We start from the raw sequence: 113,381 nt of genomic DNA, 5'->3' as shown, positions 1-113,381 counted from the left end.
GGCTAACGCTGGAGGCGCTGTCGCTGCCATGCCGAACAACAGGGAAAGACCAAGTAAACGCTTGAACATGACAAACTCCTTTCTGTTGCGTGTCACGTCACGAAAGGGGTTTGCCGCAAGGAGGGGGCGGTGCCCCTTGTATACTCATAATATTGGGTCTAACGGCGCTGTTTTCAAACTCACGCGGCATAAACTGACCGTTTTCATCGGTGTTCACGCAAACACGTCCAACTGCGGCGGGCATTGCCCGCTTCATCCGCACAAGGTAGTCAAAGGGGCGAAAGCAGCAACAGGACGACCTATGCCCCCCCAACCCGCCCGCGCCTGGCAGAGAATGCTGTCCGGCCGCCGCCTGGATCTGCTGGATCCGACGCCCGTGGATATTGAGATCGAGGATATCGCTCACGGGCTGGCCTTCGTGGCGCGCTGGAACGGCCAGACGATGGGGGATTTTGCCTATTCAGTGGCAGAGCATTCACTGCTGGTCGAAGATATCTTCACCCGGATGCAGCCTAAGGCGCCGGTTAAATGGCGGCTGGCGGCGCTGCTGCACGATGCCCCTGAATATGTCATCGGGGACATGATCTCTCCTGTGAAGGCTGCGGTGGGCCCCGGCTACGGGGATCTCGATCAGCGGCTGACCGCGGCGATCCACCTGCGGTTCGGACTGCCGGCTGCGCTGCCCAAAACGGTAAAAGCGCAGATCAAGCGGGCGGACAAGGTCAGCGCCTGGATGGAGGCGGTGCAGATCGCGGGGTTTTCAGAAAAGGAAGCAAGCCGGTTTTTCGGCCGTCCGAAACCGGAGACCGTCGAGGGGTTGAATATCGTGCTGCGCCCGCCGCTGGAAACCCGCATGGCGTTCCTAAGCCGCCATGCGCAATTGCTAGCGCAACTCTGAGGATCAGCGCGGGCTGCGTTTGGCCAGAATACGCTGCAGGGTGCGGCGGTGCATGTTCAGCCGCCGGGCGGTTTCCGAGACGTTGCGGTCACACAGCTCATAGATCCGCTGGATATGCTCCCAGCGCACCCGGTCAGCGCTCATCGGGTTTTCCGGCGGCGGCGGCAGCTCATCACCGCTGGACAGCAGCGCGTTCATGATATCGGTGGCATCGGCCGGCTTGGACAGGTAATCGGTCGCACCGATCTTCACCGCGGCAACCGCCGTGGCAATGGCGCCATAGCCGGTCAGCACCACGACCCGGCTGTCCGGGCGCTTTTCGCGCAGCACTTCCACCACATCCAGGCCGTTGCCGTCCTCCAGCCGCAGGTCAATCACCGCGTAGGCGGGCGGGCGGGCGGTAGCGATCGCACTGCCCGCGGCAACCGATCCGGCGGTTTCCACCTCGAAGCCGCGTTTTTCCATTGCCTTAGCCAGACGCCGCAGAAACGGCTCGTCGTCATCGACCAGCAGCAGTGTCTTGTCGGGTCCAATTTCCTGCAGAGCAGTTTCGGCCATGCCCGGTCCTCCGCGCAGTTTTATCTATTGGCGCAAGAATATGTCCGGGCGGGGGAAAAGGTCAAACAGCTATCCTGCTTCAAATTTTCCCGACGAAACAAGCCGTCTTGTCGGCCATTTGCTCCGCTGTTTCATCGCGGCGGAAGAACTCCACGAACCCCGCTTCCGGCAGCACCAGGTAGGAGAAGGTGGAGTGGTCGACGAGATAGTAATCCTCATCGCCCTCGTTCTTCTTGAAATAGGTCTTGTAGGCCTTGCTCGCCGCCTTCACCTGCTCCAGAGAGCCGGTAAGCCCGATCATCTTTTCATGCAGGTTTGCGGCAAAATCCCCAACGGCTTCAGGGGTATCGCGATCCGGGTCGACGGAAATGAACACCGGTGTCACGCTGATGCCGCGCTCGGCCAGTACATCGACGGCATCCGCATTGCGAGCCGCATCCATCGGGCAGACATCGGGGCAGAAGGTGTAACCGAAATAGACGATTGACGGTTCGGTAATCACGTCCTTGTCGGTGATGGTCTCCCCGTTTCCATTGACCAGTTCGAACGGCCCGCCGATGGATTCGGTGCCACCCGCGATCTGGCTGCTGCGGCACTGCGCGAATTTGTCACCCCCGTTGCCTCCGCGGGTCAGAAACCAGGCGCCGCCCACCAGGGCGGCGACAAATGCTGCAGCTAATAGAGCAAAAACGCGGGTCATGGGATCACACTTTTCGTCAGGGAAGGGATGTTGATCGTTTGCGGCGCCAGACCTATCAAGAATTACGGCCGATGCAACTGGCGCACGGCGTCACATCTGCGGGAGCACCGGAACCGAATGAGCGATCGCCTCTTCAAGCTGACGAGCAGCCACGATCACAGCCACTGGATCCGCCTGCGCACGCTAATCCTGCTGCGCTGGGTGGCGATTGCCGGGCAGATCACCGCAATAACGGTGGCACAGCACCGGTTCAATCTGCAGCTGGAGCTGGGCCTATGCTATCTCGCTGTCGGCATTTCCGCGGCTGGCAACCTCATTGCCATCCTTGCCTTTCCGGAAAACAAGCGCCTCAGCGAATTCGAAAACTTCCTGATGGTGCTGTTCGACCTGCTGCAACTGGCCTTCCTGGTGTATCTGACGGGCGGGCTGAACAATCCCTTTGCACTGCTGGTGCTGGGGCCAGTGACAATCTCCGCCGCGGTGATGGGTCTTCGCTCCACACTGATCATCGGCGCTACTGCCATCATTCTGGTTACGCTGATGGCGGAATTCCATCTACCGCTGCGGACTGAGCAAGGGTTTGTCCTGCGGATTCCCGATGTCTTCATATTCGGGAACTGGATCGCCATCGTCATCGCCATCCTGTTCATCGGCGCCTATTCCTTCCGGGTCAGCAATGAAATGCGCCTGATGTCGGATGCGCTGAGCGCCACCCAGCTCGCCCTGTCACGCGAGCAGAAGCTGACGGATCTGGGCGGTGTCGTTGCAGCCGCTGCGCATGAGCTGGGCACCCCACTGGCAACCATCAAGCTGACCAGCGCTGAGCTGATCGAGGAACTGGACGACCGCCCTGACCTGCGCGAGGATGCAGCCCTGATCCGCGAGCAGGCCGACCGCTGCCGGGACATCCTTCGCGGGATGGGCCGCGCCGGCAAGGATGATCTGCACCTGCGCCAGGCGCCGTTTTCCACTCTGGTGACAGAAGCAGCCGAACCGCATATGCACCGGGGCAAGGCCGTTCTTTACCATGAGGAGCCACTGGAAGGCGGCGACTTTCAGCAGCCGACAGTGATGCGTAAGCCTGAAATCATCCATGGACTGCGCAACCTGGTCCAAAACGCGGTCGATTTTTCCCAATCAACGGTCTGGATAGATGCGGCCTGGGACAACGACCGGATTCTCCTGCGGATCAGCGACGACGGTCAAGGGTTTCCGCCTCATCTTCTTGGCCGCATCGGTGATCCATTCGTGCGCCGACGCCGGGGTGAAAGCGAACTGAAGCAGCGCCCAGAGTACGAGGGTATGGGTCTGGGCCTGTTCATCGCCAAGACCCTGCTGCAGCGCACCGGTGCGAAGCTGAGGTTTGCCAATGGCTCAGACCCCCACCAAACCCTGTTTCCCGGCATTGAGCGGCAAGGCGCCATCGTCGAGGTCGCCTGGCCGCGCAGGGAAATCGACGCCATGGCCGCAAGAGGCCCTGTTACCGGAAAAAATTTACCTTTAGAAATTTAACTATTCACTTTTGGGAAACCAATTAAACTTCATTTAACCATTTTTAGGGAACCATGCGGGTAAACGAGAGCTGAACTAGGCAGGAAGACATGCAGGATTTCGCGTCGATCGAATGGTTTGTACTGGCCGCACTTTGCGCTGCCACAGCAGCCGCCGCAGTCTGGTGGCTGTCACCTTCCCCCCGCCGCAGCGGTATGGAGCATGACCTGCTGGCCGCAGACGGCCGCGCCGATGCGGTGTTTCTGTTTGATGACAGCAGCCTGATCGGCTGGTCCTCCGGCGCCCGCAAGTTCATCGGCGATCAGGCGGAAAACTTCGATTGGAGCATGCTGCGGGAACAGCTGGCCCGCAGCTACCCCGGTCTGCCGCAGTCGCCCGGGTTCCTCAAGGATGTGGGACCGCTGGTGCTGTCCGGCACAGCGGCAGCAGAAAGCCGCGAAGCGCATTGCGAATGGATCGACGGGGTCACCCGCGTGCAACTGCGCCGCAGCACTTTGGAAGAGCAGAACAAATCTCTGGATCAGGAACTGACCACCCTACGCGCCGCGGTGCATCAGGCGCCCTACCCGGTCTGGCTGCAGTCGGAAGAGGGCAACGTCACCTGGTCCAATCTTGCCTATGACAACCTGAGCCAGAAGATCCGCGGCCGAGGCGCAGATTTCGCCGCCCCCCTGTTCACCGATCTCCATGACCCGATGTCCAGCGGCAAGCCGGAGCGGATCTTCATCCCGCTGCCGGAGAGCGGCAAAAAGCTGTGGTACAACGTCTCGACCACCGAAACCGAGGCCGGCTGGCTGTGCCATGCGGTCGACGTAAACGCAGTGGTCGATGCTGAAGTCGCCCAACGCAACTTTGTTCAGACCCTGGCCAAGACCTTTGCCCAGCTGTCGATCGGTCTCGCGATTTTTGACCGCAACCGCCAGCTCGTGCTGTTCAACCCGGTGCTGATCGACCTCACCGCCCTGCCCGCCAATTTTCTCAGTTCGCGGCCCAACCTGCTGACATTCTTTGACCGTCTGCGCGATCAGCGGATGATGCCGGAACCCAAGAGCTATTCCAGCTGGCGCCACCAGATGGCCGACCTGCTGGAGGCTGCCGCAGAAGGCCGCTACCAGGAAACCTGGTCGCTGCCGTCGGGGTCCGTTTACAAAGTGTCCGGCCGGCCGCATCCCGATGGCGCCATCGCTTTCCTATTCGAAGACATCACTGCAGAGGTCACCCTCACCCGCCAATTCCGCTCTGAACTTGAAATGGGCCAGTCAATTTTGGACCAGATGGACGAAGCCATCGCGGTTTTCGCTAATGACGGCAGCATGAGCTTTTCCAACAGTGCCTATGACAGTCTTTGGCAGATGGACCCGGACTCCAGCTTTGCAAAGGTATCAATCATGGACGCCAGCCGGATCTGGCAGGACACCTGTGACCCAACCCCTGTCTGGGGGGAAATCCGCGACTTTGTTGCAGGGTGTGAAGGCCGCGCCGCCTGGTGGTCCCATGTTCAGCTGCGCGACGGCACACAGATGATCTGCAAGGTCACCGCCATTCAGAACGGCGCCACAATGGTAAGCTTCCGCAGTCCTGAAAACACAGCCTTGCCGTCAGACCAGGAACGCTTCCCCGCCATCACACAGGGCTAGCCCTTTAAACCAGCTTGCAGCCTCCCGTCGGCGAAGCCATTGTACCGCCATGACGACAAATAATGCGGCCTGCACGCTGAACTCACCCGAAGAAACGGCCCAGATGGCCGTCCGAATCGCCGGCGCTCTGAGCCCCGGCGATTGCCTGTTGCTGGAAGGGGTGATCGGGGCAGGGAAAACCCATTTTGCCCGGCATCTGATCCAGTCTCTGATGGATCTCCCGGAGGATGTCCCCTCCCCCACATTCACGCTGGTGCAAACCTATGATGTGCCCGCCGGCGAACTTTGGCACACCGACCTCTACCGGTTGTCTTCCCTGGAGGAACTGGAGGAACTGGGCCTGACCGAGGCGTTTGAATCCGCGATCTGCCTGGTTGAATGGCCAGACCGGCTGGCCGATCTGACACCTCCCCACGCCCTGCACCTGACGCTGGCGCTGGACCCCGAACATGAAGACCGCCGCCATCTGACGCTCCGCTGGAGCGATCCGAAATGGCAGCCCCTGATGGAGCGCATCTGCGCATGAATGACCGCGATACCCTTTGCGACGACTTTTTGTCCGCGACACCTTATGCCGCCTGGAAGCGCGACCCGCTGGCCGGTGACGCCTCCAACCGCCGCTATGAGCGGCTGACCGGTGACGGCGGCGAAACCGTGGTGCTGATGGACGCCCCGCCGGAAAAGGGCGAAGACGTCCGCCCGTTCATCCACGTCGCCCGGTACTTGCGCGACCAGGGCCTCAGTGCCCCGGAGATTCTTGCCGAAGATGTTGAACAAGGCTTCCTGTTGCTGGAGGATCTGGGCGACGACCTGTACGCCCGGGTCGTCCTGCGTGAACCGTCGCTGGAAAAGAACATTTATGAAGCGGCAACCGACGCCCTGTTGGTATTGCACCAAGCACCGATACCGGATCTGGAGCCATATGGTCCGCGGCTGATGGCTGAAATGGCCGGTCTGGCACTTTCGAAGTACCGCACAGGTATCCTCGGCAGTCACGATTCAAACCTCCGGACCCGCTTCGAGAATCAATTCGAGGACGTTCTGCGCGAAACTGTCACTGGCGAGCCCGTTCTCGTTCAGCGCGACTACCATGCCGAAAACCTTCTATGGCTGCCAGACCGCGAGGGCGTTGCCCGTGTTGGCCTGTTGGATTTCCAGGACGCCCGCGCCGGCCACCCGGCCTATGATCTAGTGTCGCTCTTGCAGGACGCCCGGCGCGATGTGCCCGCCAGCATCGAAATGCAGATGATCAACCGCTACATCGCGGCGGCGGAGGTGGACCAATCAGGTTTCCGCACCGCCTATACCGTATTGGGTGTGCAGCGGAACTTGCGCATCCTCGGGGTCTTTGCCCGCCTCAGCATGGAAAACGGCAAACCCCATTACGTGGATCTGATTCCGCGGGTCTGGGACCATTTCATTCGCGGACTCGAGCACCCAGCGCTGGCCCCGGTGGCCGGTCTGCTGCGCGAAAGCCTTCCGGCGCCCACCCCGGAAAACCTCGACAAGCTGAGGCCCTGATGCACCGCTCCCCCGATGCAGTCATGCTGTTTGCCGCCGGCTTTGGAACTCGGATGCGGCAGCTGACCCGAGATAAACCGAAACCGATGATTGAGGTGGCGGGCCGACCGCTGATCTCCCACGCACTGGAGTTGGCCCAGGCCATCCATCCGGCCCGGATCGCCGCCAACCTGCATTACAAACCGGCGCCGCTACAAGCCCTATTGGAGCCTGAGAATGTTTGCCTCAGCCTCGAGGCGCCCGAAATACTCGACACCGGCGGCGGGCTACGCCAGGCTTTGCCTCTGCTGGGGAATGGCCCGGTTTTCACCATGAACACCGATGCTATCTGGAAAGGCCCGAACCCGCTGCAGCTGGCGCAGGAATCCTGGGATCCGGAGCGCATGGATGCGCTCTTGGTCTGTGTGCCGCTGGCTCGTGCCTTTGGCCGCACCAGCGGTGGCGATTTTACGGCAGATGCCGAGGGGCGCATCAGCCGCGGCGGTGACTTGGTCTATGGCGGTGTGCAGATCCTGAAAACTGAAAGGCTGCACCAGGTTGAAGACAAGGTTTTCTCCCTGAACGTAATCTGGAACCAGATGGCCGCAGCGGACCGGCTGTTTGCGCTGGAATATCCCGGCCGCTGGTGCGATGTGGGCAACCCCGAAGGGATCACACTGGCCGAGGACCTGATAGCCGCAGATGATGTTTGAACCATCCGCCAATCCGCGCCTGTTTGCCGTGCCTTGCGGCGTCGATTTCCCCCGTGCGCTGGTCGAGGGCTTGCGCAGCCGCAGCCAGGGCTTGCCGCCCGAGGCGCTCGCGCGGACGGAACTGATCGTCAACACCTCCCGCATGGCCCGCCGGGTGCGGAACCTGTTTGATGCTAGCCCCGCCCTGCTGCTGCCTCGGATGCTCTTGCTGACCGACTTGGCCCAGCGCGCCACGCTGGAGGGCCTGCCGCCGGCCCTGCCCCCGCTGCGGCGCCGGCTGGAGCTGTCGCAGCTGATTGCGAAACTGCTGGACACCCAGCCCGATCTCGCCTCCCGCGCCTCACTCTATGACCTGTCCGACAGCCTTGCGGCGCTGATCGACGAAATGCAGGGCGAAGGCGTCAACACAGACACGATCCGCGCGCTTGATGTCTCCGACATGTCCGGCCACTGGGCCCGGGCGCAGGCCTTCATCGGCATCGCCGATGAATTCACCGGCCTGCATGAGGGCGCGATGGATGCCCAGGCCCGGCAGCGCCAGGTGGTTTTGAACCTGATTGACCAATGGCAGGAAAGCCCGCCGCGGCATCCGGTGATCCTGGCCGGCTCTACCGGCTCACGCGGGACCACGCTGATGCTGATGCAGGCCATCGCGCGGCTGCCGCAAGGGGCGGTGGTGCTGCCCGGCTTCGACTTTGACCAGCCGGAGCATGTCTGGTCCGGGCTGGATGATCCGATGATCTCGGAGGATCACCCGCAGTACCGGTTCTACAAGCTGATGAAGGATCTGGAGCTGTCACCGGGCGACGTGCAGCCTTGGACAGAGACCCCGCCGGCCTCTCCAGAGCGCAACCGGCTGGTCTCGCTGGCCTTGCGCCCAGCCCCGGTCACCGACGCCTGGATGAGCGAAGGCCCGCTGCTGGCCGGTTTGGGCACAGCCACTGAAAACGTCACCCTGATCGAGGCCCCCAGCCCCCGCGCCGAGGCGCTGGCCATCGCGCTGCGCCTGCGCCAGGCGGCGGAAGACGGGCAGACCGCGGCACTGATCACCCCGGACCGGATGCTGACCCGCCAGGTCTCTGCAGCGCTGGACCGCTGGGACATCCTGCCCGACGACTCGGCCGGCCAGCCGTTGCAGCTGTCGCCGCCGGGCCGCTTCCTGCGCCATGTGGCGGGGCTGTTCTGCAAACTACTGACCTGCGACCGCCTGCTGACCTTGCTGAAACACCCGCTCACCCACGACGGCGCGGACCGCGGCAACCACCTGCGCCAGACCCGCGAGCTGGAATTATCCCTGCGCCGAAACGGCCCGCCCTTTCCGGATGCAAAAGCCTTCGCCAGGTTCGAGAAGGGCCGGGAGCTGACACCGGGCTGGACCGGTTGGCTGTCCGCCTGTTTCGCGGACCAAGAGATTACCGGCACCTTGCCCCTAGCGGACTGGGTCCAGCGTTTGCGCGAACTGGCCGAACGCATTGCTGCGGGCAGCCAAGCCAGTGGCTTTGGCACACTTTGGGACAAGAAAGCCGGCCAGTCTGCCCTTGCCTGCATCGAGAACCTGGAGGCCGAAGCGCCTTATGGCGGCGACATGACTGCCCGTGACTTCGCTGACCTGCTGGGCGCGCTGCTGAGCCAGGGCGAGGTCCGCGACCGCGATGCGCCCTATGGCTCAATCATGATATGGGGCACGCTGGAAGCACGCGTGCAAGGTGCCGACCTGGTGATCCTTGGCGGCCTCAACGAAGGCAGCTGGCCCGAGGCCGCCAGCCCCGACCCTTGGCTGAACCGCCAGCTGCGCAATCAGTCGGGGCTGTTGCTGCCCGAACGCCGCATCGGCCTGTCGGCCCATGACTTCCAGCAGGCTATCGCTGCGCCCGAAGTTTGGCTGACCCGCGCCGAACGCTCCGAGGAGGCCGACACCGTTCCCTCCCGCTGGCTGAACCGGCTGACCAACCTGCTGTCCGGCCTGCCGGAACAGGGCGGTCGCGCGGCACTTGACACCATGCGGGCCAAGGGCCGCCAATGGCTCGGCTGGGCGGAAGCGCTGGAAGAACCCACACCGATCCCACAATATCCCCGCCCGTCCCCCTGCCCGCCGGTGGCGGCCCGCCCGCGGCGGCTCACAATCACTGAAATTCCGCGGCTGATCCGCGACCCCTATGCGATCTATGCCAAACATGTGCTGCGCTTGAGGCCGCTCAACCCGCTGGTGCAGGAGCCAGACGCCCTGCTGCGCGGTATCGTGGTGCATGAGGTGTTTGAACACTTCATCAAGGAAGCCCAGGCAGACCCTTCCCTGCTGACGGCGGAGCAGCTGATCGGCAAAACCCGCGAACTGCTGGAAACCCACGTGCCCTGGCCTGTCGCACGCATCCTGTGGCACAGCCGCATCCGCAAGATTGCCGGCGACTTCGTCTTGGCGGAGCAGGAGCGTCAGGCCCGCGCCAAGCCGGTCGCCTTCGAGGCCAAGGGCAGCGCCCGGCTGATCCCGCTGGATTTCACCATCGCCTGCCGCGCCGACCGGATCGACATGGACGACCGCGGCTTCCTGCATCTCTACGACTACAAGACGGGCACGCCGCCCAGCGAGTCGCAGCAGAAGAAATTCGAAAAACAGCTGCTGATCGAGGCCGCCATGGCCGAGGAAGGCGCCTTTGACGACCTCGGCCCGGCGGAAGTGGCGCGTGCCCTGTTCATAGGATTGGGTAGTAAACTAAGCGAGGTGCGCGCACCGCTGGAGGATGAGCCGCCCGCAAAGGTCTGGGATGAGCTGCGCACGCTGATCGGAGCCTATTTCGAGCCTAACCAAGGCTATTCGAGCCGCCGCATGGTGCACCGGGATGACATCGCCGGCGATTACGACCACCTGGCGCGCTACGGCGAATGGGACCGCAGCGCCGAACCGCAGCCGGAGGATCTGGCATGACCATCCGCGACGCCGCCTCAGAGGCGCAGTTCCGCGCTGCGCGGCCCGATGCCTCCACATGGCTGGCCGCCAACGCAGGCTCCGGAAAGACCAAGGTACTGACCGACCGGGTTGCGCGGCTGCTGCTGAAGGGTGTGCAGCCGCAGCACATCCTCTGCCTCACCTATACCAAGGCTGCCGCCAGCGAGATGCAGAACCGGCTGTTCAAGCGGCTGGGGGAATGGGCGATGCTGGGTGATCCGGCGCTGATCGCAGCACTGACCGAACTGGGGGAGGTCAGCACCGCTGCAGAGGATCTGGCCAAGGCGCGCACCCTGTTTGCCCGCGCGATCGAGACGCCGGGCGGGCTGAAGATCCAGACCATCCACTCCTTTTGCTCCTCGCTGCTGCGCCGCTTCCCGCTGGAGGCCGGTGTCAGCCCGCAGTTTTCTGAGATGGATGACCGCGCGGGCCAGTTGCTGCGGGCAGAAATCATGGAGGATCTTGCCCAAGGCGCCGAGGCGCCGCTGGTGGATACCCTGGCGCGCCATGTCAGCGACAGCGATTTCGAAACGCTCACGTCTGCCATCTGCCAGCGCCGCGCCGATTTCGGCGAGCCGTTGGACTGGAACGGGCTGCTGGACCTGTTCGGGCTGCCCGAAGGCTTTGACGAGACCGCGCTGGAGGCCCTGGTGTTCCTGGGCGGCGAGGAAGAGCTGCTGCAGCACACCCGTGACATGCTGGGGCAGGGCGGCACCACGGATCAGAGGGCAGCGGCCAAGCTCGTCGGCATCACCCAGCCCACGCTCGCCGATCTGGACACGTTGGAAAGCGTGTTTCTGACCGGTGCCAGCGCCAAGGAACCGTTCACCGCCAAAATAGACAAGTTCCCAACCAAGAAACTGCGCGAATCCCACTTGTCCCTGATGGATCAGCTGGAACCGCTGATGCGGCGGGTCGAGGACGCCCGGGCAAAACGCCTGGCGCTGACGGCAGCGCGCAAGAGCCATGATCTGCACCGCTTTGCTGCTGCCTTCCTGCCGGAATACGAGCGCCGCAAGCAGCTGCGCGGCTGGCTCGACTTTGACGACCTGATCCTCAAGGCCCGCCAGCTGCTGAACGATCCGGGTGTTGCTGCTTGGGTGCTTTACCGGCTGGACGGCGGCATCGACCACATTCTGGTGGACGAGGCGCAGGACACCAGCCCGGTGCAGTGGGACGTGATCGAGAAGCTGGCGCAGGAATTTACGGCCGGCGAGGGGGCGCGCTCGGACGTTGAGCGTACGATCTTCGTGGTCGGCGACAAGAAGCAGTCGATCTATTCCTTCCAGGGTGCCGATCCGGATGCCTTTGACCGGATGCAGCAGGAATTCGGCAACCGGCTAGCCGAGACCGGGGCAGGGCTGCAGGACGCCTCGCTCGAATTCTCCTTCCGCTCCTCCGCCGCGATCCTGAAACTGGTGGACCTGGTGTTCCGCGACAGCCCGCGCGCAGGTTTCCGCAAGGAGGCGCTGCACCGCGCCTTCAAGTCCGACCTGCCGGGCCGGGTGGATCTTTGGCCGGTGGTCGGCAAGGTCGAGGATGACGAGGATCCTGACTGGACCAGCCCCGTCGACCGACCCAGCAGCCGCCACCACACGGTGATCCTGGCCGAACGCATCGCGCGTTCGATCAAACAGATGATCGAAACCGGCGTCACCATCCCCGAAGACGGCCCTGAGCGCGGTACCTTTCAGCGCCGCCCGGTGCAGGCCGGTGACTTCCTGATCCTGGTGCAGCGCCGCTCCGATCTGTTCTCGGAGATCATCCGCGCCTGCAAGAACGCTGAACTGCCCATCGCCGGCGCCGACCGGCTCAAGGTAGGCGCCGAACTGGCGGTCAAGGATATCGCTGCGCTGCTGCGCTTCCTGGCGCTTCCGGAGGACTCACTGTCTCTGGCGGAGGCGCTGAAATCGCCGCTGTTCGGCTGGACGGAACAGGCTCTGTTCGACCTCGCACACCGGCGCGAGGCGATGTACCTCTGGCCGGCTTTGCGGAACCGGGCAATGGAATACCCCGAAACCATGGCGGTCCTTAATGACCTGCGGGCCAATGCAGATTTTCTGCGGCCCTACGACTTGATCGAGCGGATTCTGACCCGCCACTGTGGTCGTCAGAAACTTCTGGGCCGGCTGGGCCCGGAGGCTGAGGACGGTATCAACGCGCTGCTGTCGCAGGCGCTGGCCTATGAGCGCACAGATGTGCCCAGCCTCACCGGCTTCCTGGTCTGGATGCAGACCGATGATCTGGAGATCAAACGCCAGATGGGTGCGGCTGGCAACATGATCCGGGTGATGTCGGTTCATGGCTCCAAGGGTTTGGAAGCGCCGATCGTGATCCTGCCGGACACCGCCAAACGGCAAGCACCGCGGGACGCGGAAATTATGCTGGTCGATGGCACTCCGGTCTGGAAACTGCCCAAGGACCAGATGCCACCCGCCATGCTGGCAGCCCGCGAAGCCGCGCAGGAGAAACTGCAGAACGAACGGCTGCGGCTGTTGTATGTGGCTCTGACCCGGGCGGAAAAATGGCTGATTGTCGCTGCCGCCGGCGAAGTGGGCGAGCAAGGCGACAGCTGGTACCGGCTGACGGAACATGCAATGCACGACGGCGGTGCGGTGGAATTCGACACCCAGGGCGGCACCGGCCTTCGGCTGCAGCATGGCGATTGGGATGGCCTGCCTCTGGTCGTTCCTGAGGCAAATGAAATTCCAAAACATGAGCTGCCTGAGGTCTTCACCCGCCCGGCCAAACCCTATGCAGCGCCGGCGCCGGCGCTCAGCCCTTCCGATCTGGGTGGAGCCAAGGCGCTGCCCGGCGATCAGGGGCTCGATGAAGAGGCAGCCAAGGCCCGGGGCACCCGCCTGCACCTGCTGCTGGAACACTTGCCCGGCAGGCCGGAAACAGGCTGGCCGCGGCTGGCACGGAACCTGCTGCAAGGGGCGGCCGACTGTGCGGAACTTCTGGCGGAGGCCTCGGCGGTTCTGCAGAATGCCGCCGTGGCAGATGTGTTTCATCCCGACACGCTGGCGGAAGTTCCCATCACCGCAGATCTGCTTGGAACCCGGCTGCATGGCATCATCGACCGTTTGATCGTCACACCGGACAAGGTTATTGCAGTTGATTTCAAATCCAATGCCACCTTCCCTGTGACCCCGGAGCAGTGCCCCGAAGGACTTCTGCGCCAAATGGGTGCCTATGCATATGCGCTACAGCAAATCTACCCCGGCCGAACGATCGAGACCGCGCTGCTTTGGACCCGTTCCGCTACTCTCATGCCGCTGCCGCACGAACTTGTGACAGCCGCGCTAATGCGGCGTCTGGAACCTTGACGATCCTTTAAGCCGTACCTAGGTTCCAACTCCAGTTGCCACACACTCATGGAGACATGCATATGTCCACCGTAGCCGTCACCGACGCCACCTTTGACGCCGAAGTCAAGAACTCCGATATCCCCGTTGTGGTGGATTTCTGGGCTGAGTGGTGCGGTCCCTGTAAGCAGATCGGCCCGGCTCTGGAAGAGCTGGCCGCGGAATTCGACGGCAAGGTGAAAATTGCCAAGGTCGACGTTGACAGCAACCCGAACGCCGCCGCTGCCATGGGCGTGCGCGGCATCCCGGCGCTGTTCATCTTCAAGGACGGCCAAGTGATCTCCAACCGCGCCGGCGCGGCCCCAAAGGCTGCGCTGCAGAGCTGGATCGAAGAGTCGATCTGAGCCGGATCCAAGACGGGAATTCAAGGGCTGTCCCCGCCGGGGCGGCCCTTTTTTCTTGCTCCGGTCTGGTTTAGCCGCGAACCTCAAACTGGCTCTTTCCTTTGTTGTTCATGCCTGCAACGGTCCGCTCCAGGACAAATTCAGGAGGCAGCATGGCAAAGACACCGGTCCTGGTTGAATTCGGCATGGGCACATCGCTCAGGCGCGAAGATTACACCGAAGCCGCCCGCCGCGCGATCAGGGACGCGCTATGGCACAATTCCGTCAACATGGCGGAACTCTTCGATTTCTCAAAAGAGGACATGATCATCGACGCAGAGGTCGGGGTCCAGAAACCGGCGGAGGTGGACAAGGGCGCGCTCCTGAAAATCATTCCCTACGGCCAGCCCCGCATCCGTGTGGTTGAAGGCGGGCTGGACATTGAAAAGCCGCATGGCGGGCGCACGGTGATCGCCAATGCGGCCATTACCGTGTCGTTTGACATGGAGGCTGCGGAATGAGCGAAAAGCGTATTATCCTCGAAATGGGCACAGGCAACGACCTGTACGGTCAAAACTATACCAAGGCAGCTTGCCGCGCCGTGCAGGACGCATTGCACCATTCCTCGATCACCTTGTTTGCAAAACTTGGAATCGACCACAGCGAAATGCGGGTGGAGGTGACCATCGGTGTGCAACAGCCGGAAGCGGTGGACTGCGGTCTGGTGGCGCTAGAGCTGCCCCGGGGCCGTGCCAATGTGCGCGCCGTCAAAGGCGGGCTGGATGTTGAGGACGCTGAAGCCGGAACCCGCCATGTGGTTGCTACCGCTGCAATCGAGGCCTGGCTGCCGGATCAGGCTGGTAAGTACAAGATCGCTTGCCAGAAATGAAAAAAGCCGCCCGTTTCTGGGCGGCTCATTCAAAATCTTCGATCATTGCAGTCTCAGATCTTAGCGATGTCAGAGCGGCTCAGGCCGATGTCATCCAGCTGCGCATCCGACAGCTGTGCCAGCGCCTTGCGGGTTTGGCGGGCTTCATACCACTCCAGGATGGATTCTTTCACGTTAGCCACTGCATCGACCACGCGGAGAACGGTGACTGCTCCGAGCGGCGCATGAATGTTTGCGGTCGTCATTTGCGCATATCCTTCTAAGAAACAGCCGACCCTGTGCCGGTTGTGAGCCCCATGTAGGATTTACTGCTGAGTCCCGCAAATGCCCGTTCAACAGCCCCGCTTTGCAGTTTCTGCATAGCAGCAAAACCTCATCCAGCCTTTCCGGCTCCCGGGAACCGGCACGCTCCCTTGTGCCAGCGGGGCGATGGTTCCATATAGGGGGCAACCAAACGGAGGCATAAATGGCAGACGATCAATTCCCCGGCTGGCACGGCACCACCATCATCGGTGTCAAGAAAGATGGCCAGGTGGTCATCGCCGGCGACGGCCAGGTGTCGCTGGGGCAGACTGTGATCAAGGGCACCGCCCGCAAGGTGCGCCGACTGTCGCCCGGCGGTTTCGATGTGGTGGCAGGCTTTGCCGGCTCGACAGCCGATGCGTTTACCCTGCTGGAGCGACTGGAAGCCAAGCTGGAAGCAACCCCCGGCCAGCTCGCCCGCGCCAGTGTCGAGCTGGCCAAAGACTGGCGCACCGATAAATACCTGCAGAAGCTGGAAGCAATGCTGATCGTCACTGACGGCGCCGACATGTTCGTCATCACCGGTGCCGGCGACGTGCTCGAACCGGAACATGATGTCGCTGCCATCGGCTCAGGCGGAAATTTTGCTCTGGCGGCGGCCCGCGGCATGATGGACAGCGGTAAATCCGCCGAAGCCGTGGCGCGGGACGCCATGGCCATTGCCGCAGATATCTGCGTCTACACCAATGGAAACCTGACCGTCGAAACTATCGGCGGATAAGAATTTCCCTCTAAATTCTTGGCAAAACTTCAATCGGAAGTTTTGTCCCGGAAAGGACTGACATGACCGATCTGACCCCCCGCGAAATCGTCTCAGAGCTGGACCGCTTCATCATCGGCCAGAAGGAAGCCAAACGGGCTGTGGCCGTTGCACTGCGCAGCCGCTGGCGGCGCAAGCAGTTGGACGACGATCTGCGCGACGAGGTGTATCCCAAGAATATCCTGATGATCGGCCCCACCGGCGTCGGCAAGACCGAGATCTCCCGCCGCCTGGCCAAGCTGGCCCGCGCGCCCTTCATCAAGGTGGAAGCCACCAAGTTCACCGAAGTCGGCTATGTCGGGCGGGACGTGGAACAGATCATCCGCGATTTGGTCGACAGCGCCATAGCCCAAACCCGCGAGTACATGCGCGAGGACGTCAAGGCCAACGCCCACAAGGCGGCGGAAGACCGGGTTGTGGAAGCCATCGCCGGCAGCGATGCCCGTGAAGCGACCCGCGAGATGTTCCGCAAGAAGCTGAAAGCGGGGGAGCTCGACGACACGGTGATCGAGCTGGACGTGGCCGACACCTCCAACCCGATGGGCATGTTCGAAATCCCCGGCCAGCCGGGCGGCGGCAACATGGGCATGCTGAACCTTGGCGACCTGTTCGGCAAGGCGATGGGCGGGCGCACCACCCGAAAGAAGATGACTGTCGCTGAAAGCTATGAGGTGCTGATCGGCGAAGAAGCAGACAAGCTCTTGGATGACGAAACCGTCACCCGCACCGCGCTGGACTCGGTGGAGCAGAATGGCATCGTGTTCCTGGATGAGATCGACAAGGTCTGCGCCCGCCAGGAAACCCGCGGCGGCGATGTCAGCCGCGAGGGCGTGCAGCGCGACCTGCTGCCGCTGATCGAAGGCACCACCGTCAGCACCAAGCACGGGCCGGTGAAGACCGACCACATCCTGTTCATCGCCTCCGGTGCCTTTCACATCGCCAAACCCTCGGACCTGCTGCCCGAACTGCAGGGCCGCCTGCCGATCCGGGTGAACCTGCGGGCGCTGACCGAAGAGGATTTCGTTCGCATCCTGACCGAAACCGACAACGCGCTGACCCGCCAGTACACGGCGCTGATGGGTACAGAGAAAGTCGAAGTATCGTTCACCAAGGACGGTATTGCCGCTCTGGCCAAGATTGCAGCCGAGGTGAACCAGACCGTGGAGAACATCGGCGCCCGCCGCCTTTACACCGTGATGGAGCGGGTGTTTGAAGAACTGTCGTTCACCGCGCCTGACCGGTCGGGTGAAGCGGTAACTGTGGACGCCTCTTTTGTGAAGAAGAACCTTGGCGAGCTTGGCCGCTCTGCGGATGTCAGCCGTTACGTGCTGTAAGCCGCTTAGGCCGCACGCAGCCACTAGACAAAGGCAGCAGGCCGGTTAGCCTGCTGCCATTTGGTTTTGAGGGCGAAAATCATGCATGGCCTGCGCGCATCTTGCGTATTTCTGGTGGTCGGTTTTGCCGGCTGCACGGACAGGTCTTTCTCGCCTACGGTCCCCGAAGCGCTGGATATCGGCACTCCTAAAACCGTTTTTGCCGCAACGAACCGAGATCCGCTGCCGGATGGCACATTCGGTTCAGAGCGGGCTGATGAACTCAGTCTTCTGGAACTTACGGTGTCCATTCCCCCGGAACACAAGCCCGGATCCTTGAAGTTCGGCTACACAAACCCGGATCCCGCCACGGAATTCACCATGGCAGGGCGCAGGAAATTCGAAAGTGAAGCAAGTTTTTCTGCCCGGATGCAGCAGGAATTGGCCAAGTTTCCTTCCGGTGAGCGGGACGTGACGGTTTTTGTGCATGGGTTTAACTCCACACAAGCGGAAACGGCATTCCGAGCTGCTCAGCTGACCCACGATATCAATGTTCCAGGTGCAACAGTCATCTATTCTTGGCCCAGTAAGGGTAAAGCGCTTGGCTATGCCTATGACGGAGACAGTGTTTTGTTTGCCCGGGACGGGCTGGAATCGCTGCTTCGCAAACTTCGTACTAACGGAACAGGCCGGATCGTCGTGGTGGCCCATTCCATGGGCGGGCTCCTGACCATGGAGGCGCTCAGGCAGATCGAAATCAAAACTCCAGGATGGTCCGCGGCTAATCTCGGCGGTGTGGTGCTGATGTCGCCGGATCTTGATGTTGACGTGTTCAATTCGCAGATGCAGCGCTTTGCCGAAGTCCCCCAGCCGTTTCTGATCTTTGTGTCGCAAAAAGATAGTGTTCTGACCCTCTCTCAGCGGCTGCGCGGTTTGGATGGGCGTGCGAGATTGGGCAATCTGAACAATATCGAGGACATCAGCGAGCTGCCGGTGGAAGTCATCGATACAACGGCCTTTGCTGACGAAGCGGAGTCGCAGCATTTTGTTGCCGCTAGTTCACCCGCACTGCTGGCCCTATTGAACGGCGCGCGGGAAACAGCACAGACTTTTGCACGGGATCAGGACCGACTGCGACGGATTCTCCCCGGTCAAATCATTGTTCGGGACAACGTTATCTCAGTCGCGCTGGAAAGCCCGGTATCTGACAACAGATGACCGCTCTCAGCGGCTCCGCCGCAGGTAAACATAGTAGGCGCCTTCTCCACCGTGGCTGATATGAGCGGGCGTCACTTGCAGAACCGCCTGCGCCAAGGGAGGCAAGGCCAACCATTGCGGCACCTTGTGGCGCAGCACTCCGCGCGGTACCGGCATCGGGCCGGGCTCGTCGCGGTCCTTACCCTTACCGGTCACCACCAGCACCAGCCGCCTTCCTGAAGCCTGAGACGACAGAATGAAACGTGTCAGGGCAGGGTGCGCGGTGTCGATCCTCATCCCATGCAAGTCCAGTTTACCTTCTGGCTTGATTTTGCCGCGCTTCATCTTGCGGAATGATTTTTCATCCATCTGCAGCGGATTGCTTGCCAGACTTCGGACAAGCGAAGGTTTCAGATCATTTTTTGCCGGTTTGAGCTTTGCACGGCTCCCAACCTCGAACGGCGCCAGGCGCGGCTCCGGCTGCTTGGCCGGTTTCGGCTTCGGCATTGGAAGAGCAGGCGGCGCGGAATGTGCACCCGGATGCAGACGCTCGGTGTGCTTCACAACCTTATGCCAGAGCTCGATCTCTTCTCCTGTAAGTTTCCGCCGTGTCATTTAAAGATCTTCCGGAAGCATCGCATAGGCCCGCTGGATCGGCAGCAGCACCACCATCCGGCCCGGGTCTTTCATTGTGCCAGCGGTTTCGCCGGCCGCGTCGCCGGTGCCTACAAAGATATCTGCCCGCTGAGCGCCCTTGATGGCAGAGCCGGTGTCCTGCGCCACCATCAGCCGGCGCAGCGGCATGTGGCCGTCCTTTTCCACCCAGACAGGCGCCCCCAGCGGGGTATAGGCGGGATCGGCGGCAATTGTGCGCATCGGCGTGACCGAGCGGTTCATGGCGCCAAGCGGCCCCTTGGAGGCCGCCACTTTGCGCACCTCGCGGAAGAACACATAGGACGGATTGTGAAACAGCAGTTCCTTGCCGTCCGCGGGGTTGCGCCGGACCCAGGACTTGATCACCTGGGCGCTGACCTGATGGGCGTTGTAGACACCGCGGCGCACCAGTTCCTTGCCGATGGATTTATAGGGGTGGCCGTTTGCGCCCCCGTATCCCACGCGGATCATAGAACCATCCGGCAGCCGGATACGCCCTGAACCCTGGATTTGAAGGAAGAACAGTTCCACCGGGTCATCGACCCAGGCAATTTCCAGCCCGCGACTCTGCATCACATCGCTGGTCAAAATATCCCGTCGCGGCAACCACAAATCCGTGGCGCGCGCTTCGGGCGGCATTTTGTAAACAGGATAACGGAAGCGTCCCGTAGGATAGCGCGAACCGCTGAGCTCCGGTTCGAAATAGCCGGTGAACAGGGCAGGGCTGCCGTCTTCAATCAGGACCGGGCGGAAAAACAGCTCGAAGAACGCCTTTGCGCCGTTTGGCGACTGGGAGCGCGCAGCGTTGCACAGGGCCAGCCAGTCAGGGTCTTTCAGGTCCTGGCATGTTCCAAGGAAAACCTGCAGCGCGGTGGCGTGGTCATCTTCGGCCCAGCCGTCAAGCTGGGTAAAGTCCAGAAGGCTGGACACAGTTTCGGACTGCGCCCCGGAGGCGGTCATCGCGGCGGCTGCAATTGCAGCCGCCCCAAGTGCCCCCCGAAGCGCAGCAATCATGCGTCCGTCGCAACAAGCTGCCAATTGGGGTCGTCGCTACCCATGGTGCGGGCAAAGACCCAGGTGTCTTTCTGGCGCTTCACTGCTTTCGGATCGCCCTCGACGATGTCTCCGCCGCGATCGCGCACGACAGATGTCAACTCACCCACGAACCGCATGGTGATCTCCGCACGACCCGACTGCGCATCGAATTGCGCGTCAGCCAAAGTGGTTTCGCGCACTCCGATGAATTCGGCTTCGATCTTGTACCCCTGATCTTCCCGTTGAGCGACCGCTTCAACGAAGCTTTCGAAAACATCCTCAGCCAGGAACGGCTGGATATCATCCAGGTTACCATGCTCGAAACCCATCAGGATCATTTCATAGGCACCGCGAGCGCCTTGAACAAATTCCTGAACCTGAAACGACGGCTCGGCCCGCTTCATCGCAGCCAGCGCCTGCGCCTGGGAACTGCCTTCAGCCACATAATCGGTAATATCGCGGTCCGGCCCCCCTTCAATCACTTCCAGATCCGGGCGGCGGCTTTTGGTTTCGGGTTTCGGCAGCGGCGGTTTTTCAAACCCTTCGCGTGTTCCCAGCACGCTTTTCAAGCGCAGGATCAGAAACACAGCGATACCGGCCAGAACCAAAAGCTGAATCACAGGCGACTCCATGGATACCTCATGCTAGGCGTTCGTGCTTTGTTTGAAACCAAAGCGGTCAGACCTTATGTAGGTGACGGGCGGGGGCAAGTCTACCGCCCGGGTGTATGATCGCAAGGAAACCCGCATGTATCTCTTCCTGGCCTTTCTGATGGTTCCCATCATTGAAATTGCTTTGTTTATTCAGGTTGGCAGTGCCATCGGCCTTTGGCCGACCCTGGCCATCGTGGTGCTGACCGCGGTGCTGGGCACCTGGCTTGTCAAAACTCAGGGGCGCATGGCGATGGTTCAATTGCGGTCGTCGTTCCAGCAGTTATCCGATCCGGCGGAGCCGCTGGCCCACGGGGCGATGATCCTGTTTGCCGGCGCTCTGCTGCTGACGCCCGGCTTCTTCACCGATGCAGCAGGCTTTGCACTGCTGGTGCACCCGGTGCGTCTGGCAGTCTACCGTTTTCTCCGTGCCCGGGTCACAGTGGCGCATTTCCAGATGGGACCCGGCAGCATGCAGGGCCGCCACTATCCCGGAACCGCGGGGCAGCCGGAAGACGTCATCGACGGAGACTATGAAGATGTGACCCCGGGCCGCCGTCCGACCCGCCCCTCGGCCTGGGTAGACGGCCCCCGTTGAGCTGTTCGGACCAAGCTGCTAAGCACGGTCCAAAGCATATTTTCAGGAGTATCCCGATGGCCGAAAACGGCGAAGCCCAGCAGCAGCCGCAGGTCCAGATGAACATTCTGGGCCAGTTCATCCGCGACATGTCGTTCGAAAACGTGATGGCGCAAAAAGGCACCGGCGGTGAGGTTCAGCCCGACGTCAGCGTGCAGGTGAACCTGGATGCCAAGAAGCGCTCGGCCGAGAACCAGTATGAGGTGGTCACCAAGCTGACCGTCGAATCCAAGAACAAGGAAAGCGGCAACGTCCTGTTCGTGCTGGAGCTGGAATATGTCGGCGTGTTCAACATCGTCGGCGTTCCGGAAGACCAGCTGCACCCGTTCCTGCTGATCGAATGCCCGCGCATGACCTTCCCGTTCCTGCGCCGCATCGTGTCGGACGTGACCCGCGACGGCGGCTTCCCTCCGCTGAACTTGGATAACATCGACTTCGTGGCGATTTACCGCAACGAGCTGACCCGCCGCCAATCCGAAGCGGCAGCAGCAACACCCACGCAGTAAGGCTTTTCATTCTGAAACTGAAAACGCCGCTGAATTCAGCGGCGTTTTTTTTCGGTCTACTTCAGGATCAAGTGGCCTTCCACAACGCATCATCGCCCATCTTTCCGATAAAGGCCTCATGCGCCGCCAGTTCTTCAGGTGTGATCCGCGGCGGCAGCGGCGCCTGCCGCGGGGCAGGGCGCCAATCGTCCTCGACCTGGGCAGTGCTTGAAGATGCCGTTTGCGTTGACAGCCCGAAATCAGGCTGCCGCCCGCCAATCAGCTCTAGATAGACATCTGCCAGGATCTCGGAATCGAGCAGGGCCCCGTGCAAAGTCCGGTTGGAGTTGTCGATGTTGAAGCGGCGGCACAGCGCATCCAGCGTCGCCGGCGAGCCCGGAAACCGCTGCCGGGCCATCGCCAGTGTATCGATGGCCTGTTCCATCGGCAGCTTTGGCAGCCCCATCCAGTCCAGCTCGGCATTCAGAAACTTCATGTCAAAGCTGGCATTATGAATGACGAGCTTGGAGTCCTGGACAAAATCGAGGAATTTCTGGCCCACCTTGGCGAACACAGGTTTGTCCCGCAGTGTTACCGCACCGGGTTCGGGTTTCTGAGGCGGCTCCAGCAGATCCGGGCCGATACCGTGGACAGAAAAGGCTTCCGCAGGCATCGAGCGTTCCGGGTTGATGTAAACGTGAAACGTTTCTCCGGTTGGCATGTGGTTGAAGAGTTCCACCGCCCCGATTTCAACGATCCGGTCGCCGGAAAACGGGTCAAACCCGGTGGTTTCGGTATCAAGAACGATTTCACGCACGGCTCATTTTGCTCCTGATATCTGCGAGGATCTCTATCACCTGTGCCTCGGCGTGTCCGAGCGTGTCCGTCTCGATCACATAATCGGCGCGGGCCATCTTCTCCTCAATCGGCATCTGTTTTTGCAGGATATGCCGGAACTGCTCAAGCGTCATTGTTCCGCGCGCAAGAACCCGCTCCTGCTGGGTCTTTGCATCCACCGTCACGCAGGCCACGGCATCCATTTCGGAATTGCCGCCGGTTTCAAACAAGAGAGGGATGTCAAAGACCAGAACGTCGCTCTGCGCCTGTGCCCTGAACGCTGCCCGGTCCAGCGCGACAAGGGGGTGCACGATCGCTTCGATCTGCTTTAAGGCCTGCGGATTTGCACCGATGATCCGTTTCAGCGCAGCACGGCAGACCTCTCCGTTCTCGATGGCGTCCGGAAATGCGGCTGCCATCGGCTGAATGGCGCCGCCGCCCTTGCCATAGAGCCGGTGAACGGCCGCATCCGCGTCCCAAACCGCGCAGCCCTGATCGGCAAACAACTTTGCCGTTGTGCTCTTGCCCATGCCGATGGAGCCGGTGAGGCCGAGGCTGAAACTCATCTCAGCGCCGCCGCCCGTGTCGCGGCATCCACCTCCGGCCGGTGGCCGAACCAGCGTTCGAACCCGGGCACGGCCTGATGCAGAAGCATGCCGAGCCCGTCGACCACCGTGCAGCCGGCCTCCTCTGCCGTTTGCAGGAGGTCCGTCTTGAGGGGAGCATAGATCAGGTCCGTCACAACAGCACTGGCCTGTAGACCGTCCAGGGGCACCCGAAGGCGCGGCTTACCCACCATACCAAGAGAGGTGGTGTTCACGATCAGCTTTCCTTCCTCGATGGCGTTGCCGGCCTGGACCCAATCCACAACCCGGATCAGGTTGCCAAAATCCTTCTGCAGCTGGTCCGCCCGTTCACGGGTGCGGTTGCTCAGCAGGATCTCCGGCACGCCGGCTTCCATGAGCGAAGCAATCACCGCCCGGCAGGCCCCGCCGGCGCCCAGAACAACGGCAGGCCCGGACTTCGGATCCCAGTCCGGCGCCCCCTGATGGAGGTTGGTAATGAAGCCATAGCCGTCCGTATTGTCAGCCAAGATCGTTCCGTCCTTGCGGAAAATCAGAGTATTAGCGGCACCGATCAGCTTGGCCCGGTCAGTCACCTTGTCAGCAATCTCCATCACCGCCTCCTTGTGCGGAATGGTGACATTAGCCCCTACAAACCCCATCTTGGGCATCGCCCGGATGGTTTCAGCCAAATCCTCAGGTTCCACGTGCATGGGGACATAGTAGCCAGCAATGCCATGTGTTTTCAGCCAGTGCCCGTGCAGCTGCGGGGACTTGGAATGCGCTACCGGACAGCCGATCACGCCGGCGAGCGGGATTTTTGCGTCTGTCATTGCTCGATTACCCCTTGCAGTCCGAGGTAACTGATAAGCTCCATCAGCGGCAATCCCAAGACATTAAAGTAACTGCCCTCGATGGAAGCGAATAGCCGCACGCCTTCTTCCTCCAGCTTGTACGCTCCCACAGCATGGCGGATGCTGTCCCAATTCCGTGCAACATAGTCTTCCAGATAGGCGTCAGAGCATTTGCGCATCACCAGCCTGACCTGCCCGACATGACGCCAGATCGGCTCACCATCCCGATAGATCACGGCTGCCGACAACAGCATATGCCGCTTGCCCCGCATCTCTTTCAGCTGGGCCAGCGCAACCTCTTCACTTGCCGGCTTGGAGAGAAGTTTTCCTTCAAAATCAAGAACCTGATCACATCCAAGCACAATCCTTCCCGGATGTTTACTGCTGATCTTGCGCGCCTTGGCTTCTGCCAGCGCATCGGCGATGTCCCTAGGCGGCGCTTCTTCTGCCAGCAGCGCGGCCTTGACCGCCTGCTCATCGAGACGCGGGACATCCGTTTCGAATTTGATCCCGGCCTGGCGCAGCAGATGCGCCCGGATTTCGGAACCAGAAGCCAGCACTATGTGGGCAGTCATGTGGAAAACCCCGTGGGAAAGAAGCAGACGGTTTCAGGACGTTTTGTATGGTTTTCCGCGCTCAAGTAAAGACTCCAGGGGTTGACGCAAATTCCGGGATTCAGCCCGCTGAGTCGTCCTTTGTGAGTCAGGATAACTTTGAATCCGTGGATATGCCGGCTCTCCCCGGATCATCCCGCTGTTATCCCCAAGCACGGGAAGGTAAAGACATCCTTAACGCGCCTTATTTTCCTGGCGCCGGCAAGGAAACCAGGACTTTTGTCCCATCCAAGCTGGAATCTTATCCATACTGGGGATAAGCGGAGGAGGATTCACTTATCCACCGGATTCCACGCACACTACAAAAACATCATCCTTCTAATATTCATTTAATTATTAGGGTGATCAGATCTGACCCGGAAGAACTGCCCATGGACCTAAGCAACGTGATGTTCACGCTTTACCCATATGCCAAGTCGCTGCACATCATGGCCGTGCTCAGCTGGATGGCGGGTCTTTTCTATCTCCCCCGTCTGTTCGTGTATCACGTGGAGCAGGCTGAGAATGTGCAAGAAGCAGTCCCGATCTTCCTTACCATGGAGGAGAAGCTCCTCAGGATCATCATGCGCCCTGCCATGTATGTGTCCTGGGCCGCAGGGCTATTCATAGTACTGACGCCAGGGATTGTTGACTGGAGCTATGTCTGGCCCTGGACCAAGGGCGCGTCGGTTATCGTGATGACCTGGTTCCATCATTGGCTGCAGTTCCGCTACCGCGATTTCAAGAAAGGCCAGAACAGGCTGACGGGAAGGCAGTTCAGGCTGATGAACGAAGTGCCCACAGTGCTGATGCTGGTGATTGTGGTATCCGTCATCTTCAAATTCTAGCTCAGAGGCGCGGAAACAGGCCAAGCAGCGCCGGAACACTTGCAGCCGGCGTTTGACTCACCTGAAGCGAGTCCCTATGTATGGCTTCCAACGGGCCCGTCCGGGCATACCGTGTTTTCCAAACCTGTCGTGTGACCGACCCCCGGCTGATCGGGGAGTAGAGGCCGTATCTATATGACCGTGCAATCCCTGAACCTGTCCGATCTCAAGGCAAAAAGCCCCAAAGCGCTGCTGGCGATGGCCGAGGAGCTGGAGATCGAAAACGCCTCGACCATGCGCAAGGGCGAGATGATGTTCCAGATTCTGCGGGAACGCGCGGATGAAGGCTGGGACATTGGCGGCGATGGAGTGCTGGAAGTGCTGCAGGACGGATTCGGCTTCCTGCGTTCGCCCGAGGCGAACTACCTGCCCGGCCCGGACGACATCTATGTTTCGCCTGACATGATCCGCCAGTACTCCCTGCGCACCGGGGATACGGTCGAAGGCCAGATCAAGGCGCCGCTGGAATCGGAGCGGTATTTCGCACTGACCAATGTCACCAAAATCAATTTCGAGGATCCTGAAAAAGCGCGCCACAAGATCGCTTTTGACAACCTCACACCGCTGTACCCGGATGAGCGCCTGAAGATGGAGATCGAGGATCCTACCATCAAGGACCGCTCCGCCCGGGTGATCGACCTGGTGGCCCCCATCGGCAAGGGCCAGCGGTCGCTGATCGTGGCGCCGCCGCGCACTGGTAAGACGGTGATCTTGCAGAACATCGCGCACTCGATCGAGAAGAACCACCCGGAGTGCTACCTGATCGTGTTGCTGATCGACGAACGCCCGGAAGAGGTGACCGACATGCAGCGTTCGGTGAAGGGCGAGGTTGTCTCCTCGACCTTCGACGAGCCGGCGACGCGCCACGTGGCGGTATCGGAAATGGTCATCGAAAAGGCCAAGCGCTTGGTGGAGCATAAGCGAGATGTTGTGATTCTTCTCGACTCGATCACAAGACTTGGTAGGGCTTTCAACACCGTCGTGCCGTCCTCGGGCAAGGTTCTGACTGGTGGTGTTGACGCTAACGCGCTGCAGCGCCCCAAGCGCTTCTTTGGTGCAGCCCGGAATATTGAGGAGGGCGGTTCGCTCACCATCATCGCCACCGCGTTGATCGACACCGGCAGCCGCATGGACGAGGTGATCTTTGAAGAATTCAAGGGCACAGGCAACTCGGAGATCGTACTGGACCGCAAGATCGCCGACAAACGCGTGTTCCCTGCGATCGACATCCTCAAATCCGGCACCCGGAAAGAGGACCTGCTGGTCGACAAAGGCGATCTGGCCAAGACCTTTGTGTTGCGCCGGATCCTGAACCCGATGGGCACAACAGATGCGATTGAGTTCCTGCTGTCGAAGCTGAAACAGACAAAGTCGAATTCCGAATTCTTCGATTCGATGAATACCTGACCCGGGCCGGCAAGAGAGAAGGGCCACCCCATGGACACGATCTTTGCGCTGGCCACTGCCCAAGGCAAGGCTGGGGTTGCGGTGATCCGCGTCTCCGGCCCCTTGGCTCTTGCAGCCGGCGAACGGCTGTGCGGCGGGGATCTGCCGGCGAGAGGCACAAGCCTGCGAATACTGAAAGACGAATCAGGCGATCGTCTGGATGAGGCACTGGTATTGTGCTTTACAGCGCCAAACAGCTTTACGGGTGAAAATACCGTTGAATTTCAAACACATGGAAGTACGGCAGTAGTTTCCGCTGTGCTTGATTCGCTAGCGCGAATCGAAGGTTTGCGGATGGCCGAACCGGGAGAATTTACCCGTCGCGCACTGGAGAACGGCAATCTGGATCTTGCCCAGGTCGAAGGTCTTGCCGACCTGATTGATGCTGAAACCGAGGCGCAGCGCAAACAGGCGCAAGTCATCCTTGCGGGCGGGTTAGGAAAATTGGCTGAGTCTTGGCGCGAAAAGTTGATTCGCGCCGCATCACTGATCGAAGTGACCATCGATTTTGCAGATGAGGAAGTTCCGGTCGACGTAACCCCTGAAGTTTCCAATCTGCTGGCGGACGTTCAAGCCGGCCTTGAAAGCGAGACAGCGGGCGTCAAAATAGCGGAACGGATACGCAGCGGTTTCGAGGTGGCAATTGTTGGGGCTCCAAACGTCGGAAAATCCACTCTTCTAAATGCTCTGGCCGGCAGACAGGCCGCCATTACTTCGGAATTTGCTGGTACCACCCGCGATATCATTGAAGTGCGCATGGATTTGGGTGGTTTGCCCGTTACTTTGTTGGACACAGCCGGGTTGAGGGAAACCGAAGATCATGTTGAAGGTATCGGGATTGCTCTAGCGCGACAACGCGCTGAGGATGCTGACCTGCGGGTATTCCTTGCTGAGGACCATGAACTTCTGGATGTGGAAATGCGCGCCGGCGATATCCGGTTAAGGCCGAAGGCGGATTTGCGAATGGATCAGGCAAATGCAGTCTCGGGACGGTCAGGGCAGGGGGTCGACCATTTGATCGACCATATTTCCTCTGTCTTGAAGACCCGTTCAGCACAGGCAGGCATTGCTACCCGCGCCCGACATCGGGACGCCATGCTCTCCGCTCAGATCAGCCTGACCGAGGCGCAGGACATCCTGAAGCGCGGTCCTGAGTTTTATGATATAGCTGCCGAAGAGATGCGCTCGGCAATCCGAGCGCTTGAAATGCTGGTTGGCCGGATTGGGGTTGAAAATCTTCTGGATGAAATCTTCTCGAGTTTCTGTCTAGGGAAATAAAGGAGTGTTTCACGTGAAACATTCATCTTATGACGTGATTGTTGTCGGTGGCGGCCATGCGGGCACAGAGGCCGCCCATGCAGCTGCCCGGATGGGAGCTGAAACGGCTTTGATCACCTTGAGCCGTAGCGGCATCGGCGTGATGTCTTGCAACCCGGCAATCGGCGGGTTGGGGAAAGGCCATCTCGTCAGGGAAATTGATGCCATGGATGGCGTAATGGGTCGTGTTGCCGATCTCGCCGGCATTCAGTTCCGTCTGCTGAACCGTAGAAAAGGACCTGCGGTGCAAGGCCCAAGGGCGCAATCCGACAGGAAAATCTACCAGTGGGAAATGCTTCGCCTGACGGAGCAGCAAGAAAATCTCGACATTATTGAGGGGGAGGTGACCGACTTCCTCATGAGTGGGGGTTCCGTTTCTGGCGTGATATTGGCGGACAGCAGTGAGATTTCAGCCAAATCCGTCATTCTGACATCCGGAACCTTTCTGCGCGGTGTGATCCATATTGGGGACATTTCCAAACCTGGCGGCCGCATGGGGGATAAACCCTCGGTCAAACTGGCCGAACGACTCGACAGTTTCAATTTGCCGCTAGGCCGCTTGAAAACCGGCACGCCGCCGCGGTTGGACGGGCGCACCATCAATTGGGATATCCTAGACACGCAACCCGGGGATGATGACCCTGTTTTCTTTTCGTTTCTGACAACTTCCTTAAACGCAAAACAGGTGTCTTGCGGCATCACCCATACAAACGACAAAACGCATGAGATAATCCGGGGAAACCTGGATCGCTCCGCAATGTATGGAGGGCATATCGAGGGGGTGGGCCCAAGGTATTGTCCATCGATTGAAGACAAAATAGTCCGTTTTGCTGAGAAGGACTCCCACCAGATATTTCTGGAGCCAGAAGGGGTTTCTGATCACACGGTATACCCCAATGGCATCTCTACCAGCCTGCCTGTAGATGTTCAGGAAGCTTATGTGCGGTCAATCCGCGGGTTGGAGCGGGCTGTCATTCTTCAGCCGGGCTACGCAATCGAGTACGACTATGTGGATCCCCGCGCGCTCCAGATGGATTTGTCACTGAAAGACATTCCGGGCCTCTACTTGGCGGGACAGATCAATGGCACAACGGGGTATGAAGAAGCGGCGGCCCAGGGACTCGTCGCAGGCCTTAATGCAGCGAGACGGGCAAAAGGCGAGGGTCCGGCGTCGTTCAGCCGCTCTAACAGTTACATCGGGGTCATGATCGACGACCTGACAACAAATGGTGTGACTGAACCCTACAGGATGTTCACTTCGCGCGCCGAATTCCGTTTATCATTGAGAGCGGATAACGCGGATCAGAGGCTAACCCCTGCAGCTATCGATTTGGGCTGCGTGGGGGAGGAGCGGAGAGTTTCCTTCTTGGAGAAGAGTGAGGATTTGGGAGCGGCACGCCAGGTGCTGGTATCGCAAACATTCACCCCTAAGCAAATTTCAGCAGCGGGGATCCGGGTCAATCAGGACGGCAACCGGAGGAACGGACTGGATCTGCTCGCTTTTCCCGATGTTTCGTTTGAGGATGTGGTTCGGCTGATGCCTGAGTTGGAAGAGGTCACTGCTGTCATTCGCCGACAGATGGAACGTGATGCGCTGTACGCTAACTACATCGCGCGGCAGGAGCGGGAGGTTTCTGTCATGAAGCGTGATGAAGGCCATGTGATCCCGAAGGATTTCATCTATGGCAGCATTGAAGGTCTTTCCAAGGAGTTGCAGCAGAAACTGTCGCACGCGCGCCCGGAGACTTTGGCTCAGGCAGCTCGGATTGATGGTATGACACCTGCCGCACTTGCTCTCATATTGGCTTACCTCCGAAAGGAAAAGGTTCGGCAGGAGAGGTCTGCATGAGCGGCAATCAACTGCTGGAAAGGCTCCATGTTTCACGTGAAACATTAGAGCGTCTGGAAATCTTTGAAAGTGTCATTCGGAAATGGAATCCGACGATAAATCTGGTTTCCAAGTCCAGCCTCGACCAGCTTTGGACACGTCATATCGCAGATTCAATTCAAGTGTTTCGCTGCACATCGTCGCCGCAGCATTGGGTTGATATAGGAAGTGGCGGGGGATTTCCGGGGCTTATCGTTGCTCTTATGGCAGTGGAGGAAGCACCTGACATGAAGGTTACGCTAATTGAGAGTGATCAGAGAAAGTCAGCATTTCTCCGCAATGCCGCGCGTGAATGCGGCGTTCCGATTTCAGTTCTTTCGAAGCGAATCGAACACGTTGATCGTCAATCGGCAGATGTTTTATCTGCCCGTGCCCTGGCCGATCTGAGCGATCTTCTGGGGTTTGCGGAGCGGCACCTGGCGGAGGATGGCGTTGCGCTGTTTCCAAAGGGCGGGAGCTGGAAAAAAGAAGTGGATAACGCGCGGCAGCAATGGCGGTTCGCGTTGGAAACAGCTAAAAGTTTGACTGAGCCAGAAGCAGTAATCCTGAAAATCAGGGGAGTTGAACGTGTCTGATTATTCCCGCCCGGAGGGGCCTCGTATCATCGCGGTCGCAAACCAGAAAGGCGGAGTGGGGAAGACAACAACAGCCATTAACTTGGCAGCGGCACTGGTTGAATGCGGTCTTCGGGTTCTGGTTGTAGATCTGGACCCGCAAGGTAACGCTTCTACCGGTCTCGGAATTGAACCTTCCGACCGCGACCTGACAACGTATGACTTGCTGGTCGAGGACGCCTCCCTGGTGGATGTTATCCGGCAGACTGAAATCGAGGATCTGTGCATCATCCCGGCTACTGTTGATCTCAGTTCCGCTGATATTGAACTGTTCACCAATGAAAAGCGCAGTTTTCTTTTGCACGATGCGTTGCGGCAGACGGCAATGGATAAATACGATTGGGACTATGTACTGATTGACTGTCCACCGTCGCTGAACCTGTTGACCGTTAATGCAATGGTTGCAGCCCATTCGGTACTGGTTCCCTTGCAAAGCGAGTTTTTCGCATTGGAAGGGGTTACGCAGTTGATGCTCACGATCCGGGAAGTGCGGCAGTCAGCAAATCCAGACCTGCGTATCGAAGGTATCGTTCTGACTATGTTTGACCGGCGAAACAACCTGTCTCAGCAGGTTGAACAGGATGCCCGAGATAACCTGGGAGACCTGGTGTTTCAAACAAAAATCCCGCGGAATGTGCGTGTCAGCGAAGCGCCTTCATATGCGCAGCCAGTACTGAATTACGATACCAACTCATTGGGCGCTCAGGCCTACCGCGCTCTGGCTGAAGAAATCCTGAATAAACATCACAAGATAGCGGCGTAAATGCAGAATATTGACCGGAGGCAATCATGGCAGACAAAAAGACAAAACCGCGCGGGCTGGGCAGGGGATTGTCGGCGTTGATGGCAGATGTGAACCCTGCGCCGGTAAGCACGCAGGCCGAGGCACCGCGGAACGCAGAGGTGCTGGTACCTATCGAAAATGTCATCGCAAACCCGAACCAGCCGCGGCGGCAGTTTCTTCAGGAAGATCTTGATGACCTGACGGCATCCATCAAGGAAAAGGGGGTTTTGCAGCCATTGATCGTGCGGCCCCGGTCCGGTGGTAAGTACGAGATTGTGGCTGGCGAACGGCGCTGGCGTGCATCCCAGGCTGCCCAGTTGCATGAAGTGCCTGTTCTGATCCGTGATTACTCGGACCTGGAGATGATGGAAGTTGCCATCATTGAAAACATCCAGAGATCCGACTTGAACGCGATGGAAGAGGCGCAGAGTTACAAGCAGCTGATGGAGAAGTTTGGCCATACTCAGGAAAAGATGGCGGAAGCGCTTGGCAAGAGCAGAAGTCATATTGCCAACCTAGTGAGGCTTCTGCACCTTCCTGAAGATGTCCAGGTACTTGTTCAGGAACGGAAACTGTCTGCCGGCCACGCCAGAGCGCTGATCACTTCGGACAACGCCTCAGAGCTGGCCGTTAAGATTGTGAAAGGCGGTTTGTCTGTTCGGGCGACTGAGGCGCTTGTTAAGAAAGATGCCGCAGGTATTCAGGGGGGCAGCGCGAAGAAAGCCAGGAAATCTCCTGAGAAGGATGCCGATACCCGGGCCCTGGAAGGCGATCTTTCTGCCATGCTGAAGATGAAGGTTTCAATTGATCACAAGCCTGGCGGCGAAGCCGGTACAATAACGATCAACTATGAAAACCTGGATCAGCTGGATGAGCTCTGCAATATGCTCAGCCGTTAGGGCGGGTCCAAATAAAAAGTAGGACGGCTGACAAGACCACTGCTTGGATACCCAGGACATTACCAGGCGCACCAAGCAGGAGGGACAGGCTGAAGACAGCGGCAATCGAAACGGTTGCCGCCTTTTTTGCGGCTGGCCGGATGGCACCGTTATTTCGCCAATCCGTGATCAATGGTCCAAAGACCCCGTGCGCTACAATCCAGTTGTGCAATCGCTCAGATGAGTTGGCAAAGAAGAAGGCGGCTAGAAGCAGGAAAGGGACAGTCGGAAGCAGGGGGAGGACGATTCCGATGGCGGCCAAGGCTACGCATAACAATCCCAAGCTGGCATAGAGGAAACGCATTGCATTAATCCATTAATAGTTCGCGGAGCACCGCATTTAGAACCGTGCGGCCTTGGGAGGTCACGCAAAGCCGCTGGTCTGAAATAGTCACCATGCCCAGTTGTGCAAGGTGTTGAAGCCGTTCCTCCGGAAAGTTCCGGCCGGAAATCTGACTATAGCGTACCATATCCACACCCTCGGAGAGCCGCATGCCCATCATCAAGTATTCGGCTACCGCATCTTCCGGGCTTAACATCTCCCGCAGAGACTCACCATTGCCTTTGCTTACAGCGTCCAGCCAAGCGCCCGGGGCTAAGTGCGTTTCAGTTGCATAGCGGATACCCTTCAAGGTCAGGCGGCCGTGGGCCCCCGGACCTATGCCAGCGTAGTCCCCATAGCGCCAGTAAATCAGATTGTGCCGTGATTCAGATCCTGGTGTGGCATGGTTAGAAATTTCATAGCCGGCCATTCCATGATCGGCACATATGTCCTGCGTTGCCAAGTACATATCGGCCGCGGTGTCGTCTTCAGGCAGGCCACGCAGCTTCCCGCGGGCATACCGGTCTCCAAATGCAGTGCCGTCTTCGATTGTTAGCTGGTAGAGAGACAGGTGGTCAATTGCCATAGAGAGAGCTTCGCGAAGCTCCGACTTCCAGGCGGCAAGCGTCTGTCCCTGGCGGGCGTAAATAAGATCAAAGCTTACCCGGTCAAAACAGGATCGGGCTACTTCAAAAGCGGATTTTGCTTCGCAAACACTGTGGATGCGTCCAAGCCGGCGCAAGTCCTCGTCATTCAACGCCTGAATGCCCATGGAGATCCTGTTGACGCCGGCGTCACGGTAGCCTGCAAACCGGCCGGCCTCAACGGACCCTGGGTTCGCTTCAAGTGAAATCTCTATATCGTTGGCAAATGGCCAGATTTCACGTGTTCTTTCGATGACAGCCGCCACAGTATCAGGCTGCATCAGGGACGGAGTGCCGCCGCCGAAGAAAATGGAGTTCAACACCCGGCCTGAGAGTTGTTCCGAGAGTCTGTCAAGTTCGCTAAGGTAGGCTCTAACCCATAACTTCTGATCTATTTTCGAAGAAACATGGCTGTTGAAATCGCAATAGGGGCATTTGGCCTGGCAAAAGGGCCAATGCACATAGAGGCCAAAGCCTCCATTACGCCAGTCATCCACCGAAACAGCCCTGGACGAATTTAGCGACAGCTTTGCCGCGGTGGCTGATCTTGTTCTTCTCCGCTGGATCCATTTCCGCGCAAGTGATGCTGTAGCCGTCCGGCTGGAACATCGGATCGTAGCCAAACCCGTGCTCGCCGCGGATCGGCCAGACCAGCTGGCCGGGCATAACTCCTTCGAACACCTCATCATGCCCGTCAGGCCAGGCAATGACCAGAGTACAGCGGAATTGGGCTGTGCGGGGGGGGGTGGCACCGGCCGCGTTCAGCTCGTCATTGGCGCGGGTCATTGCCATTTTAAAGTCGCGGCCTGCCGGAGTTTCAGCCCAGTCTGCGGTGTATACGCCCGGGGCGCCGTTCAAAGCATCTATGGTGATGCCGGAGTCATCTGAGAGAGCAGGCAGTCCGGTGGCTTTAGCGGCTGCATGGGCTTTGATGCGCGCGTTGCCGACAAAGGTATCTTCGGTTTCTTCCGGTTCCGGGAGGTCCATCTCGCCGGCACCGACAACGTCGACGCCAAATGGAGCGAGGATTTCACGGATTTCGCTCAGCTTTCCCTTGTTGTGGGTGGCGACAAGCAGTTTGCCGCCTTCCAGTTTCCGGGTCATTTGCAGGCGGCCTTCTGCATTTCTGCCAGTTCGCTTGTTCCCTTGGCAGCAAGGTCCATCAGCTGGTTCATCTGATCGCGGGAGAACACCGATCCTTCGGCAGACATTTGCACTTCAATCAGCTTGCCGGAGCCGGTCATAATGAAGTTGCCATCGACACCAGCCTCGGAATCCTCGGGGTAGTCCAGGTCGAGCACCGGCTGGCCTGCATAGATACCGCAGGAGACAGCGGAGACCGGATCCATCAGAGGATCGATCTGCACGTCGCCGGCCTTCATCAGCTTGTTGACGGCCAGGCGCAGTGCCACCCAGCCGCCGGTGATGGAGGCGCAGCGGGTTCCGCCGTCGGCCTGAAGCACGTCACAATCCACAGTAATCTGGCGCTCACCCAGAGCGACGCGGTCCACGCCGGCCCGCAGCGCACGGCCGATCAGGCGCTGGATCTCCACGGTGCGGCCGCCCTGTTTGCCCGAGGCTGCTTCACGGCGCATCCGAGTGTTGGTGGCACGGGGCAGCATGCCGTATTCGGCAGTTACCCAGCCCAGTCCTGTACCTTTGATGAACGGCGGCACGCGGTCTTCGATGGTTGCTGTGCACAGGACGTGGGTGTCGCCCGCCTTGATCAGGCAGGAGCCCTCGGCGTGTTTGGTGAAGCCGGTCTCGATCGAGACAGGGCGCATTTCGTTCAATTCTCGTCCAGAGGGTCGCATGGCACATCCTTTGTTTGCTGGCTCGGGGATAGCCCCCGGATGCAGGGCTGTGCAAGCCCGATTGACCTTTTCGCCCGCTGCTCTTTAGTGACATCCTGACTCCGGCTCCCTATGTTGAGTCCGGAAAATTACGCTGGAAGGCTGATGAGCGATCCGAACAACATTCTGAAGGATTTGAACGACCGTTCGCGGGAAGTGTTCCGGACGGTGGTGGAAAGCTATTTGGCGAGTGGAGATCCGGTGGGAAGCCGCACTCTGACCCGGTCACTGAGTGAGAAAGTGAGTGCGGCAACGGTCCGTAACGTGATGCAGGATCTGGAGTATCTTGGTCTGTTGGACAGTCCGCATGTCAGCGCTGGCAGGGTGCCGACGCAACTGGGATTGCGGATGTTTGTGGATGGGCTTCTCGAAGTGGGCGACCTCAATGCTCAGGACCGTGAGAAGATCGATGCAACGCTGGGCCGCAATGCAGGAAACGTAGGCGGAATGATGGACCGCGTCGGCGCTGCGCTGTCTGGAGTGACGCAAGGCGCGTCGCTGGTTCTGACACCCAAGCATGAGGCCGAGATCAGGCATATCGAGTTCGTGTCTCTCGCGCACGACAGGGCTTTGGTGGTGCTGGTGTTTTCGGACGGCCATGTGGAAAACCGCCTGTTCACCCCACCTCCGGGGCAGACGCCAAGCTCGATGCGGGAGGCAGCGAACTTTCTGAACGCGCTGATTGAGGGAAAGACGCTGAGCGAGGTGCAGCGGGAGATACAAAAGGAAATTTCCGCCCGCCGCCAGGAGATCGACAGTCTAGCACATGCTATGATTGAAAGCGGCCTCGCGGTTTGGGAAGACGACGGCAGTGAACAAGCGCGGTTGATCGTGCGCGGGCGGGCGAATCTATTGGCCGAACCCGGCGCAGCGGAAGAGCTTGAGCGGATCCGGACACTGTTTGACGACCTCGAACGCAAGCGCGATATCGCCGAATTTCTGGAACTGACCGAGGAAGGCGAGGGCGTTCGCATTTTTATCGGGTCGGAGAACAAACTTTTCTCACTTTCGGGTTCCTCTTTGGTGGTGTCTCCCTATATGAACGCGGATCGAAAGATCATCGGTGCGGTTGGGGTGATAGGCCCGACGCGCCTGAATTACGGACGGATTGTGCCGATTGTAGACTACACGGCACAGCTGGTCGGCAAACTGTTGTCCGACCGGAGTTAGAGGTGAAACATGGCAGAGCTCAAGGACGAAGATTTTCTGGATGACATCGCCGCCGCCGAGGCTGAAGAGCTGGCGGCTCAAACCGAGGAATTTGATGATGCCTCGCTGGAAATCGATGCGCTCCGGGCAGAACGGGATGAGCTGAAAGACCGCTTCATGCGGGCGCTGGCGGATGCGGAGAACGCCCGCAAGCGCGGCGATAAGGCACGCCGGGAAGCCGAGCAGTACGGCGGGTCCAAGCTGGCCCGCGACATGCTGCCGGTCTATGACAATATGAAGCGCGCGATCGAAGCGGCCACCGATGAGCAGCGCGAAGTTTCCGCTGCCCTGATCGAGGGCGTGGAACTGACCATGCGCTCACTGCTGGGCGTGTTTGAAAAGCATGGCATCCGGATTGTGTCGCCGGAAGTGGGCGATAAGTTCGATCCGCAGGTGCATGAAGCGATGTTCGAGGCACCGGTTCCCGGAACCAAGGCGGGTGAAATCATCCAAGTGTCCGCGGAAGGTTTCATGCTACACGATCGTTTGCTGCGGGCGGCGCAGGTAGGCGTGTCCTCAACCCCAGCCAGCTGACGGACCGGCCCTGGCGGGCCTGTGCTTCCGGCGGGGGAGCTTTTTGAATGTAGAGAGGGCGGGTCCATTAGGATCCGCCTTTTGCTTTAGCCGGAAGCTTCTTTAAGCTTGTAGAGCATATCCAGCGCTTCCCGGGGGGACAGGTCGTCCGGGTGGATGTTGGCCAGAATTTCCTCTGCAGCTGAGGGACCCGAAGGTGCCTTGGGCTGCGGCGGAGGTGCAGCGGCAAAGAGGGGCAGGTCGTCAATCTGGATCTTGGACCCGCCTTCGCGGCTGCCTTGTTCCAGCATGTCGAGGACATCTCGGGCGCGGGCAACAACAGTTGCAGGAAGGCCGGCGAGTTGAGCCACCTGTACACCGTAAGAACGGTCGGCCGCGCCTTTTCGCACCTCGTGGAGGAAAATCACCTCACCCTCCCACTCTTTGACTGCGACGGTCGCGTTATCGACACCTTCGAGTTTGGCGGCCAGCTGGGTCAACTCATGGTAGTGAGTGGCAAAAAGTGCCCGGGAGCGGTTTACTTCATGCAGGTGCTCCAGCGTGGCCCAAGCGATCGACAACCCGTCGTAGGTGGCGGTTCCGCGGCCGATTTCGTCGAGGATCACCAGGGCGCGGTCGTCGGCCTGGTTGAGAATAGCGGCGGTTTCGACCATCTCCACCATGAAGGTAGAGCGGCCGCGGGCCAGGTCGTCGGAAGCGCCGACGCGGCTGAACAGCTGACTGACCAGGCCGATGTGTGCGGCTTCCGCCGGAACATAGCTGCCCATCTGGGCGAGCAGGGCGATCAGCGCGTTCTGGCGCAGGAAGGTCGATTTGCCTGCCATGTTGGGGCCGGTCAGCAGCCAAACAGCGGCACCGTCCTGCGCAGTCAAGTCGCAGTCGTTGGCCACAAAGGTCTCGCCGCCTTGCTGCCGTAGGGCTTGTTCCACGACCGGATGGCGGCCGCCTTCCACATGGAACGCACGGCTGTTGTCGACCTTGGGGCGGGTCCAGTTTTCGCCGCGGGCCAGATCGGCCAGTGCTGTCAGCAAGTCCAGTTCTGCCAGCCCTCGCGCAGCAGTGTTGAGGCGCGCGGCATTGTCCAGAATGGCGCCGGAAAGCCTTGCGTAGAGCCTCTTTTCAATCTCCAGCGCCAGATTTCCCGCGTTCAGAATACGGGTTTCAATCTCGCTCAGCTCCACCGTGGTGAAGCGCACTTGGTTGGCGGTGGTCTGGCGGTGAATGTAGGTCTCGTTCAGCGGTGGCGACATCATCTTGTCCGCGTGGGTCGCGGTGGTTTCGATGAAGTAGCCCAGCACATTGTTGTGCTTGATCTTGAGCGAGGAGACCCCGGTGTGTTCCGCGTATTTCTTTTGCATGGAGGCGATGACCGAGCGGCCTTCGTCACGCAGGGTTCGCGCCTCGTCGAGTTCCGCGTCATACCCGGCGGCGATGAACCCGCCGTCCCGGGCCAGCAGCGGCGGCTCAGCGACAAGCGCGGACTCCAGCAGCGAGAGCAGTTCGTCAAACCCTTGCAGGTCCGAAACCGCGCCGGAAATCAGTGCGGGAAGTTCCATCCCATCGCAGAGGCCTGCTATTACTTCTGCTTGCGAGAGGCCATTGCGGATGGCGGCCAGGTCACGCGGGCCGCCACGCTCCAATGCAAGGCGGGAAAGCGCCCGGTCAAGGTCCGGTGTTTTGCGCAAAGATGTGCGCAGGTCTCCTGCGGTCCGCGTGTGCTCAACTGCAAAATCCAGGGCCGCTAGGCGTTGATGGACTGTGTTCAGATTGCGCGACGGGCTGGAAAGACGCTGTTCCAGCAGCCGGGCGCCGCCGGGGGTGACGGTCCGGTCGACGACTGACAGCAGCGAACCCGCTCGGCCGCCGGACAGCGAGCGGGTCAGTTCCAAGTTGCGGCGGGTGGCGGCATCGATCTGGACCACCCGGTCCTGGGCCTCCTGCTGCGGCGGTTGCAGCAGCGGCAGTTTGCCCTTCTGGGTGATTTCCAGGTAATCGATCAGCGCGCCCATCGCGGACACTTCGGCGCGGGTGAAGGTGCCAAAGCCGTCCAAGGCGCTGACGTTGAACAGGGTGCAAATTCGTTTTTCCGCCGCAGTGCTGTCAAAGCTGGCCTTGCCCAGCGGGGTGAGCGGGATCTTGTATTCATCGGCCAGCGGACGGGCGGCATCATAGGCAGGGCCATCGGCGACAATCAGTTCCGAAGGTGCCAGACGTGCCAATTCGGGCGACAGGCGGACCCGCGCTACCGGCATCACATGAAACGCGCCGGTGGAAATATCAGCCCAGGCCAGCGCAGCCTCATCCCGCAGTTCGGAATAGGAAACCAAGAAGTTGTGGCGCCGCGCCTCCAATAGGGAATCTTCAGTCAGGGTGCCGGGTGTCACCAGCCGCACAACATCGCGTTTCACCACGGACTTGGAGCCGCGTTTCTTGGCCTCGGCAGGGCTTTCCAGCTGTTCGCCGACGGCGACGCGGAAGCCTTTGCGGATAAGCGTCAGCAGGTAGCCTTCGGCGGCATGAACCGGCACACCGCACATCGGGATGTCGTCGCCATTGTGCTTGCCGCGCTTCGTCAGTGCGATGTCCAGCGCCTCAGCAGCGTTCACGGCGTCCTCAAAAAACATCTCGTAGAAGTCGCCCATCCGGTAAAAGAGCAGCGCATCCGGATGCGCTGCCTTGATCTCCAGATACTGCGCCATCATGGGCGTTACGGTCATGAAAAGTCCCCCGGGGTCGTCTTTGCCAGACATCTACAATGGGGGCGGTCCGAGGAAAACCCGGATGTGGCTGCCGCCGGGAACGCCGGCGGCAGCCTGCTGTCAGTAGAGGTTGCGCAGCGTGTCAGGCATCGTGTTGACGATGGACAGCGACAAGGTGCTCAGCTGCTGCTGTGCCTGCAGGGCCAGCAGCTTGGTTGCGGCTTCTTCCATGCTGGTGTCGATCATCGAGCTGACACCCCGGGTCAGCGCATCCGACTGCTTGCCGACATAGTCACCCTGCCTGGCCAGCTGGGTAGCGCCGGCGCCCAGAGAGGCCGAACCTTCGATCGCATAGGTAAGGAAGCCTTCGATTTCGCCCAGGGCGGTCAGGGCGCTGGCGCTGTCGGTGATTGCAGTCCGGCTGCCCAGGTCGAACTGGGGGCTGCCTTCAAAATCAACCCCGCCAACGCTGAGGGTGTCCAGGCTGCCGTCGCCGGAAATTGCAGAAGGGACGGTCAGTCCGGTTCCGCCGCCGCCGTCTACGTCAGTTTTCAGAAGGTTCACCCCGTTGAAGCCGGAAGACGAGATGATCGAATTGACCTGCTCGGTCTTCTTCGCCATCGCCGCTTCATACTTGCTGAAGTCACCCATTCCACTGCTGGCCATGATGGCCAGAGACCTCATTTCGGTCAGGGTTTCGGTAATCTGCTCGGCTCCGGCGGAAGCGACCGCAACTGTAGCCTCGCCCAGCGACAAAGAGTCCGAGACTGAGCGCAAACCGGAAACATCCGATTCCATCAGTTCAGAGATCGCCCAGAGGGCCGCATTGTCTTGCGCGGAGTTGATGTTTTGACCGGTGGCGATGCTGTCCTGCGTATGATTGAGCTGGGAATTGACACCGCCCAAGGTTTGCAAGGCCACCATTGCGCCGGAATTGTTGTGGAAACTTATCATTCCTCACTTTTCCTTTGATCCTATGCCCGTTTCGCGGGCGGACAAACGCCGTTCTGTGCGTTGGCTGCAGCCCCTCGAATTCCAGAGCTCAGCGCCACCTGGAAGACAGGTGCGCGTTAATACATGTTAAGAAATTACAACATTCTGGGGCCTGATTTGAGGCAAAAACCTGACGGAAACTATCATCTTTTAGCCGCTTTTTTCTAAAATCTGGCAATAGAGATTCTTGAAACCGCGGATTGAGGGGCGCGTTGGGCTGAGCTAAGACGGACCGTGACGAGGAGAGGACACGAGATTAAATGCCCAAGAACAAGATCACCGATGAAGAAGCCCTGGCGTTCCACCTGGAGCCGTCTCCGGGTAAATGGGAGATCAATGCCACTGTCCCGATGACCACGCAGCGGGACCTGTCCTTGGCTTACTCTCCGGGGGTTGCGGTTCCTTGCGAGGCGATCGCCGAGAATCCTGAAACAGCCTATGATTATACCAACAAGGGTAACCTGGTTGCGGTGATTTCCAACGGCACGGCCGTGTTGGGGCTGGGCAATCTTGGCGCACTAGGCTCCAAGCCGGTGATGGAAGGTAAGTCCGTGCTGTTCAAACGGTTCGCGGACGTGAATTCGATCGATATCGAACTGGACACCGAAGACCCTGATGAGTTCATCAAGGCGGTCAAACTGATGGGGCCGACCTTTGGCGGCATCAACCTGGAAGATATTAAGGCGCCCGAGTGCTTCATCATCGAGCAGAAGCTCAAGGAAGAAATGGACATTCCAGTCTTCCACGATGACCAGCATGGCACCGCGGTGATCTGCGCAGCGGGACTGATCAACGCTCTGCATCTGTCGGGCAAGAAAATCGAGGATGTGAAGATCGTTCTCAATGGCGCCGGCGCGGCTGGCATTGCCTGCATCGAACTGCTGAAAGCGATGGGCGCGCGGCATGAAAACTGCATCGTCTGCGATACCAAGGGTGTGATCTTTCAGGGCCGTACCGAGGGTATGAACCAGTGGAAGTCGGCGCATGCCGTCAGCACTGATCTGCGTACCCTGGAAGAGGCGATGCGCGGAGCTGATGTGTTCCTTGGCGTGTCGGTCAAGGGCGCCGTGACCCAGGAAATGGTCGCCTCCATGGCCGACAACCCGGTGATCTTTGCTATGGCAAACCCCGATCCGGAAATCACGCCGGAAGAGGCGCATGAGGTGCGGGTCGACGCTATTGTCGCGACCGGGCGGTCCGATTACCCGAACCAGGTCAACAATGTGCTGGGCTTTCCCTATCTGTTCCGCGGTGCGCTGGACATTCACGCGCGCGCCATCAATGACGAGATGAAGATCGCCTGCGCCCACGCGCTGGCGGCGCTGGCGCGGGAAGACGTGCCGGATGAGGTCGCGCTGGCCTACGGGAAATCGCTGACCTTCGGCCGTGATTACATTATCCCGACCCCGTTTGATCCGCGGCTGATCCACCGGATCCCGCCGGCAGTGGCCAAGGCGGGCATGGACACCGGTGCGGCGCGCCGCCCGATCGTTGACATGGACGCCTATGAGGTCGGCCTGAAGTCCCGCATGGATCCGACGGCGTCCATCCTGCGCGGTCTGAACGCCCGTGCTCGCTCTGCTCAGTCGCGGATGATTTTCGCCGAGGGCGACGATCCGCGGGCGTTGCGCGCCGCTGTCATGTACCAGCGCTCCGGCTTTGGCAAGTCGCTGGTCGTGGGCCGGCCGGAAGATGTGCGGGAGAAACTGGACAAGGCCGGACTGGGTGATGCCGTGCGTGAGCTGGAAGTGGTGAACGCTGCCAACACACCGCATTTTGAGATGTACAAGGACTTCCTGTACAACCGCCTGCAGCGTAAAGGTTTTGACCGCAAGGACATTCACCGCCTTGTGGGCCGCGATCGGCATGTGTTTTCCAGCCTGATGCTGGCGCATGGGCATGGTGACGGTCTGGTGACCGGTGCCACCCGCAAATCGGCGCATGTCCTGGACCGGATCAATCATGTGTTCGACGCCGATGCCGATCACGGTGTTGCCGGTGTGACCGCACTGCTGCACAAGGGCCGGATCGTGTTGATCGGCGATACGCTGGTGCACGAATGGCCTGATGAAAACCACCTGGCAAACATCGCCGAGCGCGCTGCTGTGGTGGCCCGCCACATGGGGCTTGAGCCGCGGGTGGCCTTTGTCAGCTTCTCCACCTTTGGCTATCCGGTGTCGGAGCGTGCTGAGAAAATGCACGTTGCGCCGACCGTATTGGACAAGCGTGGTGTGGATTTCGAGTATGAAGGTGAAATGACGGTGGATGTGGCGCTGAACTCCCGCGCTCAAAAATACTACCCCTTCCAGCGTCTGACCGGGCCGGCGAATATTCTGATCGTGCCTGCTCGCCACTCTGCCTCAATCTCGGTTAAGCTGATGCAGGAGATGGGCGGAGCGACTGTGATCGGCCCGATCCTGTCGGGCATCGACAAGCCGATCCAGATTTGCTCGACCACTTCCACCACCAATGACATTCTGAACATGGCGGTGCTGGCGGCCTGCAACATCGGGTAAACTGATATGGCAATCTGGAACCTCGGTTCGATCAACGCGGATATGGTTTATGCCATGCCGCACCTGCCGGCGGCGGGGGAGACCCTTGCCGCCCGCAGTCTTGACCGGTTCCTTGGCGGAAAGGGTGCCAACATGTCGGTGGCAGCCACCCGGGCCGGCAGCGAAGTGCATCATATCGGTGCCGTTGGACCGGACGGAGCTTGGGCTGTCGAGCGGTTGACAGGGTATGGCGTCGGCACGGAACATGTCGCAAGGGTGGCAGCACCTACTGGCCATGCCATCATCGCAGTGGAGCCTGGGGGGGAAAATCAGATCATTCTGTTCCCCGGAGCCAACCGCGCACTGACCCGGGTGCACTTGGACCAGGCGCTGGATTTGGCTGCAGCCGGCGATATTCTGGTTCTGCAAAATGAAACCAGCATGCAGGCGGAGGCGGCAAAGTTAGGGCGGCAGAAGGGGCTTTGCGTCTGCTATGCTGCTGCACCTTTTGACGCGGATGCGGTGCAGGCGGTGCTTCCATATCTGGATTTCCTGATCCTGAATGAGATCGAGGCACAGCAGCTGGAGCAGGCAACCGGCAAAACACCTGGCGACCTTGGCATCAAGGATGTGATCATCACCCTAGGCGCCAAAGGGGCACGGCACATTGGCGGAGAGGCCGGCAGCGTGCTGGAAGTACAAGCGCTTCCTGTCACCCCGGTTGATACTACCGGAGCCGGTGACACTTTCACCGGGTACGTGCTTTCAGGCCTGGACCGCGGGCTGGCGATGTCTGAAGCCATGAGTCAGGCTAACCGCGCCGCGGCTCTGATGGTGACCCGCAGAGGCACAGCGGATGTCATCCCGGACCTGCAGGAAGTTCAGGCCGCCAATTTCTGATTCTGGATTCCCCCAGACTCAATTCTTTTTGGCAAACGGTGCCGCATCACCCCAAAGCTGCTCCACCCTTGCGTCGCGCCCGCAGGCCTGGCGGTAACGCTTATAGGCTGCAGCCTGACGCTTGGGGCCAAACCGGGTGAACACGAGGCTATCGCCCTTGTAGTAATCCTGGTGGTAGTCTTCTGCCTCATAGAAGGTTTGCGCGGACAGGACAGGCGTTACGACCCTCTGTCCCAAAGCCTTCTGCGCCTCTGCTTTCAGTTGACCGGCCAGAGCCTTTTCTGACTTGTTAGAGACAAATACCGCTGTGCGGTAGCTTTCACCGCGATCACAGAACTGGCCGCCGGCATCAGTCGGGTCTATCGAGCGGAAGAACAATTCCAAAAGACGCTTCCGGCTTATTATAGCCGGATCAAAGACAATCTGCACGGCTTCATAGTGGCCGGTGCCGCCGCGGGTGACGTCTTTGTAAGTGGGGTTCTTTGTCTTGCCACCGGTATAGCCGGACACAGCGTCAATTACCCCAGGAACGCTTTCAAAATCGCTTTCGACGCACCAGAAACAGCCGCCGGCAACGGTTAGAGTTTCGGCGGATTGCGCGCGCGCAAGACCCGCCTGTACAAATACGCCGACGGTGATCAATCCGACGAGAGCCCATGACTTCAAATTCTCCGGAACGCGCATTTCCGCCTCCATTCTGCCTTGCACCACCCTGCCGGCTGCCGCGTTTCCTCGCAAGTTGGCAAGTCAGGGTTTCACGGACTGGTGACAGCACGTTATCGATTGGATTCCGGTTCCCGTATTATTAGCGTGCCGGCCAAGGAGGATTCTATGGCGGACAAAATACGGACCTATCGGGCTGAGAACGGTCAGCGCAACAAAGAGCTTCTGATCTGCCTGAACGGCAAACCCGCCCCCAACGAGAGGGCTGAGGCCTGTGTTCTTGACCGCGGCGTCATGCCGGGGGTGGTGTTTGGGAAGGAGAGCGGCTGATGCGGATATCTATGTGGTCGGGACCGCGGAACCTGTCGACCGCGATGATGTATGCCTTTGGCAACCGCGGCGATTGCGCGGTGGTGGATGAACCGTTTTATGCAGCCTACTTGGCGAAGACCGGTCTCGATCATCCGATGCGCGCGGAAATCCTGGAAAGTCAACCGCGGGACCCTGAGGCAGTGGTGCAATCGCTGTTGGGGCCGGTGCCGGCAGCCAAGCCGTACTATTACCAGAAACACATGACCCAGCATATGATCCCTGGTGTTCCGCGTGAATGGATGCGTAAGGTCACCAATGTCTTCCTGATCCGCCATCCGGCCCGGGTGATCGCCTCCTACGCCGCAAAACGGGAGAACCCCATCTTGGAGGACATTGGATTCCGCCAGCAGGCGGAACTTTTTGATCTTGTGCGCAGCTGGGGGCAGGTTCCAGTGGTTGTGGACAGCCACGACATCCGCGACGATCCGGCGGCAAAGCTGGAGCAGTTGTGCGAGACGATCGGCATCCCGTATTCCCCGAAAATGCTGAACTGGCCCAAGGGCGGGCACAAGGATGACGGCGTCTGGGCAGAGCATTGGTATGGCGCGGTCTGGAATTCGACCGGATTTGCCGGCGCCGAGGGGCCGCTGCCGGAGGTGCCGGAGGAGCTGCGGCCTGTACTGCAAGCGGCACTGCCCTATTACGAGCAGATGAAAGCCGCGAAAATCTGATAAGTGAAGGGAGGTTGCCACCTCGCAGTGTGGCGCGCACCCTCAGGATGTTTGGGGTAAGAAGAGGCTCAGTCGATCAGTTTGCTCAGTTTCATGGCAACGCCCATGTCACCGGAGATCTTGATCTTGCCCATCATTACTGCGGTCATCGGGTTCAGCTTGCCGGCGAGCAGCTTTTGCAGGTTTTTTTGAGGAGAGGCGCAGGGTGCAGTCTGTGTCACGGTCCAGGGTTGAGGCATCCCCCTGCGAGAGCACAATGACGCCGTCGTCGCCGCAATCGAATTTCAGCGAGCCGTCGAAGGTTTTGCCGGCGAGGCCGGTGCGGATGCCCGCTGCGATATCTTCAAGTGCCATGTTGTCCTCCCTTGCCTGACGTGAGCGTTAGGCAGGCAAGGCGGTTCGGGCAACATTAACCAAGGGGAAGCGGGCGGATTACCCGCTGGCCAGCGCGTCCCGGGTGAGTGGGCAGGGCTGGCCAGCGTAGAAGGTATCAATCACCTGCTGACATTCTGCCGGCGCATTTGGCACAGCGGCAAACAGCGTCATCGAGGAGCGCAGTTTCTTGGCATCGATGCCGCCGAGAATCTGTTCGGGCTCTTTGTCCTTATGGGACAGCATCAGCTGGCTGACCTCGACCAGGCGGGCGCGCAGCTTTTCGTGGTTCAGATAGGCGGTGGCCTCCGCCAGATCCTCGATCCCGTAGAGCTGCGCCATGTGGGAGCGGCCAAGCTCGGCCAGCTGGGGGAAGACGAACCACATCCAGTGGCTCGTCTTCTGTCCTTGAGAGAGTTCGCTCAGGACCGCCGGCCATACGGTGTCCTGAGCCTCGACAAACATGTCCAGCTCTTCCGCGAAATCGTCCTCGAAATCGCCGTCCATGCCGTCGCGGTCACTCACTTTTTGATCCGGCGCTCGCGGGCAGCCAGCAGCTTGAGACGCAGGGCGTTCAGCTGGATGAAGCCTGCGGCGTCCTTCTGGTCGTAGGCGCCGGCGTCTTCCTCGAAGGTCACATGCGCTTCGGAATACAGCGAGTTGTCCGACCAGCGGCCAACGGTGGAGGCCAGGCCCTTGTAGAGCTTCACGCGCACGGTGCCGGAGACGAATTCCTGGCTCTTGTCGATGGCGGCCTGCAGCATTTCGCGCTCCGGCGAGTACCAGAAACCATTGTAGATCAGCTCTGCATACTGCGGCATCAGCTGGTCCTTCAGGTGCATCGCGCCGCGGTCCATGGTGATGGATTCGATGCCGCGGTGGGCTTCCAGCAGGATGGTGCCGCCCGGGGTCTCGTAGATGCCGCGGGACTTCATGCCCACGAAACGTCCCTCGACCAGGTCGAGGCGGCCGATGCCGTGCTTGCGGCCGTATTCGTTCAATTCGGTCAGGATGGTCGCGGGCGACATCGCTTCGCCGTTGATGCTGACAGCGTCGCCCTTCTCAAACCCGATCTCGATGTATTCGGGGGTGTCAGGTGCTTCTTCCGGGTGCACGGTGCGCTGGTAGACGTAATCGGGCGCTTCCTGCGCCGGGTCTTCCAGTACTTTGCCCTCGGAGGAGGTGTGCAGGAGGTTTGCATCGACCGAGAAGGGGGCCTCGCCGCGCTTGTCCTTGGCAACGGGGATCTGGTGCGCTTCGGCGAATTCCAGAAGTTTGGTGCGGGACGTCAGGTCCCATTCACGCCAGGGCGCGATCACCTTGATGTCGGGGTTCAGCGCATAGGCTGCCAGTTCGAAACGGACCTGGTCGTTGCCCTTGCCGGTGGCGCCGTGGGCGACCGCATCGGCGCCGGTCGCCTCGGCGATCTCGACCAGGCGTTTCGAAATCAGCGGGCGGGCGATGGAGGTGCCCAGCAGGTACAGCCCTTCGTAAACCGCGTTGGCGCGGAACATCGGGAACACGAAATCGCGGACAAATTCCTCGCGCACATCCTCAATGAAGATGTTTTCCGGCTTGATGCCCAGCATTTCCGCTTTCTTGCGGGCGGGCTCCAGCTCTTCACCCTGGCCGAGGTCGGCGGTGAAGGTAACAACTTCGCAGCCGTATTCGGTCTGCAGCCATTTCAGGATGATCGAGGTGTCGAGGCCGCCGGAATAGGCGAGCACAACTTTCTTGGGCGCGGACATGGAATTCCCTCTCAGGTCAGAACGCCTGCGGCGTATCGGGTTTTGGCTGAAAGAGCAAGGTTGTCCGGGGTTTTCTGCGCCGAGCCCTGCGTCTAGGTTGGCGGCAACAGAAATTGCTCATTTGGAGAAAGCTTTTATGAAAGGCTGGGCTATTTTTAAGCATTCGGTCCGCATGGTGCTGCGGAATTTGAATTACGCAGTCAGGATCGCGACCGGGCCGGTGCTGATCGGGGTGGCGGTCGTTTTCGCACTGCTGGCCAGCGCCGGGCTGCCGATGACGCTGATGGGCGATCAGCAGGCGCTGTCGCAGGCGCTGGCGGCGGGCAGCTTTGGCCTGACGCTGCTAGCGGTGTTTCTGACTATCGTTGCGGTGCAGATCTGGGTGTTCGTGTCCTGGCACCGATTTGTGCTGCTGGAGGAATACCCCAGCGGTCTGCTGCCAGCGTTCCGCGGTGACCGTATGCTGGCCTACGTCGGCAATGCGCTGCTGATCTTCCTTGTCGCATTGGCGGTCATGATCCCGGCTGGTGTCATTGCGGCGCTGGTCGGCGGAATCGCAGGCGAGGGGGGGGCGGCGGTGATCGCGCTGGTTATTATCCTGTTTGCCTTGTTCACGGCGGTGGCGATCTACCGTCTGACACCCATTCTGCCGGCAGCGGCCATCGGGCAGCCGCTGAAGCTGCGCGATGCCTGGGACAAGACACGGGGCACCACCGGCACGATTATGCTGCTGGTCGTTCTGCTGGGGCTGTTCAACGTGCTGCTGCAGGTGGTTGTCGATCTGTCGATGGCGGTGTTTGCGCCGCTTGGGATCGTGTTCCTGATCCTTGCGACATTGGTTGCAACGCTGGTCAACGTCAGCGTCGTCACCACCTTCTACGGCCACTACGTGGAGGGGCGCCCGATTTAATCGGCAGCGCCCTGACGGTATTCTTTTGTATGCTTTCAAGCCCGCACCTTGCCTTGGGGGCGGGCTTGCGCCACTGAAGAGGCCATGAACGATTTCAAGACCCAGGCCCGCGCCGCCGAACAGGCGATGCGCGATGTGTTTCCCGCGACGCCGCTGCAGCGCAACGTGCATTTGTCCGACCGTTTCGGTGCGGACATTTACCTCAAGCGTGAGGATCTGAGCCCGGTCCGCTCCTACAAGATCCGCGGCGCGCTGAACGCCATGCGCAAGCAGCCGGATCAGGAGCTGTTTGTTTGCGCCTCAGCAGGTAATCACGCTCAAGGCGTCGCCTTCATGTGCCGCCACATGGGCAAGCGCGGGGTGATCTTCATGCCCGTCACCACGCCACAGCAGAAAATCCAGAAGACGCGGATGTTCGGTGGCGACAATATCGAGATCCACCTGGTCGGCGACTACTTCGACATCTGCCTGGCCGCCGCACAGGAGTGGTGCGCGCAAGAGGGGGGGCATTTCCTGTCGCCGTTTGACGATGCGGATGTGATTGAAGGCCAGGCTTCCATCGCGGTGGAGATCGAAGAGCAGCTGGGGAAGGCGCCGGATCATGTGCTGCTGCCGGTTGGCGGCGGCGGCATGTCGGCCGGGGTTTCTTCCTGGTTCGGCGATGCGGTGCACAGCCTGTTTGTGGAACCGGATGGCGGCGCCTGCTTGCGAGCGGCGCTGGCGGCGGGCAAGCCAGTAGCGCTGGATGTTGTCGATACCTTTGTTGACGGGGCCGCGGTAGGCCGGATCGGCGACCTGCCTTTTGATATCCTGAAGGATGTTCCGCTGCCGGATGTGCTGGCAATCTCAGAGGACCGGATCTGCGCCACTATCATCGAGATGCTGAATGTCGAGGGTATTGTACTGGAACCCGCCGGTGCGTTGTCGGTTGAGGCGCTGCAGGACGTGCGCTCCTGGATTCGCGGCAAGACGGTTGTCTGTGTCACCTCCGGCGGCAACTTTGATTTCGAGCGGCTTCCAGAGGTGAAGGAACGGGCACAGCGCTACTCGGGAGTTAAGAAGTATTTCATCCTGAGGCTGCCTCAGCGACCCGGCGCGCTGAAGGAATTCCTTGGCATCCTGGGGCCGGAGGACGATATCGCCCGGTTTGAGTACATGAAGAAATCGGCGCGCAATTTTGGTTCTGTTCTGATCGGGATCGAAACCAAACGCCCGGAGAATTTCGAGCAACTGTTTGCGAGGCTGGATGCCGCGGGCATGACCTATACGGACATTACCCGGGATGAGACATTGGCGCAGTTCGTGATTTGACGTTGACGCTGGAGTCAAAACTTCTCAGACAGTCCGGCCAGAAATGCGGACTTAGATGCCTGAAAGGTCGCGATGATGGCGGGGACGTCGACTCCCTCGGCTGCGCCCTGCGCGGAACGCCGTTCGCCATCCAGGCACATTGAAGAAAACTTCTCAAATCCAAGGTTGAGCGCGCTGCCTTTCAGAAAGTGCAGGTCCTGCTCCAGCTGGCCGCGCTCTCCGTCTTCCAGCTTGCCAATGACTTCCTCGACCTCTTCCAGAAAGATTTCAACAACTTCCCCGAAGTCCTCGGCACCTACTTCTTCGCGCAGCTCGGTCACGCGTGGCCAGTCAATCATGTGATACGTCCTTACGATCTTTCGATGTGCGCACTTCTTAAGTTGATTGCAGTAAAATTATGGTGAAATAAAGGAGGAAGCTCAAATTTTAGGCTTCACCGCCTGTTAAATCTCTGGACCGATAGTATCACAAGATCTTCTGATTTTGCCATTTGTGAGGTGCCTTCGGTGCTGCCAGAAAGTTCGATGGACGACGAGGACCAGACAGTGGCCGGATCAATACGCCGTGTACTGGTTGTGGACGACAGCCGCCTGCAAAGACGCATTCTTGTGGCCTCTCTCAAGAAGTGGGGATTCGAGGTTGTCGAGGCCGACAGCGGCGAAGCGGCTATGGAGATTTGCCGTGCCGAGACACCTGACCTCATTCTCAGCGATTGGATGATGCCGGGCATGAACGGGCTGGAATTTTGCCGCGCCTTTCGCGCGCGCGCCAGCGAAGATTACGGATACTTCATCCTGCTGACCTCCAAGAGCGAAAAGAATGAGGTGGCTGAAGGGCTTGACGCCGGCGCGGATGATTTTTTGACCAAGCCGGTAAGCTCTGATGAGCTGAGAGCGCGGATCTCCGCGGGAGAGCGCATCTTGCGGATGCAGCGGGAGCTTTCCGAGAAGAACCGGATTGTGTCTGAGACCCTGGGAGAATTGCAGAGGGTTTATGACGCAATCGACAAGGATCTGATCCAAGCCCGTAAGATTCAGGAATCGCTGGTGCCTGAATTGTCCAAGGAGTTTGGCTCTTCAACAGTCAGCCTGCTGCTGAAACCATGCGGCCATATCGGCGGCGATTTGGTTGGCATGTTTTCCCCTGGTGTCAATCGAATCGGCTTCTATTCGATTGATGTGTCCGGCCACGGCATCACCTCTGCGATGATGACGGCGCGGCTGGGGGGGTATCTGTCGTCCAATTATTTCGACCAGAACGTCGGGATGGAGAAACGGTTCAACCGGTTCTACGCTTTGCGCCAGCCGGAAGAGGTTGCCAGTCTTTTGAACGCGCGGCTGATTGCGGATACCGGCATCGAAGAATACTTCACCATGGCATATTGTATAGCCGACCTGCGCAGCGGGGTCGTCAAGATGGTGCAGGCGGGCCACCCACATCCGCTGCTGCTGCGCAAAAACGGTGAAATGGAATTCATTGGCAAGGGCGGCGTGCCGGTGGGGCTGGTGCCGGATATCGGCTACAGCCAGGAAGAATTCACAATGGAGCGGGGCGACCGCCTGCTTCTGTTTTCTGACGGGTTTACCGAAGCGCGGCTGGAGGACGGATCCATGCTGGAGCCGGAAGGCTTGCTTGATCTGGTCCAAAAATGCGGGCCGGAGCAGAGCGGCAAGGAGTTTCTTGACGATCTCTACTGGCACCTGACCCAGATCATGAGCAAGGAACATGGGCTGGAAGATGACGTCTCTGCCACCTTGTTCGAATACCAGGGGCCGTAGACTGCCTGCAGCGGCTGTCTTGTAACGTCCCGGCAATCGCCGGGTTATCTTATTTTTGTGGCTGCTACCGCGGGGGCTGCATGCGGGATGCCAGTTGGGCGGCGAAATGCCTGTCGCCGGCATTGCCCAGCCGGGCTGCGGCGTCCCGCGGAGATACCCAGAGCGGTTCATGGCCTTCTTCCGCTGGCGGGCCGATCCGGCGCAACGGGCGGGCCAAATAGATATGGCACAGCTTCTCGGCCCACAGATCATACTCCGGCATATAGGCAAACCGCCGGAATACACCCAGTTTGCGCGGGGCCGAAATTTTCCAGCCTGTTTCCTCATAAACCTCGCGATGCAGTGCTGGAATCGGAGATTCGCCCGGATCAATGCCTCCGCCGGGCAATTGCAGATCAGGGTCGGGATCATACTGACAGGTGATTAGCAGCTTGCCGTCGCGCGGCAGCAGAGCATAGGCGCCGGGGCGCATCCGGTATTGCTGGCCTTTTTCAGGCGAGTCGCCAAAACGTCTGATCACGGGCCGGCCCCTTCACTCTGGTGTCGTTTTTCCTATATAGCCCCGGTATGCCAATCCCCGGCGCGTAAGGAAACCCCATGACTCTTGGTTCGAAAATCGCGTGGGACGATACCGTCCTGCCCTTCCAGCTTGATGCATCGGATATGCGCGGCCGCGTTGCGCGGCTGGACGGCGTTCTGGATGGCATCCTGAAACAGCATGACTACCCGCCGGTCGTCGAAGCGCTGGTTGCGGAGATGGCGCTGCTGACCGCGCTGATTGGCCAGACGATCTCGTTGCGCTGGAAACTGTCGCTGCAGGTGCAATCCAAGGGGGCGGTGCGGATGATCGCAACCGATTACTACGCCCCGCAGAAAGAAGGCGAAATCGGGCGGATCCGCGCCTATGCCAGCTTTGACCGCGACCGGCTTTCCGACGGCAGCCCCTACGACCAGGTGGGGGAAGGCTATTTCGCCATTCTGATTGATCAGGGTAATGGTACACAGCCTTACCAAGGCATCACTCCGCTGTCCGGCAGCTCCCTGAGCGCCTGTGCCGAAGCCTACTTTGCCCAGTCCGAGCAGCTGCCGACCGTGTTCAAGCTGAGCTTTGGAAAATCGGCGGAACCCGGCGTTGCAGAGCATTGGCGGGCAGGCGGTGTCATGCTGCAAAGCATGCCGAAAGCCTCCCCCTTTGCAGCAAAGGAGGAAGGTTCAGGAGATGTCCTGCAGGCAAGTGACCTGGTGAACGGTGACGAGGAAGAAAACTGGAACCGGGCTACCACACTGCTGAACACGGTTGAGGAGCTGGAACTGATCGGTCCGTCTGTCACACCCACGCAACTGCTGATCCGATTGTTTCACGAGGAACAACCGCGTGTCTACGACACCCAGCCAGTGCGTTTTGGCTGCACCTGTTCCGAGGACCGTGTGCGGCAGAGCCTGTCAATCTATTCGGCCAAGGACATCGAGAAGATGACCACCGGCGATGGCCGGGTGACTGCGGATTGCCAGTTCTGCGGCGCGCATTATGACCTGGACCCTGCAACCGTGGGGTTCGATGCGGAAAACCCTCCCAGTGATTGACACTGTCCAGGAACTGACAGACCGGATTGCCGCCGCGTTGAAGCAACAGGGCGGCGGCTCATCCGATTTTGACTTGAATCCGGGTACTGTGCTGCCGGAAGGGCGCAAGCTGCGGCCTGCCGGCGTGCTGGTTCCGGTGACCATCGCATCCGGTTCGCCGCAGCTGATACTGACCAAACGTTCCTCCGCGCTAAAGCATCATCCAGGACAGATCGCCTTCCCCGGCGGCAAGGTGGACGCCACCGACAAGGACCCCTGTGCGGCGGCATTGCGCGAAGCCTGGGAGGAGATTGGACTGCCGCAGGATATGCCCGAGATTATCGGCTGCTTGCCGGAGCATGAAACTGTGACCGGATTTTCCGTGACCCCTGTCGTTGCCGTGATCCGGGACCGCTTTGATGAACGGCCCGAAGCGGGTGAAGTCGCCGAAGTGTTTTCAGTTCCGCTGGCGCATGTCTTTAAACTGGAAAACTACATCATCGAATCCCGCCGCTGGCGCGGTACCCGCCGCCGCTATTATACCGTTCCTTATGGCCCCTATTACATCTGGGGGGCAACCGCGCGGATGCTGCGCGGGCTGGCGGCACGGATGGAGGAACAATGCGGATAGATCAGCCATGGCTGAAAACCGAAGCAACTCAGGCTGTCTGCGCGGCGGTTGCGGCAGAGAATGCGCAAGTGTTTTTCGTCGGTGGTTGTGTTCGTAATGCGCTGCTGGGCGAGCCTGTCTCTGATCTCGACATTGCCACCGATGCGCTGCCGGAACAGGTGATGGAACTGGCCGCCCGCGCTGGTATCAACGCAGTGCCGACGGGCATAAATCACGGCACGGTGACACTGATAAAGAGTGGCATCCCGCATGAGATCACGACTTTCCGCAAAGATGTGGCCACGGATGGCCGCCGGGCAGTAGTTGCCTTTTCCACCGATGTAGCTGAGGACGCCCGGCGCCGGGATTTCACCATGAATGCCATCTATGCGCGTCCGGATGGGGAGGTCGTTGATCCGCTGGGTGGTATTACGGACCTTAACAAGCGCCGGGTGCGGTTCATCGGCAATGCGGAAAACCGCATCCGCGAGGATTACCTGCGCAGCATGCGTTACTTCCGCTTCCACGCCTGGTACGGCGACCAGTCACAGGGGTTCGATGCAGACGCGCTGGCTGCGATTGCGGCTAATCTGGATGGACTTGTCACCCTCTCAAAGGAACGTGTGGGGACTGAGCTCCTGAAACTGCTTTCCGCAGCTGATCCCGCACCTTCTATTGCGGCTATGCGACAAACGGGTGTTTTGGGGCGGATCCTGCCCAACTCAGATGACCGTGCCTTGGCGCTGCTGGTTCATTTGGAGGGCAACAGCCCTGTTTCCAGCATACGCCGCCTCGCCGCTCTGGGCGGGAGCGGCCAGCAGGAGGCTTTGCGTCTGAGCAAGGCGCAGGCGTCTCATCTGGCGGCAATCCGGACCGCTGCGGAAGGTACTGCCGGGGCAGGGGAGCTCGGTTACCGGCTTGGAGAAGAGCAGGCGCGCGATGCGATGCTGCTGCGTGCTGCGTTGCTCGAACAGCCGCTAACACCCTGTTTTGACGCTGATATCACCAAGGGAGCAAATGCCGTTTTTCCGGTGAAGGCCAGGGACCTTCTGCCGGGACTGAAGGGGCCGGCTCTGGGCACTGCCTTGAAAAAGCTTGAGGGTGATTGGATTGCCTCTGGCTTCTCTCTCAGCCGTGAGCAATTGCTGTCCAGTCTCCGCTGACAGCCGGTGTCAGCAGCTGTACAACCTTGGGGGGTGACAAGTCGCGAAATCTTGCGTACCCATAAGTCAGCCACCACATGACGGAGGAATGCTGATGTATTACGGGATCTGGTTTCACTAACGCCTGAGACCTCGCCCCGTTTGACGTGGGGGCCTTGGGCCGCCTGCTGTCTCATCTGCATTCCAAATTGCTCGAACCTCTGGAGCATCCGTATGTTTCGCTATTTTGAGAACCTCATTGACCCGTATTGCGCCTACCCGGAAACCAATACGCCGCCGACGCGGCTGTGGCCCTTTCTGCGCGACTATTCCAAGCCCTTCAGAACCATCTTTCTCCTGACCGCGCTGATGTCGGTGATTGTCGCTGGCATTGAAGTCGGGCTGATCTATTACATGGGCCGGGTCGTTGATCTTCTGTCGGGCACTCCGGCACAAGTTTGGAAAGATCACGGCACCGAATTGATCCTGGTCGCCTTGTTCATTCTGTTTCTGCGGCCGCTGATTCAGTTGCTGGACGTTGTGCTGCTGAACAACGCGATCCTGCCGAATTACGGAACTCTGATCCGCTGGCGCGCGCACAAACACGTTTTGCGCCAGTCGGTCGGCTGGTTTGAAAATGATTTTGCCGGCCGGATAGCCAACCGCATCATGCAGACCCCGCCGGCAGCGGGCGAGGTGATTTTCCAGGTCTTTGACGCTATCACCTTTTCGCTTGCCTATCTGGTTGGCGCAGCGGTGCTGCTGTGGGTTGCAGATGTGCGGCTGATGCTGCCGCTGGCGGTGTGGTTTGCACTTTATACGATGCTGGTGATGTGGACCGTCAGACGTGTCGGCCCTGCCAGTCAGGCATCGTCCGACGCGCGTTCGACCGTGACGGGGCGGGTGGTCGACAGCTACTCGAACATTCACTCGGTTAAGATGTTCGCTCATCACGACCGGGAACTGACCTATGCCAGGGACGCGATTGAGAACACCCGCAAGACGTTCCAGACGGAGATGCGCATTTTTACCATCATGGATGCCACGCTGGTCACGCTGAATGGCCTTCTGATCGTCGGCGTGGTCGGCTGGGCAGTGATGCTCTGGATGCAGGGAACGGCCTCGGTTGGTCTGGTCGCCGCGGCGACCGCGCTGACTCTGCGCCTGAACGCGATGACGGGATGGATCATGTGGGCGCTGACCTCCTTCTTCCGCCAGCTTGGGGTGGTGGCCGAGGGGATGGAGACCATCGCCCAGCCTATCGACCTGGTGGATGCTGGCAATGCGCAGCCTCTGAAGCTGACTAAGGGGGAGATCGAACTGCGCAGCCTTTCACATCACTATGGGCGAGAGGCTGGTGGGCTGGACAGGATCAGCCTGACTATCCGGCCTGGGGAAAAGGTGGGACTGATCGGGCGTTCAGGCGCGGGCAAGTCGACATTGGTAAAGCTGCTCCTGCGTTTTTACGACGCCGAGAGCGGCCAGATCCTGATTGACGGCCAGGATATCCGGACGGTCACGCAGGACAGCTTGCGCAGCAACATCGGTATGGTGCAACAGGACAGTGCGCTGATGCACCGCTCGGTGCGGGACAACCTTCTGTACGGACGTCCGGATGCAACCGAGAACCAGATGATCAGGGCCGCGAAACAGGCGCAGGCACATGACTTCATTCTTGACCTTGAGGATCCGCAAGGCCGCAAGGGGTATGATGCTCATGTGGGCGAACGCGGGGTGAAACTGTCCGGCGGGCAGCGCCAGCGGGTGACGCTTGCGCGGGTGATCCTGAAGGATGCGCCGATTCTGGTGCTGGATGAAGCCACTTCGGCGCTGGATTCCGAAGTGGAGGCGGCTATTCAGGAAACGCTGTATGGCATGATGCAGGGCAAGACGGTGATCGCCATCGCACATAGGCTGTCCACTATCGCGCAGATGGACCGTATCCTGGTGATGGATCAGGGCCGTATAGTTGAAGAAGGCACGCATGAGGTACTATTGCAGGCGCAGGGGCTTTATGCACAGCTCTGGGCGCGCCAGTCCGGCGGCTTCCTGAACATCGAGGCAGCAGAATGAACCTAGGCAACCTGATCGACGCCTTCCGCCCGGCTGAGGGCCCGCCGCCGCAGCGGCTGGGGGCCTTCCTGCGCTGGTGCCTGGCCGGCGCCTGGCCGATGCTTTTCCTGGCTGCGTCGTTTTCGGCGCTGGCCGGCGGGATGGAGGCGGGCACAGCCTTTATCCTGGGCATGGTGATCGACACCGCAATTGCCAGCGGGCCGGAGCAGTTCTTCTCCACGGGCAATGTCGCGGTAATCGCGCTGGCGCTGGGCTTCTTCCTGCTGGTGCGCCCGGTGCTGTTCGGCCTGTCTGCGGCCTCCAACGCGATTGTGGTTCAGCCTAACGTGAACCCGCTGGTGCTGTCACGGCTGAACCGCTGGACCCTGGGCCAGTCGGTGCGGTTTTTCGACGATGATTTTGCAGGACGGATCGCCCAGAAACAGATGCAAACGGCGACTGCCGTCACCTCCGTCACAACTGAAATGATCAATGTGGTGGCCTTTGCTCTGGCTTCCCTCGCGGGCTCTGTGGCTTTGTTAGGCTCGATTGACTGGCGCATCACCTGCGTGTTTCTTGTGTGGCTGGTAGCCTATTTTGCACTGATCCGCTGGTTCTTGCCGCGCATCCGCAAGCGGTCGGGAAAGCGGGCTGGAGCGCGGGCAATGGTGACTGGGCATGTGGTCGACTCGATCACCAACATCAAGACGGTCAAGCTGTTCGCCCATGCTGACCACGAGGAGCGCACCGCCCAGGACGCAATGGTGCAGTTCCGCGACAAGTCACTGCATTTCGGCTACCTCTCCGCCAGTTTCCGCTTCTGTCTGATGTGCCTGGCGGGTGTTCTGCCGGTGCTTCTGATCGGCGCGACGCTGTTTCTGTGGCAGTCGGGCAACGCGACCGAAGGTGACATCGTGGCGGCGGGCGCAGTCTCTATCCGTATTGCGCAGATGACCGGCTGGGTCAGCTTTACGCTGATGGCAATCTATTCCAACGTGGGAGAGATCGAAAACGGCATGAAGACTCTGTCGGTCTGCGACAGGGTTGAGGACGAGGCCGATGCCGAACCGCTGCAGGTCAGCGAAGGCGAAATCGTCTTTGATCAGGTGGAATTTGCCTACGGCCGAGATGTCGGCGGGGTGCAGGGGATCGACCTGACCATTCGTCCGGGCGAAAAACTCGGCATCGTCGGGGCGTCAGGGGCGGGCAAGTCCACACTCGTTTCGCTTCTGCTTAGGCTCTATGACGGTGAGAATGGCAATATCCTGATCGACGGTCAGGATATTGCCGCCGTCACACAGAACTCCCTGCGCAGCCAGATTGGCATGGTCACCCAGGAAACCGCAATGTTCAACCGGTCGGCGCGCGAGAACATTCTTTATGGGCGTCCGGACGCATCAGAAGCTGAACTGATTGCTGCTGCGAAAAAAGCCGAGGCGCATGAGTTTATCTCCGAACTGGAGGACGGGCAGGGCCGTCGCGGATATGATGCCTTTCTTGGCGAGCGGGGGGTGAAACTGTCGGGCGGGCAGCGGCAGCGGATTGCGCTGGCGCGCGCCATTTTAAAGAACGCGCCGATCCTGGTGCTGGACGAGGCCACTTCGGCACTGGATTCCGAGGTTGAGGCCGCGATCCAGGCGGCACTGCACCGGGTGATGGAAGGCAAGACGGTGCTTGCCATCGCGCACCGGCTGTCGACGCTCAGTGAGATGGACAGGATCATCGTGATGGACAAAGGCCGGATTGCTGAAAGCGGCAGTCATGATGAGCTGCTGGCCAAGGGCGGCCTCTATGCCTCATTCTGGGCGCGCCAGTCCGGCGGTTTCATATGCACTGATGATGAGCGGACAGCAGCAGCTGAATAATGACGCCGGCGCATTTTGCTTTTGCTGGCCTGATTGGCGGGGTAATGAGCCGTCATGACTGACGCAGCCAGAACCACAGCAACGATCAGCCGGCTCGGCCATCACGGTGATGGCGTGGCCGATGGTCCTCTTTTTGCCCCGCGCACCCTGCCTGGAGAGATTGTCAGCGGTGTTGCCGAAGGCAGTCATCTGACGCAAATCCGCATAGAGACACCCTCGGAACACCGGGTTCAGCCGCCCTGCCGCCACTACAGATCCTGCGGCGGCTGCCAGATGCAGCACGCCAGTGACGCATTTGTGGCCGAATGGAAGGCCGGTGTCGTGCGCAATGCACTGTCGGCGCAGGGGCTGGAAACAGACTTCCGCCCAATCCACACATCGCCGGCCCGTTCCCGCCGCCGTGCCACGCTGGCGGTACGGCGCACCAAGAAAGGCGCGATGGCTGGATTTCATGGCCGGGCGTCAGATGTGATTACTGAAATCCCGGATTGCCATTTGCTGGAGCCGGAGCTTTTGGCAGCGATCCCGGTAGCGGAGGCCCTTGCCGTGGCTGGGGCGAGCCGTAAAGCGCCGCTGGCGGTGACAATCACCACTTCGGATGCCGGTCTCGACATGCTGGTCCGTAACGGTAAACCGCTGGATGGGCCTTTGCGGATCGAATTGGCGCAACTGGCCGAAAGGCACCGGATCGCCAGGCTTACCTGGGAGGATGAGCCGGTGGCGATGGAGCAGCCGCCAGAACAGCCCTTTGGTCCGGCGAATGTCTGCCCGCCGCCCGGTGCCTTCCTGCAGGCAACCCGCGAAGGAGAAGCGGCTTTGCTGGCGGCTGTGCAGGAGATTACCAAAGGTGCCCGGCGTATCGTCGATCTGTTTGCCGGGTGCGGCACCTTCTCACTGCCACTAGCTCAAACGGCCGAGGTGCATGCCGTGGAGGGCGAGCGGGATATGGTGAAGGCCTTGGATGCCGGCTGGCGCAAGTCGAAAGGGTTGAAAAAAGTCAGCACGGAATACCGTGACCTGTTCCGCAACCCGTTGCTGCCGGAAGAGATCAATCCCTTTGGCGCGGCCTTTGAGGCTGCGGTGATTGACCCTCCCCGGGCCGGTGCGGAAGCGCAGATAAAGCAGCTGGCCAAGGCGCGCACGCCTGTTATCGCTTATGTTTCGTGCAACCCGGTAAGTTTTGCGCGGGATGCCAAGGTGCTGGTCGAAGCGGGTTACAGCCTTGACTGGGTTCAGGTTGTTGACCAGTTCCGCTGGTCGGCCCATACCGAGTTGGCCGCGCGATTTACTCTGAAAGACTGACATGACGGATACCCAAGTGATGACACCGACACACCGCCTGGAAGCCATTCTGGACAGCAGCCGCTTTGGCCGCTTCATCACCGCTGTCATTCTGGTCAACGCAGTTACCTTGGGGCTTGAGACTGCCCCTTCCGTGATGGAGAAGGCTGGCGGGCTTATTCACCTGATCGACAAAATTTGCCTGTCTATCTTTGTTGTTGAGATTCTGGCCAAGCTGCTGGTGCGGCGGTTGCGGTTTTTCCGGAGCGGCTGGAACGTGTTTGATTTCGTCATTGTCGGCATTGCGCTGGCACCCGGCACGCAAGGGTTCTCGGTCCTGCGTGCGTTGCGAATCCTGAGGGTTCTCCGGGTGATTTCGGTGGCACCGCGTCTGCGCCGGGTGGTTGAAGGCTTCATTACCGCCCTGCCCGGAATGGGGTCGGTCTTTCTGCTGATGGCGATCATCTTCTATATCGGCTCGGTCATTGCGACCAAGCTGTTCGGTCAGGACTTTCCCGAATGGTTCGGAGATCTGGGCCTCAGCGCGTATTCGCTGTTTCAGATCATGACGCTGGAAAGCTGGTCCATGGGCATCGTGCGCCCGGTCATGGAGGTGCATCCTTTTGCCTGGGCATTCTTCGTTCCATTCATCATGGTCACAACTTTTGCCGTAGTGAACCTTCTCGTCGGCTTGATCGTGAATTCGATGCAGGATGCGCACGGCGAGGAAGAAGGCCAGCGAACAGATGCCTACAGGGACGAGGTGCTCTCCCGGCTGGAAGCGATTGAACAGAAGATTTCGGGTCTGAACGCGCCAGACAGAAAATTGTGAATTTTCTTAAGACCAAATTCGCGGTATGGGCTGTATAGAGGCAAAATAACAAATACAGGCTCAAAATGGACAGAAGGGCATTTTTTATTGGTGCCACGGCAAGCCTTGCCCTGGCAGGATGCGGCACATCCGGCAGTACCGTTAGCAGGTTCAAATCATACGATGGCCCGCAGGTCACATCGATCGTGATCAACAAGGGCGCGCGCAAGCTGTATCTGATGCACAACGACGAGATCCTGCGGGAATACGAGGTCGACTTGGGCTTTGCGCCGCTTGGGGCAAAGCAGTTCGAAGGCGACGGGAAGACACCGGAAGGCACCTATGTAGTCAACCGGCGCAATCCGAACAGCCGCTATCACCTCTCTGTTGGCATTTCTTATCCGAACAGTCAGGACAAGGCCTATGCGGAGGCCAATGGCAAGCGGCCGGGGGGAGAGATCTTCATCCACGGGCAGCCGAACAACCCCAAGGAACGCAAGCGGGCGGACCGGGTCAGCGACTGGACCGCTGGCTGTATTGCCGTGTCCAACGAAGAAATCGAAGAGATTTACGCTATGGTACAGGACGGCACAGCCATCGCACTTAGGCCCTGATTAGAAACTGCGCCGGAAAAACGTAATCTTCCTGTACAAGAAAAAGCGCCGGTCAGGCCGGCGCTCCCTTACTTTTTTGAGTTTAGTGCTGCGTGCAGTGGCTTAGTTGGCCATCACCAGCGTCCACCAGATCTTGCCATTCGGTTCCTGAAACCAGGAGAACCCCATGTTCACAGCTTTGGGATCCAGGATTACCGCACGGGTAGCGGGTTTTTCGAGCCAGGCGGTCAGGGTCTGCTGCTCGTTTTCATAGGTTTCGGAGATGTTTTCTCCCAGCAGCGTGCCGGAATATCCTGCACGCGCCACGCGGTCCAGCGGCGACGAGCCGTCTGATCCGAAATGCCAGGGCCGGTTCTGTACCGACATATCGCGGGAATGGGTGGCGGCCGCAGCCGTCAGTTCAGCATTCAGCTGCACAGCCTGCGCTCCGGCAGCTTGACGCAGTGCGTTGACCGAGTCGAGCATCCGGAGTTGCACCTTGTCGTCATTCCTGATGCGGTAGGAGCCGCCGGATTCGGTCGAAGGCGTACAGGCCGCCACCACTGTAAGAACTGCAGCGGCTATCAGCAGAAAAACGCGATTCATAATGCTCTCTCGCTCCATCAGTTGCCGATGCATTTATCCTTCCTGTGGCAGCTGTGCAAATGGACCGGCAGAATTATGCAGACTTGCCCGCCGGATTGATTTGCGACTGCGGCTTTCCAGCCATAACATACACCAACTTTGGATCCTGAATGCGCAAGTTGGTAGATGTGATGTCCCGAAAACCTTTTGAAATCTTCAGCCGTCGGCAGTTCCTTGCCGGCAGTGCTGCCTTGATATCCTCTTCGGCCCTGGCTCAGGAAGACAGCGATCCGGCAGATCAGGCATTTGATCCTCTGCGCCCGCCGCCTGAGCCTGAGCCGCCCGTTCAGCGTAATATCTCCGCCTTCCGGTCCAAGTCCTGGCGCCCGTATTTCGACAATCTGCGCAACGGAGCGATTCTGGTCGATATCGACAGCCGGGCATTGCATTACTGGTCTGCGGATGAAAGCACTTACTTATTATTCCCGTCCTCGGTGCCTCTATCGGACGACCTGACACGCCGGGGCCGGACACAGGTGGTGCGCAAGGTGGAGGGGCCCAGCTGGGCGCCAACCCCCAACATGCGCAAGCGCAATCCTGAATGGCCGGCCTTTATACCGCCCGGTCCGGACAACCCGCTGGGAACGCATGCGCTGTATCTCAGCTGGAAGTACTACCGGATCCACGGAACCCACGATACGCGTAAAATCGGGCGCAAATCTTCGAACGGATGCATCGGTCTTTATAATGAGCACATCGCTGAGCTTTTCAGCCTGGCAAAAGTCGGCACACAGGTGTTGCTAATTTGACGACACACGGCAGGGCGCTAAGCTGTTAACTATAACAAGCAATTGCAATCCCGCGTTTTTGCTGGTTAGAAAAAAATACGAGGTAAGTCTTGGGTGCGCGGTTCAGATGTTTGATCCGCGCAAATTCTGGAGGTTAACATGAAAAAACTCGTTATCGCTGCTGCGCTGACCGCTGCTGCTTCGACCGCCACCGCTGGTAACCTGTCCGAGCCGGTTGTTGAACCGCCGGTCATCGTGGAAGAAGCTCAGGGCTCTTCCAGCGGCATCCTGCTGCCGCTGCTGCTGCTGGTTCTGGTTGGCGCAGCTGTTGCATCGAACTAATTTCGATACACGGTTACAGAAAAGGCGGTGGTTTCCCACCGCCTTTTTTGTTGCCTGAGACGGATGCGGGAAGGGCCGTCAGGCCGCTTCCACTTCCTGCAGAATGCTGTCCAATATTTCGACGATCATGTCGGTGTCCTCTGCCTCGATTGTGAGCGGCGGCCGGATTTTCAGAATATTGTCCTTGGGGCCTTCGCTGCCGATCAGTATGCGGTGATCCCGCATCCGGTTCTTGATGTAGGAACAGATCTCCGTGGCCTCCGAACCGTCCGCATTGACAAGTTCAAGCCCGAGAAACAGGCCCATGCCGCGGACATCGCCCACGCAGGTGTATTTCTGTTGCAGCATTTTCAGCCCGTTAATCAGCCGCACGCCCTGCCTGCGGGCATTGTCCTGCAGGCCCTCATCATCAACGATGTCCAGAACCTCCTTTCCGGTACGGCAGGAGAGAGTCGAGCCGCCGAAGGTGGAGAAAAACTCAATCCCGTTGTCGAAGCTCTCGGCAATCGCCTTGGTGGTCACGAGAACGCCCAAGGGGTGGCCGTTGCCGATCGGTTTCCCCATCACCACGATGTCAGGCATCGCTCCCTGGTGCTCAAATCCGAAATAAAATTCTCCAAGCCGACCCAGGCCGGTCTGTACCTCATCGGCAATGCAGACACCGCCTGCTGCACGAATCTTGTCATAAACAGCAGGCAAATAGCCCTTAGGAGGAATGATCTGGCCACCGACTGAAGGGAAGGTTTCAGCGATAAAACCTGCAATACCGTGCCCCTTCTCCTGAAGGCGCTGAATTGCAGAGTCCGCAAGATCAGCGAACTTTTGTGCCCGGTCAGGGTCGTCGCGGCGGAAAGAGCCGCGGTAGTCATCCGCAACTTCGATCAGTTCAACCCAATCTGCCTGCCCGATCCCGCCCGGCTTTTTGAACTTGTATGCAGAGATGCTCATCGCGCCGGTGGTGTTGCCGTGATAGCCGTGATCAGGCGTCACCATGCCCTTGGCGCCTGTGTGGGCGCGGGCGAGGCGGAGAGCAAGTTCATTGGCTTCGGTGCCGGAGTTCACGAAGAAGCATACCTCGAAATGATCTGGAAGCTTGGACAGAAGCTTGTCGGCAAAGGCGGTCTGCGCCGGGTGCAGATAGCGGGTGTTTGAGTTCACCCGTTTCAGCTGGTCAGCCGCGACAGCATGGATACGCGGATGGGCGTGACCGACGTGAGGCACGTTATTATAGGCATCCAGGTAAGGCCGGCCCCATTCGTCGAACAGATGGTGCCTCCAGCCGCGCATCAGCATCACCGGGTCATTATAGGTAAGGCTGAGGTTTCCCCCGAAATGGGCACGGCGGCCGGCCAGCACGTCTTCCTTTCTGGTTGGGGCGTACTCGACTTTGCCGTCCGGGAGGTTCAGCAGCGCTGCCGGGTTCGGGCAGAGCGCACGCCAAAGATACATATCGTCCGGATCCCCGACTCCAGGCCAATCTGTTTCAATCCCTTCGGTGGTCAGTGCCAGCTGGAAATGCACATGCGGGGCCCAGCCGCCGTTCTGTCCCGGAGCTCCCAGACGGCAGAATTCCTCGCCCTTCTCCACGGTGTCGCCGGGTTTCAAGCGGTCGAGGATTTCCGGGTCTAGATGGCCGTAGAGAGTAAAGAACGAATCCCCCTCCGGCGTTTCGTGCTTCAGGATGATCACGCCGCCGTAATCAAGATGACCGTCCCGGTACTCGACCGCGAAAACCTCGCCGCACAAGGGAGCAAACACCGGTGTGCCCGCAGGAGCAAAGGCGTCCACTGCCAGATGCACGGTGCGCCTGTTGCTGGCTTTCCAGGGCCCCTTGCGGAAAGCTGCATCCGTGTAGATCAGCCGCGGCTCGTGGTAGTAGCCCAGCCAGACGCGGCCATTGTCCTCGAACTCCTCGCCGACCTTGGCGGCTTCCTCCAGCGGCATGTGAAAGGGGTTTTGCGGCCAGGCGGAGTGCTCCACCGACAGCGAACCCAATGGAGCATCTGCCAGGTCCTGCCCCATCAGAGGGGCGAAGCTGCCGCGTTCCTGCTCAAGCCAGGCCAGCACCCGGTCTGCACCGTCCACAACCGGCAGGCTGCACGCCGCGCGCAGCCGGGCTGTCAGCAGGCCGCCATGCAGCGTATTGCCTTCCAGGAACCGCCAGGCCGGGGCTTGCGAGATTGTGACATAGGGATCATCCGGATTGTCCGCCGCCATCATGGTGGAATTCACTACGCTGACAGCCAGCCGCGCGCGCAACAGCGGCCAGATTATGTCCACTTCCGCCGGGGTCAGCGGATAGGCCTCGTGGTAGCCGGCTACCAATGCCGCGAGAGCGGTCTCCGGTTCTGGATGGTCCAGCACGATATAGGCCGCGGCAATCGCCAGGTCGCAGACCCTTGGCGCGGCGCACATATCGCCCAGATCGATGAGGCCCGAGACCCTGCGGGTTTCGCCCAGTTCTCCCGTAACCATGATATTGTAGTCATTGGCATCATTGTGGATTGCCTGCTTAGGCAGCTCCGCCAAAACAGATTCTAATTTGGCGAAATCTTCGGAAATCCCTTCAAGGGTCGCACGGCGCGCGGGATCGCTGATGCAGGACAGCTGATCCCTGATCCAGCCAGCGCGCATCAGGTCCCATTTGAAATCGCGCTTCAGTCCCTCGTGCCGGAAGTCGGCCAGCACCTTGGCCGAGCCGCCAAGAACCTGTCCAACCTCGTGGATTAGAGCATCGCTTTTGGGCTCAGCCTTGGCATAGCAGCGCCCTGGAAGCTGGTTCACCAGCCAGACCAGCCGGTCCTGGCCGTCTTCATCGGGAAGCGTGAGAAGCGACTCCCCGGCAGTTGAGGGTATCACGCGCGGGCAAGGAAACTCTGGCTCGTTAGAGGCAATGTGCTCTAATGCCTTTACCTGCATATCAACCAGCCATTTTTCGCAGCCTGGGCGCATTGCCTTCAGAATATATCCTTGGTCACCATTGTCTTTGGCGAGAAAATTGAGGTCGTACTCCCCATCCAGGCGGCTCAATTCCGCGTCGATGCCCCAATGCTCCCGCAGGGCAGCGGACCAATGTGCAAACGTCATCCAATATCTCCCCGTTTTCCGGCAGGTCCGGAAATTGAATATTGGATACTTTTTGGACTGAGAGGGTCGGTTAGTCCAGCCAGCCCTTAAGGTTTTCCTCCACCACGCCCGCCAGGGCCGCAATGTGATCGTCATCGTCATTGAGGCACGGGATATAAAGAAAGCCTTCACCGCCTGCGTGCTCGAAGCTCTCGCGGATCTCTTCGTTGATTTCTTCCAGCGTCTCGATGCAGTCAGCGGAGAAGGCCGGCGCGATCACTGCGATGTTCTTCTTGCCCTTCCTGGCAAGCGAGGCGACGTGATCCACGGTGTAGGGCTTCAGCCATTCCTCAGGTCCGAACACCGACTGGAAGGTCGAGGTGATCTGGGTGTCGTCCCAGCCTAACCGTTCCTTCAGCAGGCGAGTCGTTTTCTGGCACTGGCAATGATAGGGATCGCCCTGCATCAGATACCGTTGCGGCATCCCGTGATAGGACACCACCAGGATTTCCGGGCACTTTTCTGCCTTGGCATAGGCTTCTTTCACCGACCGCGCCAATGAGTCGATATAGGCGGGCTGATCGAAATAGGGTGCGATCGTGCGGGCGGCGGGCTGCCATGGTTCCTCCATCAGGGCACGGAAGAACTGGTCGTTGGCGGTGCCGGACGTTGCGCCGGCATATTGCGGGTAAAGCGGCACGAACAGGATCTTCTGACAGCCGGCCGCTACCATCTGGCGTACTTTGGATTTGGTCGAGGGGTTGCCGTAGCGCATGCAGAAATCGACCATCACCTTATCGCCGTACCGCTCTTTCATCACCGCGGCCATCTTGTCGGTCTGGTCCTTGGTGATGGTCATCAATGGGCTTTCGCCCTTGTCATGGTTCCAGATCGATTTATAGGCCGCTCCGGACGAGAACGGGCGTTTGGTCAGGATGACAAGTTGGAGCAGCGGCTGCCATTTCCACGACGGGTAGTCGATCACCCGTTTATCAGACAGGAACTCATTCAGATACCTGCGCATAGGCCAGTAGGAGTAATCGTCCGGTGTGCCGAGGTTGGCAAGCAGGATGCCGACCTTTCCTGCCGGGATCTTTGGGTGATCTGCAGGGGCATGGGCAGGGCATTTGGCGGTCCGGGCGGCGTCCAGCATGGGCAGGTCCTGTGGGGCTGAGAATTCGATGACTGGCGGGAACGTACTGTTTTTACGTGCAGAAGGCCAATTGGATCATATTGGCGCAGAGATAGCAGAAGCTTATCACGGCTTGAGCTTGGTTTCCGGCACCTTCAACGCATCGGCAAGCCGCATCTGAGCAGAGCCGGGGCGCAGTGGCTTCTGCTGGCTGTCCGACGGCGACCAGCCGGTGAGGCAGACCAATTCGAAGGTGGCGGGCAACCGGCCGTCTGATGTGGCGAAATGCTCCCGGTAGATGTGATCGGCCAGCTGGAACAGGGCTCGCGGCACCGGGCGTTTCAGGCGCTGGGCGAGCGCGTTGGTTTCTCCCATGCCTCGCAAGTCGTGAACCAGGTGAGGAAGGTCGCGGTACTCGGCGGTCACCGGTATCAGGTCGGCGACAGGCAAGGCAAAACCAGCGCGCTGGAGCAATCCGCCTAGATCGCGGATTTCGCCCATCGGGGCAATCCGCGGGGACAGGCCGCCCAGCACAACTGTCTCCGCCTCGGCCAAGGCAGTGCGCAGCTCGTGCAGAGTCTGTCCGCCCAGCAGGATAACCAGCAGCAGCCCGTCTTCCTTCAGAGCGCGGCGGCATTGAACCAGCTGTCCAACCGGATCATTGGCCCAGTGCAGGCACATGGCGTGGATCACAACATCATGCGCGCCTTCAGCCAGTTCGAGCACATCTTCGTCCGCAACGATTTTCGCCTCGGGTTGAAATCCATTCCAGACCTCAGGGAAAGGGCAAACCACCGCTGGAGATGTAAAGGTTCTGTTAACCAAGCTCAGGCGATCCTCTGCTTCGCCCCGTGCCATTTGGTGCAGGAACAGAGCGTCCAGCTGCCGGCGGGCGCGGCGGGCTGCGAGGGTGCGGCGGTCGAATAGCTGCATGGGTGCTTGTGTCATGGGGGCTATTTAGATGCTGACGGCCCGGATTCAAACTGCTGTTTCTCTTATCTATCCGGCGCAATGCCTTGGTTGCGGCGGGCTGGTCGGCAGTGATTTCGGCCTTTGCGCCGCCTGCTGGGCAGATATGCACTTTATCAGCGGCACGGTGTGCGAAGGCTGTGGTGTTCCGGTGGCAGGGGAGGCAGACGGGTTCCGCTTGGAATGCGACAGTTGCCTTCGGCATCCGAGGCCATGGAGCCAAGGGCGGTCCGCACTGATCTACGGGGGGCAGGGGCGTAAGCTGGTGCTTGCCCTGAAGCATGGGGACCGTACTGAGGTTGCCTGGACCGCTGGCGGCTGGCTGCAAAGAGCGGCAGGGAAGTTGCTGGAAGGTGACCCGATCGTTTGTCCGGTGCCATTGCATTGGACCCGTTTGCTCAAGCGTAAATACAACCAATCCGCCTTGTTGTCCGGGGCTCTGGCGCAGCGCAGCGGCCTGGAGCATATTCCTGACCTTTTGGGGCGTTCCCGGAGAACACCTCCGCTGGAGGGAAAAACGAGGGATCAGCGCTACCGGCTATTGGGGGCAGCCATCACCGCGAAGCCTCGCCGGAAGGACAGAATCAAGGACCGGATTGTGCTGATTGTAGACGATGTGATGACGTCTGGCGCAACGCTCAGTGCCTGTGCCGATGCCTGTCTGCAGGCAGGTGTGTCCGAGGTGCGGGTGGCGGTGCTGGCCCGGGTCACGCAAACGTGAGGCTGCCCGGCTGCCTCTGGCAATTGTTGCAATGAATGCCCAATTCCTCCACAACCTTCGAAACCAGAACATGGGGTCCTGAATGAAACCGGTCGAAATCTATACCTCGCCTCTGTGCGGCTATTGCCATGCGGCCAAGCGGCTGCTGAACCAGAAGGGCGTGGCTTTTTCGGAAGTCAATGTGCTGGAAGAGCCGGAGCGCAAGGCGGAGATGATACAGCGTGCGAACGGTGGCCGCACAGTGCCGCAGATATTTATCGGCGAGATCCATGTCGGCGGATGTGACGACCTTTTTGCGCTGGAGCAGGCGGGCAAACTTGACCCGCTTCTGGCGGCCTGACCCCGGAGAGATTTAATGCGCTCAGCTCTGCTTCAGATGACCTCCTCCGATATTCCCGCTGAAAATCTGGAAACGGTGAAAGCAATGATGGCGGAGGCGGTGCGCGGCGGGGCCGGTTTCGTTCTGACGCCTGAGGTCACCAACTGCCTATCCGGAAGCAGGACGCATCAGAACGGTGTGCTTTGCCATGAAGAAGACGACCCGACACTGGCGGCCTTGCAGGAGGAAGCGGCCAAGCATGGGGTGTGGCTTCTGCTGGGCTCGCTGGGAATCAAGACACATGACGATGACGGCCGTTTTGCCAACCGGCAGTTCCTGATCAGCCCAAACGGCGAGATCACAGCCCGCTATGACAAGATCCACATGTTCGACGTGGAAGTGACGCCTGAGGAGACCTATCGCGAATCCGATGGCTACCGGCCTGGAACCAAGGCAGTTGTTGCTAATTCACCCTTCGCCAAAATTGGCATGACCATCTGCTATGACGTGCGCTTCCCGCATCTGCATCGGGCGCTAGCAAAGGGCGGCGCAGAGATTATCACCGCACCTGCTGCGTTTTCCTATGTCACGGGGGCCGCGCATTGGCATTCCTTGCTGCGTGCCCGGGCCATCGAGACCGGCTGTTTCGTGTTGGCGCCGGCGCAAACCGGAAAACATCCGGCGTCCCGCGGCCCGAGCCGCAAGACCTATGGCCATTCACTGGCTGTTGCCCCCTGGGGCGAGGTTCTGGCTGATGCGGGTCAGGAGCCAGGCGTGACATTCGTTGATCTCGACGTGGAAAAAGTGGCAGAAGCACGCAAGCGCGTGCCTTCGCTGACCCACGACCGGGAGTTTGACGGACCCTGATGGACGAGACCCATTCCTTGGCAGTATCGCTGTTCAGCGAGATATTGATGGCTGACCAGCTGGCCCGGTCACGCCTTAGCAAAGTGTTGCCAAAAGGAATGGAGTTGTCTCATTTCTCGGTCCTGAACCATTTGGCGCGCGCTGGCCTGGAGCGCTCTCCCGCACAGCTGGCAAAGGCTTTTCACGTGACGCGCGGAGCAATGACGAACACGCTGAATAAGCTGGAAGTGGCGGGTTACATCCACGTCCGCCCGGACTGGGATGACGCTCGGCGCAAGATGGTTGCGATCAGCCCCGCAGGTAAGCAGGCGCGGGATGCGGCGTTGGCAGGGATCATTCCGATGATATCGGAAGTTGTGGAAGAATTGGGCAGCGACCGGGTCAGGGCCACATTGCCGATCCTGCGGGAGCTTCGCGGCAAACTGGAAGAAAGCGGCTGAACCCAAAGATTAAGTTGCCCAAGTGCTTCTTACTGGCATTTAAATAAAGAAAGACGCCCGCAAGCAGGCGCCTTTCTTCCCCATCAGTCCGTGAGTGGCGTTTCCCGTAACCTTTGGGCAAATCCACCAGTTTTGAGATTGGCAAGCATTCACTTGGTTTAAGTGCACTCACCCCAATTCGCGAAGCGCAAACAGTCCGCAATCGCAATCTGACGGTAGCAAGCGGGGCGCGGGCAAAAAAGTGTGCAAAAGGATAACCGCATATCCTTTCGTATAGGACGCAAGCGAAAGGGCGGGGTTGAAGGCGCCTTCAGACGGATTTCACGCTGGCGGTCACATAGTTGACCGACAGATCCCGTTCCGAGATAGACCAGTTCCAGGTGATCGGGTTGAATAAGAACCCCTTGCGGTCCACCGGCTTCAGACCGGCCTTTTGTAACAGTTCAAACAATTCATCCGGCGTGATGAATTTGGACCATTCATGGGTGCCGCGCGGCAGCCAGCGCATGATCACTTCGGCCCCGACAATCGCCATGGCAAAGCTCTTGGGGTTGCGGTTGATTGTCGAGCAGATTTCCAGGCCGCCGGGTTTCAGAAGTTCCTTGGTGGCAGTCAGATAACTCAGCGGGTCGGCGACATGTTCCACTACTTCCATGTTCAGCACCACGTCGAATTGCTCACCGGCTTCAGCCAGCGCCTCGGCGGTGGTGTGGCGGTAGTCGATATCGAGCCCCGATTGTTCGGCGTGAATGCGGGCGACTGGCAGATTTCCCCCGGCAGCATCGGCGCCGACCACGGTAGCGCCCAGCCGTGCCATCGGCTCGCTCAGCAGGCCGCCCCCGCAGCCGATATCCAAGAGCCTCAGTCCTTCGAATGGGCGCTGTGACGTGAGGTCGCGGCCGAATTCGCCGGCGATCTGGCTGGTAATGTAGTCGAGACGGCAAGGGTTCAGCATATGCAAGGGCTTGAACTTGCCGTTCGGATCCCACCACTCCGCTGCCATCGCCTCGAATTTGGCAATTTCCGCAGGGTCGACCGTGGACTGAGGCGCTTGCATTCCTGTCTCCGTGTGCTCTTTTGTAGTCTGACGTTTCACTAAGGTCAGTAATGGATAGATACCCGGACCAAAAGCGCGCTGTGCATTATCTTTACCCGCCGGTCGAGCCCTTTGACCAGCGGATGATCGACGCAGGCCAGGGCCACCGCATCTATGCGGAGCAAAGCGGCAACCCGAACGGTATCCCGGTGATCGTCTGCCATGGCGGCCCCGGCGGGGGCAGCAGCCCGGCGATGCGGCGCTACTTCGATCCGCATGTCTTTCGAATCATCCTGTTCGACCAGCGCGGATGTGGCCGCTCGCGCCCCTATGCCTCATGCGAAAATAACACCACCTGGCATCTGGTTGCCGATATGGAGTTGATTCGAACCCAGCTCGGAATTGACTCGTGGATCCTGTTCGGCGGCAGTTGGGGGGCAACCCTTGCGCTGATCTATGCCCAGACCCATGCGGACCGGGTGCAGCAGATTATCTTACGCGGTGTATTCCTGATGACCAAGGCTGAGCTGGACTGGTTTTATGGCGGCGGCGCCGGCAAGTTCTGGCCGGAGACTTGGGCCAAATTCGTCTCCTTGATTCCGGATGCGGAGCGCAGCGATATGATTGCTGCTTACAAAAAGCGGCTGTTCTCGGGGAATTTGGAGGAAGAGGTGCGCTATGGCCGGGCTTGGTCCGCCTGGGAAAATGCGCTGGCTTCCGTCCATTCGAACGGCCAAAGCGGTGAAAGCCCTGGCGACTACGCGCGCGCTTTTGCCCGGCTGGAAAACCACTACTTCAGCAATGGCGGCTTTCTCGATTATGACGGTCAAATTCTTGCCAACATGGGGCGTATTTCCCATATTCCCGCAGTGATCGTGCAGGGCCGTTATGACATGATCTGCCCGCCGTCCTCCGCCTGGCGGCTGAGCGAACTGTGGCCGAACGCGGAGTTGAAGATGGTGCGCAATGCCGGCCATGCTTTGTCCGAGCCGGGAATCAGCGCTGAACTGGTCCGGGCGATGGACCGGATAGCTGGAGAACTTGTGCCATGACGCGCATTGACCGCCGCGCGCTGTTTACCTCGGGTGCTGCTGCAGCTTTGCTGGCGGCGGCTGGAGGGTCGGTTGATGCGGCACCCAAGGCTGGTGGCGTATTGCGCCTTGCCGTGCCGCGGGAAGGCGGGATGCTGGAGCAAGCGGCCCGCGGTGCGATATTTGACACGCTGACTGAGATCGCTCCCGACGGGCTGCTGCGCGGGGAGCTAGCCACCGGCTGGCAGTCCGCACCGGACGCGCGAACTTGGACCTTCGATTTGCGCGAAGGGGTTGCGTTCCATGATGGCACGCCGCTGACCGCGGAAGAGGCCGCTGTGTCACTCCAGGCGGTTGGTGTCGCCGGGGCGGATGTGCGGGCTGCCGCTGCCTTGGGCAGGCATCAGCTGCTTCTGGAACTGGCGCGGCCCAATCCGCATCTGCCTTACCTATTGGCCAGTTCGAATTTTCTGATAGCTTCCGGCGGTGCCTGTCCGGAGGCGCTTTCTGAGGCCGTGGGAACAGGCTGTTACCGTGTCGAGCGTGCCCAGGAGGGCCGCCACTTCCGGGCTTCGAAAGTGGCGGACCATTACAAGGCTGGCAGTGCCGGCTGGGCCGATGCGGTGGAGATCATCGTGATTCCCGATGCCGTGGTGCGGGCCGAAGCCCTGCGCGACGGCTTTGTCGATGTGGCGGCGCTGCCGGAACCGCGCGGGCTGCTGAAGCGTGGCGAGTTCCTGTACCATCCGTCTTCCAGCGACATGGCTTTGGCGGCCCGCCGTGATGTCGGCATTCCGCGAAAAGTCGGTCAGCTAACGCCCTTGGATGATGGCCGTATTGCGGAACGCTGGTGGCGGGTTTGATGGCGCGTTCCGGCGCTTAGGAACACAAGCCTTGCAGTTTTCCCCAATCCCCCCTATATGCCTTTGACAACAGCGGCGCGTTGAACCTCTGGCTCAAGGCTCCACCGGGAATATCGACGGGCCGCGCGCCCGTTTTTTTGTGTTTGCAGGCGGCCTGTCTGCACACCCCAAGTGGAGGTCTGATGACCAACGACCTGATTGCCAAAGCTGCCATCGACCGGCGCCTGGCCGAGATCGTCACCCCGGTGATCGAGGATCTGGGATATGAGCTGGTGCGAATCCGCCTGATGTCTGGTAAGGCGACCACGCTGCAGATCATGGCGGACAAGCCGGATGGCGGCATCGAGGTGGATGACTGCGCCGAGATCTCGAACGCCGTAAGTGCGGTGCTGGACGTTGAGGACCCGATCATCGACGCCTATGCGTTGGAGGTTTCCAGCCCCGGTATCGATCGTCCGCTGACACGGATGAAGGACTTCGAGATGTTCGAAGGCTACGAGGCCAAGCTGGAAACCGCCGAGCTGGTCGACGGCCGCCGCCGCTTCAAGGGCGAACTTGCGGGCACTGAGGGCGATGAGGTTCTGATCAACATCGACGATCAGGGCGAGACGGTGACCATCGGTCTGAAATTCGACTGGCTGAGCGATGCCAAGCTGGTCCTGACCGATGAGCTGATCAAGGAAATGCTGCGCCAGCGCAAAGAGGCCGGCACGCTGAACGAAGACGCATTCGACGAAATCGAGACCGAAGAGTCTGACGAGGAGAACAAGTAATGGCTATCACCTCTGCAAACCAGCTGGAGCTGTTGCAAACCGCCGAGGCCGTGGCGCGCGAAAAGATGATCGACCCCGGTCTGGTGATCGAGGCGATGGAAGAGAGCCTCGCCCGCGCGGCCAAGAGCCGCTATGGCGCCGAGATGGACATCCGCGTGTCGATCGACCGCAAAACCGGCCGCGCCACCTTTACCCGCGTGCGCACCGTTGTTGCCGATGATGAGCTGGAAAACTACCAGGCCGAAATGACCGTCGAGCAGGCGCGCCAGTACATGGCGAACCCTGAGGTGGGCCAGACCTATGTCGAGGAAGTGCCGCCGGTCGAAATGGGCCGCATCGCCGCCCAGTCGGCCAAGCAAGTGATTCTGCAGAAGGTCCGCGAAGCTGAACGCGACCGTCAGTACGAAGAGTTCAAGGACCGCGCCGGCACTATTATCAACGGTCTGGTAAAGCGCGAAGAATACGGCAACGTCATCGTCGACGTGGGTGCCGGTGAGGCGATCCTGCGCCGCAACGAGAAGATCGGCCGCGAAAGCTACCGCCCGAACGACCGCGTGCGCTGCTATATCAAGGACGTGCGCCGTGAGCCACGCGGCCCGCAGATCTTCCTGTCCCGCACCGCACCCGAGTTCATGGCCGAACTGTTCAAGATGGAAGTGCCGGAGATCTATGACGGCATCATCGAGATTAAGGCCGTGGCCCGTGACCCTGGTTCGCGCGCCAAGATTGCCGTGATCTCTTACGACGGGTCGATCGACCCGGTCGGTGCCTGCGTCGGTATGCGCGGCAGCCGAGTGCAGGCCGTGGTGAACGAGTTGCAGGGCGAGAAAATCGACATCATCCCGTGGAACGAGGATCAGCCGACCTTCCTGGTGAACGCGCTGCAGCCGGCCGAAGTGACCAAGGTGGTGCTGGACGAGGAAGCCGGCAAGATCGAGGTCGTGGTGCCGGAAGAGCAGCTGTCGCTCGCCATCGGCCGACGCGGCCAGAACGTGCGCCTGGCGTCGCAGCTGACCAACCTCGACATCGACATCATGACCGAGGAAGAGGAGTCGGCACGCCGCCAGAAGGAATTCGAGGCGCGCACCAAGCTGTTCATGGAAACCCTCGACCTGGACGAATTCTTTGCCCAACTACTGGTCTCGGAAGGCTTCACCAACCTTGAAGAGGTTGCCTATGTCGAGCTGGACGAACTTCTGGTAATCGATGGTGTCGATGAAGGCACTGCCGAGGAACTGCAAGCCCGAGCCCGTGACTACCTGGAAGCCCAGGCAAAGGCGGCGCTGGATGCGGCCCGTGAGTTGGGCGCGGAAGACAGCCTGATCCAGTTTGAAGGACTGACCCCGCAGATGGTCGAAGCGCTGGCCAAGGACGGCGTGAAATCCTTGGAAGATTTCGCGACCTGCGCTGACTGGGAACTGGCGGGCGGCTGGACCACCGATGGCGGCGAGCGGGTCAAGGACGACGGTATTCTAGAACCCTTCGGCGTATCGCTGGAAGAAGCCCAGGACCTCGTTATGACTGCCCGCATCATGCTGGGCTGGGTTGATCCGGCAGAGCTGGAGGCGGAAGCAGCTGAAGACGAAGACGCCGGCGAAGAGGAAGGCGAGGCCTGATTTCAGGACTTGCAGAGGAGAACTGAATGACACGCGGCGGTGCCACAAAAGACCGGACCGGCGAGAGCGAGCGCAAATGCATCGCAACCGGCGAGACCCAGCCCAAACAGGGCCTCATCCGTTTTGTGATGGGGCCTGAGGGCCAGGTTGTGCCCGATGTAATGGGCAAGCTGCCCGGCCGCGGTGTCTATGTGGCTTCCACCCGCGAGGCTTTGGGCACAGCAGTGAAGAAGAAGCTGTTTGCCCGCGGCTTTAAGGCGCAGGTCCAAGTGCCGGAGGAACTGGTGCAGGAAGTCGAGCGCCAGATCGTCCGCCGGCTGATCGAATTGATCAGCTTGGCGCGCAAGTCGGGCGATGCGGTGTCTGGCTTTGAGAGGGTCAAAGACTGGCTGGCCAAGGAAGAAGCGCGGGTTCTGATCCAGGCTTCTGATGGGTCGGGGCGCGGTAAGTCGAAGCTGAGCACGCCCTACAAGGGTAAATTCATCGGCTGCCTCACGGCGGACGAGCTGGGAATGGCATTTGGGCGCCAAACTGCGATCCATGCCGCCCTCGCCTCTGGCGGACTCAGCAAACGTGTTGTAGATGAGGCGCAACGACTGCAAGGTTTGCGCGAAATGGTGGGCGGCAGCGGCCGCACGGAAGGATAAGTAGCTTTATGAGCGATAGTGACGGCAAAAAGACACTGGGTCTGCGTGGGGGTTCCCGTCCGGGGAACGTGAAACAGAGTTTCAGCCATGGACGGACCAAGAATGTCGTGGTGGAAACCAAGCGCAAACGCGTTGTGGTTCCCAAGCCGGGTGCGGCCAAGGGGGGCAGCGGTGCTGCACCCTCCACATCCGGGTCGCGCCGGCCTGCCGGCATCAGTGACGCAGAAATGGAGCGCCGCCTGAAGGCGCTGCAGGCCGCCAAGGCCCGCGAGGCAGAGGAAGCCGCGCAGCGCGAAGCCGAGGAGAAGGCGCGCGCAGAGGAGCGTGAGCGCCGCCGGGCGGAACAGGAAGCCAAAGAACGCGAGCAGCGCGAAGCCGAAGAGCGGGCCCGTCAAAAGGCCGAAGAGGAAGAGCGTAAGCGCATTGAGGCGGAAGAAGAGGCCAAGCGTGCCGCTGCCGCGCCGGCACCTGCCGCGGCAAAGGCGGAGCGTCCTGCCCCGAGCAAACCCGCACCTGCAGCTTCCCCGCGCAAAGCAGAGCGTGAACGCGAGCAGCGCCCGTCGCGCGGCAAGGGCCGCGACGACAACCGCCGCTCCGGCAAATTGACCCTGGGCCAGGCAACCGGCGGTGAAGGCAACCGCCAGCGTTCGATGGCTGCGATGAAGCGCAAGCAGGAGCGTGCGCGTCAAAAGGCCATGGGAGGCTCAGTTGAGCGGGAAAAGGTCGTGCGCGACGTGCAGCTGCCGGAAACCATCGTGGTCTCCGAGCTGGCCAACCGGATGGCGGAACGCGTAGCCGACGTGGTGAAATCGCTCATGCAGATGGGCATGATGGTCACCCAGAACCAGTCGATCGACGCCGATACCGCGGAACTGATCATTGAGGAATTCGGCCACAAGGTGACCCGTGTTTCCGATGCTGATGTCGAGGACGTCATCAAGGAGGTCGAGGACAAGGACGAAGACCTGAAGCCGCGTCCGCCAGTGATCACCATCATGGGCCACGTCGACCACGGCAAGACCTCGCTGCTGGATGCAATCCGCGACGCCCGCGTCGTGGCAGGCGAAGCCGGCGGCATCACCCAGCATATCGGCGCCTATCAGGTGACCACCGAAAGCGGCACGGTGCTGAGCTTCCTGGATACTCCGGGTCACGCGGCCTTCACCTCGATGCGCTCTCGCGGTGCGCAGGTGACGGATATTGTTGTCCTGGTTGTGGCCGCGGATGATGCGGTGATGCCGCAGACCATCGAAGCCATCAACCACGCCAAGGCGGCGCAAGTTCCGATGATTGTGGCGATCAACAAGATCGACAAGCCGGCCGCTGATCCGATGAAGGTCCGGACCGACCTGCTGCAGCACGAAGTGATCGTGGAGCAGATGTCCGGTGAAGTGCAGGATGTGGAAGTCTCGGCTGTCACTGGGCAGGGCCTGGATGAGCTGCTGGAAGCCATTGCGCTGCAAGCGGAAATCCTTGAACTCAAGGCCAACCCGGATCGTGCCGCACAGGGCGCCGTGATTGAAGCGCAACTGGATGTGGGCCGCGGCCCCGTTGCCACTGTTCTGGTTCAGAACGGCACGCTGCGCCAGGGCGATATCTTTGTTGTGGGGGAGCAGTACGGCAAGGTCCGTGCGCTGATCAACGACAAGGGCGAACGCGTGCAGGAAGCCGGCCCATCCGTTCCGGTCGAGGTTTTGGGGCTCAACGGCACGCCGGAGGCAGGTGACGTTCTGAACGTGACAGAAACCGAAGCGCAGGCGCGTGAAATCGCCGCCTACCGCGAGCAGGCCGCCAAGGACAAGCGCGCCGCTGCTGGTGCCGCGACCACTCTGGAACAGCTGATGGCCAAGGCCAAAGAAGACGAGAACGTCTCCGAGCTGCCAATCCTGGTCAAGGCCGACGTTCAGGGCTCTGCCGAAGCCATCGTTCAGGCGATGGAAAAGATTGGCAACGATGAAGTGCGTGTGCGCGTGCTTCACTCTGGTGTCGGTGCGATCACCGAGACCGACGTTGGCCTTGCCGAAGCTTCCGGTGCGCCGATCATGGGCTTTAACGTCCGTGCCAATGCCTCGGCCCGCAACACCGCCAACCAGAAGGGCGTGGAGATCCGCTATTACTCGGTGATTTACGATCTGGTGGACGACGTGAAGGCCGCAGCCTCTGGTCTGCTGTCGGCGGAGATTCGCGAAAACTTCATCGGCTACGCGCAGATCAAGGAAGTCTTCAAGGTCACAGGCGTTGGCAAGGTTGCCGGCTGCTTGGTCACTGAAGGCGTTGCCCGCCGCTCCGCCGGCGTGCGCCTGCTGCGCGATAACGTGGTGATCCACGAAGGCACGCTGAAGACCTTGAAGCGCTTCAAGGACGAAGTCTCTGAGGTTCAGTCCGGTCAGGAATGCGGTATGGCATTCGAAAATTACGATGATATCCGTCCGAATGATGTTATCGAGATCTTCGAGCGCGAGGAAGTGACCCGAACGCTCGACTGATCAGGCCGTGATCCGAAAATAGGAAAGGCCCTGGCGCTGCTGCCGGGGCCTTTTTTGCGCCTGGGGCTATAGTCAGCCGTCTTCTCTGGAGTTGCAGGTGAAAGTACGCCGGAGAAGCGGTACCCGCGGAGCTCTACCGGAATAGAGGGCCCATTAGTCCTGGGCCACCGCTGCTGCACCGCAAATTTGCTTAGGCGGACAGAAGAAGATAGCCGCCGAAAACAGCTGGTTCCTTTTTCAGAATGCCGGTCTGGCCACTCTAGCCTTCTCTTCCCTGAGCCTGCGTCTACTGCTGCAGGCGCAAAAGAAAAAGGGCAGCCAGTGCGGCTGCCCTTCTGGTGACTGATGTGCGTGAGTGGCGGTTCAGGAGACAGGTGTCACCGGTTGGCCGTGATATGTTTTCGTGCCAACCCGCACTTCTATGCTCCCGTCAGAGAATGCCCGTATGAAACTGCCTTGGACCAGGGAAAACTTGCCTACTGCAATTGTTCTAAGCATGGTCAATTCCTGCCTATCTGCAATTCTGGTTAGTGGTTTGGTCTGTATCCTGATGCTTGATCAGATTGATTAACAAAATATTACCGGACCCGAAGGCTGCAGTTAAACACTCGGAAAAGAAGCGGAAATATTCTACGGATCAATGGTGCCCCCTGGGCAGCGGGGGCACGCGCGTTACAGCCAGTCGCGCAGGATCGGGATCAGCGGAATGTCTGCCGGCGGCATCGGATAGTCGCGCAGGTCCTGCGGCCGCACCCATTTCAGGGTCTGTCCTTCCTTGGCCTGCGGGATGCCTTCCCATTTGCGGCAGGCAAACAGAGGCATCAGCAGGTGGAAGTCCTCATAAGAATGGCTGGCAAAGGTCAGTGGCGCCAGGCAGGAGGCCCAGGTGCCGATCCCCAGTTCTTCGTGCAACTCGCGGATCAACGCTGCCTCGGGAGACTCACCGGGCTCGATCTTGCCTCCGGGAAATTCCCACAGTCCCGCCATCGACTTGCCCTCGGGACGCTGCGCCAGCAGCACCCGGCCGTCCACATCGATGAGAGAGACTGCGGATACCAGAACAGTTTTCATGACCGGTAGTCCGCATTGATAGAGATGTACTGGTGGGTCAAGTCGCAGGTCCAGACGGTGGCCTGACCGCTGCCGAGACCCAGATCCACCTTGATGGTGATCTCTTGCTTCTTCATCTCTGTCGCGCCCAGCTCTTCCTTGTAGTCCGGCGAGACCCAGCCCTTTTCCGCCACCAGCACATCGCCAAAGGAGATAGACAGCAGGTCCCGGTCCGCTGCGGCGCCGGACTTGCCGATAGCCATCACCACACGGCCCCAGTTCGGGTCCTCGCCGGCAATGGCGGTCTTCACCAGCGGCGAGTTGGCAATCGCCAGGCCATGCACCTTGGCATCCGCGTCCGAAGCCGCACCGGTGACCTGGATTTCCACGAACTTGGTTGCGCCTTCACCGTCGCGCACCACCTGGTGCGACAGGTCCAGCATGACCCGCTCCAGCCCCGCCGCAAATTCCGCGTTGCCGGTGGCATCCACGCCCGAGGCGCCGGTTGCGCACAGCATCAGGCTGTCGGAGGTCGAGGTGTCGCTGTCCACGGTGATGCAGTTGAAGGTGCGGTCGCAGATCTCCGCCAATTGCGCCTGCAGGGCCGCCTGCTCCACCTTCGCATCGGTGAAGATATAGACCAGCATCGTCGCCATGTCCGGCGCGATCATACCAGAGCCTTTGGCAATGCCGGCGATCTTGACGGTCTTACCTTCAATCCCGACCATTGCGCTGGCACCTTTGGCGAAGGTGTCAGTGGTCATGATCGCCTTGGCAGCGCCTTCCAGCGCAGTCTCGTCCAGCGCATCGTTCAGCTCGCTGATCTTCGCGACAATCCGGTCATGCGGCAGCGGCTCCCCGATCACACCGGTCGAGGCGGTAAAGACACGCTCCGCCGGGATGCCCGAGGCCTCCGCAACCGCGGAAGTGATCTCCGCCACCGAGGTCTGCCCGTAGTGGCCGGTGAAAGCATTGGAATTGCCCGAGTTCACCAGGATGGCCGCACCGGCATCCGCAGCGCCGCCAAGTTTGGCTTGGCAATCCAGAACCGGGGCAGAGCGGGTCTTGGAGCGGGTGAATACCCCGGCGACCGAGGTGCCCGGATCCATCACCGCCAGCATCACGTCGGTGCGGCCCTGATATTTCACCCCGGCAGCGGCGGAGGCAAAGCGCACGCCCTTGATGACCGGCAGATCGGGAAAGCTGGCAGGTGCCAGCGGTGAGACGGGCAGGGATTTCGCCATGATCAGTTCCTTACCAGGCTGATGTCTTTAAGAATGGCCGGATCCAGATCTTCAATCTCAGGCCGTTGGATTTCTGCGGCGGCGGTCAGTTCGTCCACCCGCTGTTCGATAGCATTTTTGCGCAGTTCATCAGCCAGTTCAGCACGCACTTCTTCAAACTCGGGCGCTTCGGTTTTGCGGCGCTCATTCAGAAGAATGATGTGCCAACCGAACTGAGTCTGAACCGGCCCAGACACTTCACCCGAACGCAGTTTCAAGACCGCCTGCTCAAATTCCGGGACCATGCGTCCGGTGGTGAACCATCCGAGATCACCGCCATTTGGGCCGGAGGGACCGGTGGAGCGTTCTTTTGCCAGCGTAGCAAAATCGGCGCCGGCATCCAGTTCTGCCTTGACCTCGAGTGCGTCCTCCTCGCTTTCCACCAGGATGTGCGCGGCGTGAAACTCATCGCCGCCTTCGCCGGTGGAGTACTTATCATCATAGGCGGCACGCAGTTTGCCCTCGCTGCTGGCCTCGTCCATGACTGTATCGATCACATCCGCAGCCAGCATGGCGCGTTCTTCGTTTTCAACAGAGAGCTCGACATAGCGCGGCACTTCACCATGCAATTGCTGCTTCAGCGCGGTTTGTTGGATCAGCTGGTCCAGGATGGCGTTGTACAGCACTTCATCCGGCAGCTGCTTGTACTGGTCCGGCAGGTTTTCGCGCGCCATGACCATGTGGCCGATAGTGATCTCTTCGCCATTGACCGAAGCAACCACCGTGTTGGCGTGCGGTGCTGCTGCGGCGGTCAGCGGCAGCGAGGCACAGGCAGCGACCGCCATACCGCGCAGAAATGTGAGACCTTTACGCATTGAAACCTTCCTATTCCTTGGCCGTGAAGGGGCCTGCCGTTGACACTCTATACCCTGCCGCTTACATCGCCTTGAGGCCATTGGCAGGTCCGTCTTTCCACCTTTGTTTATGGGTTGCGGAGACGGCGGGCAAGCCTGCCCGATGCAAAGGCCGGACATAGGATCGCTGGAGAAGATATGCTAGGTTTCGGAACACTCGCCAAAAAGGTTTTCGGCACGCCGAACGACCGCAAAATCAAGGCGACACGGCCGCTGATTGCACAGATCAACGGGCTGGAGGATGAGTTCGCGAAGCTCAGTGACAACGGGCTGATCGAAAAGACCGAAGTGCTTCGCCAACGGGCCTTGGGTGGTGAAAGCCTGGATGCGCTGCTGCCGGAGGCTTTTGCCAACGTGCGCGAAGCGGCCAAGCGGGCCCTGGGCCTGCGCGCCTTTGACACCCAGTTGATGGGCGGCGTGTTCCTGCATCAGGGCAACATCTCCGAGATGAAAACCGGCGAGGGCAAAACCCTTGTGGCGACCTTCCCGGCCTATCTGAACGCGCTGACCGGCAAGGGCGTGCATGTGGTCACCGTCAACGAATACTTGGCCAAGCGCGACAGCGAATGGATGGGCAAGGTGTTTGCCCAGCTGGGCATGACCACCGGAGTGATTTGGTCGGGCCAGGGCGATGCCGAGAAGATGGCCGCCTACAAAAGCGACGTCACCTATGCCACCAACAACGAGCTGGGCTTTGACTACCTGCGCGACAACATGAAGCCGTCGCTGGACCAGGTGTTTCAGAAGCAGCACAACTTCGCCATCGTTGACGAGGTGGACTCCATCCTGATCGACGAGGCCCGCACACCGCTGATCATTTCCGGCCCGGCGGAAGACCGTTCTGAACTTTATTCCACCATCGACAAGGTGATCCCGCTGCTGGCCGAAGATCACTATGAGATCGATGAGAAGACCCGCGGTGTGACCTTCACAGAGGATGGCAACGAATATCTGGAACAGATCCTGCGCGAGCACGGCCTGCTGGATGCAGAGGCGTCGCTCTATGATCCTGAAAGCACCACTGTTGTCCACCACGTGAACCAGGCACTGCGTGCCCACAAGCTGTTCCAAAAAGACAAGGACTATATCGTCCGAGACGGTCAGGTGGTCCTGATCGACGAATTCACCGGCCGGATGATGCCCGGCCGCCGTCTCTCCGAAGGTCTCCACCAGGCCATCGAGGCCAAGGAAGAGGTGCAGATTCAACCTGAGAACACCACACTGGCGTCTGTAACATTCCAGAATTACTTCCGTCTCTATGACAAGCTTTCCGGCATGACTGGCACAGCTATGACCGAAGCTGAGGAATTCGCGGAGATTTATGGCTTGGGCGTGGTTGAGGTGCCGACCAACCGGCCGATCGCGCGGGTTGACGAGGACGATCAGGTCTACCGCACTGCCCGTGAAAAATACGAGGCTATGATCAAGGAAGCCAAGAAAGCTCACGAAAAGGGCCAGCCGGTTCTTTTGGGCACAACCTCGATCGAGAAATCCGAACTGCTGAGCCAAATGCTGCAGCAGGAAGGCATCGAGCACAACGTGCTGAACGCCCGCCACCACGAGCAGGAGGCACAGATCGTGGCCGATGCCGGCCGCTTTGGCGCAGTGACCATTGCCACCAATATGGCCGGCCGCGGCACCGACATTCAGCTTGGCGGCAACGTCGAGATGAAGGTGCTGGAGGCGCTTGCCGCCAACCCGGAGGCCGATCCGGCAGACCTGCGCGCGGCCGAGGAAGCCAAGCACGCCGAAGAGAAGCAGAAGGTTCTGGATGCCGGCGGGCTGTTCGTGATGGCGTCGGAACGCCATGAAAGCCGCCGCATCGACAACCAGCTGCGCGGCCGCTCCGGCCGTCAGGGCGACCCGGGCCGCACCCGCTTCTACCTGAGTCTCGAAGACGACCTGATGCGTATCTTCGGCTCCGAGAGGCTGGACAAGCTGCTGTCGTCGCTGGGCATGAAAGAGGGCGAGGCGATCATTCACCCCTGGGTGAATAAATCGCTGGAACGCGCCCAGGCCAAGGTCGAAGGCCGCAACTTCGACATGCGAAAGAACGTCCTCAAGTTCGACGATGTCATGAATGACCAGCGCAAAGTCATCTTCAAACAGCGCCGTGAAATCATGGCGGCGGAAGACCTGTCGGAGATCACCGATGACATGCGCCATGAGGTGATCGACGATCTGCTGGACGCCCACATGCCGCCGAAGACTTATGCCGACCAGTGGGACACTGAAGGTCTGCAGGAGCAGGTTCGCGAACTTCTGTCGATCGACGTGCCGGTTGCGGAATGGGCGGCGGAAGAGGGCGTGGACGACGAGCAGATCCGCGAGCGCCTGGTGGAGGCTTCGGACAAGCTGATGGCGGAAAAGGCGGCAGCCTTTGGTCCGGAAAACATGCGCAATATCGAAAAACAGGTGCTGCTGCAGACCATTGACAAGAAATGGCGCGAACACCTGCTGACGCTGGAGCACTTGCGCTCAGTTGTCGGCTTCCGGGGATATGCGCAGCGCGACCCGCTGAACGAATACAAGAACGAGAGCTTCCAGCTGTTTGAAAGCATGCTCGACTCCTTGCGCGAAGAAGTTTCGCAGCAGCTCAGCCGGGTGCGCCCGATGACTGAGGAAGAACAGCAACAGATGCTGATGGAAATGGCTGCCCGCCAAGCCGTGATGCAGCAGATGGCAGCTCAGGCAGCAGGTGAAACAGCGCCAGCGGAAGAGGCGGCTCCGGGTTTCGTTGAAGATGACCCGGCGACCTGGGGAAATCCTTCGCGCAACGACAAGTGTCCCTGCGGCTCTGGCAAGAAGTTCAAGCATTGTCACGGCAGTCTCGCCTGATTGGCACTTGTTAGCAGGCAGAGTCCGAAAACCCGGGCTCTGTGACTGGTATAGGCCAGCGGGATTTTGTCTGCGTTCAGTTCCCCGGAAAGGCTGTTTAAGCCGGGGGCCGTTGCTGCCACGATGCCAGCCGACCTATGCACACCTGAGTTTGTTGCCAGCTGCGCAACGAAAGCAGAAAATTTGCCGGATTCTCTCCTGCCCGCGGCCATAAACTGGCCGTCTTTCGCAGGCATACTGCCTCCACACGCCAGGAGACGGAGGATGCTATGCTGACGAAACAGGTAATGCTGACAAGCGCAATGACGCTGGCATGCGCCTTGGGTCTCGGTGTCTATATGCAGTCGTCGGGTCTCGGACGGCTGGTTGAGGGCGCCGGTGAAACGGAAATGGCTCCGGCTGAACTGACTGGCGAGCCCGAACAGGAAAATCTGCGTCTCGAAAAGATTGCTCTGACTTCAGTACCAGCCGCGGCGCCCCTGGAGACAGCTGAAAGCCGGAGAAATCAACCGTCGTCCGCGGCCGAGTGCCAGATGACAGTGGCCGCGGAAGCTGTTGCTCAAGCCATGGTTACCTTCTCAGTAGATGCTCCTTGCCGTGCAAATGAACCGCTGACAGTGCATCACAGCGGTATGAGCTTTACCGTCTCGCTGGACAGCGCCGGGCATTACGCCGCCCAGCTGCCGGCATTGACGCGCACTGCAGTTTTTATAGCAGAATCTGCCAGCGGCCCGGGTGCCGTTGCCGTTGCCGAGGTGTCTGATTTCGGTGCGGTGGAACATGTGGTTGTTCAATGGAGCGGCAACAGCGGGTTTGAGCTGCACGCCAGGGAATTTGGTGCGGCCTATGGGAGTGCGGGCCACGTCTGGCACGGAGCAACAGCCGGGACAAGTGCCGGCCGGATCATTCGGCTTGGTGACGAAAACCTGCTGGCGCCCCGTATTGCAGAGATCTACAGCGTGCCGGCCAGTGTTTCGGGGCAATCAGGCTCAGTGGCTCTGACTGCCGAAGCCGAGGTGACGGGCAGCAACTGCGGGCGGGATGTATTCGCCCAGGCACTGCAACTGCGCGCAGGCAGGCTCAGCACCCGGGATTTAGTGATGGCAATGCCGGATTGCGAGGCTCAGGGCAGTTTTCTGGTGTTGAATAATCTGCTGGAAGACTTGAAGATTGCCGCCAACTGATTTGCGGTAACTTCAGGTATCCTCATGACCTTCTTTCGTGCGGCCATTTGCGCCGCACTTTTTCTGGCAGCCTTTGCGCGCGGGCTTGCAGCTCAGGATGTCACCTTGTCTTCGCCGGACGGGGTGGTTGAAATCACCGGCACGCTGCTGGGATTCGACGGTGAATTCTACCGGGTGCAAACTCAGTTCGGTGAATTGACCGTGGATGGTTCAGGCGTGGAATGCGAAGGACCAGGCTGTCCCAGTCTTTCCGGATTTGTGGCGGAAATCACCTTTGCAGGATCTGCCACGATGTCAGAAGTGCTGTTGCCTGCGCTGATCGAAGGCTTTGCACTGCGGAATGGCTATCAGACCCGCCGTGAGCCGCTGCCAGAGGGAAACTTCAGCCATGTCCTGTTGCGCGGCCAGACACCTGCGGCGCGGTTCACCTTCGTCACCAGCAACACTGATGCCGGATTTGCGGCACTTGTTGCGGATGAGGCCGATGTTGCCATGGCTTTGCGGGAAATCCGGCCCTTGGAGCGGAAGGCGGCGCGGGCGGCGGGCCTGGGGGATTTGACCAGTGCCGGACGCAGCCGGGTGCTGGCCCTGGATGCCTTTGTGCCGGTGGTGGCACCTGGTAATCCGGTGCGTGAAATTACTTTGCCGCAACTGGCCGGAATCCTGTCAGGCAGGATCAGCAACTGGCGTGAGCTAGGCGGCCCTGACGCACCTGTTGCCATTCATATGCCGGTATCCGGGTCCGGTCTCTCTCAGGCGGTCGAGGATAAACTGATGGGGCCTTCCGGATCCGGCTTCACTTCTGCAATACACCGCCATGACCGCAGCAGCACTCTGGTCCAGCGGGTACTTGTCGATCCCTTTGCCATCGGCATTGCCAGCTATGCAGAGAAAGGTGCAGCCAGGGTTCTGACGCTGACCGGGCCATGCGGTTTTTCGTTGCAGGCCAGCCGCAGGACCATGAAGACCGAAGACTACCCGTTAACGGTTCCGATGTTCCTTTATCTGCCGGCCCGGCGATTGCCCAAGGTCGGGCGCGATTTTCTGACTTATGTGCGCGGCCCCGCGGCGCAGGCAGTGATCCGGCGTGCAGGGTTCGTGGATCAGGCTCCCGAGCTGATTCCGGTCAGCCGCCAGGGCAACCGCTTTGCCAATGCCATTCTCGCAGCGCAAGAAGAAGGCGGTCTGTCAGAACTGCAGCGTCTGGTGACTGTGCTGGGCGGAATGCGTCGGCTGACGGCCTCGTTCCGGTTTGAACCCGGCTCGTCGCGTCCGGATGCGCAATCCCGCAGCAACATCGAACAGCTGGCCAGGGCATTGGAAGCCGGGGAGTTCGATGCCAAGGAACTTGTGTTTGCGGGGTTCTCAGACGGGGTTGGACCAGTGGATGGCAACCGGAAGATCGCCCTGGAACGGGCAGCGGCCGTGCGGGACGCGGTTATCAACGCGGCAGAGACGGCGGATTCGAGCCGTGTGAACATTCAAACCGAAGGCTTTGGCGAGGCCTTGCCTATGGCTTGCGATGATAGTGATTGGGGCCGCCAGATCAATCGCAGGGTAGAGGTCTGGGTGCGCTGACCGCGTTGTTCTCTCTTTGAGTTTGCTTGCCGGCCCGCCGCGGATTTTGGCGGGGATGGGCCGGCATGAAAAGGCGAAGAGAAAACCGGTCAAGCGGTGCAATTGTAACCCTTGCATAGAATGGCGCCTGGATGAGGCTTGCGCTGCTGCAGGGCGGGGCCGCCGGAAGAGGGTTATCCTGATGCGGTTATCAGATCGCTGGCCTTTTCACCGATCATGATTGCGGGCGCGTTAGTATTGCCCGAGACAATTTCAGGCATGATGGAGCAATCAGCAACCCGCAGCCCTTCAATGCCATGTACCCGCAATTGCGCATCAACCACTGCGTCTTCGCCCGCTCCCATCTTGCAGGTTCCGGTGGGGTGATAGATCGAAACCGAGTTGCTGCGCGCCCAGTCGAGCGTGCCCTGATAATCGTCCATTGAAAGATCGGCATGGGGGCGGAACTCCTCAGCGACCTTTGTCGCGAGCGGATTGTGCCTGGCGATGCGCCGGGCGATGTTCACACCGTCCACGATGGTCCGGCAGTCGGTCTCAGTTGACAGGTAGTTCGGAATGATTTTGGGGTATTTTTGGGGGTCCGGCCCTTTCAGCCGGATTTCGCCACGGCTTTCGGGGCGCAGCTGGCAGACTGACATGGTAAAGGCAGAGAACGGGTGCACGCCTTCTCCGGGGCTGTCGGCCGACCAGGGCTGCACATGGAATTGGATGTCCGGGGTTGCCACCTCTGGCCGGGTTTTCATGAACCCGGTGGCCAGGCTTGCCGCCATAGTCATTGGCCCGGCCCGGAATAGAGCGTATTTCAGCGCGATCCGAGCCTGGTTGAACAGGCTGCGCACCTCATCGTTCAGGGTCGGCTCATTGCATTTGTAGACCAGACGCGCCTGCAAATGGTCCTGCAGCCCCTGGCCGACTCCTGGCAGATCCACCAGCGGTTCTATCCCGTTTTCGCTGAGATGCGCGGCCGGACCGATACCGGACAGCATCAGGGTCTGGGGCGAGTTGATGGCACCGGCGGACAAAATCACTTCCCTGCGCGCAGTGATGGTCTGCCTCTGCCCCGCATTGTCCAGATAGGTCACGCCGGTTACGCGGCGGCCGTCCAGATTGATCTTCTCGACCAATGCACGGGTAACGACCCGAAGGTTGTCCCGTTTACGTGCCGGTTTCAGGAATGCGACTGCCGAGCTGCACCGCCGCCCGTTACGGGTGGTCAGCTGGAAATAGCCGACACCCTCTTGCTGTGCACCGTTGTAATCGGGATTGAAAGGGTAGCCCGCTTCCTGTGCGGCGGCGACCCAGGCGTCGCAGATAGGGCGCTGGATGCGCATGTTGGACACCGCCAGCGGCCCCCCGGTCCCGTGGAATTCATCGGCGCCGCGTTCCTGATCCTCGGAGCGTTTGAACAGTGGCAGCACGTCCTTCCAGCCCCATCCTTCGTTGCCCATCTGGCGCCAGCGGTCATAGTCCTCTTTCTGGCCGCGAACGTACAGAAGCCCGTTCAAAGAGGATGATCCTCCCAGTACCTTGCCCCGCGGCCAGTCGATGGACCGGCCGTTCAATCCAGGGTCTGGCTCTGTCTTGTAGCACCAGTCCACGGACGGGTTGTGCATGGTTTTGAAGTAGCCCACCGGAATGTGGATCCACGGGTTTGTGTCCGGCCCGCCGGCCTCTAGCAGCACCACCTTGTTACGCGGGTCTGCGCTTAGCCGGTTTGCAATCACGCAGCCTGACGAACCCGCTCCGATGACGATGAAATCAGCGTCCAAAACCTTTCCTCCCGAACCTTGGATGGAAAAAACTTCTATACAGGGCGAATGAAATAAGCTAGCTAATTTTGATACGAAACGTCTCAATAATTTATATTAGGGAGGGAATTGTGGGGCTGACCAATAAACTGAGCCGTATCTCGCGGCGGGATCTATTCCGTGTGGCCGGGACTTATGGGATGAGTTCGACGCTGCTCGCGGCGGGAAGCTTTGGCGGTGCGATGAGTCTGGCGAACCTCGCTTCGGCGGCCGAATCAACGTACGAGCGGCGGTTTTCGAAACCGGCCAAGCACACGCTCAAGTTTGGCGCCTCGGGCTTCAATGCGCGCAATCTGCTGATCGAACGGGCCGGCGCACTGGAGTTCGCGAGGGATTTGGAGGCGCGCACTGACGGCGAAATCCGTATCGAGTTCATCGGTGACAACCAGATCTGCGGCCAGCTGTCCTGCGTTGAGAAAACCCAGCAGGGCATCGTCGACATTTACGCGGCATCGACACAGAACTCGGCCGGCGGCGCACCCTATCTGAACGTGCTGGACTATGCCTTCATGTTCCCCGGCCGCGCGTCGCAGTATCACTTTCTGTACCACCCCAAGAGCCAGGAAATTCTGCGCGACCCGCTGGAGAAGCGGCATGGGCTGAAGTTCCTGTTCAGTCATTGCGAGTTGCGTGGCATCCAGCTGGGCCTGAAGTACAAGGATGCGCCCGCCATCACCAAACTGGAGCAGCTGTTCGGCACCAAGAACCGTGTCACGGGCACTCAACTGGGCCGCATCGCCATGAATGCGCTGAACCTGAACCCAGTGCCGGTAGCATGGGAAGAAACCCTCGACGGGTTGAAGCAGGGTTTGATCGACGGTGCCGAAACCTGGGCCTCCGCGGTGGCCTACGCCAACATGGCGCCGGTGGTTAGCCAATCCGTTGACCTCAAGTTTTTCTGCGGCACCGAGCATACCTCGATGTCGGCCAAGGTTTTTGACGGTCTTGAAGGTTATCTGCAGGACGCGGTGATGGAGAGCGCCTATTGGGCGCAGGCCCATGTGCAGGCGGCAAACGAGGCCGCGCTGGTCAAGACCGTCGGCTTCTCCGACCCGCAGCTGCCGGGCACGGTGTTTGCGGAACACGGCGTCCGCCCCGCCTTCCTGCCGGACAGCGAAATCCGCATGGCCGAGGAAATGTGCTCGCCCGAATTCCAGCCGCAGCTGTGGGAACAGTGGCGCGACCGGCTGAATAAATGGGCTGGCGGCATCGATACCTACCAGGAAATCTACACCATCGCGCGCGAAGTCGACAAAGACATGAAGCCAGAAAACGTGGAACCCCGCCGCTGGTGGAAAGGCTGAACGCAGCCTAGGCTGAAACGTACCATACCCCGGCGCTGAAATAGTCGCCGGGGAACTCTCCTCCGGACGGGAAACCGGAGGCTTCATGGGAGGAACGAATGACGCTCTGGTCTGACATCAGTGCGATTTTCAGCGCGTTTGCATCGCAGGACAGCTGGGAAATCCGCAACGCGCTGGAGAGCAATGGGGCCTGGATTCTAGGAACTGTGGTCGCCGCAATAGGCGGTCTGCTGGTGATGATGGCCTATCGACTGGTGCCGCTTCTGGACCGGCATCTAGAGCGCACCATCATGGTCTGGAGCTACCTGGCGATTGCCTTCATCATTTTCTGGGGGGTGATTGACCGCTTCGTGTTCAAGAACCAGCAGCCCTGGTCCACGACCATTCCGCCGCTCCTGTTCATGATCATGGCCTGGTTCGGGGCCGCCTTCAACGTGCGGCTGCGGACCCATCTCAGCTTCTCGGAATTCCGCACCATCATGCCCCGCTGGGCGCAGATGGGCTGCCTGACGTTGGACGCCGTGCTGTGGTTCGGCTTTGCGGTGATCGTCTTTGTCACCACCACCCGGCTGACCGCGCTGTCGGCCTCCAACTTCCAGATCGTCCTGGGCACCGACAGCGTGCTGCAATGGTGGTTTCTGATCACCGCGCCTCTGTCCTTTGTCCTGATGATCGCCCGGGTGTTTGAAAACCTCGCCGACGACATCCGCAATTACCGCAGCGGCGCGCCGCTGATCAAACAGGCCGTGATCGGAGGAGACGTGTAATGGATACGGGAACCTGGGTCACGCTGATCTCGATTGGGGTCACCTTCCTGTTCATGCTGGGCGTGCCGGTGCTGCTGGTGATCGGCTACTGGGTGATCGGCTGCTCCTTCGTGCTGGGGCTGACGCTCGACAACATGGGCGCGGAACTGCTCAATGTGTTCAACAAGGGCTTTGCGCTGCTTGCGATGCCGCTGTTCATCCTGACCGGTGATCTGATAAACCAGTCGGGCATCGCGCGGCGTCTAAGCGATTTCGCCTATGCCTGCCTGGGCTGGATGCGCGGCGGGCTGGCAATGGCCTCGCTTGGGGCCTGCGGTTTGTTCGCCGCCATTTCAGGCTCTAACTCGGCAACAACAGCCACAATCGGCTCGATGCTGCACCCCGAAATGGTCAAGGGGGGCTATGACGAGCGTTTCTCGGCTGCCACCGCTGCCGCGGGCGGTACCGTCGGCATCATCATCCCGCCGTCAATCATCTTTATCGTTTACGGTTTCCTGATGAACCTGCCGATTTCCGATCTGTTTGTGGCCGGCATCCTGCCCGGCGCAATGATGGTCGTCGGCATGCAGCTCGCCTGCTGGATCATCTGCCGCCGAAACGGCTGGGGCTTCCTGATCCCCCTGCAACTGAACCGGGTTCTGAAAACCGCTTTTGGCGCCTGGCTCGGCTTCTTTGCCATCGGGCTGGTGCTTTGGGGCATCTACACCGGCAAGTTCTCCCCGACGGAGGCCGCAGGCGTGACCGTTGGCTTTTGCGTCATTGCGGGCGTCCTGTCCTGGGTTGTAACAAAAATTACCGGAACAAACAGCGACAAGACATGGGCGGAGAAATCCTATTCCGAGATGCTGGTGGTCGAGGGATTCACCATCCCGCAGATCCCAGGTATCGTGGTGCGCTCAGCCCAGATCACCGGGATCCTCGCACCGCTGATCGCGATTTCCGTGGTAATGCAGCAGATCCTGTCGCTCCTCGGCGCTCAGCAGGCGATCGGTGGATTTGTCACCTCGATGGGCGGCTACCATGCGGTTCTGTTCACTTCGATGGTGATAGTGTTCTTCTCCGGCATGGTGCTGGAGAGCCTGCCGGTGACCATCATCCTGGCGCCGATCCTGGCCCCCATCGCGGCCTCCGTCGGGATCGACCCGATCCACTTCTCGGTGATCTTCCTGGTCGGCGCCTCGATCGGTTTCATCACCCCGCCATACGGGCTGAACCTCTATGTCGCATCAGGTGTGACCGGTGTTCCGTATTTCCGTCTGCTTCGCTATACCGTTCCTTACCTTGCAGCCCTGATCGGGGTGTGGCTACTGGTTTCGCTGGTGCCTGACTTCGCCCTGGTGCTGCTGCCCAACAAGTAGGGAACAAGCGGCATGGCAAAGGACGCGTCGCACAAGAGCGAGGGGCAGATCCCCACCAACCTGCGCCTGTTGGTGCTGCTGGAAGAAGTGGCCAGGCGCGGGGTGGCGGTGAAACCTGCCGAGATGATCGAAGCCATGGGCCTGCCCAAACCGACCGTCCACCGTCTGATGCAGACCGCCGAGGCTGAGGGCTTCCTGCAGCGCGACTTGGACGGGCGGGCCTATGGGCCCGGCCCGCGCATGCGCAGGCTGGCGCTTGACACCATGTCCTCGGAACATCTGCGCACCGCGAGGCTCACAATCCTGAAAAGCGTAGCCGAAGAATTGGGCGAGACCTGTAACCTCGCCACCCCAGACCGTGAAGGCATGATCTACCTCGACCGGGTGGAAACAAAATGGCCGCTGCGGATTCAGCTGCCAGTCGGCACTCAGGTGCCCTTTCACTGCACCGCGAGCGGAAAGATGTACCTGTCTACCTTAAAGCGCAACACGCTTGAGGCTGTGCTGCGCTCCCGCCCGCTGGCGGCGGTGACCAGCAAGACCTGTACAGACCCTGACGCGCTCTGTTCCGAGCTGGGTGATATCGCTGGCCGCGGCTACTCCACGGATGACGAGGAGTTTATCTCCGGCATGGTGGCCGTTGCAGTGCCGGTGCGCGACGCCCGGAACCGGCTGATGGCCACGCTCTCGGTGCATGCTCCGGTGCAGCGCCGAACCCTGCAGGAGCTGCTGGAGGCTCTGCCTGCCTTGCGGAAGGCTGCCAAGGAGTTGGCAGCTCTGTCCTGAACTGTCCCAGGTGTTTCAGTGGTATATCCGGAGGTTTGCACGCTGCCTTCCTTTGGTGCAACTGTCCTTGTTGCCACGCGGCAGACGGGCCTGTGAAACTGGTTCGGTCCCGCTTGACCTGTTTGGTACACCACCTTCTGCGGCCGGTGGCATTGTCTCAGCCGGTCAGCTTTTTAGCCCATAGCAGCGGCTGCTCGAAATTATACATCACCAGCACGCCGCTTTCAGTGATCTCCATGCGATTGACCAGGCTGATCTGCTGAAAAAAATTCCGTTCAGAGATCATTGTATCTTCGTCGCACAGGCCGCCGCCAAATTGCAGCGGAGAAAGCATAAGGTTCTCAATGTCAGGCCCGAAAGTAGTGGTGAAGCTGCGGCACGGACTGGAGCCGTAAAGAGTGCCGTCATCGAAATCAAACCGAAGGTCTTCGAATGGGGTCAGGTCGATGTCTTTGACTTTCTGGACGATCCAGGCGCCGTCGAGGTCTGCTGCCGTGTTTGAGGCCATAGGAATTCCTCCGTTCTGCCGGGTCCCGCTATCAGAGGCAAAGGAGCACAGGGCCAGCCCGGCACAACCCACTGCAATGGCCGCGAAAATCACGGTCCGGACGGGGCGCAGGCCCGTCATTCTGGAGTGCCAGCAGGCCGGAATAACATTAGCGTCTCACCTTGATGCGCATCGGGTTTGAGTCTGCGCAGCCTACGGCGATTGACAAGAAAAAAATCTTGCCGGACTCCAGGTTCCATGCGACGCTTGAGGAAGCGCGACGTTAATGCGTTAATTTTAAACAGTTTTTCAATCCCTGGAGCTGCTCCATGCCTCTTGACGGATCCGCCGCGAAAGAAATCAAGCAACAGATGGCGATTGCCCGTAAGCGCGAGCTGGCCTTCGGGTTGTGCTTCGGCAAGAAGATCGAGAACTCGGTATTCCTGACCCACAAGACCAAGGCCGCCAAGGTTCTGGGCAAACAGGCAAAGTCCGACGGCGAAACCCCGCAGTTCACATTCGGCATGCTGAAACTGGACGGCAAGGAAATGTCGATGTCCGTCGAGGGCAAGATCGTGCCTGGCATGGCCCGCAAGGCCAAGAAGATGTTCATGGTGATCGGGCTAAAATACAAAATCCTCATTCTTGATCCCGACGGGAATGTCGTCGAGTCGGAAGAGGACGAGGATGAGGCGCAGGAAGGCGGCCCGGAGGCAGGCCCGGCCGCCAGCGGCGAAACCGCCATTGGTGAATCCGGTGAACCGCCTTCGGCGCCTTCCGCCGAACCGGACCCGGCAGAAGCCAAGTGGAATACCACCGCCGCCAAGGTCGAGGCCAATATGGCGAAGCTCCGCGAAATCGCCGGAATAGACCTCTCCAAAGCTGAGGCGCTGTGGAAAGCAATCCAGGCCAAGGCGGAGGGCAGCGGCTTTGCCGCCGCGCTGGAGCATGTCGGCAAGCTCTCCGCCGAGATGAAGACCGCGGCTCGGGATGCTGCCGCCCGCGCCAAACGGCAGAGTCTTCTGGAAGGTAAGTGGCAGCAGGCCGCGGCGAAGCTGGAACCGCTGATCGACGAGGTCCTGGGGCTCAAAACCGCGCAGTCCGAAAAAATCGAAACCGTCTGGACCCAGATCAAAGCCCGGGTGGCTGCCGTCCCGCCGGATTACGAAGGTGCGCTCAAGGCCGTCGGCCCGCTGGCCCAGGCCCTTTCCAAGGCGCGCCAGGCCGCAGCCGAGGCCGGCGGCGGCGAGCCAGCACCCGGTCGCGCCGAAGCGGCTGAAGGAGGGAGCGGCGATACCACGACAACCGCGAAGCCCGAGGCGATCGCCAAGGCGCCGGAACAGGCCGTCCCGCCCTCCGGAGAAACCGGCGGCGGCACCGCAGAGGCGGACGCCACTGTGGAAGAACAGATTGCCCGGATCGAAGCCGCTTTGAAGGCGCTGCAGGACGGCCCGGTCAAGACCTACAACACCATGGTGCCGGAAGCGGTCAGCCAGACCCCGGACAAGTGGAAAACCGCGCTCGACAAGGTTGCGGCGCTGGCCGCGCAGGCCAAGGCCAAGCCCGAGGATGCCAGCGGCGCCAAGCTGGATGCCGGCGAAAAGGCGCTGGACGCTCTGGAAAAGGCGGTTGCCGCCGACACTCAGGCCAAGACCGCGTTCCAAAAGGCTCTGGAAATCTTCGATCTGCGCATGGTGCCTCTGACCAGCCACCCCAAGGCCACGGCGCCCGAAATCGCACCTGAAATCACCCGCATTACCGGACTGCGCACCGCCGCGGCGGACAAGGCCAAAGTGCATGATCTGAAAACGGCCACCGCCGACTTGACCGCGGCCGAAGCGGAGATTGCCAAGGCCGAAATCCTGGCCGATGAGTTCGCCCATTTCATGGCGCTCGATCCCGACCGCAAGGCGCTGGCCGACGCGGCCCGCGGCGTAACAGTCGGCGATCCGGCAGTGGATGACGCCGCGCGCGAGATGGAGCGGCTTTATGATGCCGCGCAGCAGGACAAGGCCGCCAAGAAATTCAAGGATGGCATCCAGAAGCTGGACGAAGTGGCCAAGGTCTATGAACGAACCGCCAAGGTGCGCAAGCAGCGCAAGCTGTATGAGGACTGGCGCCCCAAGGTCAAACAGTGGATCGACCACTGGGCGGGCCTCACAGCGGCGATCAAGAACCTGCTCAAGGATAAGCTGGACGAGGCCAAGGGTTATTACACCGATTCAGATGTAGCCACGAGCAAGGACTACACCGAGTCAATCAAGCTGCTCAGCAAGTTCTGGGGGCTCCTGCCCTTCCTCAAGAAGGAAATCCCGGTTGTTCAGCAGTATGCCCCGAAGCTGACGGCCTTTGAGGCCAAGCTGAAAGAGTTCAAAGAGCACGATGGTGCCTCGGGCATTCAGGTGATCATCCTCAAGATGGAGGCGGACCTCGCCTCGGCCAAGGCCGAAGCGGTGCTGCACAAGTACTCCACCGCCCTGACCCTGCTGGACGCCACCCAGGGCGATTGGCCCGCTGCGACCGCCCAAGCGGACGCCTGTAAGGCCTACAAGGAAAAACGCGTGGCAGTTCAGGGCAAGATCGACCCGCTCAAGAACGTGCCGCAGGCCGCGACAATGCTTGAGGATGCCAAGGCCCTGATGGCAGAGGCGGCGGCAGCGGCGCTCAAGCTGGATTTCGCCACCGCCAGCACTTGCGTGGCGGATGCCGAGAAGCGCGTGGACAGAGCAAAGGCCGCGGCAGAGGCAGCGGTGGAGCTGGACGGGATGACCGATACCGCTGCGCTCGACGATCTGAAAAAGAAATGGGAGCCAGCCTTTAAGGTGTTCACCGGCATCCGCGACAAGGTGGTCTCGGCTGACACAGGCAATGACTTCACCGCGCTGATCGCCAAGGCCCAATTGCCTGCGGCAGAAGCGGAAAGGGCCAAGACTGCCAAGAAATACGACGATGCCAGGGCGCATCTGGACAGCGCCATTTCGAACCTGAAGATGGCGATGGTGCTGATCCATCAGCACCGCGCCTATGGCGAACTGAAGGCCTCACTCGCTGCACAGGCGGCAGCTCTGGCACCGCTCAACGACGCAAATTGCCTTCAGCCGCATCTCGACGACATTACCCGGCTGACGGGCGAAGCAGACGATTTGATCAAGCCGGAAAGTTATGACTACGAGGAGGCTGAAGCCAAGCTGGGCGCGGCCCGCAAGATCGCGGAACAGGCTCGCGCCGACGGTGAGCTGTACAAGAAGATCAAGGCGGATCGCACCAAGGCCGCCGCGATCATCACCAAGATCACCACCGAGGGCGGCACGGTTGAAACACAGCTGACGCACCGCAAGACCGAAATTCAGGCGCTGCTGGACGAAAGCACTGCCAAGCAGACGGCGCGGGATTTCAAGAGTGCAGCAGAGAAGGCTAAGTCTGCCGCGGGTTGGGAGAAGGCCACTGATGCCGACCTGAAAATGGTCAAGACAGTGCTGGGCTGGGAAGACCCGTTTTTCAACAATCTTCGCCCGCCGCTGGTCGGGGCGGGCAAGGAAGCGGGAAGGCATCTGATTGCTCAGGCGGATGCGGATTTCGCCAAGTATAAGGCAATATTGGCAGCTCACACCTATTCCCTCGCCAGACCGGCGTTCGAGAAGGCTTATCAGAAACTCTTGGCCTGCCAGCGGCTTCTGGCGGCGGAGGGGCTTTATACTCCGGCTGAAACCGCTGCTAAGGCGGCAGTGGATGCGCTGACACCTGAACGCAACGGAGCCACAGAAGACCGGATCAAGGCGTTGGAGGACAGGTTCGCAACTGTCAAAATCGATACTTCCCGAACAGATCTGGCGGACACCGACTATTCCCAGGCCGAAAAGCTGATGAAGGCGCTCACGGCAGACGCCAAGGCACTGCTGAAACAGATCGAGGGATCTTCGGATTATGAACCTGCGCGGGCCGCGGCGGAGGCCAAGCTGGCTGAGGCTGCAGCACACAAACACGCCGATGCCATCCAGGCGCAGCTGACCCGGCTTTCAAAGAAATATGAGAATCTGGTCAAGCTTGCTCCTAGCGATTACGCCACCGCCAAAACCATGGCGGAAGAGGTAACCAAATCCGCAGAAGAAGCCATCAGCTCCGCCAATACACATGGCATTCTGGAAGCGGTGAACTCCGCTATTGGGGGCGACGAAGACAGCGCCCCCTGGTGGCCGCAGGTGCAGGCGGCGAAGCTGTCAATCAAGGCTGTGGGCAGCCGTGAAAACGCTGACGTGGCCAAAAGTCACTTGGATACTGCCAATACCGAGATTGAGAATTGCCAGAAGGACGGTCTGGACGCCAAGACCGCCAAGGGGCATCTCAAGTCGGCACTAGAGGCCTGCAACACTGCCAATGAAGTGATCTCGCAGTATGCCTTCATTGCTCAGGAGATCACCCGCGCCCGCGCCGCGCTGGGTCCGGTAACAGGCCATGCCGAAGCTGCTTATGTGAAGGATGAGACAGATGCGATTGAAAAGTTGCTGGATGGCGCTGAAACCGCCGCCAAGGCCGGCCAGAACTATGCCAAGGTCAGCACCGATATCGAGGCCGCCATCGCCCAGACCAAGGCAGCGCTTGACATGGCGGAGCAGCACAAAGCGTACAAAGAACTGCGCGCAAAGCCTGAGGTGGAACCGCGCCTAAGTGTTCTGGAAAAACACGAGCACCGCTATGCCATCAAACCCAGCATCGACGCCATGCGCAAGAAGTTGGCTGATGCGGCCGCGGCGGTTGCCGGGAAAAAGCCTGGCGACGGTGTCAAACTGCTGGAAGAGGCGCGTGCCATTGGCACCAGCGCCTTCGTGATGGTGGAAATGCGCGCCAACACTCCGCCCAAGGAAGACGACATCAAGGAAATCCTGTCCCGCCCCAATGGCACGGCAGAGCTGGACGCGATGATCGACAATCTGGAGCCAGAAGCGCAGCGCGCCGTGGTCAAGGTTGCGTTCAAGGCGCGCTTCGGTTGCGATATCAAGAACTTCAACAACGAAAATCTGGCCCCGGCTTCGGAAATTGCCGACAACAATTTGAAGGGGCCAAACATTGTCGCCTTCTACAAGGCAATGCAGGATCTGCCGCTGGATCACACATTGAACAATGACTCGCTGAAGAGCTTTGCCGTGAATGAGGCTGCCAAAGGCGGTTCGATGTACCAGGGAGACAAGAAGCAGATCGTGATGCACGAAGGCGACGCCGGTGTTTCACCCAACTATGCCTTTGGCAGTGATGATGCAGTCGGCAGCTTGGACGATGCTGCCACCCCGGAAGAGCGTGCGGAACTGGAGAAATGCAAACCGGCCAACGAGGAGCCTGTCACCTTCTTTAACTGGAATACATTGCATGAGGTTGGTCATGCGGTCGACGACCAGCAGAGCTTCATGAATAACAACGGCAAGAAGAAGGACTTTGGCGGCTGGACCGAACACGGCATGGACATAGCAGCCATCGCTGACAAGATCGCCACCAAATTCAGCTACGACAAATCTTATGTTGCTGAGTACATGGCGCACAACAAAAGCGCCCATGTGCCGTCCAAGCCAGAGGATGAAACCTGTTCGGAGGAGGACTGGGAGAGCCGCCGCATCAAGGTGGAGGCCTTTGTCGACATGGCTTCGGAACCGGCCAAGCCCTGGTCCAGCATGGCCACCGCCAAAAAGCTGGCGATTGGCGGGGTGGTCTATCAGGAAAGCTACCCGAATACTTGGAACTCCTACCTGCTCAGCGAGCGTGCCAAAGGGATCACCGGATACCAGTTCCGGGCGCCGGGGGAGTGGTTTTCGGAACTTTATGCCGCCTACCACTCGGGCAAGCTGAAGCCAAACCACCCAGCCGTCGGCTGGCTGGAAAAACTCTGACCTAGTGAAAGGCTGCTGATAAATGTCCCTATTTCATCCCGTGAACCTGGTCTGTCCGCGGTGCGAGGCGCCAGTGACTATGATGGCTGTGGGCAGTGTGAACGCCGACCGGCGGCCCGACCTGCGCGACGATATTCTCGAAGACCGGTTTCAGGATTGCGAATGCGACTCCTGCGGGGAAAGCTTCAGACTGCAGCCTCAGTTCAATTACCTGGACGCCGGCCGAGGCCAGTGGATCGCAGCCATGCCCGCGAGCCGCCTGCGCGACCACCTGGAGCTGGAGGACGAAGCCAAGGCGCTGTTCGACAGCAGCTATGGAGCCAGTGCCCCTGCAGCTGCGCGCAGTGTTGGCAGCAGCCTCGCAGCACGCCTTACCTTCGGGTGGCCCGCGGTGCGGGAGAAACTCCTGGTCAAACAGTTAGGTCTGGATGACGTGATCGTGGAAATGATGAAGCTGCACATTCTGCGCAGTGTCGAATCGGTGCCGATGGCCGAGGGCATTGAACTGCGGCTGGTTGAGGCAGATGATGAGGCTGACGGTTATGTATTCGCCTGGCTGGAAACCGGGTCTGAGCAGTATCTTGAATACATGACCATCCCGGCTGAACTGTACCGCGCCATACAAGGCAACCCGGAGGGCTGGGGAGCCATCCGCGCGCGGCTTGAAAATGGCTATTTCGTGGATATGCAGAAGCTTTACATGGGAGAAGGCAGGCAGGCCGGATAATCTCTTTGGCCGCGGCGCCCGGTCGGCTGCAGGAACGGGAAAAGGCTCGGCTGCCGCACCCATTCCGCCTGCGGTCTGCTCAATTGCTCCGGCCCATCCGTCCGCTTGAAAGCAAATTTTCCCATATCGGGTGTCATGATCCCGGCCGTTTCTGCTGAGAAGATTGGCAGTTCGGTTGATTGACCGGCAAAACCTAGTGTCGTAGCTTCACCTCGACCCTCCGAATTGAAACGTGCAGGCCGCTGTACTGGTGCTGCCGAGCGACTGGCGGGCCTGAGCCCGCAATTCGCACAGCGTCCGCTTTTCATGTCCTCTGTTCGTATTTTTCCAGAACCTTGCCTGTTGAAGCTTCTTTCCGGGGTTGATTCACTGCACTTTGGCATCGGCATGCATGCAGTATCGGCACTCTGAGGCGGCGAGATTGGCAACCCGCCAAGGCAGACGGATCTTTTCCATTCCGCGAAATGCCCTTGCGCGAGAAAGCACCGACGTTTAAATCACACGATGTCGCCGCACTAGCTCAGCTGGTAGAGCAATCGCTTCGTAAGCGATGGGTCAGGGGTTCGAGTCCCTTGTGCGGCACCATTCAGCGCCTTACCGACGCCTGCAGATCCCATACATTTTTGCCCCCATGGATGCGCAATGACTTGATGTGAGCTTCGACACCTTCCATCTAATCGAGTGATGAAGCTGTGCATATCCGGTCAGCGTCTGAGTTCTCCTGTGTTTGCAAGTAAAACCTTTAAAAGTGGCGGCACAGAGCTTTCGGCCTTCCTACGGATGGATCCAACTTTTTCAGTTTCCAGCCATGTGTTACATCCGGCAGGGTAGTTTTTCCTTAATCGTTTGAAAACAATTGCTTTTTCATGATTGGCTGGCGACCCCGGCAGGATTCGAACCTGCAACCTGCCCCTTAGGAGGGGGCTGCTCTATCCAGTTGAGCCACGGGGCCGCGTGTTTCTACGCGATAGCAAATCCCTCCTGCGATCACAATGGGATGGGCGTCGGCGAAAGCCGTTTTGCCGCGCGCAGTTCCCATTGTGCAGCAAGTCATGTCTGCGCTAACGTTGTAGTCAGACATAACAAGAGGCTCAGGAACGTGACCACGGACAGCAAGCGCCCGCTTACCCTTCGCGATGTATCCGAAGCAACCGGTGTTTCCGAAATGACCGTGAGCCGGGTTTTGCGCAACCGCGGCGACGTGTCGGAGAAGACACGCACGAAAGTGCTGAGCGCCGCCAAGGAACTGGGCTATGTTCCCAACAAAATTGCCGGTGCGCTGGCCTCGAACCGGGTGAACCTGGTGGCAGTGATCATTCCGTCATTGTCGAACATGGTTTTCCCGGAAGTGCTGACCGGTATCAACAAAGTACTGGAAAACACCGAGCTTCAGCCTGTTGTCGGGGTCACTGACTATCAGCCCGAGAAAGAGGAAAAGGTCCTCTACGAGATGCTTTCATGGCGCCCTTCCGGTGTGATTATCGCAGGCCTGGAACACACTGATGCCGCCCGAGCGATGCTGAGCAGCGCGGGGATTCCTGTGGTGGAGATCATGGATACTGACGGTAAACCGGTAGACGCAATGGTCGGAATCTCGCACCGGCGCGCGGGCCGTGAGATGGCGAAAGCGATCCTGAAAGCAGGCTACCGGCACATCGGCTTCATGGGTACCAAGATGCCGCTTGACCACCGGGCGCGCAAACGGTTCGAAGGTTTTACCGAAGTTCTGGCCAAGGAAGGCGTAGAGATCGAGGACCGTGAGTTCTATTCCGGCGGATCGGCGCTGGCGAAGGGGAGGGAGATGACACAGGCCATGCTGGCGCGCTCGCCCGAGTTGGATTTTCTCTATTACTCCAACGACATGATCGGCGCCGGCGGTCTGTTGTACCTGCAGGAACAGGGAGTCAGCGTGCCGGGTCAGATCGGGCTTGCCGGTTTCAACGGGGTGGAACTGCTGCAGGGTCTGCCCCGGCAGCTTGCTACCATGGATGCCTGCCGCTTGGAGATCGGACGGAAGGCGGCAGAGATTATTGCCGCTCAGCTGGAGGATCCGGAGGCTGTCATCGAAAAACATGTCACGCTGACCCCGACCATTTCTTATGGCGACACGCTGAAACGGCGTTAATGGCGCTGCAGCGCCTGAACAATCAAGGCGCGCGGCGGCTGTTTCTGGACCGCCACGCGCTGCTGGAGAGACCTTCAGGCCCGGCCAAAGGCGCGGATCTGCTGGCGCTTATCCAGCGGCTTGGCTTTGTGCAGCTGGACAGCATCAACACAGTCGCACGAGCGCATGATGTGATCCTCTATTCCCGCCGCCCCGGTTACCGTCCCAAACATCTAAGGCGGCTATACGAATGTGATCGCGGGCTGTTTGAACACTGGACCCATGATGCTGCCGTTATACCCATGGCATTCTACCCGCATTGGCACTTGCGGTTTCAGCGTGATTCGGAGTTGCTTCGCAAACGCTGGCGCAACTGGCGGCGCGACGGATTTGAAGCCCGCTTCGAAACCGTTCTGAAACATGTTCGCGACCATGGGCCGGTCAGTTCCTCCGATGTGGGTAAAGACGAAAGGAAGGGCTCCGGCGGATGGTGGGACTGGCACCCGTCGAAGACGGCGCTGGAATACCTGTGGCGCTCCGGCGCGCTGACGGTGGTGGGGCGCGAGGGGTTTCAGAAACGCTATGATCTGACGGAGCGGGTGATCGAAGAGCATCTGCGCCCTGGCGCCCGCTGCGATGAAGCGGCGACGGTCAATTGGCTGTGCTCCGCCGCTCTGGACCGGCTGGGCTTTGCCACATCGGGAGAGCTCGCCGCCTTCTGGGATACCGCCTCCGTAGCGGAAGCCAAGGCCTGGTGTGCGAAACAGTTGCATCAGGGCGAGCTGGAAGAAATTGAAATCCAGCAGGCGGATGGCAGTCTGCGCAAGGTGTTTACCCGGCCCGGTACCATTGAGGCAGCGGCGGAATTGGGTCCGGCACCGGGGCGGATGCGAGTCCTCAGTCCATTCGATCCGGCCCTACGCGACCGCAAGCGGGCTGAGAGGCTGTTCGGCTTTTATTACCGTATCGAGGTTTTCACTCCCGCTCTGAAACGTCAGTACGGTTACTACGTATTCCCGCTGATGGAAGGCGCGCGTCTCGTGGGCCGAATTGACATGAAAGCGGAACGCGACGCGGATCTGCTGCGCGTGACTGCCGTTTGGCCGGAGAGAGACGTTAAATGGAGCGCAGCCCGCACCGGACGGCTGGAAGCTGAACTGGACCGGGTGGCGCGGTTTGCGGGTGTAAGCGGGGTTGCGTTCTCCAATGGCTGGCTGCGCTGACCCGCTTTACTCTGGCCGCAGTTGTGCTTCGATCACCTCCCGGTAGTCTTCAGGTGCCGGTGTGGCGGTGAAGGTCTCAGGTGCAATGAAGACGCAGACAAATTTTCCCTCAAAACACAGAACCCCGTCCTGCCGCGCATTGACCCGAAAGGTCACCGACTTGCTGCCCAGGACAGCCGGCCATACCTCGCACATCAGCCGGTGGCGGGGGGTGACCGGGGACCGGAAATCGATGCTCATATGCACAAACGGAGTGCCGGTGCCGCGGTCCAGTTCCATCTGATACCAGCCGTCGCCGTCCAGATAGTGCTCCCACCAGGCGTCGATCGCTTCCAAGGCAAAGGCGGGCAGCCGCCCGGTATAGGCAATTCGCGCCGGATCGCAATCGCCCCAGCCCACGCGGATCTCATGAACGAATGTATCTTGCGCTGCCATTGTCTGCCGCTCCGCATTTTCCGCAGGCGCATCCTACCGGCGCGGACCTGCGGTATCAAACGGCAATGGCAGCCAGGACTGCTGCGTTACCAACCGTCGCGTTTGCGGGACAGAGTCAGATCCGGCAGCACAAGCGCGTCAATCAGCGCATCGCACAAACCAGCACAGTTGCTGCAGCCCACACAGGGCCTCCGCAGCCCGGAAAGCGCGGTGGCCAGCGCTTTGACCATGGGTGCGGTGGCTTTGCTGCGGCTGATTTGCATGGCGGGTCTTCACTAGTGCATGGTGTCGGATGTGACCAGCGGAACCTCGAAATGTGAATCAGGCCAATCCGGGCCGGTTTCACAATATATTTCCATATTCTGCACTGGTGGGCGGCAAGCCCTTCCCCGCGCATTGCGGGAAAGGGCTACGCATCACTGCATCAGCATCAGCGGGAGCAGCGTGATGATCGGGAAGGCCACCAGGATGACCACCCGGATCAGGTCGGAGGCCACGAAGAACATAACTGCCTTGTAGGTGTCGATCATCCTGGTCTTGCGATCCATCGCGTTGATGATGAACAGGTTCATGCCCACCGGCGGGGTGATTAGCCCGACCTCTACCACGATCAGCACCAGCACGCCGAACCAGATGGCGACATATTCCGCCTCGATCCGGTTTACCCGGCCCTCGGTGACCCGAATGCCCAGTTCCTTCATCTGCTCACGGGTCAATTCAGCACCTGAGGCAATGGCATCCTGTATCGAGGCAAGCATCTCTGCACCCATCCCTTCGGGCACGCCGGCCTTCAGCACCTCCATCGCGGCATCCGCTTGCATCGCGGGCAGCGACAGCAGGCCAAAGTCCATGGCAGAGATCACCGGAAAGAAGATCGGGATGGTCAGCAGGATCATCGACAGGCTGTCCATCAGGCAGCCGAACACCAGGTAGAACGCTAGGATCAGCGCCAGCACCATCCAGGGGCTCAGGCCCTGGCTCACGACGAAATCGGCCAGTTCCTGCGGTACCTTGGTGAGCGCCAGAAAGCCGTTGTAGAAGCCCGCACCCAGCACAATGAAGAAGATCATTGCGGTGGACCGCGCCGTCACCAGAAAGCTGTCCGCCAGCGTTTCGCGGGTCAGCCCGCCATTGGTCCAAGCGATGAACCCGGTTCCGAATGCACCCACAGCCGCGCCTTCAGTCGGGGTAAACCAGCCCAGATAAATGCCGCCGACAACCAGGCCAAAGACCAGCAGAACAGGCCAGACGTGAAACAATGCGGCAAAGCGCTCGCGCATCGGAACCGGCGGGCGGGTGCCCGCGCTTTCCGGGTACAGGCGAACATAAATGGAAATCGCGATCACATAGCCCAGTGCCGCCAGCAGGCCTGGAATGAAGGCCGACAGAAACAGCTTGGCGATGTTCTGCTCGGTAAGGATCGCATAGATTACCAACACAACCGACGGTGGGATCAGGATGCCCAGCGTGCCGCCGGCTGCCAGCGTCGCGGTGGAAAATCCCCCGGCATAGCCGTATTGCTTCAGTTCTGGCAGGGCGACCCGGCCCATGGTGGCAGCGGTCGCCAGGGACGATCCGCAGATCGCGCCAAAGCCCGCGCAGGCACCGATCGAGGCCATTGCGACCCCGCCCTTGCGGTGCCCTAAAAAGCCCTCGGCCGCCTTGAACAGCGCTGTGGACATGCCGCCCAGCGTTGCAAAGTGGCCCATCAGCAGGAACATCGGCACGATGGTCAGCGAGTAGGAGGAGAAGGTGGTATAGGTTTCGCTCTTCAACCGGCCGAACGCGACCTGCGTGCCATCCGTCACCCAGATCAGCCCGCCAAGGCCGACCAGAAACATCGAGAGACCGATCGGAACCCGTAGAAAGATTAGCAGCATCAGAACCGGGAAGGAGGCAATGCCAATTTCAAGTGCCGTCACTGTTCACCCTCCACGCCGTCCCAGACAAGGATTCGGCCGGTAAAGAATTCGATGGTGCGGATTGCACCCATGTAGACACCGACGATGGCCGCCACGACCGCAGCCACCAGGCTGATCGCGTAAGCCCACCAGATCGGAAACTCGAGCAGGAAGGAGGTTTCGCCATTGGAATACTTGCCCGCCAGGCCGTCGGCCAGCCGCCAGGCGATGAGCACCAGAACCGCGGCAAAGACCACGTCGGTCACCATCCGCAGAAACCGTTTCACACGCCGCGGAAACGCATTGGCCACCACATCGACCGAGGCATGGCCCGCGGTGATCTGGCACAGCGGCAGGAAGGCGAAAATGGCAAAGGCTACACCGGCCTCAACCAGCTCGAAGTCGCCGTTCACCGGCCCGACCCAGCTCGTCATCCATTTCGAAAACCCTGGTGCAATCCGCTCCATCAAATCGCCATGGAAGAAACCGTTGAGCAGGCGCCCAGCGATCGAAACACATGTTAGAATGATCAGTAGAGTAAGGACCGCACCGCCCAGGTAGGCCATTGACTTGGCCAGCCGCATCATGAGCTTGTGCATGGTTCAGTTGCCTTGTTCCGGTATGCGAAGGGCCGCATTGCCAATGCCGCGCGGCCCTTCACCTTTATCAATTCAAACGCCTTACTGGTACTGCGGCGTGTATTTCTCGATCAGCCCGCTGGCTTCTTCGATCAGCGCGGCACCGTCGATGCCCTTTTCCTTCATGTCAGCGATCCACTGGTCGTAGATCGGCTGCGCACGCTCGCGCCAGATTGCGGTCTGCTCTTCGTCCAGGGTGATGACGTTGTTGCCCAGGTCCAGTGCCATCTCGCGGGAGGGGCCGTCCGAATCCGCCTGGGTTCCGCCAGCAAAGACCGAGAATTCCAGGCCGGAGTTGTCGTCGATGGCCTTTTTCAGGTCATCCGGCAGGCTTTCGTACTTCTCTTTATTCATAGCCAGGACAAAGGTGAGAGTATAAAGCGCCTTGCCGGTAAACTCGGTGTGGTTTTCTACCAGCTCCGGAACCTTCAGCGCTGCGGTCACTTCCCAGGGAATGGTGGTGCCGTCGATCACGCCCTTGGACAGGCCTTCAGGAATTGCCGGAACCGGCATCCCAACCGGCGTCGCGCCCAGTTCTTCCAGCAGCGCGTTGACCGACCGGCCACCGCCACGGATCTTCATACCCTCCAGATCTTCCGGTGTTTCCACCGGTTCAGAGGTGTGGATCATGCCCGGCCCATGCACCCAGGTGCCAAGGATCTTCACATCCTTGAACTCATTGTCCTTCATGTGCTTGTCGAACATTTCCCAATAGGCATGCGACACGGCGCGTGCATTGGTCATCATGAACGGCAGCTCGAACACCTCGGTCGAGGGGTAGCGGCCCGGGGTATACCCCACCACGGTCCAGACGATATCCGCCACACCGTCGATGGCCTGGTCCATCAGCTCCGGCGGCTTGCCGCCCAGCTGCATCGAGGGGAAACGGTCGATCTTGATCCGCCCTCCGGAAGACTCCTCGACGTTGTCGGCCCAGACATCCAGGATCAGTTTCGGAACGTTTGCCTGCGCAGGCAGAAACTGGTGCAGTTTCAAAGTTACTTCCTGGGCAAAGGCCGGCATTGCGCCGAGCATCGCCAGGGCCGCTGCGCCCGCTGCCCCCAAAAACTTTCTGCGAATGGTCATGTTGTCCTCCCTTAGACCAAATCTCATGCCGGGACCGCCGTCTTCGCAACATTGCTGCGGCGCCCCCCCCCCGAGTTTCTTTCCGTTTCTGCCGTCACAGCCCCTGTTTGGGTTCGTTTAACGAACCGGTTGCATTCCTGCTATTAGGTGCATTTGTAACCATCAACAGCAGATTATACATTTTTTAATTATGAAATCCGCCGCCAAGTTTCGGTCAAAGGTGGTTTCACCGCCAAAATGTTACGAGACGCGCGGAAGTCACTACAAATTGATACATATTTAGCCGGCCGCCTTGCAACAACTATCGTGCCGTGATGGCTGCGTGTCATTCCGCATCAGTCAGCTCAAAGCTGACAGGGAGCAAACCGTCTATTTCTCCGCGCAGCTTGTCTCCGGCATTCACCGGACCTACGCCGGCAGGAGTGCCGGTCAGAATTAGATCCCCTGGCCGAAGATGGTAGAAACCGGATAGGTGGCTAATGATATCCGCCACGGACCAGATCATCTCCGAAAGCTTTGCGTCCTGCCGGGTCTCGCCGTTCACCTCCAGCCGGATCCGCTGGTCCGCTGGGCTGCCCCATGCTGCAGAGCGGGTCAGCGGTGCCAGCACCGTACCGTTCTCCAGATCCTTGCCCAGATCCCAGGGCCGCTGCTTTTGCCGTTCGCGGATTTGAAGGTCTCTCCGGGTCATATCCAGTGCACAGCAATAACCGAAGACGGACGCCAATGCTGCGTTCGGTGCCGCGCGGAATACCGGCGACTCGATCGCAACCGCGAGTTCCATTTCGTAGTGGAAATTTTCTGTTCCGGGCGGATAGGGCACAACTGCACCGGTTAACACCGCATTGGCCGCTGCCTTGGTGAAATAGAATGGAGCCTCGCGGTCCACTTCATTACCCATCTCCGCGGCATGTGCTGCATAATTTCGACCGACACAGAAGATCCGGCCTACAGGGTAGCCAGCTGCCTCTCCTGTGACCGGTACCACCGGCGTATCGGGAAGCGGGAAAAGAACCTTGCTCATCGGAGAATCCTTATGCGGCAGCGGCGTTAGCCGTCCTCATAAGTCAGAGCCGCAATACCGGCAGCTGTAAACCCTTCGTTCGACGATTTAATGCCCCGTGCGCTTCACCGCGCTGCCTGACACTCTAGGCCTAGTGTCCCAAGGGTTATCTTATCGTCCTAACAGAAGGTGCAGTACTGCAGAAAGGCAGCGCCCGGCACCGTCCGCGCTTCATGACACAGCGCTTTGCGTCCGAAGATATGCAACTTGAAAGCAGCGCTTTAGCGGCAGCCTTGCGATGGTTGGCAGACCGTGGTTTCAACTGGCAGAATTTCAGGAGGGCACGGTGTGGTAGTATTCTCTGTACCAGCTGACAAAGCGGGCCACACCCTCCGGTACGGAAGTCTGCGGGCTGTAACCGGTGAGCCGATTGAGCAGCGCAGCATCCGCCCAGGTGGCTGGCACATCGCCAGCCTGGATCGGCATCAAATTCTGGTCGGCCTTGCGTCCGGTCGCGGCCTCGATGGCCTCAATGAAGGCGGTCAGTCGGACGGATTCTGAATTGCCGATGTTGACAACCCGGTGCGGTGCTACCGGCGATAGGCTGTCGCCCTCCGGTACAACGCCATTCGCCGGACGTTCGGGAATGACTTCCATCAGCAGCCGGATGGCTTCGACCAGATCAGTGACAAATGTGAAGTCGCGCTGCATATCGCCGAAATTGTAGACGTCAATCGGTTTGCCCTCGAGGATCGCCTTGGTGAACTTGAACAGGGCCATATCCGGCCGCCCCCAAGGGCCGTAGACGGTGAAAAAGCGGAACATAGTGACTGGCAAATCAAATAGATGGGCATAAGAATGCGCCATATTTTCAGTCGCCTTCTTGGTAGCAGCATAGAAGGACATCTGGTGATCGGCTCTCTGTGTCTCCTGGTAGGGCATCTGCGTGTTGGCGCCGAAAGCTGAGGAGGTGGAGGCCAGCAGCATGTGCCGGGGAGGGTGGGCGCGAGCAGCCTCTAGGATCTCGAAAGTTCCAGTAATGTTGCTTTCCAAGTAGGAGCGCGGGTTTTCGATGGAGTAGCGTACCCCGGCTTGCGCAGCGAGATGAACCACATAGGCAGGCTCGTGGGCTGCGAAAAGCTCCGTCATCAGACCGGGCTCTTCGATGCTTCGGTTGATCACAGAAAAGTCGGGGTACTGCTCCAGCATTTCCTGGCGGTCTTGCTTCAGCTGAACACTGTAATAGTCCGACAAGTTATCGACGCCGACGACGCGGAACCCATCTGCCAGCAAACGCCGGCACAGATGGTAGCCGATAAAGCCGGAGGACCCGGTAACGAGAACGGTTTTCTGGCTCATCGGTTTGCTCCAGAGCTGTTGCGCAGCCGGGGTCTGCAGCCCGGCCAAGGAAGGACTTTCCGGGGCGTCAGGGCACCCAGCGGGTATTATGGCAAACCGGGCAGGCGCACACCATCCCCGCTGGGTTTGACGGCCGAGCGAATTTTTCGCCTGTAATCTTCGAGTTACCCAATAAATTCGGTGTCATTGTCAGCTGCACCAATTGCACGTTTCCCCGGGCGCTGACCGACAATATAGTACCTGAGCGTTGCCGCCTGTAACGGACGCACTAATCCGCGGTGCCCCAGCGTGCCAGCCAGCTGGGTACGGATCGGTCGAAAGTGCCGGAAGAAACACCTAACCCAGCCAGATTTGGTGAGGCCAGGCCGGCAAGCCCGCGGATTTTCGCCACGGCTGCATACCGCAGTAGGGCGAAATTTTGGCCATCGCCGCCCGGGAGCTGGACCTGAGACTTTGCCGTTTCCGTGCAGGTGACCCGCTGTGCAGGCTGAGCCAAAAGGAAATTGATCTCCATCTTTCTACTGGGCGACGTGTGTTGTGTCAGTAAACTGCGCATATCCCACGAAAATGGATTCACGGGGAATACCTCGGAATGCCGCCAGTCGCGCTGGGCAGTTCTCCAAAGCGGGTGCGGTAAAGCTGGGAAAAGCGGCCCAGGTGGGAAAAGCCGCTGTCGTAGGCGATGCTGCTGACCGGTGTCCCGGCGGGGCGCGAGAGCAGCAGGTAGCGGGCCAAATCCAGCCGCAGGCCGCGCAGGTATTCCACCGGGGTCAGGCCGAAATGCTGGCGGAACCCGGCTTGCAGGGTGCGGATGCTGCAGCCGGCCGCGGCGGCAATGGCAGTGACAGTCAGCGGCTCAGCCGCATTAGCGTGGATAAAGTCCTGCGCACGGCGGATCTGCAGGCTGCTGCCTTGGGGCGCGCGAGGGGACAAAAGATGGCGGATATTGCTTTGCTGGTGGGTCAGCAGGCCGAGGATCAGCTGCTCCTCGATCACCTGCTGCTGCAGCGCGCTCCAGTGGCCGAAACCGGCCCGGGCGTCGGTGGCGCGGACGCAGGCGATGAATTGCCGGGTCCAGCTCTGCAGAGGCCCGTTGCCGAGCGGTGCCGCAGTGTCAAAGACCACCGGCTCGGACAGCGGCAGCCCGGCTGCGCGCTCGGCTAACCCGTGCAGTGCGTCCCGGTCGATTTGCAGAAGAAGCATCTGGCAGTCGGCGTGCCAGGTCATCCGGGTTGCCCGGGTCGGGTTGAGCACGGTGCCTTGGCGGGTGTGCGAGTCCACCGCTGCAGCGCCATTGGCGACTTGGGCGGTGCCGCAGAGGGGCATTTGCACCAGATAGAAGTCCCTCAGTTCACCGGGGTCGATCTGCACGGCGGAGCCGTAGCTCAGGTAATTGAGAGACAGGCTGCCCCCGGGCACATGGTTGTGGCGGGTGCCGAAGTCGCGGGCCCTGTCGGCAGGCTGCAAGCGGTGGTCGCAGAATTTCTGCGCCACCAGCGCGCGGGCCTCGTCAAGGTCGCGGCTGTTAAATTGCCGCCACGCGCGCAAAGGTTCGTGTTTCGGTGATGGCTGCTGCCGGGTCATCCGCGTAGCCTAACACGGTTCTGAAATCAGGCAATCGCGCGCGCCTGCGCTATTTTGCGCATTCTGGATAATCCTTTTCCACTGCTGCCCCTAGGCTCGATGAATGAGCGATAAGGGAGGAAACCATGGCTCTGGATCAGGGAATCACCAAGGTGACGGACGGGCTGGAGGGCTTGTCCTGGAATGTCGTCGGGCACACTTACACGCCCAAGCTGCACAGCGAGAACGCCTTTATCTGGCACGCGGTCATTCCGGACGGCACCTTTGTGCCGCCGCATG

104 protein-coding genes, 2 tRNA genes and 1 pseudogene (2 of these 107 cut by a window edge) are annotated in these 113,381 nt (G+C 59.9%); 65 read left to right on the top strand and 42 right to left on the bottom strand.

The genetic code is table 11. The features are described from left to right. On the bottom strand, positions 1-69 hold the start of the coding sequence (locus KUV26_RS12300; protein WP_222503691.1) for a hypothetical protein. Its footprint begins 246 nt before the window's first position; 69 of the gene's 315 nt are visible here — the first part of the coding sequence; the start codon lies at positions 67-69; its stop codon lies off the left edge, out of view. Positions 70-301: 232 nt separating this feature from the next. Between KUV26_RS12300 and KUV26_RS12295 the strand changes: the two genes are divergently transcribed. Further along, the gene (locus KUV26_RS12295) at positions 302-898 is read left to right on the top strand and encodes an HD family hydrolase (RefSeq protein WP_222508534.1); all 597 of its coding nucleotides are present in this window, start codon (positions 302-304) and stop codon (positions 896-898) included. 3 nt (positions 899-901) lie between these two features. Here the strand turns inward: KUV26_RS12295 and KUV26_RS12290 are convergent, their stop codons facing one another. Then, on the bottom strand, positions 902-1,456 hold the full coding sequence (locus KUV26_RS12290) for an ActR/PrrA/RegA family redox response regulator transcription factor (protein WP_222503689.1): 555 nt from the start codon (positions 1,454-1,456) through the stop codon (positions 902-904). A gap of 79 nt (positions 1,457-1,535) precedes the next feature. Continuing rightward, on the bottom strand, positions 1,536-2,156 hold the full coding sequence (locus tag KUV26_RS12285; RefSeq protein ID WP_222508533.1) for an SCO family protein: 621 nt from the start codon (positions 2,154-2,156) through the stop codon (positions 1,536-1,538). A gap of 117 nt (positions 2,157-2,273) precedes the next feature. Here KUV26_RS12285 and regB point away from each other — a divergent pair, with 117 nt between their 5' ends. From regB to KUV26_RS12235, 10 genes are all read left to right on the top strand, one after another. Next, entirely contained in the window at positions 2,274-3,668 is a 1,395-nt protein-coding gene (gene regB, locus KUV26_RS12280) for a sensor histidine kinase RegB (protein ID WP_222508532.1), read from the top strand. Between the two features lie 89 nt (positions 3,669-3,757). Next, the gene (locus tag KUV26_RS12275; protein WP_222508531.1) at positions 3,758-5,305 is read left to right on the top strand and encodes a PAS-domain containing protein; all 1,548 of its coding nucleotides are present in this window, start codon (positions 3,758-3,760) and stop codon (positions 5,303-5,305) included. A 49-nt stretch (positions 5,306-5,354) separates the two neighbouring features. Beyond that, positions 5,355-5,831 carry a tRNA (adenosine(37)-N6)-threonylcarbamoyltransferase complex ATPase subunit type 1 TsaE gene (gene tsaE, locus KUV26_RS12270; protein ID WP_222508530.1) on the top strand — a complete coding sequence of 159 codons (477 nt, stop codon included), beginning with the start codon at positions 5,355-5,357 and terminating at the stop codon, positions 5,829-5,831. Then, the gene (locus KUV26_RS12265; protein WP_222508601.1) at positions 5,828-6,826 is read left to right on the top strand and encodes an aminoglycoside phosphotransferase family protein; all 999 of its coding nucleotides are present in this window, start codon (positions 5,828-5,830) and stop codon (positions 6,824-6,826) included. The genes tsaE and KUV26_RS12265 overlap by 4 nt, the downstream gene beginning before the upstream one ends. Then, entirely contained in the window at positions 6,826-7,518 is a 693-nt protein-coding gene (locus KUV26_RS12260; protein WP_261399854.1) for a nucleotidyltransferase family protein, read from the top strand. Before KUV26_RS12265 ends, KUV26_RS12260 begins: the two co-directional genes overlap by 1 nt. Continuing rightward, positions 7,508-10,441: a double-strand break repair protein AddB gene (gene addB, locus KUV26_RS12255; protein WP_222508529.1), complete on the top strand. Its 2,934-nt coding sequence runs from the start codon at positions 7,508-7,510 to the stop codon at positions 10,439-10,441. Before KUV26_RS12260 ends, addB begins: the two co-directional genes overlap by 11 nt. Then, positions 10,438-13,791: a double-strand break repair helicase AddA gene (gene addA, locus KUV26_RS12250; protein ID WP_222508528.1), complete on the top strand. Its 3,354-nt coding sequence runs from the start codon at positions 10,438-10,440 to the stop codon at positions 13,789-13,791. Before addB ends, addA begins: the two co-directional genes overlap by 4 nt. Before the next feature lie 62 nt (positions 13,792-13,853). Continuing rightward, positions 13,854-14,174, top strand: coding sequence for a thioredoxin (gene trxA, locus KUV26_RS12245; RefSeq protein ID WP_027235903.1), 321 nt, complete (start codon positions 13,854-13,856; stop codon positions 14,172-14,174). A gap of 152 nt (positions 14,175-14,326) precedes the next feature. Next, positions 14,327-14,674: a Lin0512 family protein gene (locus KUV26_RS12240; RefSeq protein ID WP_222508527.1), complete on the top strand. Its 348-nt coding sequence runs from the start codon at positions 14,327-14,329 to the stop codon at positions 14,672-14,674. Beyond that, a complete protein-coding gene (locus KUV26_RS12235) occupies positions 14,671-15,042 on the top strand; it encodes a Lin0512 family protein (RefSeq protein WP_222508526.1) in 372 nt (123 codons plus the stop codon). Before KUV26_RS12240 ends, KUV26_RS12235 begins: the two co-directional genes overlap by 4 nt. Before the next feature lie 53 nt (positions 15,043-15,095). Here the strand turns inward: KUV26_RS12235 and KUV26_RS12230 are convergent, their stop codons facing one another. Next, a complete protein-coding gene (locus KUV26_RS12230) occupies positions 15,096-15,287 on the bottom strand; it encodes a DUF1127 domain-containing protein (protein ID WP_222508525.1) in 192 nt (63 codons plus the stop codon). A 221-nt stretch (positions 15,288-15,508) separates the two neighbouring features. Between KUV26_RS12230 and hslV the strand changes: the two genes are divergently transcribed. From hslV to KUV26_RS12215, 3 genes are all read left to right on the top strand, one after another. Further along, a complete protein-coding gene (gene hslV, locus KUV26_RS12225; protein WP_222503678.1) occupies positions 15,509-16,066 on the top strand; it encodes an ATP-dependent protease subunit HslV in 558 nt (185 codons plus the stop codon). Between the two features lie 62 nt (positions 16,067-16,128). Next, the gene (gene hslU, locus KUV26_RS12220; RefSeq protein WP_222508524.1) at positions 16,129-17,439 is read left to right on the top strand and encodes an ATP-dependent protease ATPase subunit HslU; all 1,311 of its coding nucleotides are present in this window, start codon (positions 16,129-16,131) and stop codon (positions 17,437-17,439) included. Positions 17,440-17,520: 81 nt separating this feature from the next. After that, positions 17,521-18,636, top strand: coding sequence for an alpha/beta hydrolase (locus tag KUV26_RS12215; RefSeq protein WP_222508523.1), 1,116 nt, complete (start codon positions 17,521-17,523; stop codon positions 18,634-18,636). Positions 18,637-18,642: 6 nt separating this feature from the next. On the opposite strand, the gene KUV26_RS12210 is transcribed toward KUV26_RS12215, so the two are convergent. Genes KUV26_RS12210 through KUV26_RS12200 form a run of 3 tightly spaced genes read right to left on the bottom strand, consistent with a single transcriptional unit; the run spans position 18,643 to position 20,936 of the window. Continuing rightward, positions 18,643-19,230 carry a Smr/MutS family protein gene (locus KUV26_RS12210; protein WP_222503675.1) on the bottom strand — a complete coding sequence of 196 codons (588 nt, stop codon included), beginning with the start codon at positions 19,228-19,230 and terminating at the stop codon, positions 18,643-18,645. Beyond that, positions 19,231-20,283, bottom strand: a complete 1,053-nt coding sequence (locus KUV26_RS12205; protein WP_222508522.1) for a murein transglycosylase A — start codon at positions 20,281-20,283, stop codon at positions 19,231-19,233. Further along, on the bottom strand, positions 20,280-20,936 hold the full coding sequence (locus KUV26_RS12200) for a Tim44/TimA family putative adaptor protein (protein WP_222508521.1): 657 nt from the start codon (positions 20,934-20,936) through the stop codon (positions 20,280-20,282). The genes KUV26_RS12205 and KUV26_RS12200 overlap by 4 nt, the downstream gene beginning before the upstream one ends. A 115-nt stretch (positions 20,937-21,051) precedes the next feature. Between KUV26_RS12200 and KUV26_RS12195 the strand changes: the two genes are divergently transcribed. Both KUV26_RS12195 and secB read left to right on the top strand, forming a co-directional pair. Beyond that, on the top strand, positions 21,052-21,552 hold the full coding sequence (locus KUV26_RS12195; RefSeq protein WP_222508520.1) for an FxsA family protein: 501 nt from the start codon (positions 21,052-21,054) through the stop codon (positions 21,550-21,552). Between the two features lie 56 nt (positions 21,553-21,608). Then, positions 21,609-22,097, top strand: a complete 489-nt coding sequence (secB, locus tag KUV26_RS12190) for a protein-export chaperone SecB (RefSeq protein ID WP_222508519.1) — start codon at positions 21,609-21,611, stop codon at positions 22,095-22,097. A 67-nt stretch (positions 22,098-22,164) separates the two neighbouring features. Here the strand turns inward: secB and dnaQ are convergent, their stop codons facing one another. From dnaQ to KUV26_RS12170, 4 genes are read right to left on the bottom strand one after another with little or no spacing between them, the layout of a single operon-like run. Then, positions 22,165-22,893, bottom strand: a complete 729-nt coding sequence (dnaQ, locus tag KUV26_RS12185) for a DNA polymerase III subunit epsilon (protein ID WP_222508518.1) — start codon at positions 22,891-22,893, stop codon at positions 22,165-22,167. Continuing rightward, positions 22,886-23,479 (bottom strand): dephospho-CoA kinase, encoded by a 594-nt coding sequence (gene coaE / locus KUV26_RS12180; protein WP_222508517.1) that lies wholly within the window; start codon positions 23,477-23,479, stop codon positions 22,886-22,888. The genes dnaQ and coaE overlap by 8 nt, the downstream gene beginning before the upstream one ends. Beyond that, on the bottom strand, positions 23,476-24,309 hold the full coding sequence (locus KUV26_RS12175; RefSeq protein ID WP_222508516.1) for a shikimate dehydrogenase: 834 nt from the start codon (positions 24,307-24,309) through the stop codon (positions 23,476-23,478). Before KUV26_RS12175 ends, coaE begins: the two co-directional genes overlap by 4 nt. Continuing rightward, on the bottom strand, positions 24,306-24,905 hold the full coding sequence (locus KUV26_RS12170) for a Maf family protein (RefSeq protein WP_222503667.1): 600 nt from the start codon (positions 24,903-24,905) through the stop codon (positions 24,306-24,308). Before KUV26_RS12170 ends, KUV26_RS12175 begins: the two co-directional genes overlap by 4 nt. A 410-nt stretch (positions 24,906-25,315) precedes the next feature. Here KUV26_RS12170 and KUV26_RS12165 point away from each other — a divergent pair, with 410 nt between their 5' ends. The 7 genes from KUV26_RS12165 to KUV26_RS12135 all read left to right on the top strand — a co-directional run bounded on the left by KUV26_RS12165 (position 25,316) and on the right by KUV26_RS12135 (position 32,758). Continuing rightward, a complete protein-coding gene (locus KUV26_RS12165; protein WP_222508515.1) occupies positions 25,316-25,771 on the top strand; it encodes a CopD family protein in 456 nt (151 codons plus the stop codon). 174 nt (positions 25,772-25,945) lie between these two features. Then, on the top strand, positions 25,946-27,217 hold the full coding sequence (rho, locus tag KUV26_RS12160) for a transcription termination factor Rho (RefSeq protein ID WP_222503665.1): 1,272 nt from the start codon (positions 25,946-25,948) through the stop codon (positions 27,215-27,217). 30 nt (positions 27,218-27,247) lie between these two features. Next, positions 27,248-28,534 (top strand): tRNA uridine-5-carboxymethylaminomethyl(34) synthesis GTPase MnmE, encoded by a 1,287-nt coding sequence (mnmE, locus tag KUV26_RS12155; RefSeq protein WP_222508514.1) that lies wholly within the window; start codon positions 27,248-27,250, stop codon positions 28,532-28,534. Between the two features lie 13 nt (positions 28,535-28,547). Then, a complete protein-coding gene (gene mnmG / locus KUV26_RS12150; RefSeq protein ID WP_222508513.1) occupies positions 28,548-30,422 on the top strand; it encodes a tRNA uridine-5-carboxymethylaminomethyl(34) synthesis enzyme MnmG in 1,875 nt (624 codons plus the stop codon). Next, the gene (gene rsmG / locus KUV26_RS12145) at positions 30,419-31,036 is read left to right on the top strand and encodes a 16S rRNA (guanine(527)-N(7))-methyltransferase RsmG (protein WP_222508512.1); all 618 of its coding nucleotides are present in this window, start codon (positions 30,419-30,421) and stop codon (positions 31,034-31,036) included. The genes mnmG and rsmG overlap by 4 nt, the downstream gene beginning before the upstream one ends. Further along, positions 31,029-31,838: a ParA family protein gene (locus KUV26_RS12140; protein WP_222508511.1), complete on the top strand. Its 810-nt coding sequence runs from the start codon at positions 31,029-31,031 to the stop codon at positions 31,836-31,838. Before rsmG ends, KUV26_RS12140 begins: the two co-directional genes overlap by 8 nt. A gap of 26 nt (positions 31,839-31,864) precedes the next feature. Next, positions 31,865-32,758, top strand: coding sequence for a ParB/RepB/Spo0J family partition protein (locus tag KUV26_RS12135; RefSeq protein ID WP_222508510.1), 894 nt, complete (start codon positions 31,865-31,867; stop codon positions 32,756-32,758). Here the strand turns inward: KUV26_RS12135 and KUV26_RS12130 are convergent. From KUV26_RS12130 to rph, 4 genes are read right to left on the bottom strand one after another with little or no spacing between them, the layout of a single operon-like run. Then, positions 32,748-33,101: a YbaN family protein gene (locus KUV26_RS12130; protein WP_222508509.1), complete on the bottom strand. Its 354-nt coding sequence runs from the start codon at positions 33,099-33,101 to the stop codon at positions 32,748-32,750. The two genes, KUV26_RS12135 and KUV26_RS12130, sit on opposite strands and share 11 nt — an antisense overlap. A 4-nt stretch (positions 33,102-33,105) precedes the next feature. Continuing rightward, entirely contained in the window at positions 33,106-34,260 is a 1,155-nt protein-coding gene (gene hemW / locus KUV26_RS12125; protein ID WP_222508508.1) for a radical SAM family heme chaperone HemW, read from the bottom strand. Further along, positions 34,253-34,867 carry an RdgB/HAM1 family non-canonical purine NTP pyrophosphatase gene (gene rdgB, locus KUV26_RS12120; protein WP_222508507.1) on the bottom strand — a complete coding sequence of 205 codons (615 nt, stop codon included), beginning with the start codon at positions 34,865-34,867 and terminating at the stop codon, positions 34,253-34,255. Before rdgB ends, hemW begins: the two co-directional genes overlap by 8 nt. Further along, positions 34,864-35,577, bottom strand: coding sequence for a ribonuclease PH (gene rph, locus KUV26_RS12115; protein ID WP_222503656.1), 714 nt, complete (start codon positions 35,575-35,577; stop codon positions 34,864-34,866). The genes rdgB and rph overlap by 4 nt, the downstream gene beginning before the upstream one ends. Before the next feature lie 144 nt (positions 35,578-35,721). Here rph and hrcA point away from each other — a divergent pair, with 144 nt between their 5' ends. Then, entirely contained in the window at positions 35,722-36,786 is a 1,065-nt protein-coding gene (gene hrcA, locus KUV26_RS12110; RefSeq protein ID WP_222503655.1) for a heat-inducible transcriptional repressor HrcA, read from the top strand. 9 nt (positions 36,787-36,795) lie between these two features. Beyond that, positions 36,796-37,359: a nucleotide exchange factor GrpE gene (locus tag KUV26_RS12105; RefSeq protein ID WP_222508506.1), complete on the top strand. Its 564-nt coding sequence runs from the start codon at positions 36,796-36,798 to the stop codon at positions 37,357-37,359. A gap of 86 nt (positions 37,360-37,445) precedes the next feature. Here KUV26_RS12105 and mutS read toward each other — a convergent pair whose 3' ends face one another. Both mutS and KUV26_RS12095 read right to left on the bottom strand, forming a co-directional pair. Continuing rightward, complete coding sequence (gene mutS, locus KUV26_RS12100; RefSeq protein ID WP_222508505.1) at positions 37,446-40,076, bottom strand: DNA mismatch repair protein MutS; 2,631 nt, start codon at positions 40,074-40,076, stop codon at positions 37,446-37,448. Between the two features lie 102 nt (positions 40,077-40,178). Beyond that, entirely contained in the window at positions 40,179-41,012 is an 834-nt protein-coding gene (locus tag KUV26_RS12095) for a flagellin (RefSeq protein WP_222508504.1), read from the bottom strand. Between the two features lie 299 nt (positions 41,013-41,311). Here KUV26_RS12095 and KUV26_RS12090 point away from each other — a divergent pair, with 299 nt between their 5' ends. After that, positions 41,312-43,567: an NADP-dependent malic enzyme gene (locus KUV26_RS12090; RefSeq protein ID WP_222503652.1), complete on the top strand. Its 2,256-nt coding sequence runs from the start codon at positions 41,312-41,314 to the stop codon at positions 43,565-43,567. A 6-nt stretch (positions 43,568-43,573) separates the two neighbouring features. Continuing rightward, complete coding sequence (locus tag KUV26_RS12085; protein ID WP_222508503.1) at positions 43,574-44,446, top strand: ribokinase; 873 nt, start codon at positions 43,574-43,576, stop codon at positions 44,444-44,446. 18 nt (positions 44,447-44,464) lie between these two features. On the opposite strand, the gene msrA is transcribed toward KUV26_RS12085, so the two are convergent. Next, positions 44,465-45,130: a peptide-methionine (S)-S-oxide reductase MsrA gene (msrA, locus tag KUV26_RS12080; RefSeq protein WP_222508502.1), complete on the bottom strand. Its 666-nt coding sequence runs from the start codon at positions 45,128-45,130 to the stop codon at positions 44,465-44,467. Between the two features lie 147 nt (positions 45,131-45,277). Here msrA and KUV26_RS12075 point away from each other — a divergent pair, with 147 nt between their 5' ends. Both KUV26_RS12075 and KUV26_RS12070 read left to right on the top strand, forming a co-directional pair. Continuing rightward, a complete protein-coding gene (locus KUV26_RS12075; protein ID WP_222503649.1) occupies positions 45,278-45,439 on the top strand; it encodes a hypothetical protein in 162 nt (53 codons plus the stop codon). Next, positions 45,439-46,152, top strand: a complete 714-nt coding sequence (locus tag KUV26_RS12070) for an HAD family hydrolase (RefSeq protein ID WP_222508501.1) — start codon at positions 45,439-45,441, stop codon at positions 46,150-46,152. The genes KUV26_RS12075 and KUV26_RS12070 overlap by 1 nt, the downstream gene beginning before the upstream one ends. 68 nt (positions 46,153-46,220) lie before the next feature. Here KUV26_RS12070 and KUV26_RS12065 read toward each other — a convergent pair. From KUV26_RS12065 to KUV26_RS12055, 3 genes and pseudogenes are all read right to left on the bottom strand, one after another. Then, a pseudogene (locus KUV26_RS12065) lies at positions 46,221-46,506 on the bottom strand (SCP2 sterol-binding domain-containing protein). A 78-nt stretch (positions 46,507-46,584) separates the two neighbouring features. Continuing rightward, complete coding sequence (locus KUV26_RS12060) at positions 46,585-47,031, bottom strand: DUF1810 domain-containing protein (protein ID WP_222508599.1); 447 nt, start codon at positions 47,029-47,031, stop codon at positions 46,585-46,587. Between the two features lie 14 nt (positions 47,032-47,045). Further along, positions 47,046-48,272, bottom strand: a complete 1,227-nt coding sequence (locus KUV26_RS12055; protein WP_008553676.1) for an argininosuccinate synthase — start codon at positions 48,270-48,272, stop codon at positions 47,046-47,048. 136 nt (positions 48,273-48,408) lie between these two features. Here KUV26_RS12055 and KUV26_RS12050 point away from each other — a divergent pair, with 136 nt between their 5' ends. Further along, a complete protein-coding gene (locus KUV26_RS12050) occupies positions 48,409-49,182 on the top strand; it encodes a hypothetical protein (RefSeq protein ID WP_222508500.1) in 774 nt (257 codons plus the stop codon). 84 nt (positions 49,183-49,266) lie between these two features. Continuing rightward, positions 49,267-50,493 (top strand): threonine ammonia-lyase IlvA, encoded by a 1,227-nt coding sequence (gene ilvA / locus KUV26_RS12045; RefSeq protein WP_222508499.1) that lies wholly within the window; start codon positions 49,267-49,269, stop codon positions 50,491-50,493. A gap of 14 nt (positions 50,494-50,507) precedes the next feature. Here the strand turns inward: ilvA and KUV26_RS12040 are convergent, their stop codons facing one another. Beyond that, entirely contained in the window at positions 50,508-50,831 is a 324-nt protein-coding gene (locus tag KUV26_RS12040) for an Hpt domain-containing protein (RefSeq protein ID WP_222503644.1), read from the bottom strand. A gap of 186 nt (positions 50,832-51,017) precedes the next feature. On the opposite strand from KUV26_RS12040, the gene KUV26_RS12035 reads away from it, so the two are divergent. Further along, a complete protein-coding gene (locus tag KUV26_RS12035) occupies positions 51,018-52,271 on the top strand; it encodes a PP2C family protein-serine/threonine phosphatase (RefSeq protein WP_222503866.1) in 1,254 nt (417 codons plus the stop codon). Between the two features lie 64 nt (positions 52,272-52,335). Here the strand turns inward: KUV26_RS12035 and KUV26_RS12030 are convergent, their stop codons facing one another. Next, complete coding sequence (locus tag KUV26_RS12030) at positions 52,336-52,791, bottom strand: NUDIX hydrolase (RefSeq protein WP_222508498.1); 456 nt, start codon at positions 52,789-52,791, stop codon at positions 52,336-52,338. 77 nt (positions 52,792-52,868) lie between these two features. Between KUV26_RS12030 and KUV26_RS12025 the strand changes: the two genes are divergently transcribed. From KUV26_RS12025 to KUV26_RS11990, 8 genes are all read left to right on the top strand, one after another. Continuing rightward, positions 52,869-53,855, top strand: a complete 987-nt coding sequence (locus tag KUV26_RS12025; protein WP_222508497.1) for an Hsp33 family molecular chaperone HslO — start codon at positions 52,869-52,871, stop codon at positions 53,853-53,855. After that, entirely contained in the window at positions 53,830-54,465 is a 636-nt protein-coding gene (locus KUV26_RS12020) for a CoA pyrophosphatase (protein ID WP_222508496.1), read from the top strand. The genes KUV26_RS12025 and KUV26_RS12020 overlap by 26 nt, the downstream gene beginning before the upstream one ends. Continuing rightward, complete coding sequence (locus KUV26_RS12015) at positions 54,456-55,607, top strand: CCA tRNA nucleotidyltransferase (RefSeq protein ID WP_222508495.1); 1,152 nt, start codon at positions 54,456-54,458, stop codon at positions 55,605-55,607. The genes KUV26_RS12020 and KUV26_RS12015 overlap by 10 nt, the downstream gene beginning before the upstream one ends. 213 nt (positions 55,608-55,820) lie before the next feature. Further along, complete coding sequence (locus KUV26_RS12010) at positions 55,821-57,659, top strand: ABC transporter ATP-binding protein (protein ID WP_222508494.1); 1,839 nt, start codon at positions 55,821-55,823, stop codon at positions 57,657-57,659. Next, on the top strand, positions 57,656-59,503 hold the full coding sequence (locus tag KUV26_RS12005) for an ABC transporter ATP-binding protein (protein ID WP_222508493.1): 1,848 nt from the start codon (positions 57,656-57,658) through the stop codon (positions 59,501-59,503). The genes KUV26_RS12010 and KUV26_RS12005 overlap by 4 nt, the downstream gene beginning before the upstream one ends. Positions 59,504-59,557: 54 nt before the next feature. Further along, positions 59,558-60,805, top strand: coding sequence for a class I SAM-dependent RNA methyltransferase (locus KUV26_RS12000; RefSeq protein WP_222508492.1), 1,248 nt, complete (start codon positions 59,558-59,560; stop codon positions 60,803-60,805). A 1-nt stretch (position 60,806) separates the two neighbouring features. Then, positions 60,807-61,616, top strand: coding sequence for an ion transporter (locus KUV26_RS11995; RefSeq protein WP_222508491.1), 810 nt, complete (start codon positions 60,807-60,809; stop codon positions 61,614-61,616). A 65-nt stretch (positions 61,617-61,681) separates the two neighbouring features. Further along, entirely contained in the window at positions 61,682-62,209 is a 528-nt protein-coding gene (locus KUV26_RS11990; RefSeq protein ID WP_222503635.1) for a murein L,D-transpeptidase family protein, read from the top strand. A gap of 102 nt (positions 62,210-62,311) precedes the next feature. Here the strand turns inward: KUV26_RS11990 and KUV26_RS11985 are convergent, their stop codons facing one another. Beyond that, positions 62,312-62,794 carry a CAP domain-containing protein gene (locus KUV26_RS11985; RefSeq protein ID WP_222508490.1) on the bottom strand — a complete coding sequence of 161 codons (483 nt, stop codon included), beginning with the start codon at positions 62,792-62,794 and terminating at the stop codon, positions 62,312-62,314. A 170-nt stretch (positions 62,795-62,964) separates the two neighbouring features. On the opposite strand from KUV26_RS11985, the gene KUV26_RS11980 reads away from it, so the two are divergent. Then, positions 62,965-63,582 carry a L,D-transpeptidase gene (locus KUV26_RS11980; RefSeq protein ID WP_222503865.1) on the top strand — a complete coding sequence of 206 codons (618 nt, stop codon included), beginning with the start codon at positions 62,965-62,967 and terminating at the stop codon, positions 63,580-63,582. Between the two features lie 138 nt (positions 63,583-63,720). Then, positions 63,721-63,903, top strand: a complete 183-nt coding sequence (locus KUV26_RS11975) for a hypothetical protein (protein WP_024092111.1) — start codon at positions 63,721-63,723, stop codon at positions 63,901-63,903. A 78-nt stretch (positions 63,904-63,981) separates the two neighbouring features. Here the strand turns inward: KUV26_RS11975 and KUV26_RS11970 are convergent, their stop codons facing one another. From KUV26_RS11970 to KUV26_RS11960, 3 genes are all read right to left on the bottom strand, one after another. Beyond that, positions 63,982-66,990 (bottom strand): aminotransferase class III-fold pyridoxal phosphate-dependent enzyme, encoded by a 3,009-nt coding sequence (locus tag KUV26_RS11970; protein WP_222508489.1) that lies wholly within the window; start codon positions 66,988-66,990, stop codon positions 63,982-63,984. A 70-nt stretch (positions 66,991-67,060) separates the two neighbouring features. Then, positions 67,061-68,122, bottom strand: a complete 1,062-nt coding sequence (gene hemH / locus KUV26_RS11965) for a ferrochelatase (RefSeq protein ID WP_222508488.1) — start codon at positions 68,120-68,122, stop codon at positions 67,061-67,063. Positions 68,123-68,227: 105 nt separating this feature from the next. Further along, positions 68,228-69,049, bottom strand: a complete 822-nt coding sequence (locus tag KUV26_RS11960) for a methyltransferase domain-containing protein (protein ID WP_222508487.1) — start codon at positions 69,047-69,049, stop codon at positions 68,228-68,230. Positions 69,050-69,062: 13 nt separating this feature from the next. On the opposite strand from KUV26_RS11960, the gene KUV26_RS11955 reads away from it, so the two are divergent. The 4 genes from KUV26_RS11955 to KUV26_RS11940 all read left to right on the top strand — a co-directional run bounded on the left by KUV26_RS11955 (position 69,063) and on the right by KUV26_RS11940 (position 71,417). Continuing rightward, positions 69,063-69,791 carry a ComF family protein gene (locus KUV26_RS11955; RefSeq protein ID WP_222508486.1) on the top strand — a complete coding sequence of 243 codons (729 nt, stop codon included), beginning with the start codon at positions 69,063-69,065 and terminating at the stop codon, positions 69,789-69,791. An 82-nt stretch (positions 69,792-69,873) separates the two neighbouring features. Further along, positions 69,874-70,131, top strand: coding sequence for a glutaredoxin 3 (grxC, locus tag KUV26_RS11950; RefSeq protein WP_222508485.1), 258 nt, complete (start codon positions 69,874-69,876; stop codon positions 70,129-70,131). A 15-nt stretch (positions 70,132-70,146) separates the two neighbouring features. Next, positions 70,147-70,977 carry a carbon-nitrogen hydrolase family protein gene (locus tag KUV26_RS11945; protein ID WP_222508484.1) on the top strand — a complete coding sequence of 277 codons (831 nt, stop codon included), beginning with the start codon at positions 70,147-70,149 and terminating at the stop codon, positions 70,975-70,977. Next, the gene (locus KUV26_RS11940) at positions 70,977-71,417 is read left to right on the top strand and encodes a MarR family winged helix-turn-helix transcriptional regulator (protein WP_222508483.1); all 441 of its coding nucleotides are present in this window, start codon (positions 70,977-70,979) and stop codon (positions 71,415-71,417) included. The genes KUV26_RS11945 and KUV26_RS11940 overlap by 1 nt, the downstream gene beginning before the upstream one ends. A gap of 310 nt (positions 71,418-71,727) precedes the next feature. Here KUV26_RS11940 and ubiG read toward each other — a convergent pair whose 3' ends face one another. Continuing rightward, positions 71,728-72,474 carry a bifunctional 2-polyprenyl-6-hydroxyphenol methylase/3-demethylubiquinol 3-O-methyltransferase UbiG gene (gene ubiG / locus KUV26_RS11935; protein WP_222508482.1) on the bottom strand — a complete coding sequence of 249 codons (747 nt, stop codon included), beginning with the start codon at positions 72,472-72,474 and terminating at the stop codon, positions 71,728-71,730. A 50-nt stretch (positions 72,475-72,524) separates the two neighbouring features. On the opposite strand from ubiG, the gene pip reads away from it, so the two are divergent. From pip to infB, 6 genes are all read left to right on the top strand, one after another. Continuing rightward, positions 72,525-73,505 (top strand): prolyl aminopeptidase, encoded by a 981-nt coding sequence (pip, locus tag KUV26_RS11930; RefSeq protein ID WP_222503625.1) that lies wholly within the window; start codon positions 72,525-72,527, stop codon positions 73,503-73,505. After that, a complete protein-coding gene (locus tag KUV26_RS11925) occupies positions 73,502-74,347 on the top strand; it encodes an ABC transporter substrate-binding protein (protein WP_222508481.1) in 846 nt (281 codons plus the stop codon). Before pip ends, KUV26_RS11925 begins: the two co-directional genes overlap by 4 nt. Positions 74,348-74,529: 182 nt before the next feature. After that, positions 74,530-75,120 (top strand): ribosome maturation factor RimP, encoded by a 591-nt coding sequence (gene rimP / locus KUV26_RS11920; RefSeq protein WP_222503623.1) that lies wholly within the window; start codon positions 74,530-74,532, stop codon positions 75,118-75,120. Continuing rightward, a complete protein-coding gene (gene nusA / locus KUV26_RS11915; RefSeq protein ID WP_222503622.1) occupies positions 75,120-76,736 on the top strand; it encodes a transcription termination factor NusA in 1,617 nt (538 codons plus the stop codon). Before rimP ends, nusA begins: the two co-directional genes overlap by 1 nt. A gap of 26 nt (positions 76,737-76,762) precedes the next feature. Further along, positions 76,763-77,383, top strand: a complete 621-nt coding sequence (locus KUV26_RS11910) for an RNA-binding protein (protein ID WP_222508480.1) — start codon at positions 76,763-76,765, stop codon at positions 77,381-77,383. Between the two features lie 8 nt (positions 77,384-77,391). Continuing rightward, on the top strand, positions 77,392-79,869 hold the full coding sequence (gene infB, locus KUV26_RS11905) for a translation initiation factor IF-2 (RefSeq protein ID WP_222508479.1): 2,478 nt from the start codon (positions 77,392-77,394) through the stop codon (positions 79,867-79,869). A 672-nt stretch (positions 79,870-80,541) separates the two neighbouring features. On the opposite strand, the gene KUV26_RS11900 is transcribed toward infB, so the two are convergent. Genes KUV26_RS11900 through KUV26_RS11890 form a run of 3 tightly spaced genes read right to left on the bottom strand, consistent with a single transcriptional unit; the run spans position 80,542 to position 83,017 of the window. Further along, on the bottom strand, positions 80,542-80,940 hold the full coding sequence (locus tag KUV26_RS11900) for a (deoxy)nucleoside triphosphate pyrophosphohydrolase (RefSeq protein ID WP_222508478.1): 399 nt from the start codon (positions 80,938-80,940) through the stop codon (positions 80,542-80,544). Further along, positions 80,937-82,163, bottom strand: a complete 1,227-nt coding sequence (gene argJ, locus KUV26_RS11895; RefSeq protein WP_222508477.1) for a bifunctional glutamate N-acetyltransferase/amino-acid acetyltransferase ArgJ — start codon at positions 82,161-82,163, stop codon at positions 80,937-80,939. Before argJ ends, KUV26_RS11900 begins: the two co-directional genes overlap by 4 nt. A gap of 2 nt (positions 82,164-82,165) precedes the next feature. Then, positions 82,166-83,017, bottom strand: coding sequence for a peptidylprolyl isomerase (locus KUV26_RS11890; protein ID WP_222508476.1), 852 nt, complete (start codon positions 83,015-83,017; stop codon positions 82,166-82,168). A 177-nt stretch (positions 83,018-83,194) separates the two neighbouring features. Between KUV26_RS11890 and secA the strand changes: the two genes are divergently transcribed. The 3 genes from secA to KUV26_RS11875 all read left to right on the top strand — a co-directional run bounded on the left by secA (position 83,195) and on the right by KUV26_RS11875 (position 88,656). Further along, on the top strand, positions 83,195-85,894 hold the full coding sequence (gene secA / locus KUV26_RS11885; protein ID WP_222508475.1) for a preprotein translocase subunit SecA: 2,700 nt from the start codon (positions 83,195-83,197) through the stop codon (positions 85,892-85,894). 269 nt (positions 85,895-86,163) lie between these two features. Continuing rightward, positions 86,164-87,078 carry a hypothetical protein gene (locus tag KUV26_RS11880; protein ID WP_222508474.1) on the top strand — a complete coding sequence of 305 codons (915 nt, stop codon included), beginning with the start codon at positions 86,164-86,166 and terminating at the stop codon, positions 87,076-87,078. 24 nt (positions 87,079-87,102) lie between these two features. Next, positions 87,103-88,656 (top strand): phosphate ABC transporter substrate-binding/OmpA family protein, encoded by a 1,554-nt coding sequence (locus tag KUV26_RS11875; RefSeq protein ID WP_222508473.1) that lies wholly within the window; start codon positions 87,103-87,105, stop codon positions 88,654-88,656. Between the two features lie 173 nt (positions 88,657-88,829). On the opposite strand, the gene KUV26_RS11870 is transcribed toward KUV26_RS11875, so the two are convergent. Beyond that, on the bottom strand, positions 88,830-90,425 hold the full coding sequence (locus KUV26_RS11870; protein WP_222508472.1) for a GMC family oxidoreductase: 1,596 nt from the start codon (positions 90,423-90,425) through the stop codon (positions 88,830-88,832). Positions 90,426-90,604: 179 nt separating this feature from the next. Here KUV26_RS11870 and KUV26_RS11865 point away from each other — a divergent pair, with 179 nt between their 5' ends. From KUV26_RS11865 to KUV26_RS11850, 4 genes are all read left to right on the top strand, one after another. Continuing rightward, positions 90,605-91,768 (top strand): TRAP transporter substrate-binding protein, encoded by a 1,164-nt coding sequence (locus KUV26_RS11865; RefSeq protein ID WP_261399851.1) that lies wholly within the window; start codon positions 90,605-90,607, stop codon positions 91,766-91,768. A 98-nt stretch (positions 91,769-91,866) separates the two neighbouring features. Beyond that, positions 91,867-92,535, top strand: coding sequence for a TRAP transporter small permease (locus KUV26_RS11860; RefSeq protein WP_222503611.1), 669 nt, complete (start codon positions 91,867-91,869; stop codon positions 92,533-92,535). Next, complete coding sequence (locus KUV26_RS11855) at positions 92,535-93,893, top strand: TRAP transporter large permease (RefSeq protein ID WP_222508470.1); 1,359 nt, start codon at positions 92,535-92,537, stop codon at positions 93,891-93,893. Before KUV26_RS11860 ends, KUV26_RS11855 begins: the two co-directional genes overlap by 1 nt. Positions 93,894-93,905: 12 nt before the next feature. Beyond that, positions 93,906-94,679, top strand: coding sequence for an IclR family transcriptional regulator (locus tag KUV26_RS11850; RefSeq protein ID WP_222508469.1), 774 nt, complete (start codon positions 93,906-93,908; stop codon positions 94,677-94,679). Between the two features lie 157 nt (positions 94,680-94,836). On the opposite strand, the gene KUV26_RS11845 is transcribed toward KUV26_RS11850, so the two are convergent. Continuing rightward, entirely contained in the window at positions 94,837-95,307 is a 471-nt protein-coding gene (locus KUV26_RS11845) for an META domain-containing protein (protein WP_222508468.1), read from the bottom strand. A 230-nt stretch (positions 95,308-95,537) separates the two neighbouring features. Between KUV26_RS11845 and KUV26_RS11840 the strand changes: the two genes are divergently transcribed. The 3 genes from KUV26_RS11840 to KUV26_RS11830 all read left to right on the top strand — a co-directional run bounded on the left by KUV26_RS11840 (position 95,538) and on the right by KUV26_RS11830 (position 102,354). Continuing rightward, positions 95,538-101,042 (top strand): hypothetical protein, encoded by a 5,505-nt coding sequence (locus tag KUV26_RS11840; RefSeq protein WP_222508467.1) that lies wholly within the window; start codon positions 95,538-95,540, stop codon positions 101,040-101,042. A 22-nt stretch (positions 101,043-101,064) separates the two neighbouring features. Beyond that, entirely contained in the window at positions 101,065-101,769 is a 705-nt protein-coding gene (locus KUV26_RS11835) for a CpXC domain-containing protein (RefSeq protein ID WP_222503606.1), read from the top strand. Positions 101,770-102,278: 509 nt separating this feature from the next. Next, positions 102,279-102,354 (top strand) — tRNA-Thr (locus KUV26_RS11830). Positions 102,355-102,644: 290 nt separating this feature from the next. Here the strand turns inward: KUV26_RS11830 and KUV26_RS11825 are convergent. Then, a tRNA-Arg gene (locus KUV26_RS11825) sits at positions 102,645-102,721 on the bottom strand. A 147-nt stretch (positions 102,722-102,868) separates the two neighbouring features. On the opposite strand from KUV26_RS11825, the gene KUV26_RS11820 reads away from it, so the two are divergent. Both KUV26_RS11820 and KUV26_RS11815 read left to right on the top strand, forming a co-directional pair. Continuing rightward, positions 102,869-103,894: a LacI family DNA-binding transcriptional regulator gene (locus KUV26_RS11820; protein ID WP_222504291.1), complete on the top strand. Its 1,026-nt coding sequence runs from the start codon at positions 102,869-102,871 to the stop codon at positions 103,892-103,894. Next, a complete protein-coding gene (locus KUV26_RS11815; RefSeq protein ID WP_222508466.1) occupies positions 103,894-105,096 on the top strand; it encodes a winged helix-turn-helix domain-containing protein in 1,203 nt (400 codons plus the stop codon). Before KUV26_RS11820 ends, KUV26_RS11815 begins: the two co-directional genes overlap by 1 nt. Before the next feature lie 6 nt (positions 105,097-105,102). On the opposite strand, the gene KUV26_RS11810 is transcribed toward KUV26_RS11815, so the two are convergent. The 8 genes from KUV26_RS11810 to KUV26_RS11775 all read right to left on the bottom strand — a co-directional run bounded on the left by KUV26_RS11810 (position 105,103) and on the right by KUV26_RS11775 (position 113,102). Beyond that, the gene (locus KUV26_RS11810) at positions 105,103-105,531 is read right to left on the bottom strand and encodes an acyl-CoA thioesterase (RefSeq protein WP_222508465.1); all 429 of its coding nucleotides are present in this window, start codon (positions 105,529-105,531) and stop codon (positions 105,103-105,105) included. 416 nt (positions 105,532-105,947) lie between these two features. After that, positions 105,948-107,453, bottom strand: a complete 1,506-nt coding sequence (locus tag KUV26_RS11805) for a TRAP transporter large permease (RefSeq protein ID WP_222508464.1) — start codon at positions 107,451-107,453, stop codon at positions 105,948-105,950. Beyond that, entirely contained in the window at positions 107,450-108,031 is a 582-nt protein-coding gene (locus tag KUV26_RS11800; RefSeq protein WP_222508463.1) for a TRAP transporter small permease, read from the bottom strand. Before KUV26_RS11800 ends, KUV26_RS11805 begins: the two co-directional genes overlap by 4 nt. Before the next feature lie 81 nt (positions 108,032-108,112). After that, positions 108,113-109,156, bottom strand: coding sequence for a TRAP transporter substrate-binding protein (locus KUV26_RS11795; protein ID WP_222504142.1), 1,044 nt, complete (start codon positions 109,154-109,156; stop codon positions 108,113-108,115). 325 nt (positions 109,157-109,481) lie between these two features. Continuing rightward, positions 109,482-110,180 carry a fumarylacetoacetate hydrolase family protein gene (locus KUV26_RS11790; protein ID WP_222508462.1) on the bottom strand — a complete coding sequence of 233 codons (699 nt, stop codon included), beginning with the start codon at positions 110,178-110,180 and terminating at the stop codon, positions 109,482-109,484. Between the two features lie 312 nt (positions 110,181-110,492). Next, a complete protein-coding gene (locus KUV26_RS11785) occupies positions 110,493-111,518 on the bottom strand; it encodes an SDR family NAD(P)-dependent oxidoreductase (protein ID WP_222508461.1) in 1,026 nt (341 codons plus the stop codon). Positions 111,519-111,786: 268 nt separating this feature from the next. After that, complete coding sequence (locus KUV26_RS11780) at positions 111,787-112,032, bottom strand: hypothetical protein (RefSeq protein ID WP_222508460.1); 246 nt, start codon at positions 112,030-112,032, stop codon at positions 111,787-111,789. A gap of 59 nt (positions 112,033-112,091) precedes the next feature. Continuing rightward, complete coding sequence (locus KUV26_RS11775) at positions 112,092-113,102, bottom strand: AraC family transcriptional regulator (RefSeq protein ID WP_261399850.1); 1,011 nt, start codon at positions 113,100-113,102, stop codon at positions 112,092-112,094. 125 nt (positions 113,103-113,227) lie between these two features. Between KUV26_RS11775 and KUV26_RS11770 the strand changes: the two genes are divergently transcribed. Further along, positions 113,228-113,381: the 5' portion of a cupin domain-containing protein gene (locus KUV26_RS11770; protein ID WP_222508459.1), read on the top strand. 290 nt of this gene lie beyond the right edge of the window; the window shows 154 of its 444 coding nt (coding positions 1-154); the start codon lies at positions 113,228-113,230; the stop codon falls past the right edge of the window.

Source organism: Leisingera daeponensis, assembly GCF_019801465.1.
GTDB classification, from domain to species: domain Bacteria; phylum Pseudomonadota; class Alphaproteobacteria; order Rhodobacterales; family Rhodobacteraceae; genus Leisingera; species Leisingera daeponensis_A.
Note: the sequence above shows the minus strand (reverse complement) of the source record. Positions and strands in the feature narration are given on the sequence as shown.

Excerpts from the sequence above, each read along its gene's own strand:
- KUV26_RS12295 (WP_222508534.1), top strand. The coding sequence starts at position 302 with ATGCCCCCCCAACCCGCCCGCGCCTGGCAGAGAATGCTGTCCGGCCGC.
- KUV26_RS12290 (WP_222503689.1), bottom strand. The coding sequence starts at position 1,456 with ATGGCCGAAACTGCTCTGCAGGAAATTGGACCCGACAAGACACTGCTG.
- KUV26_RS12285 (WP_222508533.1), bottom strand. The coding sequence starts at position 2,156 with ATGACCCGCGTTTTTGCTCTATTAGCTGCAGCATTTGTCGCCGCCCTG.
- regB (WP_222508532.1), top strand. The coding sequence starts at position 2,274 with ATGAGCGATCGCCTCTTCAAGCTGACGAGCAGCCACGATCACAGCCAC.
- KUV26_RS12275 (WP_222508531.1), top strand. The coding sequence starts at position 3,758 with ATGCAGGATTTCGCGTCGATCGAATGGTTTGTACTGGCCGCACTTTGC.
- tsaE (WP_222508530.1), top strand. The coding sequence starts at position 5,355 with ATGACGACAAATAATGCGGCCTGCACGCTGAACTCACCCGAAGAAACG.
- KUV26_RS12265 (WP_222508601.1), top strand. The coding sequence starts at position 5,828 with ATGAATGACCGCGATACCCTTTGCGACGACTTTTTGTCCGCGACACCT.
- KUV26_RS12260 (WP_261399854.1), top strand. The coding sequence starts at position 6,826 with ATGCACCGCTCCCCCGATGCAGTCATGCTGTTTGCCGCCGGCTTTGGA.
- addB (WP_222508529.1), top strand. The coding sequence starts at position 7,508 with ATGATGTTTGAACCATCCGCCAATCCGCGCCTGTTTGCCGTGCCTTGC.
- addA (WP_222508528.1), top strand. The coding sequence starts at position 10,438 with ATGACCATCCGCGACGCCGCCTCAGAGGCGCAGTTCCGCGCTGCGCGG.
- trxA (WP_027235903.1), top strand. The coding sequence starts at position 13,854 with ATGTCCACCGTAGCCGTCACCGACGCCACCTTTGACGCCGAAGTCAAG.
- KUV26_RS12240 (WP_222508527.1), top strand. The coding sequence starts at position 14,327 with ATGGCAAAGACACCGGTCCTGGTTGAATTCGGCATGGGCACATCGCTC.
- KUV26_RS12235 (WP_222508526.1), top strand. The coding sequence starts at position 14,671 with ATGAGCGAAAAGCGTATTATCCTCGAAATGGGCACAGGCAACGACCTG.
- KUV26_RS12230 (WP_222508525.1), bottom strand. The coding sequence starts at position 15,287 with ATGACGACCGCAAACATTCATGCGCCGCTCGGAGCAGTCACCGTTCTC.
- hslV (WP_222503678.1), top strand. The coding sequence starts at position 15,509 with ATGGCAGACGATCAATTCCCCGGCTGGCACGGCACCACCATCATCGGT.
- hslU (WP_222508524.1), top strand. The coding sequence starts at position 16,129 with ATGACCGATCTGACCCCCCGCGAAATCGTCTCAGAGCTGGACCGCTTC.
- KUV26_RS12215 (WP_222508523.1), top strand. The coding sequence starts at position 17,521 with ATGCATGGCCTGCGCGCATCTTGCGTATTTCTGGTGGTCGGTTTTGCC.
- KUV26_RS12210 (WP_222503675.1), bottom strand. The coding sequence starts at position 19,230 with ATGACACGGCGGAAACTTACAGGAGAAGAGATCGAGCTCTGGCATAAG.
- KUV26_RS12205 (WP_222508522.1), bottom strand. The coding sequence starts at position 20,283 with ATGATTGCTGCGCTTCGGGGGGCACTTGGGGCGGCTGCAATTGCAGCC.
- KUV26_RS12200 (WP_222508521.1), bottom strand. The coding sequence starts at position 20,936 with ATGGAGTCGCCTGTGATTCAGCTTTTGGTTCTGGCCGGTATCGCTGTG.
- KUV26_RS12195 (WP_222508520.1), top strand. The coding sequence starts at position 21,052 with ATGTATCTCTTCCTGGCCTTTCTGATGGTTCCCATCATTGAAATTGCT.
- secB (WP_222508519.1), top strand. The coding sequence starts at position 21,609 with ATGGCCGAAAACGGCGAAGCCCAGCAGCAGCCGCAGGTCCAGATGAAC.
- coaE (WP_222508517.1), bottom strand. The coding sequence starts at position 23,479 with ATGAGTTTCAGCCTCGGCCTCACCGGCTCCATCGGCATGGGCAAGAGC.
- KUV26_RS12175 (WP_222508516.1), bottom strand. The coding sequence starts at position 24,309 with ATGACAGACGCAAAAATCCCGCTCGCCGGCGTGATCGGCTGTCCGGTA.
- KUV26_RS12170 (WP_222503667.1), bottom strand. The coding sequence starts at position 24,905 with ATGACTGCCCACATAGTGCTGGCTTCTGGTTCCGAAATCCGGGCGCAT.
- KUV26_RS12165 (WP_222508515.1), top strand. The coding sequence starts at position 25,316 with ATGGACCTAAGCAACGTGATGTTCACGCTTTACCCATATGCCAAGTCG.
- rho (WP_222503665.1), top strand. The coding sequence starts at position 25,946 with ATGACCGTGCAATCCCTGAACCTGTCCGATCTCAAGGCAAAAAGCCCC.
- mnmE (WP_222508514.1), top strand. The coding sequence starts at position 27,248 with ATGGACACGATCTTTGCGCTGGCCACTGCCCAAGGCAAGGCTGGGGTT.
- rsmG (WP_222508512.1), top strand. The coding sequence starts at position 30,419 with ATGAGCGGCAATCAACTGCTGGAAAGGCTCCATGTTTCACGTGAAACA.
- KUV26_RS12135 (WP_222508510.1), top strand. The coding sequence starts at position 31,865 with ATGGCAGACAAAAAGACAAAACCGCGCGGGCTGGGCAGGGGATTGTCG.
- KUV26_RS12130 (WP_222508509.1), bottom strand. The coding sequence starts at position 33,101 with ATGCGTTTCCTCTATGCCAGCTTGGGATTGTTATGCGTAGCCTTGGCC.
- rdgB (WP_222508507.1), bottom strand. The coding sequence starts at position 34,867 with ATGACCCGGAAACTGGAAGGCGGCAAACTGCTTGTCGCCACCCACAAC.
- rph (WP_222503656.1), bottom strand. The coding sequence starts at position 35,577 with ATGCGACCCTCTGGACGAGAATTGAACGAAATGCGCCCTGTCTCGATC.
- hrcA (WP_222503655.1), top strand. The coding sequence starts at position 35,722 with ATGAGCGATCCGAACAACATTCTGAAGGATTTGAACGACCGTTCGCGG.
- KUV26_RS12105 (WP_222508506.1), top strand. The coding sequence starts at position 36,796 with ATGGCAGAGCTCAAGGACGAAGATTTTCTGGATGACATCGCCGCCGCC.
- mutS (WP_222508505.1), bottom strand. The coding sequence starts at position 40,076 with ATGACCGTAACGCCCATGATGGCGCAGTATCTGGAGATCAAGGCAGCG.
- KUV26_RS12095 (WP_222508504.1), bottom strand. The coding sequence starts at position 41,012 with ATGATAAGTTTCCACAACAATTCCGGCGCAATGGTGGCCTTGCAAACC.
- KUV26_RS12090 (WP_222503652.1), top strand. The coding sequence starts at position 41,312 with ATGCCCAAGAACAAGATCACCGATGAAGAAGCCCTGGCGTTCCACCTG.
- KUV26_RS12085 (WP_222508503.1), top strand. The coding sequence starts at position 43,574 with ATGGCAATCTGGAACCTCGGTTCGATCAACGCGGATATGGTTTATGCC.
- msrA (WP_222508502.1), bottom strand. The coding sequence starts at position 45,130 with ATGCGCGTTCCGGAGAATTTGAAGTCATGGGCTCTCGTCGGATTGATC.
- KUV26_RS12075 (WP_222503649.1), top strand. The coding sequence starts at position 45,278 with ATGGCGGACAAAATACGGACCTATCGGGCTGAGAACGGTCAGCGCAAC.
- KUV26_RS12070 (WP_222508501.1), top strand. The coding sequence starts at position 45,439 with ATGCGGATATCTATGTGGTCGGGACCGCGGAACCTGTCGACCGCGATG.
- KUV26_RS12060 (WP_222508599.1), bottom strand. The coding sequence starts at position 47,031 with ATGGACGGCGATTTCGAGGACGATTTCGCGGAAGAGCTGGACATGTTT.
- KUV26_RS12055 (WP_008553676.1), bottom strand. The coding sequence starts at position 48,272 with ATGTCCGCGCCCAAGAAAGTTGTGCTCGCCTATTCCGGCGGCCTCGAC.
- KUV26_RS12050 (WP_222508500.1), top strand. The coding sequence starts at position 48,409 with ATGAAAGGCTGGGCTATTTTTAAGCATTCGGTCCGCATGGTGCTGCGG.
- ilvA (WP_222508499.1), top strand. The coding sequence starts at position 49,267 with ATGAACGATTTCAAGACCCAGGCCCGCGCCGCCGAACAGGCGATGCGC.
- KUV26_RS12040 (WP_222503644.1), bottom strand. The coding sequence starts at position 50,831 with ATGATTGACTGGCCACGCGTGACCGAGCTGCGCGAAGAAGTAGGTGCC.
- KUV26_RS12035 (WP_222503866.1), top strand. The coding sequence starts at position 51,018 with ATGGACGACGAGGACCAGACAGTGGCCGGATCAATACGCCGTGTACTG.
- KUV26_RS12025 (WP_222508497.1), top strand. The coding sequence starts at position 52,869 with ATGACTCTTGGTTCGAAAATCGCGTGGGACGATACCGTCCTGCCCTTC.
- KUV26_RS12020 (WP_222508496.1), top strand. The coding sequence starts at position 53,830 with ATGCGGAAAACCCTCCCAGTGATTGACACTGTCCAGGAACTGACAGAC.
- KUV26_RS12015 (WP_222508495.1), top strand. The coding sequence starts at position 54,456 with ATGCGGATAGATCAGCCATGGCTGAAAACCGAAGCAACTCAGGCTGTC.
- KUV26_RS12010 (WP_222508494.1), top strand. The coding sequence starts at position 55,821 with ATGTTTCGCTATTTTGAGAACCTCATTGACCCGTATTGCGCCTACCCG.
- KUV26_RS12005 (WP_222508493.1), top strand. The coding sequence starts at position 57,656 with ATGAACCTAGGCAACCTGATCGACGCCTTCCGCCCGGCTGAGGGCCCG.
- KUV26_RS12000 (WP_222508492.1), top strand. The coding sequence starts at position 59,558 with ATGACTGACGCAGCCAGAACCACAGCAACGATCAGCCGGCTCGGCCAT.
- KUV26_RS11995 (WP_222508491.1), top strand. The coding sequence starts at position 60,807 with ATGACGGATACCCAAGTGATGACACCGACACACCGCCTGGAAGCCATT.
- KUV26_RS11990 (WP_222503635.1), top strand. The coding sequence starts at position 61,682 with ATGGACAGAAGGGCATTTTTTATTGGTGCCACGGCAAGCCTTGCCCTG.
- KUV26_RS11985 (WP_222508490.1), bottom strand. The coding sequence starts at position 62,794 with ATGAATCGCGTTTTTCTGCTGATAGCCGCTGCAGTTCTTACAGTGGTG.
- KUV26_RS11980 (WP_222503865.1), top strand. The coding sequence starts at position 62,965 with ATGTCCCGAAAACCTTTTGAAATCTTCAGCCGTCGGCAGTTCCTTGCC.
- KUV26_RS11975 (WP_024092111.1), top strand. The coding sequence starts at position 63,721 with ATGAAAAAACTCGTTATCGCTGCTGCGCTGACCGCTGCTGCTTCGACC.
- KUV26_RS11970 (WP_222508489.1), bottom strand. The coding sequence starts at position 66,990 with ATGACGTTTGCACATTGGTCCGCTGCCCTGCGGGAGCATTGGGGCATC.
- hemH (WP_222508488.1), bottom strand. The coding sequence starts at position 68,122 with ATGCTGGACGCCGCCCGGACCGCCAAATGCCCTGCCCATGCCCCTGCA.
- KUV26_RS11960 (WP_222508487.1), bottom strand. The coding sequence starts at position 69,049 with ATGACACAAGCACCCATGCAGCTATTCGACCGCCGCACCCTCGCAGCC.
- KUV26_RS11955 (WP_222508486.1), top strand. The coding sequence starts at position 69,063 with ATGCTGACGGCCCGGATTCAAACTGCTGTTTCTCTTATCTATCCGGCG.
- grxC (WP_222508485.1), top strand. The coding sequence starts at position 69,874 with ATGAAACCGGTCGAAATCTATACCTCGCCTCTGTGCGGCTATTGCCAT.
- KUV26_RS11945 (WP_222508484.1), top strand. The coding sequence starts at position 70,147 with ATGCGCTCAGCTCTGCTTCAGATGACCTCCTCCGATATTCCCGCTGAA.
- KUV26_RS11940 (WP_222508483.1), top strand. The coding sequence starts at position 70,977 with ATGGACGAGACCCATTCCTTGGCAGTATCGCTGTTCAGCGAGATATTG.
- ubiG (WP_222508482.1), bottom strand. The coding sequence starts at position 72,474 with ATGCAAGCGCCTCAGTCCACGGTCGACCCTGCGGAAATTGCCAAATTC.
- pip (WP_222503625.1), top strand. The coding sequence starts at position 72,525 with ATGGATAGATACCCGGACCAAAAGCGCGCTGTGCATTATCTTTACCCG.
- KUV26_RS11925 (WP_222508481.1), top strand. The coding sequence starts at position 73,502 with ATGACGCGCATTGACCGCCGCGCGCTGTTTACCTCGGGTGCTGCTGCA.
- rimP (WP_222503623.1), top strand. The coding sequence starts at position 74,530 with ATGACCAACGACCTGATTGCCAAAGCTGCCATCGACCGGCGCCTGGCC.
- nusA (WP_222503622.1), top strand. The coding sequence starts at position 75,120 with ATGGCTATCACCTCTGCAAACCAGCTGGAGCTGTTGCAAACCGCCGAG.
- KUV26_RS11910 (WP_222508480.1), top strand. The coding sequence starts at position 76,763 with ATGACACGCGGCGGTGCCACAAAAGACCGGACCGGCGAGAGCGAGCGC.
- infB (WP_222508479.1), top strand. The coding sequence starts at position 77,392 with ATGAGCGATAGTGACGGCAAAAAGACACTGGGTCTGCGTGGGGGTTCC.
- KUV26_RS11900 (WP_222508478.1), bottom strand. The coding sequence starts at position 80,940 with ATGAAAACTGTTCTGGTATCCGCAGTCTCTCTCATCGATGTGGACGGC.
- argJ (WP_222508477.1), bottom strand. The coding sequence starts at position 82,163 with ATGGCGAAATCCCTGCCCGTCTCACCGCTGGCACCTGCCAGCTTTCCC.
- KUV26_RS11890 (WP_222508476.1), bottom strand. The coding sequence starts at position 83,017 with ATGCGTAAAGGTCTCACATTTCTGCGCGGTATGGCGGTCGCTGCCTGT.
- secA (WP_222508475.1), top strand. The coding sequence starts at position 83,195 with ATGCTAGGTTTCGGAACACTCGCCAAAAAGGTTTTCGGCACGCCGAAC.
- KUV26_RS11880 (WP_222508474.1), top strand. The coding sequence starts at position 86,164 with ATGCTGACGAAACAGGTAATGCTGACAAGCGCAATGACGCTGGCATGC.
- KUV26_RS11875 (WP_222508473.1), top strand. The coding sequence starts at position 87,103 with ATGACCTTCTTTCGTGCGGCCATTTGCGCCGCACTTTTTCTGGCAGCC.
- KUV26_RS11865 (WP_261399851.1), top strand. The coding sequence starts at position 90,605 with ATGAGTTCGACGCTGCTCGCGGCGGGAAGCTTTGGCGGTGCGATGAGT.
- KUV26_RS11860 (WP_222503611.1), top strand. The coding sequence starts at position 91,867 with ATGACGCTCTGGTCTGACATCAGTGCGATTTTCAGCGCGTTTGCATCG.
- KUV26_RS11855 (WP_222508470.1), top strand. The coding sequence starts at position 92,535 with ATGGATACGGGAACCTGGGTCACGCTGATCTCGATTGGGGTCACCTTC.
- KUV26_RS11850 (WP_222508469.1), top strand. The coding sequence starts at position 93,906 with ATGGCAAAGGACGCGTCGCACAAGAGCGAGGGGCAGATCCCCACCAAC.
- KUV26_RS11845 (WP_222508468.1), bottom strand. The coding sequence starts at position 95,307 with ATGACGGGCCTGCGCCCCGTCCGGACCGTGATTTTCGCGGCCATTGCA.
- KUV26_RS11840 (WP_222508467.1), top strand. The coding sequence starts at position 95,538 with ATGGCGATTGCCCGTAAGCGCGAGCTGGCCTTCGGGTTGTGCTTCGGC.
- KUV26_RS11835 (WP_222503606.1), top strand. The coding sequence starts at position 101,065 with ATGTCCCTATTTCATCCCGTGAACCTGGTCTGTCCGCGGTGCGAGGCG.
- KUV26_RS11815 (WP_222508466.1), top strand. The coding sequence starts at position 103,894 with ATGGCGCTGCAGCGCCTGAACAATCAAGGCGCGCGGCGGCTGTTTCTG.
- KUV26_RS11810 (WP_222508465.1), bottom strand. The coding sequence starts at position 105,531 with ATGGCAGCGCAAGATACATTCGTTCATGAGATCCGCGTGGGCTGGGGC.
- KUV26_RS11800 (WP_222508463.1), bottom strand. The coding sequence starts at position 108,031 with ATGCACAAGCTCATGATGCGGCTGGCCAAGTCAATGGCCTACCTGGGC.
- KUV26_RS11795 (WP_222504142.1), bottom strand. The coding sequence starts at position 109,156 with ATGACCATTCGCAGAAAGTTTTTGGGGGCAGCGGGCGCAGCGGCCCTG.
- KUV26_RS11790 (WP_222508462.1), bottom strand. The coding sequence starts at position 110,180 with ATGAGCAAGGTTCTTTTCCCGCTTCCCGATACGCCGGTGGTACCGGTC.
- KUV26_RS11785 (WP_222508461.1), bottom strand. The coding sequence starts at position 111,518 with ATGAGCCAGAAAACCGTTCTCGTTACCGGGTCCTCCGGCTTTATCGGC.
- KUV26_RS11780 (WP_222508460.1), bottom strand. The coding sequence starts at position 112,032 with ATGGAGATCAATTTCCTTTTGGCTCAGCCTGCACAGCGGGTCACCTGC.
- KUV26_RS11775 (WP_261399850.1), bottom strand. The coding sequence starts at position 113,102 with ATGACCCGGCAGCAGCCATCACCGAAACACGAACCTTTGCGCGCGTGG.